This window comes from Leptospira wolffii serovar Khorat str. Khorat-H2, from assembly GCF_000306115.2.
In the GTDB taxonomy this organism is placed as follows: domain Bacteria; phylum Spirochaetota; class Leptospiria; order Leptospirales; family Leptospiraceae; genus Leptospira_B; species Leptospira_B wolffii.
In genome coordinates this window covers 482,501-597,843 of the sequence record NZ_AKWX02000004.1, presented here as the reverse complement: position 1 = coordinate 597,843, position 115,343 = coordinate 482,501, and the positions used below count along the sequence as shown (strand labels likewise).

98 protein-coding genes and 1 other RNA gene are annotated in these 115,343 nt (G+C 46.0%); 73 read left to right on the top strand and 26 right to left on the bottom strand.

The genetic code is table 11. The features are described from left to right. Window positions 1–333 precede the first annotated feature (333 nt). From acpP to LEP1GSC061_RS02730, 7 genes are all read left to right on the top strand, one after another. Window positions 334–567 (top strand): acyl carrier protein, encoded by a 234-nt coding sequence (acpP, locus tag LEP1GSC061_RS02760; RefSeq protein ID WP_008594933.1) that lies wholly within the window; start codon window positions 334–336, stop codon window positions 565–567. Window positions 568–634: 67 nt separating this feature from the next. Further along, on the top strand, window positions 635–1,372 hold the full coding sequence (rnc, locus tag LEP1GSC061_RS02755) for a ribonuclease III (RefSeq protein WP_040507669.1): 738 nt from the start codon (window positions 635–637) through the stop codon (window positions 1,370–1,372). Between the two features lie 13 nt (window positions 1,373–1,385). Further along, window positions 1,386–1,847: an NUDIX domain-containing protein gene (locus LEP1GSC061_RS02750; RefSeq protein ID WP_016543642.1), complete on the top strand. Its 462-nt coding sequence runs from the start codon at window positions 1,386–1,388 to the stop codon at window positions 1,845–1,847. After that, the gene (gene aroB, locus LEP1GSC061_RS02745; protein WP_016543861.1) at window positions 1,844–2,938 is read left to right on the top strand and encodes a 3-dehydroquinate synthase; all 1,095 of its coding nucleotides are present in this window, start codon (window positions 1,844–1,846) and stop codon (window positions 2,936–2,938) included. The genes LEP1GSC061_RS02750 and aroB overlap by 4 nt, the downstream gene beginning before the upstream one ends. Window positions 2,939–3,229: 291 nt before the next feature. After that, entirely contained in the window at window positions 3,230–3,550 is a 321-nt protein-coding gene (locus LEP1GSC061_RS02740) for an energy transducer TonB (RefSeq protein ID WP_016543772.1), read from the top strand. A gap of 57 nt (window positions 3,551–3,607) precedes the next feature. Further along, a complete protein-coding gene (locus tag LEP1GSC061_RS02735) occupies window positions 3,608–4,477 on the top strand; it encodes a mechanosensitive ion channel family protein (RefSeq protein WP_016544057.1) in 870 nt (289 codons plus the stop codon). Between the two features lie 63 nt (window positions 4,478–4,540). Then, window positions 4,541–5,620, top strand: a complete 1,080-nt coding sequence (locus LEP1GSC061_RS02730; protein WP_016543506.1) for a tetratricopeptide repeat protein — start codon at window positions 4,541–4,543, stop codon at window positions 5,618–5,620. A gap of 44 nt (window positions 5,621–5,664) precedes the next feature. Here the strand turns inward: LEP1GSC061_RS02730 and pyk are convergent, their stop codons facing one another. Further along, window positions 5,665–7,089 carry a pyruvate kinase gene (gene pyk, locus LEP1GSC061_RS02725; protein ID WP_016543431.1) on the bottom strand — a complete coding sequence of 475 codons (1,425 nt, stop codon included), beginning with the start codon at window positions 7,087–7,089 and terminating at the stop codon, window positions 5,665–5,667. A gap of 101 nt (window positions 7,090–7,190) precedes the next feature. Here pyk and LEP1GSC061_RS02720 point away from each other — a divergent pair, with 101 nt between their 5' ends. From LEP1GSC061_RS02720 to LEP1GSC061_RS02710, 3 genes are read left to right on the top strand one after another with little or no spacing between them, the layout of a single operon-like run. Next, the gene (locus tag LEP1GSC061_RS02720; RefSeq protein ID WP_198014226.1) at window positions 7,191–8,099 is read left to right on the top strand and encodes a histone deacetylase family protein; all 909 of its coding nucleotides are present in this window, start codon (window positions 7,191–7,193) and stop codon (window positions 8,097–8,099) included. 4 nt (window positions 8,100–8,103) lie between these two features. Then, on the top strand, window positions 8,104–8,919 hold the full coding sequence (locus tag LEP1GSC061_RS02715) for a hypothetical protein (protein ID WP_016543702.1): 816 nt from the start codon (window positions 8,104–8,106) through the stop codon (window positions 8,917–8,919). Next, complete coding sequence (locus tag LEP1GSC061_RS02710) at window positions 8,920–10,023, top strand: SpoIIE family protein phosphatase (protein ID WP_016544017.1); 1,104 nt, start codon at window positions 8,920–8,922, stop codon at window positions 10,021–10,023. It begins immediately after the preceding gene. Here LEP1GSC061_RS02710 and LEP1GSC061_RS02705 read toward each other — a convergent pair. From LEP1GSC061_RS02705 to LEP1GSC061_RS02695, 3 genes are all read right to left on the bottom strand, one after another. Continuing rightward, a complete protein-coding gene (locus tag LEP1GSC061_RS02705; protein WP_232218348.1) occupies window positions 10,006–11,760 on the bottom strand; it encodes a hypothetical protein in 1,755 nt (584 codons plus the stop codon). The two genes, LEP1GSC061_RS02710 and LEP1GSC061_RS02705, sit on opposite strands and share 18 nt — an antisense overlap. A gap of 113 nt (window positions 11,761–11,873) precedes the next feature. Beyond that, a complete protein-coding gene (locus LEP1GSC061_RS02700; RefSeq protein ID WP_016544126.1) occupies window positions 11,874–12,347 on the bottom strand; it encodes a putative lipoprotein in 474 nt (157 codons plus the stop codon). 93 nt (window positions 12,348–12,440) lie between these two features. Continuing rightward, window positions 12,441–14,360: a glycoside hydrolase family 36 protein gene (locus LEP1GSC061_RS02695; protein WP_016543849.1), complete on the bottom strand. Its 1,920-nt coding sequence runs from the start codon at window positions 14,358–14,360 to the stop codon at window positions 12,441–12,443. A 199-nt stretch (window positions 14,361–14,559) separates the two neighbouring features. On the opposite strand from LEP1GSC061_RS02695, the gene LEP1GSC061_RS02690 reads away from it, so the two are divergent. The 10 genes from LEP1GSC061_RS02690 to greA all read left to right on the top strand — a co-directional run bounded on the left by LEP1GSC061_RS02690 (window position 14,560) and on the right by greA (window position 26,738). Then, entirely contained in the window at window positions 14,560–15,198 is a 639-nt protein-coding gene (locus LEP1GSC061_RS02690; protein ID WP_016543905.1) for a ribonuclease D, read from the top strand. Beyond that, a complete protein-coding gene (gene radA / locus LEP1GSC061_RS02685; protein ID WP_016543673.1) occupies window positions 15,195–16,565 on the top strand; it encodes a DNA repair protein RadA in 1,371 nt (456 codons plus the stop codon). Before LEP1GSC061_RS02690 ends, radA begins: the two co-directional genes overlap by 4 nt. A 221-nt stretch (window positions 16,566–16,786) precedes the next feature. Then, on the top strand, window positions 16,787–17,794 hold the full coding sequence (locus LEP1GSC061_RS02680; RefSeq protein WP_232218347.1) for an LIC10775 family protein: 1,008 nt from the start codon (window positions 16,787–16,789) through the stop codon (window positions 17,792–17,794). 91 nt (window positions 17,795–17,885) lie between these two features. Then, window positions 17,886–18,710, top strand: coding sequence for a hypothetical protein (locus tag LEP1GSC061_RS02675; protein ID WP_016543415.1), 825 nt, complete (start codon window positions 17,886–17,888; stop codon window positions 18,708–18,710). 333 nt (window positions 18,711–19,043) lie between these two features. Beyond that, window positions 19,044–19,283, top strand: coding sequence for a PurA ssDNA and RNA-binding domain protein (locus LEP1GSC061_RS02665; RefSeq protein ID WP_016544163.1), 240 nt, complete (start codon window positions 19,044–19,046; stop codon window positions 19,281–19,283). Window positions 19,284–19,317: 34 nt separating this feature from the next. Next, entirely contained in the window at window positions 19,318–20,028 is a 711-nt protein-coding gene (gene flaA2 / locus LEP1GSC061_RS02660; protein WP_016543792.1) for a flagellar filament outer layer protein FlaA2, read from the top strand. 23 nt (window positions 20,029–20,051) lie between these two features. Then, window positions 20,052–20,993, top strand: a complete 942-nt coding sequence (gene flaA1 / locus LEP1GSC061_RS02655; RefSeq protein ID WP_040507992.1) for a flagellar filament outer layer protein FlaA1 — start codon at window positions 20,052–20,054, stop codon at window positions 20,991–20,993. Window positions 20,994–21,278: 285 nt separating this feature from the next. Then, window positions 21,279–21,902, top strand: coding sequence for a hypothetical protein (locus LEP1GSC061_RS02650; protein WP_016543856.1), 624 nt, complete (start codon window positions 21,279–21,281; stop codon window positions 21,900–21,902). 509 nt (window positions 21,903–22,411) lie between these two features. After that, on the top strand, window positions 22,412–23,404 hold the full coding sequence (locus LEP1GSC061_RS21365) for an SGNH/GDSL hydrolase family protein (protein WP_016544142.1): 993 nt from the start codon (window positions 22,412–22,414) through the stop codon (window positions 23,402–23,404). Between the two features lie 556 nt (window positions 23,405–23,960). Further along, on the top strand, window positions 23,961–26,738 hold the full coding sequence (greA, locus tag LEP1GSC061_RS02630; RefSeq protein WP_016543372.1) for a transcription elongation factor GreA: 2,778 nt from the start codon (window positions 23,961–23,963) through the stop codon (window positions 26,736–26,738). A 97-nt stretch (window positions 26,739–26,835) separates the two neighbouring features. Here greA and LEP1GSC061_RS02625 read toward each other — a convergent pair whose 3' ends face one another. Then, window positions 26,836–27,300 carry a hypothetical protein gene (locus LEP1GSC061_RS02625; RefSeq protein WP_016543682.1) on the bottom strand — a complete coding sequence of 155 codons (465 nt, stop codon included), beginning with the start codon at window positions 27,298–27,300 and terminating at the stop codon, window positions 26,836–26,838. Window positions 27,301–27,316: 16 nt separating this feature from the next. Continuing rightward, complete coding sequence (locus tag LEP1GSC061_RS02620; RefSeq protein ID WP_084680457.1) at window positions 27,317–29,137, bottom strand: M23 family metallopeptidase; 1,821 nt, start codon at window positions 29,135–29,137, stop codon at window positions 27,317–27,319. Window positions 29,138–29,228: 91 nt separating this feature from the next. On the opposite strand from LEP1GSC061_RS02620, the gene lptE reads away from it, so the two are divergent. From lptE to LEP1GSC061_RS02570, 10 genes are all read left to right on the top strand, one after another. Next, window positions 29,229–29,780: an LPS assembly lipoprotein LptE gene (lptE, locus tag LEP1GSC061_RS02615; RefSeq protein WP_016543942.1), complete on the top strand. Its 552-nt coding sequence runs from the start codon at window positions 29,229–29,231 to the stop codon at window positions 29,778–29,780. A gap of 156 nt (window positions 29,781–29,936) precedes the next feature. Continuing rightward, a complete protein-coding gene (locus LEP1GSC061_RS02610) occupies window positions 29,937–30,425 on the top strand; it encodes a Fur family transcriptional regulator (protein WP_016543845.1) in 489 nt (162 codons plus the stop codon). After that, the gene (tgt, locus tag LEP1GSC061_RS02605; RefSeq protein ID WP_016543947.1) at window positions 30,422–31,546 is read left to right on the top strand and encodes a tRNA guanosine(34) transglycosylase Tgt; all 1,125 of its coding nucleotides are present in this window, start codon (window positions 30,422–30,424) and stop codon (window positions 31,544–31,546) included. The genes LEP1GSC061_RS02610 and tgt overlap by 4 nt, the downstream gene beginning before the upstream one ends. A gap of 69 nt (window positions 31,547–31,615) precedes the next feature. Then, entirely contained in the window at window positions 31,616–31,951 is a 336-nt protein-coding gene (locus tag LEP1GSC061_RS02600; RefSeq protein ID WP_016544043.1) for an STAS domain-containing protein, read from the top strand. A gap of 53 nt (window positions 31,952–32,004) precedes the next feature. Then, window positions 32,005–33,612 carry a lipoprotein LipL71 gene (locus tag LEP1GSC061_RS02595; RefSeq protein WP_016543907.1) on the top strand — a complete coding sequence of 536 codons (1,608 nt, stop codon included), beginning with the start codon at window positions 32,005–32,007 and terminating at the stop codon, window positions 33,610–33,612. Window positions 33,613–33,717: 105 nt separating this feature from the next. Continuing rightward, window positions 33,718–34,629: a carboxylating nicotinate-nucleotide diphosphorylase gene (gene nadC, locus LEP1GSC061_RS02590; protein WP_016543839.1), complete on the top strand. Its 912-nt coding sequence runs from the start codon at window positions 33,718–33,720 to the stop codon at window positions 34,627–34,629. Next, on the top strand, window positions 34,629–36,662 hold the full coding sequence (locus LEP1GSC061_RS02585; RefSeq protein WP_016544147.1) for a RelA/SpoT family protein: 2,034 nt from the start codon (window positions 34,629–34,631) through the stop codon (window positions 36,660–36,662). The genes nadC and LEP1GSC061_RS02585 overlap by 1 nt, the downstream gene beginning before the upstream one ends. A 140-nt stretch (window positions 36,663–36,802) precedes the next feature. After that, window positions 36,803–38,593, top strand: a complete 1,791-nt coding sequence (locus tag LEP1GSC061_RS02580; protein WP_198014234.1) for an extracellular solute-binding protein — start codon at window positions 36,803–36,805, stop codon at window positions 38,591–38,593. A 14-nt stretch (window positions 38,594–38,607) separates the two neighbouring features. After that, complete coding sequence (locus tag LEP1GSC061_RS02575; protein WP_016543332.1) at window positions 38,608–39,675, top strand: hypothetical protein; 1,068 nt, start codon at window positions 38,608–38,610, stop codon at window positions 39,673–39,675. Between the two features lie 114 nt (window positions 39,676–39,789). After that, window positions 39,790–40,077 (top strand): LA_0364 family Cys-rich lipoprotein, encoded by a 288-nt coding sequence (locus tag LEP1GSC061_RS02570; protein ID WP_016543675.1) that lies wholly within the window; start codon window positions 39,790–39,792, stop codon window positions 40,075–40,077. A gap of 53 nt (window positions 40,078–40,130) precedes the next feature. Here LEP1GSC061_RS02570 and LEP1GSC061_RS21360 read toward each other — a convergent pair whose 3' ends face one another. The 4 genes from LEP1GSC061_RS21360 to LEP1GSC061_RS02555 form a co-directional block, all read right to left on the bottom strand. Then, window positions 40,131–40,268: a hypothetical protein gene (locus LEP1GSC061_RS21360; protein ID WP_156844473.1), complete on the bottom strand. Its 138-nt coding sequence runs from the start codon at window positions 40,266–40,268 to the stop codon at window positions 40,131–40,133. A 241-nt stretch (window positions 40,269–40,509) separates the two neighbouring features. After that, window positions 40,510–40,635, bottom strand: coding sequence for a hypothetical protein (locus LEP1GSC061_RS21995; protein WP_269571781.1), 126 nt, complete (start codon window positions 40,633–40,635; stop codon window positions 40,510–40,512). Between the two features lie 77 nt (window positions 40,636–40,712). Next, complete coding sequence (locus tag LEP1GSC061_RS02560) at window positions 40,713–41,114, bottom strand: hypothetical protein (RefSeq protein ID WP_016543852.1); 402 nt, start codon at window positions 41,112–41,114, stop codon at window positions 40,713–40,715. A 30-nt stretch (window positions 41,115–41,144) separates the two neighbouring features. Next, on the bottom strand, window positions 41,145–41,744 hold the full coding sequence (locus LEP1GSC061_RS02555; RefSeq protein WP_016543976.1) for a hypothetical protein: 600 nt from the start codon (window positions 41,742–41,744) through the stop codon (window positions 41,145–41,147). A gap of 439 nt (window positions 41,745–42,183) precedes the next feature. On the opposite strand from LEP1GSC061_RS02555, the gene purB reads away from it, so the two are divergent. The 4 genes from purB to LEP1GSC061_RS02530 all read left to right on the top strand — a co-directional run bounded on the left by purB (window position 42,184) and on the right by LEP1GSC061_RS02530 (window position 46,255). Beyond that, window positions 42,184–43,485, top strand: a complete 1,302-nt coding sequence (gene purB, locus LEP1GSC061_RS02545; protein WP_016543621.1) for an adenylosuccinate lyase — start codon at window positions 42,184–42,186, stop codon at window positions 43,483–43,485. Window positions 43,486–43,488: 3 nt separating this feature from the next. Further along, window positions 43,489–44,253 (top strand): Rossmann-fold NAD(P)-binding domain-containing protein, encoded by a 765-nt coding sequence (locus LEP1GSC061_RS02540; RefSeq protein WP_016543710.1) that lies wholly within the window; start codon window positions 43,489–43,491, stop codon window positions 44,251–44,253. Continuing rightward, window positions 44,250–45,350 (top strand): helix-turn-helix transcriptional regulator, encoded by a 1,101-nt coding sequence (locus LEP1GSC061_RS02535; RefSeq protein WP_016544158.1) that lies wholly within the window; start codon window positions 44,250–44,252, stop codon window positions 45,348–45,350. The genes LEP1GSC061_RS02540 and LEP1GSC061_RS02535 overlap by 4 nt, the downstream gene beginning before the upstream one ends. Window positions 45,351–45,424: 74 nt before the next feature. Then, complete coding sequence (locus LEP1GSC061_RS02530; RefSeq protein WP_016543838.1) at window positions 45,425–46,255, top strand: sterol desaturase family protein; 831 nt, start codon at window positions 45,425–45,427, stop codon at window positions 46,253–46,255. A gap of 1 nt (window position 46,256) precedes the next feature. Here LEP1GSC061_RS02530 and LEP1GSC061_RS02525 read toward each other — a convergent pair whose 3' ends face one another. The 3 genes from LEP1GSC061_RS02525 to LEP1GSC061_RS02515 are packed head-to-tail and all read right to left on the bottom strand — an operon-like array spanning window position 46,257 to window position 51,252. Further along, entirely contained in the window at window positions 46,257–48,281 is a 2,025-nt protein-coding gene (locus LEP1GSC061_RS02525) for a PAS domain S-box protein (RefSeq protein ID WP_016543442.1), read from the bottom strand. Window positions 48,282–48,334: 53 nt separating this feature from the next. After that, on the bottom strand, window positions 48,335–50,272 hold the full coding sequence (locus tag LEP1GSC061_RS02520) for a hypothetical protein (RefSeq protein ID WP_016544134.1): 1,938 nt from the start codon (window positions 50,270–50,272) through the stop codon (window positions 48,335–48,337). After that, window positions 50,269–51,252: a glycosyltransferase family 2 protein gene (locus tag LEP1GSC061_RS02515; RefSeq protein WP_016543632.1), complete on the bottom strand. Its 984-nt coding sequence runs from the start codon at window positions 51,250–51,252 to the stop codon at window positions 50,269–50,271. The genes LEP1GSC061_RS02520 and LEP1GSC061_RS02515 overlap by 4 nt, the downstream gene beginning before the upstream one ends. A gap of 196 nt (window positions 51,253–51,448) precedes the next feature. On the opposite strand from LEP1GSC061_RS02515, the gene LEP1GSC061_RS02510 reads away from it, so the two are divergent. The 5 genes from LEP1GSC061_RS02510 (at window position 51,449) to LEP1GSC061_RS02490 (ending at window position 63,657) form a co-directional block, all read left to right on the top strand. Beyond that, window positions 51,449–51,790: an STAS domain-containing protein gene (locus LEP1GSC061_RS02510; RefSeq protein WP_008594836.1), complete on the top strand. Its 342-nt coding sequence runs from the start codon at window positions 51,449–51,451 to the stop codon at window positions 51,788–51,790. Window positions 51,791–51,805: 15 nt separating this feature from the next. Continuing rightward, the gene (locus LEP1GSC061_RS02505) at window positions 51,806–54,826 is read left to right on the top strand and encodes an LIC_11026 family protein (protein WP_016543713.1); all 3,021 of its coding nucleotides are present in this window, start codon (window positions 51,806–51,808) and stop codon (window positions 54,824–54,826) included. Between the two features lie 5 nt (window positions 54,827–54,831). Continuing rightward, window positions 54,832–55,452, top strand: a complete 621-nt coding sequence (locus tag LEP1GSC061_RS02500; protein ID WP_040507641.1) for a hypothetical protein — start codon at window positions 54,832–54,834, stop codon at window positions 55,450–55,452. Between the two features lie 8 nt (window positions 55,453–55,460). Then, the gene (locus LEP1GSC061_RS02495) at window positions 55,461–63,062 is read left to right on the top strand and encodes a PD40 domain-containing protein (RefSeq protein WP_016544115.1); all 7,602 of its coding nucleotides are present in this window, start codon (window positions 55,461–55,463) and stop codon (window positions 63,060–63,062) included. Between the two features lie 73 nt (window positions 63,063–63,135). Next, window positions 63,136–63,657, top strand: coding sequence for a hypothetical protein (locus LEP1GSC061_RS02490; RefSeq protein WP_016543352.1), 522 nt, complete (start codon window positions 63,136–63,138; stop codon window positions 63,655–63,657). A gap of 18 nt (window positions 63,658–63,675) precedes the next feature. Here LEP1GSC061_RS02490 and LEP1GSC061_RS02485 read toward each other — a convergent pair whose 3' ends face one another. Continuing rightward, on the bottom strand, window positions 63,676–64,773 hold the full coding sequence (locus LEP1GSC061_RS02485) for an aminopeptidase (RefSeq protein ID WP_040507635.1): 1,098 nt from the start codon (window positions 64,771–64,773) through the stop codon (window positions 63,676–63,678). Here LEP1GSC061_RS02485 and LEP1GSC061_RS02480 point away from each other — a divergent pair. The 13 genes from LEP1GSC061_RS02480 (at window position 64,772) to LEP1GSC061_RS21620 (ending at window position 78,082) form a co-directional block, all read left to right on the top strand. Continuing rightward, window positions 64,772–65,872, top strand: coding sequence for a S1C family serine protease (locus tag LEP1GSC061_RS02480; protein WP_016544003.1), 1,101 nt, complete (start codon window positions 64,772–64,774; stop codon window positions 65,870–65,872). The genes LEP1GSC061_RS02485 and LEP1GSC061_RS02480 overlap by 2 nt on opposite strands. A 22-nt stretch (window positions 65,873–65,894) precedes the next feature. Beyond that, window positions 65,895–67,199: a pyridoxal phosphate-dependent aminotransferase gene (locus LEP1GSC061_RS02475; RefSeq protein ID WP_016543863.1), complete on the top strand. Its 1,305-nt coding sequence runs from the start codon at window positions 65,895–65,897 to the stop codon at window positions 67,197–67,199. Between the two features lie 4 nt (window positions 67,200–67,203). Beyond that, on the top strand, window positions 67,204–67,992 hold the full coding sequence (locus LEP1GSC061_RS02470; RefSeq protein WP_016543847.1) for a glutamate racemase: 789 nt from the start codon (window positions 67,204–67,206) through the stop codon (window positions 67,990–67,992). 69 nt (window positions 67,993–68,061) lie between these two features. Then, the gene (gene lsa19, locus LEP1GSC061_RS02465) at window positions 68,062–68,673 is read left to right on the top strand and encodes an adhesin Lsa19 (protein ID WP_016543469.1); all 612 of its coding nucleotides are present in this window, start codon (window positions 68,062–68,064) and stop codon (window positions 68,671–68,673) included. A gap of 57 nt (window positions 68,674–68,730) precedes the next feature. After that, window positions 68,731–69,768 carry a phosphoribosylformylglycinamidine cyclo-ligase gene (gene purM / locus LEP1GSC061_RS02460; RefSeq protein WP_016543582.1) on the top strand — a complete coding sequence of 346 codons (1,038 nt, stop codon included), beginning with the start codon at window positions 68,731–68,733 and terminating at the stop codon, window positions 69,766–69,768. A 21-nt stretch (window positions 69,769–69,789) separates the two neighbouring features. Then, window positions 69,790–71,046 (top strand): chloride channel protein, encoded by a 1,257-nt coding sequence (locus tag LEP1GSC061_RS02455; RefSeq protein WP_016543410.1) that lies wholly within the window; start codon window positions 69,790–69,792, stop codon window positions 71,044–71,046. A gap of 74 nt (window positions 71,047–71,120) precedes the next feature. Next, window positions 71,121–73,145 carry a sensor histidine kinase gene (locus LEP1GSC061_RS02450; protein ID WP_016544160.1) on the top strand — a complete coding sequence of 675 codons (2,025 nt, stop codon included), beginning with the start codon at window positions 71,121–71,123 and terminating at the stop codon, window positions 73,143–73,145. 36 nt (window positions 73,146–73,181) lie between these two features. Continuing rightward, complete coding sequence (mutL, locus tag LEP1GSC061_RS02445; RefSeq protein ID WP_016543893.1) at window positions 73,182–74,966, top strand: DNA mismatch repair endonuclease MutL; 1,785 nt, start codon at window positions 73,182–73,184, stop codon at window positions 74,964–74,966. A gap of 5 nt (window positions 74,967–74,971) precedes the next feature. After that, a complete protein-coding gene (locus LEP1GSC061_RS02440; RefSeq protein ID WP_016543759.1) occupies window positions 74,972–75,568 on the top strand; it encodes a YqaA family protein in 597 nt (198 codons plus the stop codon). Between the two features lie 46 nt (window positions 75,569–75,614). Further along, window positions 75,615–75,851 carry a hypothetical protein gene (locus LEP1GSC061_RS02435; RefSeq protein WP_040507983.1) on the top strand — a complete coding sequence of 79 codons (237 nt, stop codon included), beginning with the start codon at window positions 75,615–75,617 and terminating at the stop codon, window positions 75,849–75,851. Continuing rightward, a complete protein-coding gene (locus LEP1GSC061_RS02430) occupies window positions 75,835–77,097 on the top strand; it encodes a replication-associated recombination protein A (protein WP_016544037.1) in 1,263 nt (420 codons plus the stop codon). The genes LEP1GSC061_RS02435 and LEP1GSC061_RS02430 overlap by 17 nt, the downstream gene beginning before the upstream one ends. 128 nt (window positions 77,098–77,225) lie before the next feature. Beyond that, the gene (locus tag LEP1GSC061_RS02425; RefSeq protein WP_016544031.1) at window positions 77,226–77,666 is read left to right on the top strand and encodes an OsmC family protein; all 441 of its coding nucleotides are present in this window, start codon (window positions 77,226–77,228) and stop codon (window positions 77,664–77,666) included. A gap of 248 nt (window positions 77,667–77,914) precedes the next feature. Next, entirely contained in the window at window positions 77,915–78,082 is a 168-nt protein-coding gene (locus tag LEP1GSC061_RS21620; protein ID WP_016544112.1) for a hypothetical protein, read from the top strand. 110 nt (window positions 78,083–78,192) lie between these two features. Here the strand turns inward: LEP1GSC061_RS21620 and hisC are convergent, their stop codons facing one another. After that, window positions 78,193–79,290, bottom strand: a complete 1,098-nt coding sequence (gene hisC, locus LEP1GSC061_RS02420; RefSeq protein WP_016543337.1) for a histidinol-phosphate transaminase — start codon at window positions 79,288–79,290, stop codon at window positions 78,193–78,195. Between the two features lie 22 nt (window positions 79,291–79,312). Further along, entirely contained in the window at window positions 79,313–80,941 is a 1,629-nt protein-coding gene (locus LEP1GSC061_RS02415; RefSeq protein WP_040507980.1) for a peroxidase family protein, read from the bottom strand. 188 nt (window positions 80,942–81,129) lie between these two features. Between LEP1GSC061_RS02415 and LEP1GSC061_RS02410 the strand changes: the two genes are divergently transcribed. From LEP1GSC061_RS02410 to LEP1GSC061_RS02400, 3 genes are all read left to right on the top strand, one after another. Next, complete coding sequence (locus LEP1GSC061_RS02410; RefSeq protein WP_052006471.1) at window positions 81,130–82,854, top strand: EAL domain-containing response regulator; 1,725 nt, start codon at window positions 81,130–81,132, stop codon at window positions 82,852–82,854. A gap of 236 nt (window positions 82,855–83,090) precedes the next feature. Beyond that, a complete protein-coding gene (locus tag LEP1GSC061_RS02405; protein WP_040507976.1) occupies window positions 83,091–83,477 on the top strand; it encodes a response regulator in 387 nt (128 codons plus the stop codon). Window positions 83,478–83,498: 21 nt separating this feature from the next. After that, window positions 83,499–85,751 carry an ATP-binding protein gene (locus LEP1GSC061_RS02400; RefSeq protein WP_040507633.1) on the top strand — a complete coding sequence of 751 codons (2,253 nt, stop codon included), beginning with the start codon at window positions 83,499–83,501 and terminating at the stop codon, window positions 85,749–85,751. A gap of 102 nt (window positions 85,752–85,853) precedes the next feature. Here LEP1GSC061_RS02400 and LEP1GSC061_RS20765 read toward each other — a convergent pair whose 3' ends face one another. Continuing rightward, window positions 85,854–90,704 (bottom strand): PAS domain-containing protein, encoded by a 4,851-nt coding sequence (locus LEP1GSC061_RS20765; protein ID WP_016543695.1) that lies wholly within the window; start codon window positions 90,702–90,704, stop codon window positions 85,854–85,856. A 337-nt stretch (window positions 90,705–91,041) separates the two neighbouring features. Here LEP1GSC061_RS20765 and LEP1GSC061_RS02390 point away from each other — a divergent pair, with 337 nt between their 5' ends. Both LEP1GSC061_RS02390 and LEP1GSC061_RS02385 read left to right on the top strand, forming a co-directional pair. Continuing rightward, on the top strand, window positions 91,042–92,619 hold the full coding sequence (locus LEP1GSC061_RS02390) for an LA_0442/LA_0875 N-terminal domain-containing protein (RefSeq protein WP_375517547.1): 1,578 nt from the start codon (window positions 91,042–91,044) through the stop codon (window positions 92,617–92,619). A gap of 13 nt (window positions 92,620–92,632) precedes the next feature. Then, window positions 92,633–94,699, top strand: coding sequence for a methyl-accepting chemotaxis protein (locus LEP1GSC061_RS02385; protein WP_016543986.1), 2,067 nt, complete (start codon window positions 92,633–92,635; stop codon window positions 94,697–94,699). Between the two features lie 18 nt (window positions 94,700–94,717). Here LEP1GSC061_RS02385 and LEP1GSC061_RS02380 read toward each other — a convergent pair whose 3' ends face one another. Beyond that, window positions 94,718–95,773, bottom strand: a complete 1,056-nt coding sequence (locus LEP1GSC061_RS02380; protein WP_232218346.1) for a hypothetical protein — start codon at window positions 95,771–95,773, stop codon at window positions 94,718–94,720. A 181-nt stretch (window positions 95,774–95,954) separates the two neighbouring features. Between LEP1GSC061_RS02380 and LEP1GSC061_RS02375 the strand changes: the two genes are divergently transcribed. The 4 genes from LEP1GSC061_RS02375 to LEP1GSC061_RS02360 are packed head-to-tail and all read left to right on the top strand — an operon-like array spanning window position 95,955 to window position 98,920. After that, window positions 95,955–96,320 carry a hypothetical protein gene (locus LEP1GSC061_RS02375; RefSeq protein WP_052006469.1) on the top strand — a complete coding sequence of 122 codons (366 nt, stop codon included), beginning with the start codon at window positions 95,955–95,957 and terminating at the stop codon, window positions 96,318–96,320. Further along, window positions 96,304–97,677, top strand: coding sequence for a PP2C family protein-serine/threonine phosphatase (locus tag LEP1GSC061_RS02370; protein WP_016543321.1), 1,374 nt, complete (start codon window positions 96,304–96,306; stop codon window positions 97,675–97,677). The genes LEP1GSC061_RS02375 and LEP1GSC061_RS02370 overlap by 17 nt, the downstream gene beginning before the upstream one ends. A gap of 6 nt (window positions 97,678–97,683) precedes the next feature. Beyond that, the gene (locus LEP1GSC061_RS02365) at window positions 97,684–98,457 is read left to right on the top strand and encodes an enoyl-CoA hydratase-related protein (protein ID WP_016544091.1); all 774 of its coding nucleotides are present in this window, start codon (window positions 97,684–97,686) and stop codon (window positions 98,455–98,457) included. Between the two features lie 4 nt (window positions 98,458–98,461). Then, on the top strand, window positions 98,462–98,920 hold the full coding sequence (locus LEP1GSC061_RS02360; RefSeq protein WP_016544045.1) for a DUF192 domain-containing protein: 459 nt from the start codon (window positions 98,462–98,464) through the stop codon (window positions 98,918–98,920). A 41-nt stretch (window positions 98,921–98,961) separates the two neighbouring features. On the opposite strand, the gene LEP1GSC061_RS02355 is transcribed toward LEP1GSC061_RS02360, so the two are convergent. Beyond that, a complete protein-coding gene (locus LEP1GSC061_RS02355; RefSeq protein ID WP_016543751.1) occupies window positions 98,962–99,567 on the bottom strand; it encodes a DUF3332 family protein in 606 nt (201 codons plus the stop codon). A 266-nt stretch (window positions 99,568–99,833) separates the two neighbouring features. Between LEP1GSC061_RS02355 and LEP1GSC061_RS02345 the strand changes: the two genes are divergently transcribed. The 4 genes from LEP1GSC061_RS02345 to LEP1GSC061_RS02330 all read left to right on the top strand — a co-directional run bounded on the left by LEP1GSC061_RS02345 (window position 99,834) and on the right by LEP1GSC061_RS02330 (window position 102,982). Next, complete coding sequence (locus LEP1GSC061_RS02345) at window positions 99,834–101,294, top strand: MBOAT family O-acyltransferase (RefSeq protein WP_040507630.1); 1,461 nt, start codon at window positions 99,834–99,836, stop codon at window positions 101,292–101,294. 56 nt (window positions 101,295–101,350) lie between these two features. Further along, window positions 101,351–101,704 carry a PilZ domain-containing protein gene (locus LEP1GSC061_RS02340; RefSeq protein WP_016543659.1) on the top strand — a complete coding sequence of 118 codons (354 nt, stop codon included), beginning with the start codon at window positions 101,351–101,353 and terminating at the stop codon, window positions 101,702–101,704. A gap of 98 nt (window positions 101,705–101,802) precedes the next feature. Beyond that, entirely contained in the window at window positions 101,803–102,405 is a 603-nt protein-coding gene (locus LEP1GSC061_RS02335) for an RNA polymerase sigma factor (protein ID WP_016543726.1), read from the top strand. A gap of 7 nt (window positions 102,406–102,412) precedes the next feature. Next, window positions 102,413–102,982, top strand: coding sequence for an LIMLP_12425 family protein (locus LEP1GSC061_RS02330; protein WP_016543388.1), 570 nt, complete (start codon window positions 102,413–102,415; stop codon window positions 102,980–102,982). 123 nt (window positions 102,983–103,105) lie between these two features. On the opposite strand, the gene LEP1GSC061_RS02325 is transcribed toward LEP1GSC061_RS02330, so the two are convergent. The 3 genes from LEP1GSC061_RS02325 to LEP1GSC061_RS02315 form a co-directional block, all read right to left on the bottom strand. Continuing rightward, entirely contained in the window at window positions 103,106–104,038 is a 933-nt protein-coding gene (locus LEP1GSC061_RS02325) for a hypothetical protein (protein ID WP_040507627.1), read from the bottom strand. Next, complete coding sequence (gene hpf, locus LEP1GSC061_RS02320; protein WP_016543981.1) at window positions 104,038–104,325, bottom strand: ribosome hibernation-promoting factor, HPF/YfiA family; 288 nt, start codon at window positions 104,323–104,325, stop codon at window positions 104,038–104,040. The genes LEP1GSC061_RS02325 and hpf overlap by 1 nt, the downstream gene beginning before the upstream one ends. A 237-nt stretch (window positions 104,326–104,562) precedes the next feature. Beyond that, window positions 104,563–105,024 carry a tetratricopeptide repeat protein gene (locus LEP1GSC061_RS02315; RefSeq protein WP_040507625.1) on the bottom strand — a complete coding sequence of 154 codons (462 nt, stop codon included), beginning with the start codon at window positions 105,022–105,024 and terminating at the stop codon, window positions 104,563–104,565. A 291-nt stretch (window positions 105,025–105,315) separates the two neighbouring features. On the opposite strand from LEP1GSC061_RS02315, the gene rnpB reads away from it, so the two are divergent. Continuing rightward, an RNA gene (gene rnpB / locus LEP1GSC061_RS20780) (RNase P RNA component class A) lies at window positions 105,316–105,710 on the top strand. Between the two features lie 469 nt (window positions 105,711–106,179). On the opposite strand, the gene LEP1GSC061_RS02310 is transcribed toward rnpB, so the two are convergent. Further along, window positions 106,180–106,536, bottom strand: coding sequence for a hypothetical protein (locus LEP1GSC061_RS02310; RefSeq protein WP_016543638.1), 357 nt, complete (start codon window positions 106,534–106,536; stop codon window positions 106,180–106,182). 105 nt (window positions 106,537–106,641) lie between these two features. On the opposite strand from LEP1GSC061_RS02310, the gene LEP1GSC061_RS02305 reads away from it, so the two are divergent. The 4 genes from LEP1GSC061_RS02305 (at window position 106,642) to LEP1GSC061_RS02290 (ending at window position 110,599) form a co-directional block, all read left to right on the top strand. Beyond that, window positions 106,642–107,271: a hypothetical protein gene (locus LEP1GSC061_RS02305; RefSeq protein WP_156844472.1), complete on the top strand. Its 630-nt coding sequence runs from the start codon at window positions 106,642–106,644 to the stop codon at window positions 107,269–107,271. A gap of 94 nt (window positions 107,272–107,365) precedes the next feature. Next, window positions 107,366–107,791 (top strand): acyl-CoA thioesterase, encoded by a 426-nt coding sequence (locus tag LEP1GSC061_RS02300; RefSeq protein ID WP_016543870.1) that lies wholly within the window; start codon window positions 107,366–107,368, stop codon window positions 107,789–107,791. Then, window positions 107,751–109,076 (top strand): PP2C family protein-serine/threonine phosphatase, encoded by a 1,326-nt coding sequence (locus LEP1GSC061_RS02295; RefSeq protein WP_016544170.1) that lies wholly within the window; start codon window positions 107,751–107,753, stop codon window positions 109,074–109,076. The genes LEP1GSC061_RS02300 and LEP1GSC061_RS02295 overlap by 41 nt, the downstream gene beginning before the upstream one ends. A gap of 71 nt (window positions 109,077–109,147) precedes the next feature. Further along, window positions 109,148–110,599: an acyl-CoA--6-aminopenicillanic acid acyltransferase gene (locus LEP1GSC061_RS02290; protein ID WP_016544067.1), complete on the top strand. Its 1,452-nt coding sequence runs from the start codon at window positions 109,148–109,150 to the stop codon at window positions 110,597–110,599. On the opposite strand, the gene LEP1GSC061_RS02285 is transcribed toward LEP1GSC061_RS02290, so the two are convergent. Next, window positions 110,559–111,269 (bottom strand): TerC family protein, encoded by a 711-nt coding sequence (locus LEP1GSC061_RS02285; protein ID WP_040507620.1) that lies wholly within the window; start codon window positions 111,267–111,269, stop codon window positions 110,559–110,561. The two genes, LEP1GSC061_RS02290 and LEP1GSC061_RS02285, sit on opposite strands and share 41 nt — an antisense overlap. 153 nt (window positions 111,270–111,422) lie before the next feature. Here LEP1GSC061_RS02285 and LEP1GSC061_RS02280 point away from each other — a divergent pair, with 153 nt between their 5' ends. Beyond that, a complete protein-coding gene (locus LEP1GSC061_RS02280) occupies window positions 111,423–111,986 on the top strand; it encodes a SelL-related redox protein (RefSeq protein WP_016543354.1) in 564 nt (187 codons plus the stop codon). Window positions 111,987–112,058: 72 nt separating this feature from the next. Here the strand turns inward: LEP1GSC061_RS02280 and LEP1GSC061_RS02275 are convergent, their stop codons facing one another. Beyond that, window positions 112,059–112,451 carry a hypothetical protein gene (locus LEP1GSC061_RS02275; protein WP_016544002.1) on the bottom strand — a complete coding sequence of 131 codons (393 nt, stop codon included), beginning with the start codon at window positions 112,449–112,451 and terminating at the stop codon, window positions 112,059–112,061. 431 nt (window positions 112,452–112,882) lie between these two features. Here LEP1GSC061_RS02275 and LEP1GSC061_RS02270 point away from each other — a divergent pair, with 431 nt between their 5' ends. Beyond that, window positions 112,883–113,077: a peptidase associated/transthyretin-like domain-containing protein gene (locus LEP1GSC061_RS02270; protein WP_016543552.1), complete on the top strand. Its 195-nt coding sequence runs from the start codon at window positions 112,883–112,885 to the stop codon at window positions 113,075–113,077. Window positions 113,078–113,303: 226 nt separating this feature from the next. Then, entirely contained in the window at window positions 113,304–114,149 is an 846-nt protein-coding gene (locus LEP1GSC061_RS02265) for a sigma-70 family RNA polymerase sigma factor (RefSeq protein WP_016543322.1), read from the top strand. Here the strand turns inward: LEP1GSC061_RS02265 and LEP1GSC061_RS02260 are convergent, their stop codons facing one another. Then, a complete protein-coding gene (locus LEP1GSC061_RS02260) occupies window positions 114,150–115,151 on the bottom strand; it encodes a patatin-like phospholipase family protein (RefSeq protein ID WP_040507617.1) in 1,002 nt (333 codons plus the stop codon). Window positions 115,152–115,343: the final 192 nt, after the last annotated feature.

Sequence of the window (115,343 nt, the reverse complement as noted above, 5' to 3'; positions counted from 1 at the left end):
GGCTTATAAACCCGTTTCTTCCGCATAATTTATATGATCGAACTTACGTTCAGCGATTATGCGTATATTAGAAATGTGACTTTTTGATTATCAAACTGTTTAGGTTCATTAGAGATTTGATTCTTGTCTCAAGTATGAAATTATAGAACGGCTTCTTTAGAGAAAATTCTGAAAAGGCTGAGCTTGAAATTTCAGGTTTTTTTCCCGATTTCATCCGTTATCGCTTGCCAAAACTTTTCGGATAAAAATGTTTAAAAATCGGTGGATGAATTAATCCCCAATTCTAAACCTAACTAAAACTTACATACCACTTCGGTGGTACGGAGGAAACAAATGGCAGATTTCGAAAAGATTAAGTCTATTATCGTTGAGCAACTTGGAGTGGACGAGTCCGAAGTGACTCCTGAAGCTCACTTCATTGATGACCTCGGTGCAGACTCTCTTGACACGGTAGAACTCGTCATGGCTCTTGAAGAAGAGTTTGGCGTTGAAATTTCTGACGAGGATGCTGAAAAGATCCAAACCGTCGGAGACGTAATTAAGTTCATCGACACTCTTAAGTCCTAATTGACTAGACCTCCGGGTTCTTACGGGAACTCGGAAGTCTTCTTTCCCTTCCTTTTATCAAAATCCTTTGATAAAAAATCACGAAAAATCGAATCAATCCGGCGATGACCCAAAGAGGGTGGTCCGTCTTGTGGATAAAATTGAGAAACTAGGAATTCGGTTTCGAAATCAGGAATTATTAAAAACCGCATTCGTTCATAGCTCGTTCCGAAACGAAAATCCGGAGTATGAAGAGCATAACGAAAGATTGGAATTCTTGGGAGATTCAGTTCTAGGTCTCGTTGTCTCCAAGTATCTATTTCATAAACATCCGAAAGCAAGCGAAGGGGAATTGTCCCGGAAAAAAGCTAAGCTCGTTTCTACGGCGGTCCTGAATGCGTTAAGCGATCGGTTGGGGCTAGTGGAATTCGTACTTTTGGGAAAAGGAGAAGGCCAAGGAAGCGCTCAAAAAAAATTGGGAGCAAATCTTTTCGAATCCTTGGTCGGCGCTCTTTACTTGGATCAAGGAATGGAATCTGCCGAGAAATTCATCCTAGACCATCTTATAGAATTCATTAAGAATTCGGATACCATGCAGGCGGCGACCGATTATAAAACCCTACTCCAGGAGATCTGTCAGAAGAAATTCAAGCATCTTCCCACATATCGACTCCTGAAGGAATCGGGGCCGGATCACGAAAAAATCTTCTATGTCAGCGTTCATATTCGAGATAAGTACTCGGCAGAAGGAAAGGGCAGGAATAAAAAGTATGCGGAACAAGATGCCGCAAGACAGATGCTGCAAATTCTAAAAATCAGGGTCTAAAAGATCGTAGGATATGGATTTCTTTTTCAAGAAAAAAGGACTTAGGGTCAGGGTAGCGGCACTCATCCGGAACCGGAAGGGAGAAATCCTTCTATTGCAGCAAAAGAAGAAGGAATCCTATTATTGGTTATTACCCGGCGGCGGGATAGAATTCGGAGAAAATGCCGAAGACGCCTTGAAAAGAGAATTGAAGGAGGAGCTTTCTCTGGATGTGACTAGCTCCAGTTTTCTTTTTCTGAACGAATCCATCGATCCTAAAGGAAATCGGCATCTTATCCAACTGGTTTTTCTGACCACGGTAAAGAAGCAGGATCCGACGGTGAACTTAAAGGAAAAAGCTATTACCGGATTCGGTTATTTTCCGCTCGGCGCGGTCTTGGAGATGGATATTCGACCGGACATTAAGGAATACCTTTCCTTAGGTAAATACAAGCCGTCCCCTTTCATACGCAGCCAATGGGTATACGATAAATGAATACGATCCCCGAAATCAAGATAAGAGCATTCTCGAAAGAATATAACGTTTCCTTATATCCCGATTTTAGGGGATTTGGAAAGGCAATCGGAAGCGTCTCCGGAGTATCTTCCGTTTTCATTCTTACTGAAAGAAAGCTTTCCGGATTATTCTCCAAATTTTACGAACCGGAACTCGCGGGATTAGGTCTGCCCGTCCACGAAATTTATCTTAAAGGCGGGGAGAAGAATAAGCACATCCTTCGCACGGCCGAAGTTTATAACCGGCTCATAGAGCTCGGTGCCGATCGCAAGAGTCTTATCATCGCTTTGGGAGGAGGAGTCGTAGGAGACTTTGCCGGATTCATCGCATCCACCTTCCAAAGAGGGATACGTTTCGCCCAAGTCCCCACTTCGTTATTGGCATGTGTTGATTCTTCGGTGGGAGGGAAAGTTGCGGTTAACGCGGATCTGGGCAAGAATATGATCGGCTCCTTCTACCAACCCGAATTCGTTTTCGTTCCTCTGATTGCTCTTTCCACTCTACCTAAGAAGGAATGGAGATGCGGAATGGCGGAGATTGTGAAACACGGCCTGCTTTCCGGAGGAGAATATCTGGAAAAGATCCGTTCTCACGGAGAGGAAGTTTACGACCATACCTCTCCCGTGCTGAAGGAATTGATCGAAGGATCCGTTCGTTTTAAGGCGAAGGTGGTCAGCCAGGACGAAAGAGAATTAGGACTTAGAAAGATCCTGAACCTTGGACATACGACTGCTCACGCGATAGAATCCCTGACTCAATATAGAAAATATTCTCACGGAGAGGCCGTTGCGATCGGACTCTTTACCGCGATTCTACTCTCTACCGAAAAACAAGGTTTGGATCCTAGTTGGATAGAGGAGACCCGCAAGATTCTCGTCGCTTACGACTTGCCTTACAAAGACAAAAGCAAATCCGTCCAAGTTGCAAAACATACTCTTCACGATAAGAAGAATGTGGGAAATTCGGTGCGTTTCGTTCTATTGGAGGCGCCCGGGAAGCCGGCCTGGGATATTCCCGTGGAACTGGAAGAAATCGCCCGAGCATTTCGAAAGCAGAAAAAAGAATTTTAGCCTTTCCGGTTTCGTTATAAGAAGACCGACAATCCTATAACTTTGCGTCTCTATCCACTCGGTTTTGAAAAAAAAATCTCAATTTATGACTTTCTCCGAAGAACGCGGAATATATTCTCAGTTGCGGTTATTTGTAGAAGAATGAAGTCGATTCAAATTCTATTATTTCTATTTTCGCTCTGTCTAATCTCGCCCAAGGATAGTATTGCAATCAACTTCCAGAATAAAAGTAAGGATGGCGAATACGTTAAGGGTCGGATCGATAAAAAACGAATTTCGTGCGGCAAAATAGTGAACGGTAATATTCGCGAATCGACATATCAAGAAGGAGGTTATATTCATCTTTCGATCGATTTTAGTCTGAGTGATTTCTATCCTCAGTCCGCGAAGGATATAGGAATATCCGAATGTTCCGTGATTACATATATCGTAGTGACAAAAGATGGATATTTAAAGAATTATTGTATCCAGAGTAACTCGTGTAATTTTCCGGATTTCGATTTTGCTGCCATAGAAATATTGGAAAGAGTGAAATACACTCCTTGTGCAGCGAACGGCAAGAACGAAACCTGTTATCAGAAAGTTCCTCTTAGATTTACACTCGCTCCTTAACAAATTAACCTTGCTTTCGCCCGGAGCCGCTCTACCTTTGGGTTTCTTTTTACGGTCATGGAAGAAATACTTAAGCTCATCAATCCTTTCTATCTTTTACAAGTGAAGGAAAGATCGATTACGGAAGAATTCATTCTTATCGTATATTTTATCCTGAGTCTGGTGGTGATCTATAAGACGTTCGTTACGATCGTGGATCGGGTCCGACCTCCCGCGGACAATTCGGTGCGATACAATCGTAGGAGATTGACCCGGATTTTATTCGTTCTAGTCGGCGCGATTTCTCTTTTGCCCATTATTTTTTCCGGTCTGGCTTATCTTCCTACGGTCATGGGACTTGCTGGTGCGGGTATCGTAATTTCCTTAAAAGACATCACGCTCAACTATGTGGGTTGGTTTTTGATCCACGGGAGTAACGGATTCGAGGTGGGGGATAGGATCGAGTTGGACGGAATCAAGGGGGACGTCGTCAATATAGGGATCAACCGCTTTACCTTAATGGAACTGAGCCCTGATCCCAAATCGGAACAATCCACGAATCGTTTGGTCCATTTTCCGAATCATTCCGTGATTCTGCATAAGGTTTATGTAGTTAAGGAAAAATTAGGATTCGTTTGGGACGAGTTTCGACTCAAGCTTCCTTACGGATCCGATTGGGAAGCGGCGGAGAAGATATTGAACGGGATTCTACATAACGGTTCCGTGATAGACCAGCATAAGATAGATTATTCGGTTCGTGAGCTTTCTAAGAACTATCTGGTGAGACTCGGTAAGACGAGTCCTATTATTTATGTGAATATAGAGGAAGGCGGGATTCTTTTTTCTCTCCGTTACCTCACTCATATTAAGGAAAAGAGAAACCAAAAAGCTCGGATTTCCAGAGAGGTTTTGAAAGAGTTTGCGGATGCGGGAATCCGTTTATTATGAACGAGTCCTTGTCCGAAAAACGAATCCGACGGATATAACTAAATAAGGATAGGGAGAATTCAGTTGAACGTCTTTTATACCATCATTTCGAAACGTACCGTTCTTACATTCGGAGTTCTTGTCTTAGTTCTTTTTTCCTTCGTTTCCGAATTGTCGGCCAAGGAGGAAAAGGAATCCCCCTTGGACAAGGCCAGACACTTCGTGGAGAAAGAGGATTTCAAATCCGCTTTGAAAATTCTTCTGGAATACGAAAAAACCACGCCGGAAGACGATTTGCTCTTTTATCGGATCGGTCTTTGTTATTTTCGTATAGGCGAGGATAAGAATGCGCAAACCTATTTAAAGAAAGCGATCCAACTCAATCCGAATCATCCGATTTATCACGATCTCTTAGGGGCGACCTATTATATTTCCGGCAATCGATCGGAAGCGGAAAAATCTTTTCTGAATTGCGTCGCTCTCGAGCCCAACTCTCCGAATGCGTTGACGATGCTGGGATTGCTCTATTCGGAGAAGCAGGATTTCGAAAAAGCGAAGGAGTTTTTCTCCAAGACTCTTGCATTGAACCCGGAAGATGCGACTGCGAATTTTAATTTAGGTCGTATCTATTTTAACGAAGAGGATTGGTCGAACGCAAAAAAACATCTAGGTTCGGCGTATTCCCAGGATCCGGACGGTTATCCGGTCGTGAGCCTTCTTTTGGAGACTTCGTTTCGATTGAAAGAATTCTCCGAATCGGATAAATACAGAAAGGATCTCTTTCGAATCCGAAATCAATCTCAGGATCCTAGGATCAAAAGCATAAAGTATTTCCGCTTCGATAGCTTTTTGTATAAGGACTTCATCGTAGTTGCCAGAGAGAGTTTTCAGAAAGAAGGGGACTTGTTTTATTATTATGTATTTTCCGTGTATGATAAGGAAGGTAAATTGGTGAGAGAGATCAATTTGGAATCTTCTTCCTTTTTGAAGGAAAGAGGCTTGGAATTCATCATCGGAATGAACGTGCCACAAAGCGGAGCCGTGACCCATTCTACCTCGAATATCGCCTTCGCAAAAATGCCTCCTTACGACGAGCTTCGAACCATCGTATCGGATATCATAGACGGAAAAGTCCATTTTCCGGCTTCTTCTTCCAGTAAGTAAGAAAGGATTTCTTTATATATTGGGAAATGAAAGCGGACGTGATCTTATTTAATCTTATAAATCTGTAAAAAGTCCACGGATTTTGCCTGCCCACCGGGAGCACCGGAGAGAATCACGACTATATCTCCCGGAGTCAGCATCCCGTCTTCCGGAAGTTTGGTTTCCATATAACGGATCATGTCGAAGAAGGTTTCCATAAAAGGCATTACGTAGGGCTGCACCCCTCGGTATAATTTCATCTTACGGGCCGTCGCCAAGTAAGGTGTGAAAGATAGGATCGGAACCTTGGGGCGCATCTCGGAAGTGATCAAAGCAGAGTATCCGCTCCGCGTAAAATTGACGATGGCTTTAGCGTTTATATCGTGAGCGATTTCCCTTGCCGCGGATCCTAAAGCCGCTCTTTCCACTTCTAGTTCGGTTTTTTTCAGATTCCAATGAATCTCGTAGATTCTGTCCAGATTTTCCGTTTCTCTCAAAATCTTTGCCATCATCTCGGCGGATTCCACAGGATATTTTCCGCTGGCGGATTCTCCGGAAAGCATGACCGCGTCGGTCCCGTCCATAACGGCGTTTGCGACATCGCTCGCTTCGGCTCGAGTGGGTCTCGGATTTTCCACCATGGATTCCAGCATCTGTGTGGCTGTAATCACGGGTTTACCGGCTCTATTGGCCTTATATATTAATTCTTTTTGAAGAACCGGAACTCTTTCCGTTTCCAATTCCACGCCCAGGTCACCTCTTGCGATCATGATTCCGTCGGCCGCGTCTATGATTTCGTCGATATTACGAATGGCTTCGGGTCTCTCTATCTTGGCGATCAGACCGGTTTGGGTCCCTCTCATGATTTCTCGAGCCAGTTCCAGGTCGGAGGCTCTTCTTACGAAGCTCAATGCGACGTAATCCACTCCTAAATTGAGCGCAAACTTCAGATCCGACAGATCTTTCTCGGAAAGTGCTGGGGCGGAGATGGGAGTTCCCGGCAAATTGATTCCTTTGTTGCTTTTTAATATGCCTCCGATTATAACTTTCAGAACGGCTTCTTTTCCCGTTTTGGATTCCACTTCCAAAACGAGTTTACCGTCGTCGACCAACAGTTTGTCTCCGGAACGAAGATCATCGATCATCGCGGGATAAGTGGTTCCGATCGCATCGGAATCTCCCAGATATTCGGTATCGCCCAAGAGTCGGATCTTTTTTCCCTTTTCCAGATCTATCTGGGGAACCCGGAGTTTGCCGGTTCTGATTTTCGGACCTTGGAGATCCGCCATGATTCCCAAGGGAACTCCGGAATCGGATTCGCATTTTCGAAGTTTTTCGAAAACTCTTTTGTGGTCTTCGTGGGTTCCGTGGGAAAAGTTCATCCTCGCGATGTCCATTCCCGCCCGTAAAAGCGCCGTTATAGTAATTTCATCAGAGGAAGAGGGGCCGATCGTGCAGACGATTTTCGTTTTCTTTTCCGGGCTAAACATGAATGGGGACCTCCGAAAATTTGGACGTATTTAAGGACGCGATTTCGTTCTTTACGAGGCGAAACGGAAGACTAAGCTTGGGAAAAAAAAGGCAAGCGCCCTTGCGACAACAGTTAGAACGGCTCGCACTAGTTTATCATCCGGAATACAATATGGACTTAGGGCCGCACGTATTCCCAGCAAGAAAATACGCGATGATCTACAATCAAGTCAAGGAAGATCCGAAACTTTCTTCCTTGCCGGCCCTCCAACCGGCTCCGGTCGGGACGGAGGAGTTGAGCCTGGTCCACACCCCCGAATTTCTCTCCGACTTTATGAATTTGCGATACACCGATCGCACTATGTATTCCGAACTTCCCTTGAACCAGGCCATTGTGAGAAGTTTTTGCCTGGGGGTGGGAGGAACCGTCCTCGCGACGGAAGCTACCGAAAATTATAAATACGTATATCATATCGGCGGCGGATTTCATCACAGTATGCCGGACCGCGCGGAAGGGTTCTGCTATCTGAACGATGCCGCAGTGGCCACGAAACTTTATCTGCAAAAGCATCCGGGAAAAAAGGTCTTGTACGTGGATTTGGATCTCCATCAGGGAAATGGAAACGCGAGAATTTTCCAAGGAGACGAGTCCGTTTGGACTTTTTCCATGCACCAGGAGGATTTATATCCCAAGAAAGAGAAGTCCAGTCTGGACGTGCCTCTAGAAAACGGAACCGGTGATAAGAAATATTTAGCCGCCTTGGAACAGGGACTGGAATCGATTCGGGAAAAATTCAAGCCGGATCTAATCTACTATTTTGCCGGGGCGGATCCCTTCGAAGACGATTCGCTAGGCGACTTAAAACTTACCTTCGAAGGACTGAAATTAAGGGATAAAACCGTGAAGGCCTTCGCGGATTCTCTGGATATTCCCGTAGTGATTCTTCCTGCGGGTGGATATGCGAGGAATTTCCACGATACTGTTCGGATTCATTTCAATACTATTCGGGTGTTCGCCTCTTTAGTTTAGAAATATGAGTATATTCTCCAGCTCAGATAAATCCGCCTCAGGGCAAAATTATATCGATCCAGACGCATTGGGATTGATCGACGTAAATCGGGAATTCAAGACCCACCTGGGTATAGAGGACACTCTATTCAATCGTTTCTCCGCCTCCGAGGTGGATCAATTACTGCAAGAAGCCGGCATGTTTGAGATTCTTTCTTTCCGGGGCTTTAAGGAAACCAAATTGGAGATCCACGGAATCTCCGATGTGGACAATCGTATTTTCATCAAGACAAAAGAGAATGAGATACTCGTACATATGAGATTGAAATTCTCCGATTTTCTCTTCAAGAAGGTCCAAGAATCCTTTCCGATGGTTTATATCGATTGGCTCCTGAGCCAGAACGTACGCCTGGGAAAATTAGGGGAAAAGAAGAAGCTTTTCGAGGGCCAGGAGTATCCCGGCCTGAATATCATGAACGAGATCACTCTATTTATCCGAATGCTTGCGAAAAAAATCGGAGCCGCGGGAGCCTTTAATATTCCCGAATATTTTCACGACGCGGTCCTCTTTCACAAGAATTTCCGCTATTTAGCTCCCGAAAAAGAAGGGGAGTTTCGGGCCCTTCTCCGTTCTTTTAAAAAAGAGAATCTTCGAAGTCTCTCCGGAGCGATCCACTCCAAAAAAGTTTTAGATCAAAGAACGGGCGAGCCGTACACATGGACTTACGGGGAGATGGTCTCCTGCATTAATTCGTATCTCGAAAAATCCTTGTTCGACGAGGAGTATGATTCTATCGTTGCCAGAATTTCCGAGACTCGGGAATTCTCTAGGATCGAATAAATGACAGCAATCAACATCAAGCCTGAGATTTTGATCATAGACGACGATCGGGATGTCGGCGAAGCGTTGGAGGTCCTACTCTCTAAACTCGGTTATAATTCCACTTTTTTTGATTCCGTGGATCGGGGAAAAGAATACTTCGAAAAGGAAAGCAACCCGATCGTGTTTCTGGACATTCATATGCCTAGAACGAGCGGGTTGGACGTCCTACCTTACTTCAAAAATCTGAATCCTGCCACCCAGGTCATCATGATGACCGGAGAAAGGGATATCAATAATGTGGTCACTTCCCTGACCCATAAGGCTTCCGATTTTCTACTTAAGCCTTTTTCCTTACAGACGGTAAGGATTGCGGTTCAAAGAGCACTGGATTATTACACTCTTTTAAAGGAGAAGGAAGCAAGGGACGAGAGTATACTAAGAGATCTCAGACTTGCTTCTAAGATCCAAAAAAAAATTCTTTCCGTACCCGATCTTTCTCCTTTGCAGGTGGCGGTGGACAATACTCCCGCGTCCTTCGTGAGCGGGGATTTTTACGTTCTCTCCAAAGTAGGCGACAATGTTTTGGCATTGCTCGGCGATATCGAAGATCACGGGGTCACTTCCGGACTCATCGGACTATTGATGACTAGCGTTGCCAGGGAAGCTTACAAGGAAGATCCGAATCCGTCGCATATTCTCAAGAGAATGAATGCGGAACTTTCCCAAGAGATCGGAACTCATAGCCTTACGGCTGCGGTGGTCGTATTAAATCTTTCTAAAAAAACCATTACGTATGCGAGGGGAGGACATCCTTTTCCGGCACTTTATGAAAAATCCGGCCAAAAGCTATTGAACGAAAAATCGGGGCAGCTCCTCGGAATCATGGACACGATGGAATTCGAATCCCACGAGATTTCCTATTCTCCTGGAGACGTACTATTTTTATATAGCGACGGATTATTGAATAACCTATCCAGCCCCTTATTCGTCGATTTGGCCGAATTGAGGAAGAAGGATGCGGAAATATCGGAATACGAGGAAAAGATCAAGGCATTCGGCAAGGCCAGCCTTCCTACCCGGGAATTCCGGGACGATTCCAGTTATTTACTCATTCGTTTTTGAGGGACTTGGAATTTCCCTTTTTTTGTCCGGGGCGTTCGGAAAGGATCCTTTTCTAATATTAAAAAAGATTAATTCAGGTAGCGAGAAGAACGCGGACTGAAGTCCGTCTTGGACCCGCTTCCCTTTGTCGAACGGAAGAGTGAAAATTCCCAATCCGAAATTCCCCAGTCCCCAACCTAAATTGATTATTCCGTATACAGGTCTTAGAAGCAGGATATCGTCCGTGAAGAATAGGAAGGAAGAATCTTCCGCGTTAGATTTATAAAGGCTGGAACTGAGAGTATTGGATTCCTTAAGATAGGTTTTCCAAGAACTCCCTTTCTCATACATTTTCCGGAGTTCCTCTTTGCGATACGAGAGTTCTTCGACGGTTTCCTCGGGAGCCCAGTTTTCCAGAATCGCCTCGTAAGCTAAAAAAGGGATGAAAGCTAACGAATTGACCGGATCGATTCTTTTTCCCAGTGCGGATCGGTATTCTTCCTCGCTCAAGGATCCATCCAGAACGTCGAATAATTCCGTGGTGCAATTCCTGCGGATAAGTTTAAAATCGTAAAATATCCTAAGTTCTGAGTAATAATCTTTCTCTCTTTTTTCGGCGACGGAGATCAGATTTTTTAATTCCTTCTCCGAGGGAATCGGGAAGGGATAGATCCTTTCTCCCGAAAGATTCGGAGATAAAGGATCGAATGTGTTTCGGATGGATATGTTCCTAGACATTCCGGTTCTAAGCTCCCAATCCCGATTTTCCAGATCTTCCCAGAGGCGGTATAGATCCTCGCTCGGATTGTTTGAAGTCCCGAATTCTTGCCTAATGTTTCTCGCAGCTTCCAGTAGAATCCCGGAATCCTTCTTTATAGAATCCTTATTTTCTAATATGGTAGAAACAGATATCGTTTCGACGTTTTCCGGAAAGGAAATAAGGAAGGTGGCTCTATCGTTTTCCAAGGACTTTTCCAAAACTAGGATCCTTGCTAGATTCACCAAGAATGTGTTTCCCCATCCGGAATCGTTTTCTTCCAGTAGTCCGATCGAATTCTCGAAAAGGGATTCCTGTAATTTAACGAGTCTTTTTCTCTCTTCTTCCGAGAATCCTTCGGATGAGGATTCGAAGATCGTATCTTCTGAAAGCCCGAAGTCCCCACTAAGTAATTCTAAGGCCGCTAATTTTTCCAAGCGAGAAAGAAACCAAGAGGACGGGCCTCCTTTGTAGAACGGATACTTATCCTTTGCGACCTCCGGAAGAACCTGGAAAGACTCGAATCTTTTCTCCTCGACCGCTTTTTCCAATTCCGCCTTCAAGGAAGATCGGACCTTTCCGATCCATTCTTTCCCCTTCTTCTTATAGAGTTCTTCCCTGATTTTATCCATCCAAGGAGACCTATTTCCCGGAGCAAAATAACCTAGAGAGCGGATATTGATTTTTCTTTTCGGAGAAGCGAGTTCCGATAGGAATCGAAGGTCTTTTCGGAGAGAGTCCAGATTATTCAAATGCTTGAATTGCAATACGGAGACCTTGTCGAAACCTTCCTGGATTTTTTCGAAATCCGATTCTTTCAGTCGGATTCTTGTGATCTTACTCGTTCGATTGGAATAGATATTATAAGAATAGGAGAAGCGACTGTAAGGTTCTCGAACCGCTCGAAAGATCCCGTCCGGATAATATTGAAAATGAAAAACGGTATCCCCGAATCTAAGAGCGGAATGCCCTCCGCTGGATTGGCCTGTATTGGCGTCCACATATACGAAATCCAGAAACTTGTCCTGAGAATATAATGAAAATGGAATAAATAAGAATAGAATGAAGAGGCGGCTCTTGGATAAAAGCCGCCTGTAAAAATCGAACGACAAGTTTAGAGGGAGTTGTATCCTTTTTCGAGAGCCTTAGCTACGAAAGGACGGTTTGCCGCGAAAGGTTCGGAGAAATTCTTGAATTCTTGGATCGGCATTCCGGCCTTTTTCAATCCTCTTCCTATGGAAACATAGGTGGATTCGGAGGATCTCCAGTTTACGATTCCGTTTTTAGAGGCGAGTTCCGCGAGATCCGATTCGAACTCTGAGGAAGCGGGACCGTTTTGCAGATAGAAAGCGGTAAGAGTTTCCACTTCTCTCTTGTAGGCCTTTTTGTCGGCCGCCTCGTCTGCGGAAGAAGAGGAAACGGAAGATACAACCGAAGTGATGGACTTGGAGAGACTTTCCGCCGAATCGGATGATTTGGAAACGGATTGGGATACGGAAGCGATGAAATCCAGAATGAAGCAGTTCTGGAAGGAGAAAAGAACGACCGCCAAAACGATCAGTCCGAGACTTTTTTGAAAAGATTTCATTGTGTGAAACTCCCTATTGCGGTTTTCCCGAAACGAATCGGGAAGAAAATTTCCGACACGCAGGGGCAATTTTGGGCTCGAATTCGCAGAGAGTCAACTTTGTTTTCCGGAATGTAGGACCACCGTGGACCAGGGTTCCAGAGTGATTCGGAGAACTTTCTTTTTGGAATCGATTTCCAAACTTTCGGGAGAAGTTCCGGTCCAGTAGTCGATCCGATTCTTCTTGTCCCAAGGAAAGAAAAGATCGAGCTGGAGTTCCTTCTTCTCGTCCGATGGGTTCCAGATTCCCAGATATCCTGCGGGATTGTATATCGCGTTCGGAAAGAAATCCTGCCCTAGGCCGAGTGGTAGGGGAGTCTTGTTCCTACATTTCGCTTGTAATTGCAGCGTATTCTTGAGTAGATCTTCCCTTTCCTGGGAAAGAAGCGCGAGTTCGTCGGACACGAATAGCATTCCTCCGGAGACTCCCATGACGCTCGCCATGATTTTAGTCTGGCCTTCCGTCATCTTATTCTTCTTCTGACGTACTAAGAGGCAATCCGGGTCGTTGTACCAAAGAGTGCGGTGGGTGGAGGCTCTGGTGATATCGTTGATAAGGGCTCTTTCGGTGCACAAACCGTTTCTATCTTTTACTAGGATTCTCGTTTTTTCTCTGTACCAGAAAGGGGCCACGTCGCAGGAAATCCTCATCGCGTCGAAGAGTCCCACGGAGGGAAGAATGGGCGCCCCGCATCCTAGTAGGAAAATGTCCTTACCCGCGACCTTCCGAATCAATCGAATCGCGTCCATATAACGAGTATGAGGTGATACGCTTCTGTCGTAGGTCCAGCCGGGAAGAAGCGCCGAATAAAGGAAATCCAGCTTGAGGTATTTGTATCCGTAGTCTTTTACGAAAGTCTTAATTACGTTCGCGAGAAATTCCTTGGAGGCCGGATGGGTCACGTCCAAGGTATAGGTATAATCCGCTCCCCAATTCGGATTCCAAAGCGCGGGAACGGGATTGCCTTCCCTGTCTTTGAGGACAGCTTCCGGAAATTTCTGGAAGAATTTGGATTTTTTACGAACCAAAAAAGGAGCGAGCCAAATCCCCGGCATAAGCTTCTCGGAATGGATCGCTTCTGCGAGCAATTTCATTCCTCCCGGAAATTTGTCGTTCGTTTCCAGCCAATCCCCGATTTCCAGTTGGTATCCGTCGTCTATCTGGAATACCTTCACTCCCAGATTCTTGGTTCTTAATTCCTTTAAATTTTGTAGGATGATTTTCTCGGAAATTTTAGTGAAGTAATGATACCAGGAGCACCAGCCTGTGGGGACGGGTAATTGGGGAAGTTTTACTTTTAGATTTTTACCCAGCTCGGAGAAATAGTTTTTCAAAAAGACCGCTTCTTCTCCTTTGAAGGAGGAAACTCGGATCTGAGTAAGGGGCATCTTATTCCCTTTGAAATCCTCGAACCGATATAGATCGTAAACTACGCGAATGTTTCCGCCGAGGAATTCTTTCTTATTGTTCGAAGAATCGGAGAATACACGGAACTTGACTCCTTCTTCTCCTTTGGAAATCGCCCCTGCGAAATATTTTTGGTCGCCGGACTCCGGAAGAAGAATGACGAACATTTCGGAAATCCATTCTCCTTCCGTTCCGGAATGTTCCGAATATATATTCTCCTGGGAATATTGTAAGAAGGACAATTTGGGGGAAACATCCGCGGCCTGGATATCCTCGGAATGAGAAAGGCTCCAAGACTGGTAACCGTGCCGGAAAATTTTTCCCGAAGAGATCTCGTGAGAAGGGAGTTCCCACTCGAAGGTCAAAAGTTCGAGGCCTGCCTGGGGTCTACGTTCTCCAATCCATTCTATTATGGGAGAATAAGTGGATTTGCCTGCGGTCTTGACGCATTTAAAGAAGAAGCGATAGTTTCCGCAGTCGCTTATGCATTCCGTTTTTCCGGCAAGGAACTCGAAACGAGATTCCTGTTTTTCCTCATAAATACGAGTGCTAAGGATGGCTTTCATTCTGAATTCCCGGTTCTAAATAATACTTCTGTAGAATCTTACCGTTTCCACCGGTTTCCGTTCAGTTCCGGAAATTACAAATAGATACGGAATTTATGACGATGGTTTACCGATTCCGGAGTTAGAAAAGGAAAAAATCCCCGTTCTAGTCCGGTCTTTTCTTGCGGACCGGGAAGCCGAAGCGGATTATTTTGGCTTTATGGCATCCAACCGAACGAACGCAAAACCGGACCTATTTCCCGGAGATCTTTCCGAAGAAAGAATGAAAGAGTATCTTACAGACGATCATTTGGCAGTGGATTGCGAAATGATGGGACTGAATCCAAGAAGGGACAGACTCTGCGTTGTCCAGATCTGCGATTCCAAAAACAGAGTCAGTTTGGTCCAGATTCTTCCGGACCAAACAGAGGCTCCTCGCATCCAAAGTCTATTCGAGAATCCGGATATCACTAAGATCTTTCATTTCGCTCGTATGGATACTCTCTTCTTAAGATATAGACTAGGGATCCGGACCAAAGGAGTTTTTTGCACCAAGATCGCATCCAAACTCGCGCGCACTTATACGGATAGACATGGACTCAAGGATATCATCCGCGAATTCTTCGACGAGAATCTGGATAAAAAAAACCAGTCTTCGGATTGGGGAGCGAAAATTCTCACAAAGGATCAGATAGAATATGCGTCCGGAGACGTTTTGTATTTGATTTCCCTTCAACAAAAGTTAAGCCAAATACTCTTGCGGGAAGGTAGATACGAACTCGCGCAGGAAGCATTCTCTTGTCTGCCTGTATTCAACCAAATAGATTGGTTGGAAATGGAGACACTCTTCGAACATTGAAAAAGAAGATTACGAAAATCTTTCTCTGCCAGGCTTGCGGACAGGAATTTCCTCGCTGGGCAGGCAAATGCGATTCTTGTGGTAAATGGAATACCATTGTAGAAGAGTCGGGGGGAGATCGTTTTTCCGCAGCTTCTACTTCTTTTAAAAAAAGCGCCGTATACAAGGAGCCGGTTCCGGTGGATTCGGTTCCGGAGGACGATACCAGAAGACTCGTCACAGGACTCTCTGAGCTGGATTTGGTTTTGGGAGGAGGGCTTGTTCCTGGAAGCTTGATCCTAGTAGGCGGAGAACCGGGAGTCGGAAAGTCCACATTGATCTTGGAGATTAGCCGCAGCCTAATCTCCCAAGGATGCAAAATTCTTTATATATCCGGAGAGGAATCCTCTTCTCAAGTAGGCCTACGAGCCGCGAGAATGGGAGTGCTTTCCTCGCAACTTCTTCTCTCCTCCGAGACCTATGCGGAAAATATTTCGGCCATGGTGGAGGACATTTCTCCGGATATCGTATTCGTAGATTCCATCCAGACTCTGACTCGAGAGGCTCTGCCCAACCAAGCCGGAACGGTCACTCAGTTGAGAGAATGTACTCAAGTATTATTGGAGACCGCAAAGCGCACCGGCATTCCCATCTTGATGACCGGTCATATCACCAAGGACGGAGCCATTGCAGGACCCAAGGTGTTGGAACATTTGGTGGATACCGTCCTGTATTTCGAAGGGGATCGTCTGAATTATTTCCGCCTTCTAAGAGCCGTGAAAAATCGATTCGGGGCGGTGGGAGATCTTGCCGTCTTCGAAATGACAGAGTCTGGACTTAAGGAAGTCAAGGACAGACAGAGAGTATTCATCAGTTCCTTGACCGAAGGAAAAAGCGGATCCGTAATCAGTTCCGTCTTAGAGGGAAGTCGAGCATTGAGCGTGGAAGTTCAGGCCTTGGTAAGTAAGACCAATTATTCCATGGCGAGAAGAATGGCGGAAGGTCCGGATACAAGGAGACTCATTCAGCTTGCGGCGGTAATCGAAAAATATCTGGGTCACACATTGTCTCAATGCGATATCTTCGGAAACCTGGCGGGTGGATTGCAGATAGACGAGCCCGCATTAGACCTGGCAATTTGCGCTTCTATTCTCTCTAGTTTTACGGATAGACCGGTTCGAGCTCGCGCCGCCGTTTTGGGAGAAGTAGGACTTTCCGGAGAAGTTCGTTCTGTCGGTCAGGTATCCTTGCGCTTAAAAGAATTGAAGGGAATCGGAATGGAAGCCGTTTATCTTCCTAAAGGAAATCTTCCCGAGGTCGAAAAGATTCCTGGGCTGGAACTTGTGGGAATCAATTCTTTAAAGGAATTAGAAGGTATATTTCGTTGACCCTCGATGTAATTTTCCCTTTGGGGAGATCACTCTGGACGTTGCCCTTGGCGCAATGATGAGTAACGGACGTGTTCTATAAAAGTGGTTCTTCAGGTCTTTGGGTGAGATATATCCGGACTATCCTCGCGGGTTCCCGAGTGATTTTAGCGACGCTAAAATCGTATCGAGGAAACCTAGTATTCTTCACTTTTTCATGGATTCTACTGTTTCCGGCGGCTATGTCCTCTCAAGAAATCGATCCTTTGCTCCGTCAGCCTTGGTTTAGCGACCAGGAAAAAAAGGAGGAGATCCTACACAATCGGCTCCAGTCTGCCTTCCGTTTCAGTGCGCATTACGTCTGGAAGACGGATTCTAGAGGCAGAAATTACCGATTTTATAAGGACGGAAGAGTCGAGATCATCTTGGATAGGGATTATAGAGAGGTTTTTCCTGCGAGTGGAGAATTGGATCTGCATTATAGCGAGGCCGAGGCTCTACAAAAACACGGAAATCCCTATTCTGCGATCCGACTCTTGAAGGGTTCTTTGCTCTGTTATAAAACCAAGTATGGAAAGATCGTTCCGGAAGCTTATGAAAAGACTGCAAGGCTACTCGGTAAATATCTGGGCCATTATTCTCATAAGGAGAAGGAACTCCAGCGCCTAACGGATCCTTTCGGTTGTTGGGATCCCAGCATATTGAGGATTCGAAGTAACGATTTCGCTTATTCCTTGGATTTGGATCCCGAGTTTCGATATCTGTTCCCGGACCAGGATCAGGAATTTTCCGGAGAAGATTCCGATTATCTCTGGCAGGTGCATCGATTCTATAGGGACCTCCCCGCGGAGAAGGAACCTTCTACATGGGATAACGAATATAGGAAGAATTCGGAAGGCATTCTATTTTTTCGACCCGACCGATTTGTATTTACGATAGGCACTACCTTGCATTATCATTCTTCCGTGATCGATTCCAAGAATTACTATTGGATCTGGGATTCCTTGCGGGGGATCAATCCTAGAACAATGAGAGAATGGAACTATCTCCGAAAGAAAGAAGGAGACGCGTACAGGACCGTATTCGATTCCGTGAGTCCGGACGGTCGTAAGACCCGAATCGTCCTATGGGAAGGGTTCTATTTGAGAGGGGGGAGGGGGATCATGTTTTCCTTGGCTTTTCCGGAAAGATTCGAGGGCCAGGCGGCAAAAATCTGGAGTAGATTTACTTCCTCCGTCGTCGTAGAATAGATGGATTCGGATCCGAAAAAGATTTCGGGTTTTTAGTGAGCATCGATTCACAATAAGACCTTAGCTCCCGGACCGGATGGGAAAGAACCCTATGTTTGCATTAGTCAAAAACTGGGAAAACCAAAGGCCGAAAAGACCGGAGCCTCCTTGGAGGATTTTGGGTCTCGGACTTTTATTCGTAAACGGAATGGCCGCGCTTTTTTTGCCAATCGGCCTTTTCGGATCCGTATTTTCCACGGTCGCTTTTTTAGGATTTCTATTTCTTCCCTTATTCTTTCTAACGCTTAGGCTCACGAAGCAGTATGGAAATGCGATCTTCTTCGCTCTGTTTTTGGGTTTTCTCTCCGCTCCTCTCTCCGGATTGTATTTAAGCCATGCCTTCGGATTCTTTTTGGGACTCAGAACTCCGGAACAAACCATCATCCAAACCGAGTCCGGGATCTTCCATGTTAGGATCGTTCAGCTCAAGAATTTCTATTTTCTTTATAAATACCAATCCAGGGTGACGGCCACCACGAAGGCCAAGGCTCCGGGATCCATTACGAAACCTTTATACTTCCATGTGGCGCCGTGGGTTTCTTCCGATTGGAAGGAGGGGGATCCGGTTCTGGCCTGGGCCGCCTGTCCCCAGATTTCGGATTCCGTATGCGATTGGGAAAAGGAGAGTCCGAATGTAGGAGAATCGCTTTCTTCTTCCGGGCTTTACCCTTACTATCTGGAAGCGGTACAGGAGGCAGGAAAGAAATACGGATTCGATATTCCTCCCAAACCGAAGATATTACTCCCTCTTTCCGATCCCCAAGGAGCACTGATCAAGACGGGGGTTTACGGGATTTCGGGGCTTTTGGCCCTGAATTATATCTGGATCATAGGTATTCTCATCTGGCAGAGAAGAAGGAACTCCTCGGGGCAATGAGATTTCAACCAAGGATCCGACTTCTATCGGCCTAGTTTCACTCGTTTCTTTCCAGAAGAATGGCCTGGATTGCCTCCGAAGTTCGAACTATGTCTCATTCGAGATCGATTTTCTCCCATTTTGGTAGGAAGACCAGCATCTTTCCCGAAAGATTCCGAAAAATGGCCTGGGCGGGTAGGTTCCCCGATTGGATCGGTTCTCGGCGGAGAAAAGGAGGCCTTTTTCTAAAAATCTTCGCTTTTTTAGTCGGTACGCCAAAAAACTTTTTACTTGGCTAATTTTGGAACTTAGACTACCGATATTTATACACAGAGACGGGAAGGAGAAATCTATTTGGACCCCGAAATCCTTACGGAGAAGGTCGCGACTCAGAACAAGAAGTTCTTAGTAGATCTAAAACGCAACGAGAACGGTTACTATTTAAAAGTTTCCGAGTGGTCCAATAGCAAAAAATCCTCCATCTTCATTCCTGCCGAAGGAGTCGGCAGAATGATAGAAGTTCTTCGCAAATTCCAAGACCTGATTCAGGACGGGGAACTGAGCGAAGCGGACTTTCCTCCCTCTCAGAATTAGATAGGATTGCACTAAATCTTTAGGAGATATTCTCATGGGGAAAAAGACGTACTTTTTTGCTAGCGTTCTCTTTTTCTTGGCTTTAACCGGAACATACGGTCAGCCTGCAGGAGGGAACCAGGGCGGTCAGGCACAAGGCCAACCGGATCCCCTGGAGAAAATTGTTCTCGAGAACTTCGAAGAATCGGAGGACTGGAGAGCTAGGTCTACTACCCCTCTGGGAGAGACCAAGACTCTCAAGATGGTCCAGAGAGGACTCATCCGAGACGTATTCGACGAGAATACCGTACCGGATAACGGGGGAGACCAACTCGAGAAGAATCATATTCTCGGAATTAAGACCTATTATAACGACCGCGGTTTCGATCGCGTCGAAGTGTTTCCTCCTCACGAATACGTGATCAAAGGAAAGGCTCGTCAGGTTTCTCTTTGGGCTCTGGGAAGAAAATTCCGCCATACTCTCTTCGTAAAGTTGAGAGACTATAAGGGAAAAACCCATAATATCCGTTTGGGTCGCCTGGATTATTTCGGTTGGAGAAAACTCACCGCAACCGTTCCGGGATTCGTTCCTCAAAGTACACGTTTCGCATTATTGGATAAGAACCTCAGATTCGTATCTCTGTTCGTGACTAGCGACGTTCATGAAGTGGGAGGAAGCTTCTACTTTTACGTGGACGATTTGGAAGTTCGTGCCGATAAATCTGATACGAAGTATCCGGGTTCGGAAATCAAGGACAACTGGTGATCTTCCGGTATAAGGATTTACTCATGAAAAGCCTGAGCAAACAATTCAAAATCACTGCGTCTCTCGCACTCGGAATCTCCGCGGTTCTTCTGATCGGAGGAGTCAGCGCGCAATACATCAAAAAGAAGAAGGGCGGGATCGAATCTCCTACCGGAATCGATGTGAGCGGAATGGAATTGCGTTCCATCACCGTAGAATCCTGGGACAATCCTCCCGGTGCAGCTCCTTATGGTTGGGAAGTCACCACAGATAAGGATACTCCGGTTCCACAAGGCCAAACGGCAGCGTATCAACCTGTCGCTTCCAATGCTCAGGCATTGAGAGAAGTAAAGCTGATCAACGGAAAGCCCGGCGATATCAAGAATGTGGACGCAACCAACGGTAAGGTCTTGGGAGTGAAATTCGGTTTTACTTTCCCCGGAGAAAACTCGGTTACCATTCGTCCTCCTCGTACTCCGGAATACGAAATCACTCGTAAAATGGCTTATCTGGACGCGAACAACAAACGCAAAGAATTCAAAATCTACGGTGTGGAATTCCCCGGTATCGTTAAAGCGGTTTCCGTTTGGGTTTGCGGTCGTGGAAACGAGTACAATTTGGAAGGATGGCTGGAAGACTGGAAAGGCGATGCCCATATCTTCCAATTCGGAGATCTGGACTTCATCGGATGGAGACCTCTTACTTTCGAAGTTCCGGTAGCGGTTCCTCAGGACGTAAACTCCTTCCCTCAGGTAAAGACTCTTGTATTCAAACAATTCAAGATTCGTTCCCGTCCTGATACGAGCGGTGAGACGGTATATCTCTTCTTCGACGAGTTACGCGTTCTTTCCGACGTATTCGAAGTTCACTTCGACGGAGCTTCCATCGATTTCGATGCGGAAGATTGCCGTTCAAAACGTAAACTGGACAAAATGTTGAAGGTGAAAGCCGAGAAAGAATGCGAAGGCGGAAACGGCGGAAAATAAGACCGGTCCCAAATTCTAAACTTTCGGAAAAACGCGGGATGTTTCCCGCGTTTTTTATTTGTCCCTCGATCCCTCGATATAACGCTTCCGCGTTTACTCGGGATTTACTCTGAGTATATTTACCGATTTTTGATCATTTCTTTTCTCGTATAACAGCTGCTATAGGTTTCTCAAACGGAACTAATATTCCGCTCTTGTAATATTTCTCTATTGACAATGTAGAAATATTCTATTTCAGGATATTTGTAGATCTGCGTAGGTTGCAGATTCCTGGCGGAAATGCAAATGCGAAGAATTTTGACCCGTGTCCTGCTATGTCTTTTCGTTTGGAGCTGTAGTTTGGATTTAAGCTTAGGCATGAGAACCAAAGCTTTCGTGCGTTTTGAAAGGGCCTTGCTCTCCTGGAAAATTTATGAAACAAGCGTTCTACAACCATCTATCCTGGAAATCCAGGCCTTAGAAGCATTGGAGGAACAACTCACCGAAACCGGCTGGAACCAACCGGAGGAAATTCAAAAATCCGCAAATCTACTCTCGGAGACCTTTTCTTTTCCGGGACTTGCTCCGGGAGAGTTGGAAACAGATCTCCAATCCTGGGAGGAGGGAAATTTGGTTTGGCCTAAACGGATCTCTCCGGTTCAATTAAGGGAAATCAGAGACATTCACCTAACACAAATGAGTTCTTATTATACGGAACAACTGAGCGGAATCCAGAAATCGACTGCGGAAGAACGGCAATCTTTAAAATTGAATGTGTCCGCGGGGATTTATTTGTATAGTTATCTACAAGAGGCGGATCAAAGAGACTCATCTATGGATCTCGAATTCCAAAAGGAGAATTTGCAATGGCTGGTTCGGATCCGAGAAGCAGTGATCCGGGAGCAGATGCGCAGGGGAGAAGAACTATGATTCGAATGCGATCTTTTTTATTGATCCTATTAGCCTTGGGTGTTCTCGGCTGTCCGACAAAGGAAGAGGAGGGAGACCCGAACGGATTCTTGCAGTATTTATACGTACTATACTTGGACGGTGGGTTCAATCCGAAGGAATACTTCTGTAGGAATGTGAATGGAAGTATCGCGAATGACCAAGAGGTTACGACGAATGAAGGCTTGGGAATCAAAAAGGGCCCCGGGCCTAATGGGACAAATATAGAGCTTACACTACTTGATAGCAGTGGTTGCCATTTGCGAGCGCTCTTGTATTATTGTGATTTTTTTGATAATGCTTTCTTATATCCGCCTTCCGGCTCCGGTACTTGCAATATAGGAGGGACGGTTATCGGATCGGGGAATCAGCTGAATTGCACGATTTATCCATCCTCTTATTATAGATACGCTTTACGTGTTATTCCTGAAGATAGCTCCAACCTATACTCAAGCTGCAGCTATAGCATTAAGGTAACGGATTTTTGAAATATGAAAAGATATGTTTTACTTTGTTTTATCACGATCTTTGCATCGAATCTTACCGCCCAGGTGTATTATGAAGGCAATGGGCGCCAATTGGATTGCGATACCATGCAGGATCAAATAAGTCCCTCTAATTACATTCAATATTTGCAATATGATTCCAAAACTACGGTCACTATGTATGGAGACAGCCGTTCCGATTTTGGCGATTTTCCCCCTTATAATTATACCAATATGAATGCCTTGGTTGGCGCGGATATTGTAAATTGGAATGTACAGAATTTCGGAGTGGCTGGTTGGACGACTTCTGATTTGATTGATCATTTATTAAAATGCTTTGTAGTGTTTCCGAATGGGAGCCCAGTAAACCCGAATTACATCACCGCCAACAAGGTTGCCTTTGAAATCGGGGGAAATGATATGTACTATGCTTCCCCCTTTTTTTATGTGGCGCCCTGGCTTGTGGCAATGGCCGTAGAGAGAGCGAGAACGAATGTGGAGAGAATCATCAGCGTGTTCCAGCGTAGGAATAAGAAAATCCTACTCATCGGAAATTATCCTGCAGGCGGTATAGTCAGCCAAGGAAAGAATTTTTCGGAACCGTTGAAAACTCCTCTATTGAGTCTCGGGTTCGCGACTTCTCTCGGAATGGGGGCATTGGAGGGATATTACCCGGAGATGTCTAGTCGTAGGCAGATCGAGTACTTACGCGTTTGGGATGAGCTTGCTTTGTTTCCCGGGGCATTGGTTCCCAGGGCGGACCTTACTTTTATCGATCTGATTCATCCGAGCCCGGCCGGATTCCAGGTATGGGGAAGGGCTGTCGGGAATAAGTTTCGCAGTTTGGGTTGGCATGTTCCGGATACTCTCCCCGAGGCGCCTCCACCGGATATAGACGATACGATCCCGGACGGCACCATCAATCCGACGCCACCACCACCTCCTCCGCTTTTGGATCCGCTCCTTCTCTGCTTTTTGCTGAAGATTTGCCATCAATAAGAGTCTGATTTGAAAATTCCGAATGGAAAGGCTGGAAAGGAAATATAGAAAGAAGATTTCATTTCCATTCGTATTTCGCAGGGTAGGGTCTCTAAGGGAATATTTTGTGTAAATTCGACAAGTATTCTCCCTGCGACTTGAATGGCATTTGCGAATATTGGCTCAGGAAGCTGCATTTGTCAGATTTGAAAAAGACGGTCCAGTGCCAATGGCTCTGTAAAACTCAAGAGGAATTTTCCCACACCAGGTCCGCTTGGAGCAAACTCGAGGGAATTTTTCTCAGAAAAGGGGACTCCAGAGCGAACTTGGAAAATCCATTACCAGAGGGGTTGTTCTGAGTAGCTCCGGAGAAATTCTCCCGCCAAAGGGGGCTTGCCCCGAATGATTTTCGTGAAGCGAAAATCGTATCTAGGGGCGACAGGGCCCAAGGGCCAAATTCTGGTTTACGTATAACCCTTTGCTGCTATAATTGATTTAGAAAGGGCTTCCACAATACAAAAAACCGCCCATCCGAACCAACTTTTGAATGCCGAACCCAATCGGCGGAGTAATTCCTATGTCTAACGAAACTGCGACAACCGCGGAAACTAAGCCTGCCAGCGATTTGGACAAGCTGACCTCTCTTTTTAACGAGGAGATCTATGTCCGCTCAGACGCAAATTCCATTCCTGCATCTAAATTTAAAATCTACGACGATCTTATCGAATCTTTTCAATCCGCAGGAATCCTGGACGCTGCAAAGGGCAAATTAGAAGAGCATTTGCAGGATCACCCGGAGAGTATTTCGGCAAGATATTTGCTCGGGATTTTGGGTCTACAAAAAGGCAGCATCGATGCGGCGACTTATTTCAAAAATCTTTTGGATTCGTTCAAACAGGCGAGCAAATGGGTTATCATCGAGCATATCACCGATAATATCCTAAAATACGGTGAGGATCGTTATGCACTCCGTTTCAAGGCGGAGGCCTTGGAAAAGCTCAAGAAGAATAAGGAACTCAAACCTGTTCTCGAAAAGCTCGCCAAGCAGGACCGTAAAAATCCTGAAATCGCAAAGAAATACGCATTAGCTATCTTAGAAGAAAACAAAGAGAGGGCGGTAACCTACTTAAAGCAGGCGATCGAGACTTTCGCTAAGACCAAGGATTATATCCAATTCGAGGAAATCTGGCCGATCTTCGTTACGAATAGCTACGACGATATCCAATTCGTAGAAAAGATAGAGCGTATTCTTCTCGGACACCGTGAAAAAACCAGATTGGCCGGGTATCTTTATCCTTTAGTAGAGCCTTTTAAAATCACCGAAGATTGGGACAGAGTTATCTATCTACTCAAGAAGATCCTGGATCACGAACCGGTATCCAATAAGGCCCGTAACGAACTCATCCGAGTATACAAACTGAAATATGCCAACCATAGCTTGCTGGAAGACTTCCTCAAGATGTCCGAGTTGGGAAATAACAGAAAACCGGTCAAGGTATGTATCTCCAACTTCGAGAGAAACATCGTATTCGACACCGGCAACTACGTTCTTCACAGAAACTGGGGAGTCGGCAAGATCGTCTCCATTTCGCCTAACGGAGATTCCATCTTCGTCGACTTCAAAGACAAAAAGAATCATAAACTTTCCATCCAGATGGCGATTACGAGCCTTAAGCCTTTGAAAGGGGATCATATCTGGGTGAGATTCTACGAAGACAAGGCCTCCGTGGTAGACTTATTCGAGAATGACCTGCCCGGATTCTTCAAGGAACTTCTGACTTCTTTCGAGAACCATATGCTTGTCGCCGACATCAAAGGGGAGATCGCAGGCAAGTTCGTTCCGTTAGCAGAATGGTCTAAATGGTGGAACAAAGCCAAGAACGTTATCAAGAAAGAGGACAACCTAGGTTTCAATCCTAAGAAGAAGGACGAACTCTGGTATCGCGAAAAGCCCATCACCTTTGCCGAGGAATTGACGGAGAAATTCAACGCGAATACCGATCCTTCTAAGAGATTGGATATCGCAATCGAAGCGCTTCGCAACAAGGAAGAGGCAGAGAGCGCGGTGGATACTTTTGCGCATCATTATTTCGAAGAAGAGCAAACTCACGATCCTTTCCGTAAGATCGTGGCGTATCTGTATCTGGACGAGGTCGCTTCCGTCATGGAAGGAGAGGACGGAACTCCTTACGATTTCCAAAGATACCAGAAGCCGGACGATGTGGCGAAGATCATCAAGTCCCTGCAAAGAGACGAGCTTTTGGAGTTTTCTTCCAAGATTACCAACCTGGATCTCAAGAAATCCTTCGTGGATCTGGTAAAAAAATACCATTCCGATTGGGTCAATATTCTTGTGGGTCTTCTATTCGAAGTTCCCGTTAAGAATAACAAATACATCGTTTCCGTTCTGGAAGCGGACGGTAAATCCGCAGAACTGAATTTGTTCATCGAAACCGCGACCAGTCGTGCCAAGGAAAACCCCGAGGTATTCCTATGGGTAGCTAAGTCCATTCTCTGGCGTACTTGGGAAGAAGAATGGATGCATATTTCCAGACAGGATCTCATCCTGAGAGTTTTGCGTCTTCTCAAACCTCTGAACAAAATAGAGGAGAAGGGGACCAAGCTCAAGAATATATGCCAGGAAATTCTCTTCGGAAACGATGCTGCGGTGATTTCCGAAGCCATCCAAAACGGAGACTCCGAATATATCCGTAAAGTATATGCTCTCTATCGCGAGGTTCCTTATATAGAGGAAACCGAGAAAGATAGACTCATGTCTCTCATTCGTTCTCTAAAACCGGATCTAGTCTGGGAAGACGAGGATGAAGAAGACGAAGACGAGGATGTTCTCGCAAGAATTCCGGAGAATGCGGTTCTAGTCACTCGCCGTGCCTTGAATCTGAAAAAGGCCGAGTTCGAGCATTTGGTCAACGTGGAAATGTTGGAAAACTCCCGAGATATCGGAGAGGCTCAAGAAAGAGGGGACTTACGGGAAAACGCGGAATACAAGGCAGCTATGGAACGTCAGGTCCAACTCCAAGCTCAGATCAAGAAATTGGAAGCGGAGCTGAAAGGCGCAATCGTATTGGATCTATCCAACGTTAAAACGGACAGAATCAATATCGGAACCACGGTCAAACTCAAGAACGAATCCAGCGGAGAGTCTCTGTCTTATTCCATCTTGGGAGCATGGGACGCGGATACGGAGAGAAACATCATCTCCTACCAATCTCCATTGGGTAAATCCCTGCTCGGAAAGAAAGTTGGGGATACCGCTTCCTTGAATCTGGGCGGAGCCGAAACCAAGTTTAAGGTATTGGAAATTTCCAGATACTCTCTACAAAACCAAGATTGATCGAATCTCCGATCCATCGAAATCTTCGAAAAATCCTCGCCCTAAAAAGCGGGGATTTTTTATGTCCGAGGTTTTTTGGTATTAGATCTTTCTCTTATTAAAGGGATTTTTGTTTTAGAAGAACGGCTTTTTCGATTCTACCGCAGCGCAAATTGTCGTTTATTAATACTTGGATTCCTTTCTGTAATCTCAGAAATTCGTTTTCGTTTTCGAATTTATCGGAAGATAACTCGGCAAGTTGGCCCGATGTGGAGAACCAGAAAAAATTCTCCGCCGTCTTCAATTCCTCATCCAGCTCCGTTTGTCCTCCCTCATAGATCAAAGTAAGTTCATACGATAATACTTTCCTGTCGGAAGTGTTAAATTGAAGCGGTGCATCGAATTTAAACGTCTTGGGGTGTATAAGTTGGACACTTTCTTCCGAGAGAATGCCCATTTTGAATTTCCAGAGTTTATAGAAATCGCGAACGTTGTAATAGATGGCGGTGAAAAACAAAACGGCGAACAGTATCCAAAAAGGTATGACTACCGAGATGATTATGAATTTTAATTTTCGATTCATGAGAATTTCGAATTATTTAGATTTCCGAAAAACGGATCAGATCCGTGAACCAGTCCGAAATATTCCCCGCTCTGTCCTTGATTCGAATCTGTAGGAAGAGTTTTCTTTTCCAGTTCGCAAAAGATTTGGGAAAATGCAATATTAGCATTTTTCTATCCGCGTCGAATTCGCTCGGATAAGGTTCTCCTTCGAGTAGTACTTCCGCTCCTCCCGCGTACCCGGAACCCAGATCGGAAATAGCGTACAATCTTTCTTCCCAACCTTCTTCTTCCGCGCCTTTTACCCTTCTATGACGGGTGATAAGATACGGATGACTTACCATGGGCTTGGCTTCGTCGGTCAGTACCGCAAGCACTCCCAACTTTGTAATCATGCTAACCGGACCTTTTTGCCTAAGCGCGGACCAACGATTGGCCGCCTTGTCGAAGATATAGATACCGTCTTTTCGTCCTAGGGCTATCCCTCTCCATTGGAGTTCCGCTTCTCCCACCCAAGAGAGATCCGAGGATTCCAATTCATAGGCGATTCCTTTGGATTTCAGTCCTTCGGGAAGAGGTAATTCTTTATTCAAGTCCGGAATGGTTCTGAACGTTAGCTGTCCTTGCCCGTAAGTTGTTTTGGCGGGAGTTTTGATTCTGAGCAAACCGTCCAAGGAGGAGAATTCCGTTTTCGTCGGAGAAGGTTTTTTAGAAGAAGAAGCGGTTACTTCTATTTCCAGAGGGAGGGAGGAAATATTACCAGCATGATCGGAGGCTTTTAGTAGGATTTTTGCCGTGCTACCTACAGGATAATTCTTCAGGTCTACGCTAGGTCCCTTTGTGGGAAACAAATTGTAAACGTAAACGGGAGGATTCAGAGAAGAACGATTGGAATCGAAGATATCTTGGTGGTTTCTCGCCTCTTCGTAGCTCATCCCTCTAAAGGATCTTTCGTAAAGGGAAACTCCCTCGGAATAGACTCCCGCAAAGAAAAGATTATTCTTATTCTTGGAAGTCATGAAATCATAGGCACCGATCCTAAAGCGGATTCCTCCTCCTAATTTCAATTTTTGGTCTTCCGGAATGGAATAAACTCCTTCCGATTTTTTTTGGAGAGGAAGACGTAACTGGGTTCCGTCTTCGGCGTCCACATACAGTAAGAGTAGTTCGGGAGAATATCTATCCTTTCCCCGGAGAGGAAGATAGGGAAGAGGGTTCAAGGTTCCGTTCGGTAAATGCAATTCGAAATGAAGATGACTGACTCCTGTTCCGGATTCTCCCAGTCTAGCCAACGCCTCTCCTTTGGGAAAAGAGAACCAGTTCGGAGGAAGTTTAACTTGGAATTCTCCTCCGCTGAGTAGAAATAACGCTTCGCGTAGTAGTTCCAGATCCTTTCGGATCCCTTTCAAATCCAGCAAATGCGCGAATTTAGCCTTGAGATTGGATGCGGAAGATTTTACTACTAAGTTCAAACCGTAGCCTTTTTGGGACTGACCGATGGACTCCACCGATCCAGCAAACGGAGCCAATGCGGAAATTCCGTTTGCATGGAAGGTCTTAAAATCGCAGCCCATATGAAGGTGGTGGACCCGGTATTCAGCATAAGATCCCGAGATGGGAGTCTCCCATTCCATGGGGAAACCCAAACCTCCCAGATCGTCCAACACTTCCGGACTTAGATCATCCCAAACATTCTTCTTAGGTGGGATGGGTTGGGGGGGAATGCTGGAAATGGAAGTGATTTTAGAATCGTTTTCTCCTCCCCGTCTCTCTCCGTTCGGTACGAATAAAATTAAGAAGAATAGGCCGTAAAGTATCAGGGAGAATCGGCCCCTCGTATCTTGGAAAGATTTTCCCATTTGCGAATTCAGGATCGATTCCCCCAAAATGTAAAGCAGGAATCCCTGAAATTTTCTTGCTCCCCCGATCCTTAGGAAGAGCCTGAAAGATATGCGGTTTTTTGCCAGGGCATCCTTTCTACTTCTTCTATTTTCCTGCTCTTATTTTCATAGAGAGCCCGGAAATCCGCCCAAGATAGACGGGATTCCCATCCCGGACGAAAAGCGTACCGTCTATGTACAGAATTTTAGAAACAATTCCTACGGGATAGGAATGCATACCATGCTTTCGGATATGGTAAAGCAAGAGATCAATTACCGGGGAAGGTTCATACAGACTAGGGAAAAATCCCAGGCGGCTTATAGGATCTATGGAGAGATCAGTCATTACCAACAAGTCGGAGCCCTTTTGGACCAGGGAGGGCAGCAACTCAGCAAGGAAATGTTCGTGGTTTGTAGGGTAGAATTGCAGAAGGCAGGAGGAGAGAAAATCCCCTTGGAAAGAAGTGAGATCCCTGCGAGGATCATCTATTCGGATCAAGTGGGTTTCATAGAAAGTGAAACCCAGGCCCAGGCTAGACTCTTGAGAATTCTCTCCGTCCGTATCGCGGAGGAAATGGAAAGAGCCTGGTATTATTCCATAACGGGCAAAATCGACGACTAAAGCTTCCAATCCTTTGGAATCATTCGGGTTCCCGGCGCCGAAATTTAAACTTGAAAATTCCGGTATCTGAGCCCTTATTTGAAAAAGGCAGATCGATTCCCGTGATTTTCGGTCTCGATCCCAAGACGACGACACCGAACCGAACTCACATAAAACATGAACAAAGACAGAGAAGCCGAAATCCTTAAGACCATAAACGACTCCATACGGATGGAGATGAAGACCTTTGCCGATTATTTGCAAAAAAAAGGTCTGAAGATCACGAGCCAAAGGATGTTGGTGGCGGAAAGGATATTTTCCCTCCATAACCATTTTACCGCGGAAAGTCTCTTGGAGGAATTCAAGGATCAGAGGGATAAGATTTCCAAGGCTACGATCTATCGTATTCTCTCTATCATGGTAGAGGCCAAATTATTGCAGGAGCATAATTTCGGTCAGGATTACAAATACTACGAACATATCATCGGACATACGCATCACGACCATATCATCTGCATAGACTGCGGAAGAATCGTAGAATTCGTAGACGAGAGAATCGAGCAATTGCAGGAGCAAGCTGCGGCTAGTAACGGATTTAAGATCACCGGTCATAGTCTGAACATTTACGGTTCCTGCTTGGATCCTGCTTGCCCGAATAAGAAATGATATTTCGCTCCGGAGTCCAGGACCCCGGCTCTTATGCTAGAACTGGAACGCTTTATCTAAACGGAATAGAAATTCCGACGCCAGTATTCATGCCGGTAGGTACTAGAGGAGCTATCAAGTCTCTGGATTCCGACGATATAGACGACCTAGGTTTTGAACTCATTCTAGGAAACACATACCATCTTTATCTTCGCCCGGGAGTGGAGGTACTACGCAAGTTCGGAGGGCTCAAGAACTTCGTCTCGTACAAAAAGGCTCTTCTGACTGACAGTGGGGGCTTCCAAGTTTTCAGTTTGAATTCTCTCGTAAAATTTCGCCAGGAGGGAGTGGAGTTTCGATCCCATATAGATGGGAGTCCCCATTTTTTTACTCCGGAAAAGGTGATCGATATCCAAAGAGAGATAGGTTCGGATATCATGATGGTGTTAGACGATTGCCCTCCGGGAGACGGAGATATCGCTCGGGTCAAACAGGCCTTGGATCGGACGCATCGTTGGGCGGAAATCGCTGCGGATTATTGGCAAAAGGATACTAGAGGTCAGAATCTTTTCGGAATTTTCCAAGGTGGAACCAATTTGGAGCTCCGACTGGAGAGTTTGGAGAAGATTCGTTCGCTTCCTTTTTCCGGAATCGCGATTGGAGGACTCTCCGTAGGAGAGCCTCGGCCCGATTTCGTACGAACCATGGAAGGAATCGCTCCTCATACGGACAGATCTCGGCCTCTCTACCTCATGGGAGTGGGAACCGTGCCGGATATTTTGGACGGAGTACGGAACGGAGTGGACATGTTCGACTGTGTTCTTCCGACTCGGAACGCTAGGAACGGGCAGGTCTTCACTTCTAGAGGAAAAGTCAATCTCCGAAACGAGAAATGGAAGTTCTCGGACGAGCCCATGGACCCGGAATGCGACTGCAGAGTCTGCAAAAGATACAGCATCGGGTATATCAGACACCTGCATCATGTGAAAGAACTGAGCGCCTTCTCACTCAGCACGTATCATAATTTGAATTTTATGAAAAAGTTCATGACGGATCTCAGAGAATCCATCTCCGCCGGTACTTTTTCCGAGTTTTTCGCTAAATGGAAAAATTTGTACGAAACAGCGGAAATTTCTCGTTGACTATATAGAGAATGACCCCCCTATTGTAGGGTGGTTCAAATAGATATATAAAGGAGTTGCTGATTTTTTATGGAAATCACCAGAAGGGAAAGCGGTAACATCGTAATTCTGGACATTAACGGGGAGATCGATTTATACAACGCCCCGGAAATTAAGGATGTGATCGCAAAGCTCATTGAAGAGCAGAAATACTATACCATTATCAACCTGGAAAAGGTCTCGTATATTGACTCATCCGGGATCGGCGCTCTGATTTCCAGCCTCTCGAATTTAAAGAAATATCAGGGAGGACTTAAGATCATCAATGTCGCGGGTTCCGTGCGCAAGGTGTTCGAGCTTACTAAATTGACGTCTTTCTTCGAGATCTTTGATAACGAGCCGGACGCAGTCGCTGCCTTTAAATAAGAATTAAAGGCGAGTCCCATAAAAACGATCCCTCTATCTTTGGTGCAAATAAAATGAAAACTTTTCGAGCTATCTCGCTTCCCTCGCTTGCGTTAGCAACCCTTGGTTTCTTAGTCGCTTGCGGGTCGGAACTCCCCGTCAAGGAATTGGCGGAGGCAAAAACAGCAATCACTCGGGCAAAGGAAGCGGGAGCGGAAAGATACGCTTCCGGAGAATTCGAAGAAGCTCGTAAAAGTCTTTTAACCGCTCACGAAAAAGCTTCTAACGAGGACTTAGGAGAAACCAAGAAAAGCGCGGAGTATGCTAAGAATAAAGCCTACGACGCTCTGGAAAAATCCTATCCTCAGTTGACGGACGAGTCCAAGAAGCAAGCGGGAGCGGCGATCGACGAGGCTGACGAGGCGTATGCTTCCCAGCTTGCGGCGGAACCTTTCAATAATGCGGTAGAGCTCAAGAAAGAAGGGGATACCCTCCGTGATAGCGCGGATCGCACTCTCGAATCTTACCCGAAAGAATCCAGCGACGACGCAAAACTGAAGACTCGTCTGGCAGCTTTCGAACAATACGAGCAAAGCAATAAGAAATACTTAGATTCTAAGAAATCCGCTGCGGACGCAAAGGCGTTAGCTCTTTCTCAAAAGCAGCAATTGATTGATTCTTTGGCCGACATCGAGAAGAATCTAGACGATGCGGATCGTTATGCCGGTGGACAGGATCCTGAAGTCGCTCAGACTAGAGATCGTCTGAATGCGGCCAAATCCAAAATCGATTCCGGAAAAATCAAAGAAGGTTATTCCGAAATCGATGATATCCGCAAAAAATCGGCGGAGCTAGTCGCAAAAAATATCCAATCCTATGCCGCTAAGAAAAAGCAGGAAGCTAAGGATGGTATCGGTAAGGCTAAGAATAAACTGGCCGGAATCGATCAATCCAAACTGAAATCCAGCAAGGATCTACAGACTTCTTACCAAAGAGCGGATGAAAATCTGAAGGCAGCCGACGAGTCTTTGGCTTCCGCTGAGGAATTATACACTTCCGAGAAATATGAAGATTCCATCGCAAGATCCGAAGAGGCGATCCGTCTCTCTCGTATCGTAGTGGATCAATCGGACGATATCGCGGAAAGAATTCGCACCGGCAGTTCCGTTGCAGGCCGTAAAGGTTCCGGAGAAGAAGGGACCGAGGACGGTTCCGGAAAAACCAAAGGCGAAGGAACGACTACCAGCACTTCCGGATCCGGAGAACTTCCCGAGGGTTGGAAGAAATACGTAGTTCGTAAGAAAGTTCCAGCGGATTGTCTCTGGAGAATCGCGGCTTACAAACAGCATTACGGTACTTCCAAGCTTTGGAGAAGAATCTACGAGGCAAATAAAGGCAAAATCCGTAACCCGAATCTGATTTATCCGAAACAAGTTCTCTTGATTCCTCCTGCTAAGGGATCGACTAAATTCGATCCTAAAAAGGCGCCTAAGAAAACTAGCGGAAGCGATAAGGTAGAGGCGGTCACCGAGGACAAGAAGAAGGAAGAAGCTCCTCCTGCAAGCACTGATGCTCCGGAAGAAGAGGATACGAATCCTACTCAGCCGGAACAAGAAGACCAGCCGCAACAGGATGTACCTCCTAGCGATTCCGGAGACCAAGAAGCGGAAGAAGACCGCTGATCGAAATTTTAGCAACTCACTGAATTCGAACTAAAATGGCCCGGAGTTTTCCGGGCTTTTTTTTTGAAACGGGTTCGGGATAATTCCGCTTGATTCACATTTTCCATGAGAAAGACTTTCCGTAACGGTGAAACGAAAGTGAAACGGGCTTATACCAAGCCTATATCCCAATTGACGGAAGAGGATTATTTTCCTCTGGCAAAAATGGCCTGGGACGAGGATTGCCCGGACCAAGATATTACATCCGTTTCCCTTTTTCCTCCGGACAAAAAGGCCGTCGCCAATTTGAACGCAAGGGAAGAAGGGGTTCTTTGCGGAAGGGGGGTCTCAGAGGTTTTGGCCAAACTTTCCGGGGGAGATTTGAAATTCGATTTTCGATTCTCGGACGGAGATAGATTTCACGCCGGAGATACGATCGCAATCATACAAGGTTCCCTTCTCTCTTTGCTTAGAGTGGAAAGAATCCTTCTAAACTTCCTACAATATCTTTCCGGAATCTCGAGTACGACTAGAAAGGTGGTGGATCAATACGGATCCAAGGGTATCATGATTTTGGATACCCGTAAGACTCTACCCGGTTATAGAAAGCTCGCTAAATACGCGGTGTATTGCGGGGGGGGCTCCAACCATAGATTGGATCTTTCCGAAATGGCAATGATCAAAGATAATCATCTAGCGATGTTCGAAAGCGCAAAAATTCCGGTAGGAAAGATACGAGACGGTTTTCCCGGTAGGCTGGTCGAGCTGGAGATCGATTCCTTGGAGCAGTTGGAAGATGCGCTTAACGCGGAGCCCGATGTTTTGATGCTGGATAATTTTAGTATTCCGGATACGAGAACCGCTTATAAAAGGTCGAAGGAAAAAAATCGGAACATTCTTATCGAATGCTCCGGAGGTATCACTCCGGAAAAATTGGAGGCCCTCTCGGAATTTCCGGGAGTTGGAGTGAGTATGGGATACCTGACGCATACTACTAGATTCTTGGATTTGGGTTTGGACATACGGACTGATAACTGATGGGATTTATAAAGGCACCTGCTACAAAGGAAATGCTCTTCGAAGGCGTTCGAGACAGTATGGGACTCGACGCCCTGGAATTGGTCGAGAAGGCATATAAGGTATCGGACGAATCCCACCATGGACAATTCCGTCTTTCGGGAGAGCCTTATATCGTTCACCCTCTCCAAGTCGGCTTTATACTCTTCGAGTTGGGTCTGGATGAAAAAGTCATCGCGGCGGGGATCCTCCATGATGTGATCGAGGACACCAAATACACCCGGGAGGAAATGGTCCGGGATTTCGGAACGGAGGTCACCCAACTAGTGGAGGGAGTGACCAAAATCTCCGAGATCAAGAGTCAGTCCAGGGAGACCGAGGCTGCGGAAAATATACGTAAAATCATCATCGCAACCATCCAGGATATTCGGGTCATTCTCATCAAGCTTGCGGACAAGACGCATAATATGAGAACTCTTTCCTTCCAACCTCCCGAAAAGCAGAGAAGGATAGCGAACGAAACGCTTTCCTTATACGCGCCTATCGCAGGTCGTCTCGGTATCTATTCCGTAAAATCCGAATTGGAAGACCTTGCCTTCCAGGTGATTTTTCCGGACGATTACCAGGACATCAAGAAGCGGATCAACGTTAAGAAATCCGAACGCGAAGAATATATCGAAAAATTGCAGCTCATCCTAAAACAGAGGCTCGCGGAGATCCAAATCAACGCCGTGGTGGAGGGCAGGGCCAAGCACTTCTTCTCCATTTATAGGAAGATGAAAACGAAGGAAAAAACCTTCGACGAAATCTTCGATCTGAGAGCCATTCGAATCATTACGGACGAGATCAAGGATTGTTACGGTGTATTAGGAATCGTGCATACTCTTTGGTCTCCCGTTCCGGGAAGATTCAAGGATTATATCGCCACTCCCAAGACCAATATGTACCAGTCCCTCCATACGACCGTTATAGGTCCGGACGGAAAACCTTTGGAGGTACAGATTCGCACTTCCGAAATGAATGCGATCGCTGAATACGGAATCGCAGCTCACTGGGTATACAAAGAAGGAAAGACTCATGCGAATGAAAGACATCTCACCGTAAAATGGTTGGAGGTCTTACAATCCTGGCAGGATTCCGCCTTGGATCCCAAGGAATTCTTGGAAGAACTGAAATACGATCTGCACGAGGACGAAGTCTTCGTCTTCACTCCTAAGGGCGAGATTATACAGCTGCCCAAGGGGGCGACCGTCTTGGATTTCGCTTTCAGGATCCATACGGATGTCGGACTGCATTGCAAGGGAGCGAAGATCAACGGACGAATGATTCCTCTTCGCACGGAATTAAGGAGCGGGGACCAGGTAGAAGTGGTTGTGGACAAAAGATCCAAGCCTTCTCCTATCTGGCTCAGAATCGTTAAGACTCCTTCCGCTCGTCAAAAACTAAGGGCCTATTTCCGAAAACTCAGGGAAGAGACTCATCGGGATCTGGAGCAAGGGGCAGAACATGCGGGAGAGCTTACGCTTAACGCGGAGGTTCTGGAGGAACTCAAGAAAAAGCCTGCCGAAAAAGCCGCTAAACATGTGCAGCACCAGGGTCAGGCAGCAGAAGGAAGAATTCTAGTTGCAGGGCTCAGGGACATTCCAGTACGTCTTTCCGGTTGTTGTTCTCCTCTCCCAGGAGATCAGATCATCGGATTTGTGACCCGAGGTCGGGGCGTTTCCATCCATAAGAAGAATTGTGCCGTTGCCCTTAAGCAAAGAGAAGAAGAGCAATTGCGTCAGATCAGTGTGGATTGGGATTACGGTCAAACCGAACCAGTTCCGGTCCGATTGGAAGTGAAGGCAAGGGATCGCCAGGGGATTTATCTGGAAATGGTGAAGAGTATATCTGGCACCCAAACCAATATACTGGAAGCCGGCGCCTCCACCGTGCAAAAGGATACTCTTATGGCCCGTTTCATGGTCGAGGTGGAACATTTGGATCAATTGAAGGAGATCCTAGGAAACCTGAAAAGAATTCCGGATGTTGTATTCGCCCACAGAGTGAAGTAGCTTTTCTCCGGAAAAATTCCCGTTCGAATGTTATTAAGTTTGCCTGGATTTCGCTTTTTTCCGAAACTTTCGAACAAGATAGGAATAAGAGGTGTCCTTTGGATCTTTTTATAGATGGAATTCGTAATCGATTTTATTTCATATTTTTCTTATTAACGGCGGTCTTTCTCTTTACGGTTTCCTGCGGGGACAAGGAAGAAGCGGATACTTCCACCGCCGTGGAGGAAATCCCTTGGGAGGGAGATCCGAATACTATCCCCGAGCTATCCCGTCGTCCGAACCCGGCCGCTTCTCCTCTGGCTAAGAAGGGTGGAACGTTTCGAATTTACAGTAGTCAATATCCTAAATCTCTAAACGGGTATCTGGACAATTTCACTCATACCCAGGAAATCTTCCGCTCCATGTTCGAGCCATTGCTTTCCCGTAATCCGATCACCTTGGAATACTTGCCTCATCTCGCCAAATCCTGGAAGATCTCTCCGGACAAAAAAAAGTTCAGCTTCGTTCTGGACCAAAATTCCAAATGGAGCGACGGAAAACCGGTAACCGCAAAGGACATTCTATTCACTTATGAAACTCTTATGGATCCGAAAAATAATACGGCCATGCATAGGATTCCTTTATCCCGTTTCGAGAAGCCTAAAGTTCTGGGAGAATTCGAGATAGAATTCGAACAAAAAACGATACATTGGGACAATTTCGAAGAGATCGCGTTCGGTCTTGTGATTCTTCCCGAACATCATTTTAAGGGAAAGGATTTTAATAAGGAGAATTTCGAGTTTCCGATCGTATCCGGACCTTACGAACTCCAATCCGCCAAAAAGGGAAGATACGTAAAATTAAAACGTAGAGCGACGTATTGGAAACGAGCTTATCCGGTTTATAAGAATACTGACAATTTCGATATTCTTCTCTTTAAGGTGTTTAACGAGGAGTCTTTAGCTTTTCAAGCATTCAAGAAAGGTGATATAGATTTTTATCCCGTATACAAGGCGTATACCTGGGTCAAGGAAGCCTTGGGAGAATCCTTCGATAAAAATTACGTCGTAAAACAGAAAATCTATAACGAAAAGCCGATGGGTTTCCAAGGCTGGGCCTTTAATATGCGCCGTAAACCTTTCGACGATGTGAGGGTGAGAAAGGCCATCGCTCATTTGGTGGATCGTCAGCTCATGGTGGATAAACTCGCATTCAAGGAATACGAACTGACCGATACGTATTTTTCCGCGGTTTGGGAAGGAGGAAAACTCCCGAATCCTCCGATCGAATACGATCCGAACAAATCGAAAGCACTTCTTGCGGAGGCGGGCTGGAAGCCGAACGCAAAAGGGATCCTGGAAAAAGACGGTAAGCCTTTCTCGATCACCATTTTAGATAGAGAAAGAAGTTCGGAGAAATACTTCACTATTTTCATAGAAAGAGCGAAGGAAGTAGGGATCCAAGCCAAGATAGAAAGTACGGACCTCGCAAATTGGTCGGATCGAATGGATAAATACGATTTCGATCTCACCTGGGCTGCTTGGGGTGGTGGTCTCTTTCCGGATCCGGAGGGACAATGGTTTTCCAAATACGCGGACGAGAACGGCCAGAATAATATCACCGGATTCAAGAACGCAGAAGTGGATAAGCTGATCGAAGAACAAAGAACGGAATTCGACTCTAAAAAAAGAGCGGAAATCGTGCGTAAAGTGGATAAGATCCTTACGAAAGAAGTTCCTTATGTTCTACTTTGGAATACTAAGTCTACTAGGCTTTTATACTGGAACCGTTTCGGACAACCTAAAAATCCTTTGGGCAAGTATTGGGGAGAACAAGCCGCCAAGAATCTTTGGTGGATCGATTCCCAAAAATCGGAAGCCTTGGATGCGGCCAAACGAAATAAGTCCACTTTACCCGCATACGAACCTAAGGTAAACTATCCGGCGAACTAAACTAAGAGACGGTTATGGCTAAGAAAGGAAGACTAACCGGCTTCGGAGAAGCGATTCGGAATTTCTGGAATTCTCCCGGGATCCCTAGCTTTATCGAGATCCTGGAAAAGGGACTGGATAAGGAATTATTCTTCGATATAAATAAGGCGGATTCTCAGATTCCAATCGAGGATCTGCCGATCGATTTCCGGTTGCGTCAATCCGGTTTTCTTCGTAAATTCTACGAGAGAATCTTTCCGGTTTCCCATGTGTTTCGGATAACGCATCGATACGGCCGGGAATTCTTGGATAATTTCATGCCTCTTTCGGCCGAGAATTACATCGGCAGGGGCTCTTATAAGTTCGTTTACGCTCTTCCTTGGAACCAAGTGGTCAAAATCGGTAAGTCCAAGCTTCCCTCTGACCCCATCTTCGGTTCCCTTTATAAAGAGGTGCAGAATAATTTCGAAAGGTATTTAAAACCGGAAGAGATCGGTTTGATGGAGCTCCTACAAAAAGACGTTTGGGGGGAATCGAAGAGAGACGAAATTCGTTTCAAGTTCGCAAGACTGGGTCTGGAACGGCTGCATTACTGGAAATTAAAAAGTCTAATTCCGGACTTGGTTCTTCCTACCCGATATTTTATGGGTTTGCGATTCCGTCGCAGTCCCTTCGGGGTTCCGGTGGTGACACTCACTCCTTGCGATAACCAAAACCTTCTTCCCGGAAAGCACCTAAAGGAGTTCATTCGATTGAACGAGAAGGTGAGGCAAAATCCGATCCAGGACGCTCTTTTTCCCAAATGGAAATTGAATTTCGACACTCATAGATTCGGAATCGTGAGTAAATCCAAGCTAAAGAAAATCGCATTGGATTTTCATCGGGTGATCGAAGTTACGCGTTACCTGGCTCAGGAAGAAAAACTCATATTCGATATCCATTCGGAGAATATCATCATTACTATTCCGGATTTCGAACTGAAGATTTTCGACTATCACGTATTCGACGAGCATCTTTACGAGCCGAGTAAGGAAAACCCTTCCCCAGAAGTGGATCATATTAATCTAATCAAGGAATTCGTAAGCTCCTTCGAATTGGGATGAAAGGGACGGCGGATCCCCATATCCCAAATGGAATATGAGTGCGTCTAACGGTTTGTGGAAAATACCAAAAACCAACTTGCATTCGGGCGGAATCCGTCTGATTTTGGACCAGATATGAACGGTCGCCTTCTTTCTTGCTTTGTTTCCCTTATCTTGTCCTTCTTTTTTCTACATTGTTCCGCTTCCATTCCGGGTTCCCGAGAGGAGTGCTACGCAAAGAATTATTGCGATTCGGCGGTTTCGGATTGTATTTCGGGGGGGATGTTGGCCTGTTCTTTCACCGGATCTCAACCCTCTCCGGACAATTCCGATTTATTTTGCAATACCACTTTCAACGCTTTAACCTGTGCCGGGGCCAAATCCAGTTGCATCAGCGATTGCGATAGACAACATTATTACTAAAGATCAAAGCATCCTAGTTCCAATATTTACCGAATGGGCAAAGCACATCTTTTTCATAGAATCCTTACGGTTTCCGGTTCGATTTTTCTTTCGGGGCTTCTTTCTATTTGGATGGCGATTTTCAGTCCGCTAAATTGGCCGGAATTTTGGATCAAGTTCGGCTTCTTTGGGACTCTGTTTTTTCTTTCCATAGTTTCCTTTTTCTGGATCCGTGGCGCCGGATCGATCCGAGAAATTTATGGACGATTCTTCTTTTTCTTATTCGCTCTCTTCCTTTTTTTGGCACTTCATCTTTGGTTTGTGGTGATCCCTTTTGCCGAGGAAAAACTCTCCGAAGTCACCAAGGAGATTGCGAGATCTAAATCGGCTTCAGATCGAAACGAGTTAAGCGAGATAGAATCTTCGCATTCCGCATTTCTGCTCTTTAGTTTTCTATTGCTCTTCTTTGCCCTTGTTTCCGCTTTTATCTCCTCTGCAATGGCGGCTATCCTGCATTTCTCGAAAGAAAAGAGGAAAGAATCCTAGGCTTGAAAGAGCGGCCAGAGAAGGATCAGCCATGTCTCCTTCGGAAAACGAACTGAGTTCGAGGAACATTCTTATTGCAGGATTCTGTATGGAAGCAATTCTTTAAATCGCTACTTTTGATTGCTAAGTCTTAACTCGAAACTTGCCAGGGCGATTACGATCGCTTTTTCTCCTAGGAAATAAACAATTCCGAGTAAACGAATCGATTCTTTGTAATATACTAGAATCGAAAGAGTTCCTAAGCAATAGACCAGATTTGCGATCGCGATAATCCGTAAATATATCCTCCAATTGTCCGGTCGCTTTGCATAAAAGAATAGTGAATATGCGGAGAATAAGCAAGCGACGACGGCAAGTAGATACAGTGTTTCCGTTGGAACTCCGATCCAGGCTTCGAATTGCGCCAGAACCAGTCCCAAGAACGAAGCGGAGACGAGGGCTCCTAAACCGTCGATTAGGAATATGAAATACGAATTCCGTCGAAAACAATCCGATAAATGACTTAATTGCACGATCTTGAATGCACTCTACTCATAACGCTATTATTGCGATATACCCGAATGCTGGAAATCATAATAGTAAATGAGAAGGATCAACCAGAGAGTATAAGCCAAGGTATAAATGGAAGAAATCCTAAGACTCCTGGGTAGATTTCCATGACACCTGCCGGAGTGAATGAATACGAGCCTGAGGGCATGATAAAAGATCCAATTCAAAACGGAGAAGACGAATACGATTGCCATCCAGGTGAAAGGAATTAGATAGGTGAGGACGGCCACTAAAATCACCGCAAATAGAAGCCACGAAAGAAAGGCCAGGATCGTAACCGCAAATCCGATTTCTCCCCCGGCATCTAGGTCCGGAATATCGGGAGTTCCCGAAGGCATATCGCTCGAACTGAAGTTCTTAAACTCCACCTTTATCGAACCCTGGAACCAAGCATATCCATGATACAGTCCATACCATAAGAATAGAAATAAGAAAGCGCTCCATACGATCACCACTTCTTCGATATGCTTTACCAAAGGCTTGTCTCCGATCGCAAAAGACACATAAGCGGTAAGCCCGATCGCTATCAACGATACGAGTAATACATTTTTGGAATTCCAGTAATGGGTGACTTTCTTATAGGGGATTTTCATGAGGTGGTGGCGGTAATTGGATCAAAAATGGAAGGGAGAGTCAAGGGGAATTGGTGGAGAACTTCTCCGCAAAAAATCCCGTTGCAAGTATATATTCCAAAATTCTATTTTTCCGTTTTTGAATTTTCTTGGGGCCTTCCGATATTATTTCTTCCTGACCGATCGTTTTGGTCGCGAAATATGAGCCATTATTCGTCCATTTTCTGTAACTGACTTGGCGTTTTCGTTTCTTTTGCCGGGAATATTTTGAATCGGTATGGCTCACGAAATTCGCATTTAGCTTTCCGATTCCAATAAGACCGGCCTGCTTGAGTCGTAGGACCTCCTACAGGCCCTCGTTCGAGGGCCGGCTTGCCCGGACTACTTTGTCCAAAAACCGTTTACGGATCGGGTAGGTGAAAAAATCGTATCTAAGGGGGCCTTTCCCCGGGGAATCGCAATGATCGATCGTTATTCGAATCCGGAAATCGCCGGAATTTGGGAATTAGAGAATAAATTCAATATTTGGAAGGAGATCGAAATCCTAGCTACGGAAGCAAGGATGAAGAAGGGGGAAGTTCCGAAAGAGGACTTCGAAGAGATCCGTTCCAAGGCCAGATTCAACGTGGACGAGATTTTGGAAATAGAAGCCAAGGTGCATCACGATGTGATTGCGTTTCTCACAAACATGAATTCATATATCGGTCCCGCAGGCCGTCATGTGCATTACGGATTGACCTCCTCGGATATAGGCGATACCGCGCTTTGCGTTCAGATGGTCCAAGCCATGGATCTGATTCTAAGAAAGACGGACCAGTTGATAGAAGCCATCAAGGAAAAGGCGGTGCAATATAGAAACCTTCCTTGTATCGGCAGATCCCATGGGATTCACGCGGAGCCCATGACTCTAGGTTTGAAATTCGCATTATTCTACGAGGAAATGAAACGGAATCGTGTGCGTTTGCAACTCGCTAAGGAGGAAATTTCCGTAGGAAAACTTTCCGGAGCGGTGGGAACTTACTCCAACATAGAACCGGACATAGAGGCTTATGTTTGCGAGAAGCTAGGTCTCGAACCGGATCCGATCGCCACTCAGGTGGTATCCAGAGATCGTCATGCGTCTTATATGTCCGCGTTAGGCGTGACTGCTGCGAGTCTGGATCGTTTCGCTACGGAGGTTCGCCTCCTGCAAAAGACCGAAGGAAGAGAAGTGGAGGAGCCGTTCGCTGCGGGCCAAAAAGGATCTTCCGCTATGCCTCATAAAAGAAATCCAGTGATCTGCGAAAGAATTTCCGGTATTTCCAGAGTGATTCGCTCCAATGTGAGTACCGCTCTACAGAATGTGGCCCTTTGGCACGAGAGGGATATTTCCCATTCTTCCGCGGAAAGGATCGTAATTCCGGATTCCACCATCGCGTTGGAATACATTTTGGATAAGATGCTTTTCGTAGTGAAAAACTTGCATGTTTATCCGGATGCGATCGAAAGAACCTTGGGTGTGACAAGAGGACTTATCTTCTCTCAAAAAGTTTTGCTCCATTTGATCGAGAAAGGCGGAATCACTAGAGAAGACGCTTATGCGATCGTCCAAGGACATGCTATGGCGGTTTGGGCGGATCAATCCCAGAATCTTAAGGACAGATTGGCACAGGATCCTAAGGTCCAGAAGGTTTTGAAACCGGGGGACTTAGATTCTATCTTCCAAATTTCTCCTTATCTGGAAAAGGTGGGGCTTATCTATAAGAGACTCGGATTGGAGTAATCCGTGTACAAGATCGCGGTTCTAGGATTAGGGTACGTAGGTCGTCGGATTTTCCGGAGTCTGAAAAAAGAACACGATGTCCTGGCTTTCTCGGGTCATACACTGGAACAGGATTCCAGATTGGCGGACTTTTCCGATCCGGAAGTCGTTCGGAACTTTTCATCGGAGTTCGAAGGATCCCCCTTCGATTTTCTAATTCTGACTTTCCCCATCCATAATCTTCCGAGTAGGGAAGAATTGTTGGAGGTCTTACCTAAGGTGGCCAAACGATTCTGGCTTCTGGGTACCACTAGTATCTATGTTCGAAACGGATCCGAGATTACCGAAGCCACTCCTTTGGATCCGGAACATGAAAGATTTGCGATAGAGAAAAGGTTTCTTTCAATCGGAGGTAGGATTCTGCGTTTATCCGGAATCTACGGACCGGATAGAAATCCCGCGGATTGGATCCGAAAAGGAAAGGTCCAAAAGACAAAAAGACAATTAAATCTTATCCATGGGGACGATATAGCCGAGGCGGTGAGGGGCCTCCTCTCTTATCCGGGGGAGGATCTACCCGGAGAATTCGTTCTGGCCGATAATCAATGGCATACCTGGTTGGAGATTTTCCGTTTTCTGGAGGACCATGGAAAAATTCCCGTTTTGCCCGAGGCGGAAATCGATAGAGAGGACGGATTTGTGGATCCGAGCCTGATTCGGAAATTTCTTCCTGGTTTACAAACTAAGGACTTTTGGAGAGAGTTGGAAAAACTGGAACGACTCCCTTGATCTCGCAGATCACCGACATATTACATTTATTCTGTTTATCGAATCTGCTTTTTCTCATCGGCCTTTTCGGCTGGAGATACAACTACGATCTGAGAATCCGAATCGCCGCCGGATTCTCGCTCGGAATCATTTGCTACATCATTCTATCATTGGATCCTAATTTTACGATTCCTTATCAGGTTCGGGTCCTTCTATTCGCAGGATTGATTAGTTTACCCTTCTTTTTTTGGATGTTAAGCCTAGCGATCTTCGAGGACCATTTTACTCCTAAGGTTTGGCATTGGTTTCTTCTCTTCGGAAAACTAGGAGTCTCGGCTTGGTCCGTGTATCCGGTTCTGGACCTAATCAATATGAGAGGGCCGATCGCCTCCGAAACGGTTCTCGCTCATATCATTATTCCCACTCTTTTATCCTTAGGGTTCGTGGTCGCGGCGATCATCCGGATCTATTCGGGCAGAAAGGACGATCTTATCGAAACCAGACGTAGACTTAGAGAAGTGCATATCCTGATGACCGGAAGTGTGATTACCTTCAATATGTTCTCGCATCTCATTCTACGCGGCAAACTTCTTTCCGAAATTTTGGATCTGGCCAATGTGATTCTCGCTTGGGGGCTCATTCTCGCCTTCATGTATCTTGTCTTCGAATTGAAGGAAGGTATAGTGGATCCTCGTCCCGAGGATTCTGAACCGGAGGAAAAAACCGTCGCAGCCGATCCAGTCCTTCGAAAGAAATTGGTTTCCGCATTCGAAGAGGAAAAATTGTACCGCAAAGAAGGCCTGACTATAGGACAATTGGCGGAGGATTTGGAAGTACAGGAATACAAACTAAGACGTCTCATCAATCAGGCCATGGGTTTCAGGAATTTTCCCGATTTTTTGAATCGATATAGAATCCAGGAAGCTTGCGAGATTCTCTTAGAGCCCGAAAAAGACGAGATTCCGATCATCCGAGTCGCGATGGATTTAGGGTATCAGTCCCTAGGGCCTTTTAACCGTGCCTTCAAAGAATTAACCGGAGTGACTCCCACCGAATTCAGAAGAAACCGAGGCAAAAGGGAAGCGTTTAAAAACAGCGCCGATTTCGAAATCGGCTAGTCCTTTTCGGGATCCGAGACGACGAGAATCCCTCTTATGGTGTAAAATGGGTCCCATATAGAGAGGAGAATGTGATGAACGAATTGGTCGATAAGATCGGTTACCACGGTTACTACTTTTTTACCCTTGCCACGCTTTGGATCCGATATCTGCTTATGGCTGGGTTCGCTTACGTTTTCATTTGGATTCTTTTCAAAAATAAACTGAAGCATAAGATCATTCAGGGAAAGCTTCCTGAAAAGGATAAGATCCTACACGAACTTAAATATTCCGCTTTGACCCTTTTTATCTTCGCGGCTTCCGGCATACTCGTCTATGTGATGAAAAAGAACGGATGGACTTTCATCTACGATAAGGTGAGCGATTATGGGGTTCCTTATCTCATCTTCAGTATCGTAGCCCTAATTTTCCTACACGATACGTACTTTTATTGGACCCATCGGGCCATGCACCATCCTCTTCTTTTCAAGAGAATGCATTTGGTCCATCATAAGTCCACGAACCCTTCTCCTTGGGCGGCTTTCTCTTTTCATCCGTACGAAGCGGTCGTAGAAGCGGGAATCATTCCTCTGGCGGTTCTGTTCTTGCCCTTGCATACCGCGGCTCTCGTAACATTCTTCTTTTATAGTACTTTTTTGAACGTGTTAGGACATTTATCCTTCGAGCTCTTTCCTAAGGGTTTCATAGAGAATAAGGTTCTGAGATTGCATAACTCCACCACTCATCATAATATGCACCATAAATACTTTAACTGCAACTACGGATTGTATTTCAATATCTGGGATAGAATCATGGGGACCAATCACGAGAAATACTTCGACACTTTCAGGGAGGTGACTCACAGGGAGGCGGAATCTGCTTCCTCGACGGGGATTTCGGAAACTCCCGAGATGAGGAACGCTTAAATCATTGTACGATCGGGAATCGGATGCGAGTGACGGTTCCTCCTCGCTCGGATAGATCCAACACATTTCCTTTAAGTTGTCGGGTCAGTAGGTCGACTAATTCTAGACCCATGGAATCCTTGGGTTTCGGATTCTCGGATCTTTTTCCGATTCCGTTATCCGAAACGTCTATATGTATCCAAATATCCTCCCTATAAAGGGAGATATTCAACGTTTTTGCGTCTTCGCTCGTCTTAGATAAGAATGCGTGTTTTAATACGTTGGTTACCAATTCGTTCAGTATGAGTCCGATCGGGATCGCGGAATTTTGTCTGATGGGCAGTGGTTCGCAATTTAAGGAGATACGGATCTCCTCCTTATCGTAACCGAAGGATCTGAGCAGATTGTCTACTAGCTTACTCACGAATTCCGGAAAGAATTCGTCGCTGATCGGACGTTTTCCATACAGAGATTCGTGCACATAGGCCATGGATAGGATTCTATTCTGGGACTCGGTGAGTACTCTGCCCGGGTCCAAAGCGTCCGGGCTATCGAGTTGCATGGACAATAGGCTGGATAATACTTGCAGATAGTTCTTAACACGGTGATGGACTTCCTTCAGTAGCACATCCTTCTCGTGTAAACTATTGGTCATGATCTCCTCGGCAAGTTTCACTTGTGTGAAATCGCTGATAAAACCTTCCAATGCTACGATTTCGGAATTCTCTCCTTTGACAGCGGATCCCTGTTCGAAGGCCCAGCGCAATTCTCCGTTTCTATGTCGGAGCCTATAGGTCAGGCGATAGGGTAGATTCTGCCGAATGGCGGTGATCACCTCATTGTAAACCCTGTCTTGGTCCTCTTCGTATATGATCTCTCCGAATGCGATCGTACGATTTTCCACGAAATCGGAAGGAGAATATCCTGTAAGATCGAAACATCCTTCGCTGATGAATTCCATGGTCCAATCACGATCCATAGCGCAACGGTAGGCGATCCCGGGTAAATTTCGAATCAAAGTGGAGAGTTGTCTCTCGCTTTCCTTTAGAGCGCTCTCCGTCCTTTTGAAGGCGGTGATATCCGTGCACATGGCAAGCGCCCCTTCGTAATTTCCTTCCGAATCGAAAATGGGATTCGTGGACATGAGTAGCCAAACGGATTCTCCCCGTTTATTTTTGAAATGGAAGTCGTAGACTTCTCCCAATCCTTTTCTTCTGGCCTCCAGTCTTTTCTGGGTTGCTTCCTCTCTTCCCGGTTGTATGAACTCATGGAAAGGCTTTTCTAAGAATTCCTTTTCGCTCATCCCGAAGAATGCGGCCATTCTCTCGTTCGCAAATACGGTCTTTTGGTCCTTATCTATAAGCCAAATTCCTTCCAGGGTGGTCTCGACGATTTTTTTGGAATATTCTTCCGTTTTGGAGAGTGCCCGTTTCGTTTCCTCGAAGAATACGATCAGAATCGCGATCGCGGAGGAGAATCTGAAAAAGCCTGCGAGTAAAAATCCAAAATGCGCGTATTCTCTGAGAGACGGGATGCTTTTTACGAAAGGATAATTCAATACGTGGATTCCCCAGAGTATGAAGATCCAGCCTGCGATCTTTTTTCCTCCGTGCAGATCCTTGGATCTCAGGAAGATGATTCCCGTATAAATCTGGGTCGCTCCTAAGAAAAGGTAGATGGGCCAAATGAATTCCAGGGAGGAAAGTTTAAAAATATCTAATATAATCGACCAGATTCCGAATGCCACGAAGGCGGAGATGATGGGTCGGTTAATCGATTTTCCCAGAAAATAATAACAGCCTATGAACTGGAATACCGCTCTTAAGGTATCCACGAGATATGTGGGAAAGAATACGTAGATATCCCCCCATCCGGAGATTTGAACTATATTTCCGAGGTAGGAGAGAATATGAAAGAACCAGCAGATCGTCCAGGCAAGTAACGCCTTTTGTCCTTCCGCCTTATAGAGATAAAGATAAACGAAGAATAGGAAAAATGCGGAAGGCAAGGCAGCCCAAAGCGTCGGTAAGAGCCAAGGATGATACACGGAAAAAGCAACCTCCTGGACCGGGCTGCGGGCTTAAACCGCGGCGGCGGAGTTTATTTTCCTATAAGACGGAATTCTTCCAAGCAATAATGACCGCTGGGGTGCTTAATTTCCTGGAGAAGTTCTATTCTATACCCTTGTTCTTCTATTCGTTTGGAATATTTGGCGGGAAGTTCGCATGTAGGACCTATATACAGCGCTTTGTCGAATTCTTCCCAGTTTTTCCATTTATATTTGCTGTCGTTTCGGTACTTACCTTTATCCACGGTTACCTGACGGAATAACAGATCGAATTCGGAGGCGAGTATTCTTCCCGGGGTTTGAAAATTCTCCTCTTCATGGAAAGCGTTAAAGGCTATATAACGTCCTTCGGAGCTGATCTTGGTCGCAAAGTCTCTAGCGGGCTGGAAAGCTTTCGTATCGAATCCTTTCAGGCAGAATTCATTTCTTCTGAAATACGTATCGCTCAGAAGTCCTCCTTCTCGGAAGAATAAGGAAATCGTCCAGGATAGGATTGCGATAGAAATAGTGAAAGGCAATATCCGAGCCTTATTTTGGGATTCTCCGATCCATCGAAAGAACCATAAGCTTAGAATGGAAAGAAGAGCGGGTAAGGGGTAGAACACATGACGCAGCTGTTTGTTACCTGTACTTGCGTCGATCACTATGTATTGCAGGAAGACGATCGCGGTAATTGCAAAGAGCGGATCTCTGAATACTTTGGGCCAACAAAGATCCTGGAGTCGGGATAGCTTTTTGTCCAACCAACCGGTCGTCGGCTCGGAGACGGAGGTTCGGATTCCTTGTTTTCTTGCCGCAAATGTCCAATAAACGATATAGGAACAGATCGCGAAGAAAAAGATCCTAAAAATCCAAGGCTCAGAAAATACGTGGCTCGCGGGAATCTTATCGCTGGGAGATTCGAAGAGGCTGAGTATGAAGCTTCTTACGAATTTGTTCACGATCATCTGAGCGTTCACAAGGCTCATCACTCTATCCAGGTTGGAGAACAACCAAAGAAAGCAGGGAAGGATCGCATACAGATATAGAATCCGGAAAGAAGCGGGAGAGACCGAGGAGATTTCCTTTCTGTTGCGGAATAGGAAATAATTGAAGTCCAGAAATAGGATCACGGTCAGAAAATAAAGCACCTTCTTAAAGGATCTCTGGTCCAGGTTCCAATCGGTAACCACTCTTAGAATGGGAAGGGATAATACGAGTAAGACTACCGATATGAAGAATAAAAGTCTAATTCCCCGATAATGTTTTCGGATCGCGAAGCGAATGAAGCCTATCCATTCCGGAAAACGTGAGATAAAGTCGTAGCCGAATATGGAGATGAAGAGTAAGAGTCCGTACGGATATTTAGTGAAGAATAGACCGATCAGTGAAATACAAACGATTCGGGTGGTGGAGGAAAAATTCGGAATCGATTGTCCGGGATGCACTTCCTTTACGGAATCGTAAAGCTTATACAATCCGTAATAGACCCAGAGAAGAACGAACATGCCTTGGGTCTCCAGCATGGAAGAGAGGCTATAGGCGGGAGTCTCCGTGGTGTGTAGGGACAAACCCAATACGAATAAGGAAGTCAGTCCCGCGAATAGTAGGGAACCCGTGATTCTATATACTATATATAGGATGGAAGGAAAGCATAGCGCATAGAATACCAAACCCAGAAAAGAATCCTTCCAGGTGACCGGCCATTCTCCGGGGCTGGCAAGTAGGAACAAGGATAGTATGGGTCGTAGAGGAGGCCAGGTTGCCGCCTCCAAAAATGGGAGGATTCCTCTCCATATTTTTCCGTCTCTCAGGTCTTGGTATTGGTCGTATACCGCGTTTAGGCGGATATTCTCGTCCCAGGTGAGTAAATCCGTGATGGGGCAGATGCTTTGGAAGGCTTGCCAATTCTTCCACATCGTAAGACTGACAGCAGCCAATACTACGATAACTACGAAGCTTCCTAAGATTTTGTCCCAGAGACGATTCATTTTTTCGTACTTTTCTTAGAGGATGTGGAATAGACTTTTTCGATCACATACAGGGGACGATTCTTGGATTGGTCGTTTACTCGACTTAAATATTCTCCGATCATTCCGAGTGCGATCAATTGTACCCCGCCCATCACGAGTACTATGATGGTCAGAGAAGTCCAGCCTTGGATCGTGCTATTCGTGAATAACTTAAGATATATCACATAAATTGCATATATGGCGCCTAAGAACGCGGACGCGAATCCCACATACGAGGAAAGTTTAAGAGGCGCCGAGGAAAAAGAAGTGATCCCATCCAATGCGAATTTCAACATCTTAGCGACCGAGAATTTGGTTTCTCCGTCGAATCTTTCGTCCCGGTCGTATTCCAATCCGGTCTGCTTGAATCCGATCCAAGAGATGAGTCCCCGGATATATCGATGCTGCTCTCGCATGGAGTTCAATACGTCCGTCACTCTCCTGGACATGATCCGGAAATCTCCGGTATCGATAGGGATATCGAAACGAGTGACTTTTTTGAGAATTCTATAAAATACATGAGCGGTCAGAAGTTTGAAAAGGGATTCTCCCTCTCTCTTTCTACGTCTGGCATAAACGACGTCGTAGCCTTCCTCCATTTTACCGTATAGATCCGCGACGAATTCGGGAGGATCCTGTAAGTCCCCGTCCATTACGGCTACCGCTTCTCCTCTTGCCGAATCGATTCCGGCGGTGATCGCGAGTTGGTGCCCGTAATTTCTGGAAAGATTCAGTAGGAAGAATCCGGGTTCCGACTCGCAGTATTTTTTGAGTATATCGAAGGTTCCGTCTCTGGATCCGTCGTTTACGAAAAGGATCTCTATATCTTCTTTTCCGAAGTTTCTTTTCTCCTTCAGGATGCGAAGAAGATTATGGAGTCTTTTGATCAATTCCGGGACGGTTTTTTCCTCGTTGTAAACGGGGATGACTAGGGAAAGCAGAGGAGGTTTGGAGGGCATGCTGACCTTGGTACGTTGTCGCGGCTTGGTCAAAATGTCGACTAGTTTTCTCTTGGACGAACGGTCGAGAAATCCCAAATCATCCCCGTATTTTTCAACCCAGGAAGGAAATCGCAGGAGGCATTTTGGAAAAAAGCGCTTTACAAGGAGGCTGGAATGCAGATCTTATATAAGCACAAAAATCCAAGAAAGGGTTATGAAAATCAAAGTCACCACGAAAAACGACGTTCACATCATCAAGATCGAAGGTCCTATCAAAGCTGGGAACGAATTCGAACTTGGTCAAAAAATCGAGGAGTATATCTCGAAGGGTGACGTTCCTAAATTTATCATCGACCTAAAAAAGGTCCCTTTCATCAACTCCGCCGGCTTGGGTATGTTCCTGAACATATACAAACATATCGACGGCCTGAAAGGCAGAATGGTATTTACTAACCTGAATAACGATATCGAAAACTTGATGGAGATTACCAAGCTCGCAAGTATTTTCGAAATCTACAAAACTCTGGAAGAGGCTATCGAGTCTTTCGAATACTAGCCTGAAGTATTTCGGTTGGCTTCCGACTTTCTACAGTATTTTCAAAAGAGAAAGCTCCGCTTCGGTATCCTGGCGGGGATTTTTCTTCTCTACCATCTACTCTTTAATTCGATCACCGGACAGATCCTATTCGACAAGGTTTGCGCCTCCTCCTTGACGGGGACCGCAAAGGCGAGTGTGGATTCCTTCTCCCTATTCTATGGAATCAAACTCTCGGAGGTCTCCATTCTACCTACGGAAGAATGGGGAAAAGAGCCGGTACTCCGGGTTAGAAAGCTTGAATTTTCCTATAACCTGCCTCTTCTTCTCTTAGGTAGACTCAAACTTTCCAAGATTCTCGTCCACGGGCTGGAAGCGAAGCTAGTCCAGAAGGGAAAGGATTGGAATTTCTCCTCGATTTTTCCTCCAGGTAAGAAAGAGCCCGAGCCGGAGACGACGGAACCTCTGACCAAGATCCGGACCTATTTGCCTATAAGCGGATTTTTAGAGTTGGATCTGAAAGATATCTCTTTGGATGTGCTCTCGGAGAACGGATTCCAATCTTATTCCGCCGGTTTGGAGGGATTGGAGCTGGGATTTCTTTTGGACACCAAGAGATTTACCGAGATTCCTTTGGACCTTTCCGCCTTGGATCTCATAGACGAGTTCGGTCTGAGGTTGAACCCGGAGAAGAAGGTTCGAATCCGATTCCAAGATTCTTCTAGGGGTCTCGACCATCCTTTCCGTCTGACTTGGATTTGGGAAAGGCAGGTACAGGACGGGGATTCCTTCCATTCTCATATGGATATAGGTTCGGAGAATATACCGTTGCGTATCGCAAATAGACTAGGCGCTCCTTTCGGATTTTCTTTCCGATACGATTTGGATTTTTCTCCCAAGAAGAAGGAACTACTACTCAAGAATTTGGAATTCAAGGTGGGAGAAGATACCTGGCTCGAAGGAGGAGGAAAGTTAAGCGGCATCGATTCCAAGTCCGCCGACGTGAATATCAGCATTCAAAGATCCAAGATCCGTCTCTCTCCCGTATCCGATTTTTTGCACAGCCTGGGAATAGGCAATATCACTCTTTCCGGAGAGGCCAGTCTCGCTCCTGTACTCGCGGAAGGATCCTTTTCGAATCTGAGAGTTCTGGGAGAAATTCGCGGGAACGGTTTGGATTTCCGGATCGGAAAATCCAGACATAGGATTCCAGTCCTGAAACTGGACTGGGATATGAGAATCCGTTCGGAAAAGGAGGAAGCTTCCGCGAAATTTCCTCTTCCTTGGTTGCAAGAGGCCAAATTAAAGAATTTAAAAATAGAATATAACGAAATCCGAATCGGCGGGGACTTGAATTACTCCCGTTCCGTAGGTCCTGCCTGCAATCTTCATTTGGAGAATTTCAGATTGGGGGAATATCTCTCCGGATATTCCGGAGTAATCGGTGCCGATTTGAATTTACGCGGACCGGATTTTTCGGAATTATTCTCCGATCTGAAATTAAAGGCCAAGGGTTTCCGTTTTCCCATGGGCAGGGGAAATTCCTCGAATATCCATTTGGACGGGGATTTGCAGGCAATATTACGTTTTCCTAAAAAGCCATGGGGATTATCCGAGATTTCCGTGGGAAATCTGGATCTTCGCGCTGGTTCCCCGGAGGGTGCGAGGGCCGCTCATTTAAAGACCTCGGGTGTAATCGGACTCGGAGAACCCTTCGTCTTGGATCTGAAAAAGGCGAATCTTAACGTAGACCTGGGAAATCTAATCCCTCTACTTCCATTGAGCTTGAGAGAATCCTTGATTCCCGTCCGGACCCAGATAGGAAATAAGTTGGGACTCGTCGGAGACTTTTATTATTCGATCGGAGATTCGAGTCAGGATTTGCAGGGAAGTTTGGGATTGGATATACCGGGGATGGAGATCCGGGACGGAAAATTGGGAGTGAAGCTCAAGATGATCGGAAGTCCCAGTTCCAAAATCCAGTTGGATCGCCTGGATCTAAGCGCCTTTCAGGGAAAACTTTCCTTCCGTTCCCAGGGAAATCTGGTTCGAACCAAGCCGGGAGATCCTCCTCCGGCCCTGGGAGATTTTCGACCCGATTTACAAGGAACTTTCAGTCTCCGTTCCTCCGAGAATTCGAATTTGGTCAAAGGGCTTTCCTTTAAGGGGGATCTGAGTCTCGGGTTTTCCTGGAACGGAAATATCATCCAAGGAAAGTTCGGCTCGAGAGAATCGGACGTACTCGTCTCGAATAACCAATGCCCCGGCTACGAATGCAAATTGTATCGCATAGACGGTTTGAATGCCGATGTTCCTTTCGTTCACGACGTTTCCGTGAAGGAAACAAAGAATCTGATCGAAGGCAATAAGAGAAAATTCGTCCTGAATTACGGCAGAATTCCCAAGCCGAATTTCACGATTCGTAATATTGTAGGAACTCATCCCTCCCTGAAAGGTACTCCTTTCGAATACGTTAAGTCCAAATCGGATTCTCCCGGGCTTTCCGCCAATTTGGATTACTCGGAAAATTATTTACGGATGGACTATCTTAAGGTATTCACATTGGACGGAGAGGTCTGGGGAAAAGACGTGCTCGTAAATGTCGGCTCCGGAAGTCCGGAAAAGATGGAATTTGCCGCTTCTATGAGAGTCAAGGATATAGATCTGAAGCAATTGCTCCCCGCTAAGAGCCAGTCCAAGATAGACGACGGTAAGGTGAAGGCGGATCTGAATCTTTGGGGCAGAAATCTGGCGGATCCGATTCCGAATCTGAATCTATTCTTCAGCGTTTACCAGATCGGAAACGATTTCGGAAAGAGTGCCATCAATATATTCGCTCCTTCCAATCTTTTCACCGATTTCATTTACGGGAGTTACGCCGTGGACAAGATAGAACTGGAGCTTTCCAAGGGGCTCGTATATGCGGTGATTCTTTTCAAACGTTCCGTATTGGGGACTTTGATCCAATTGGAAAATAACCAGGTCTCTCAGCAAAGGATGCCTTTGGCGAATTTCCTAAAACGGGCTCAGAGCGAGATCGAAACTTTCAACAAATAGGTCGAATCGTGAATATTACGAAAAACAAAATCATCTTTTTTGCAATCTTATTCTTCTTCGTTTCGTGCACGATCAAGGCGCCTCTTATCACGTTCACCCAGACCCAAACCGCCGCCGAAAAGCAGATGCTCGGAGAGGATCGAAATCTGGAAAAGGACGGCTGGCTTATCGCCTCCATTAAGACTTCCTCTTCCGGTTCGGAAATATGGGAGAGGGATCTGGTTAAAGAGGAATTTTCCGGACCCGAAGACCAGGTAAGATACATAGCACTTCGAACGCTCGCCTATCTTGCCAAAGAATTAAGGGATTATCGCTCCTTGGGGGTCCTTGCGGAGGGGTTGGACGGAAAAGTAAGACTCAATCCGAAACTGAAGGAAGCGGGAATGGAGAAGGCGTTGCTGGATGTAAATACCAGGTCCCGCCTGGAGGAATTGGTAAAGATCGTGAACGATAACCGAGAGATAGTCGTCAGGGAGAATTTAAAAAAGGCGATCTCTAAGAATGCCTCCTTAACGGAGAAGGAGAAATCCGAACTGAAGGAATCCGTACTTCGTACCTGGTATCGTTCCGTCGAAATAGGGGAATATTTCGAATCCGCTTCCGGAAACTGGAAGAAAAAGGATTAGGAAAGAATATGCGGAGAATTCTCTGTTTAACCCTAACGTTCTTTCTGGTTTCGAATTGCATGGTGTTTCGTCCCGTGCAAAGAATCAAACCGATAGAATTCGATTACGGTCCAATCTCCAAGAATTACTTCAGTCCTGAAAACGATAAGCCTTTCCCTTTGACGGTTCAAAGGGGGAATAACCTCTATAATTCCACCACCAAGGACGGTCGTTATCTATTCTATACCACCGGCCAAAAAGGAAATTACGATATATGGTTTCGGGATCTGAAAAGTTCCATCGTGGTTCCGATTACGGAACATCCCTCTTCCGAATACAAACCTGCGATCAGTCCTAACGGTAGAAAACTCGCATTCGTGTCCGAACAATACGATTCCGCCGGAGACATCGTAGTATTGGAATTGGAGCCGGAAGTCTGGGCTTCCCGCATACTGGAAGGAAAAAGATTTCTAAGCGACGATTTCCAGTTTATTACGAATCATGAATATAAGGACCCTGCTCGTTCCGACAAATTCTCCGATACGGATCCTATCTGGGCCCCGGATAGTCGTAGGATATTATTTTCCTCCGATCGTATGAGTCCCGGAATTCCGAATTTAGTTCTATGGGATACGGAAGGAGAGGAGAAGCCCAGGCTTCTTACACGGGACGGAGCCGCCAGCCCCTTCTGGTCACAGGACGCAAACACGATCGTTTATCTTTCCTATTCCGATTCTTCCAAGGGAGAAATCTATTCTTTAGATATTCGGAGCGGAAAAACCAAGCGTTTGACCTCCGACGATTATTTGGATTTTTCACCTAGTCTTTCTCCGGACGGCAACTTTTTATATTATACTTCCATTCGCAAGGATTCCGACGGAAATCGAATTTTGGACGAGAGGGACAATAGCGTAATCATACGCTTGGATTTGAGGGACGGAAAAGAGAGAAGATTCAGTTCAGGAAACTTTTCCTTATTCGATACGAAATATTCCGATTTCAACGGAGGTAGCATTCTTTTCACCGCTTCCTTCTATGGAACATTAAATATTTATTTTTTACCTGTGAGCGGTTCGGTCCCTAAGGCAACGGATATCTCGGCTCAATTGGAGCTAGCCAAGGAATACGGAGAGAAGCAATCCTTAGAGGACTACCTGCTAGCCTTGGATTCCGTGGATCTATATTATAGAGACGATCCGTTATACTTCGTTTATCGGGCAAAGGTGTTGGCGGAGAAGGTCCATATCGGCAAGAAACTGGGAAAACCGGACGCAGAATCCAAAAAGGAGATGAGCCAATCCCGTTTGGATCCTAAAGCCGGGCTTGCATACGCGTACTATCTCCAGTCGGAAGGAAGTGCCAAGTCGTTGCGGGAATACTATCTCGCTTTGGAAAAAGTTCCTACAGTAGACCCGCAAGTTCTCGCCTCCTTGGCCGAAGAGATCGGAGGTGTGGAAGAGGCCTCCGGAAATAAGGAGGCAGCTTTAAGAACCTGGGAAGATCTACATAAGAGATTTCCGAACTACTATCGGAATAAGGAAATCCTTAGAAAAATCGGAAGCCTGCAACTCAGAGAGGGAAGGAAAAAATCCTGGAGAATTTCGGATCTGATCCGGAATACCGCGAACGATCCGAACGCAAAGACGGAAGATCTAAGAAATCTATACGAGCTCTTAGAGGCGGAGGTGCTTTCGGGCAAAACCGATGCGGAGAAGATGGAGATTGCGGATCTAGCTGAGTCTACGAATTCGCTTTCTTCGAATTCTCCCGTTCTGCATAGATTTTTTCGGTTTCTGAAGGCGAACGGACTCACCGGAACGGGCAAGTTTTCGGAAAGCAATCGGATTCTTGACGCCTTCTATCAATCCCTTAAATCCACGGACCCCATGTATTTTAAGGCTCATCTGCTGCGGTCGGAAAATTTCCGAGGTCTGGGCGATACTAAGAATTCTTTGGAGGAGTTCCGTATCTTCTTGGAGAATTACGATCATGCCTCGGGCGTAAGTATAGAAGATAAGGAAATGGAAAGGTTTTTTATCTATTTCGAGAATCTGGCTAGAAACTACGAAAATCGTTCCGATTACGAGCAAGCCGCACTCCATTATTTCTATAATACACTGAATATGTTCATAGCAAAGAGTAAGAACCTATTCACAGGATCCGTTTATAAGGATTACGCAGTATATTATGAAAAATTGATGATAGAATCCTCTTTTAAATTCGCCAAATCCGTGAGCGAAAATGGGACCTTGGCTCTCTTGGGAAATTTAAACCCGCTGGATTACGATCCTTTGGATCGTTCCAAGGGGTTGCAATATCTGAACGAATACTTTGAAAGGCAGCCTACCGTAAAATTGGCGAGAGGGAATCTGGATCTTGCCACATTATACGGCTACGCTTACTATCTCATCAATCGCTCCGTGATTCGCGAAACCTATTATTATTCGGCGGGAACGATCAGTACCGCTAAAAAAGAAGAGGCCCTCCGGGATTATAAGCAGGCGGAATACGAATTGCGTTGGATCATATTCGCCGATCCCACCTATCACGAGGCCTATCAACTCTTGGGTTGGCTCTACCAATACGTGGACATCATGAAATCCAGGCGCCCCGGCGATCAGGAAGCTTCCGACGAGGAAGTGTATAAGAACGAATACCAGAAATATTTTCCCGAAAAGAACTTCGAAGAGAATATAGAACTCTATAGTCAGATCCTCGAGCTTTTGGGAGAGAAATTTCCGAATAAGAAAGTTCTATCGGATCTGAAATTGAATTTGGGAAACAATTATTTCTTACTGAAGAATTATCCCAAGGCGGACGAGCAATATTCCTCCATGGAATCCTATTCGAATTATATCGTCTCCAAGGCGCAATTCGAGAATTATAGGCAGAAGGCGGTCTTCCTTTTCAATTCCGCAAGAGCGTCCATGTATATGTCCAAATACCAGGATGCGGTTCGAAAATTAAAGGCCGCCGCGGAATTATACTCCAAAAATGAGTTCCCACTTTTGCATACGGGATCCGATTCCAAGAAGAATCTGGAAAGTTACCGCGAGAAATTAGGACTCATATACACGTTAACCGGCTTATCCTATATGGAAGCCGGAGAATTCTCCAATGCTATTCCTTATTACCTGGATTCCCTGGAATTGAACGAGCCCTCTCGCCTAGTCGATCCGGTGAATTTGCGAAACGCATTGGCGATTTGCTACCAAAAGATCGGAGAGATTTCTGAATCCGAGAAGCAGCTGAAAATCGCCGAAGATCTGATGCAGAGTAAGGGAATCCGTTGGTTTCCTCGCAGGGTAAATCCCAAGTTTTGGGATTATTTATGGGAATTGGTCTTCGACGCGGTTCTTCCGGACTCTACGCGAATTTCCGGATCGGGGCGATTTCCGGAGGCGATTCCTCCCAAGTTCCAACCTTTATTGTCCGCAGGAATCCGAATCAATAACCTAGCTTTAGAAAATAATTATTCTTCGGGCGTGGAAGAAATAGAAAAGAGACTCTCTTATGTTTCTAGGCAGGGATTGAAGAATACCCTCGCGGGCCAACTCATCGCCTCCCAGTCTTACGGAGATCTTGGATTTTTCAAGTATAGAAGAAACGAATTCCGAGACGCCAAAGAATCCTACGAATCCGGAAGGAATTACGAAAAGAACACGCCTGATTTGGCGGGAAGGGCCGGTTCCAGTTTTAAAAGATACTTATACTCCCTCTTTGCGGAAATCGAATCTAAGACGGACGGCTCGGAGTTCGACGCGGAGAAGGAATTAAACTCGGCTCTGGCCGATTTGGAATCCGTAAAGAGTTCCTATCTACTGAATTGTATGGTAGGAAGAGAGGAGGATTATCTACAAGGTCGCCCTCGTTGTTCCGAAAGTTTCTATAAGGAATATTACGATTACGATATATTATTGGCCAATCTTCTCTATTATTCGGGGGAGGAACGTCTTAAAAAAGGAGAATGGGTCCAAGGTTTCGAGGACTTGGGCAGGGCGTCGACTCTCCTGGAATATCCGTCCGGTCTTTCCAAGGAAGTGGTTGGGCTAGCCCAGGATCCGTTTTCCAGAAAGGAAAGGGTGATGCATGCGCTCAGCAGGGCCAGTGTGTATTTCCGGTTGGGCGATTTGGAAAAAACGAAGGCTTCCTTGGCAGTCGCCGAGGAGATGGCTAACGAATTCTATTTGGTGGGAGAATTGATCCAGACTTGGGCGCTACAGGCTAGGCTGGAGCTTGTTTACGGGCAAAAAGAGAAAGCCCGCCAGAAATTGAAATACGCTCAGGAGATGTTGCGTAAGCAGTTTCATATAGTATCCGAAAGCAAATCCTTTCTATTGAGGGATTTATATGAGACCAAGATCCGTTTGGAATTTGAAACAGGAAATTTTATAGGTGCATTCCAAGAATGGGACCGTTTGCAAAAACTCATGCTATTTCGGAATTTTCAAAAAGGAAATTGGGAATTTTCCGAAGCCCAAAAGGAATATTCGAAATTCGAATCGGACTGGAAGGATTTCCGACAATCCTATCTTAGATTCCAAACGGCTCTCGAAACCAAGGGAGATATCAAAAAAGAAGAATCGGAATTGAATCGGACTTCTGCTAGAGTTCTGGAATCTTTAAAGATATTGAGGAGCGAATTCTCGGACAAAGCTTCTTTCTTGGACCCTTTCGGAGACTGGAAGGAATCTAGCCTTCCAGTCGACGCTTCCGAATTCCGTCTTTTGGAAATAAGAGGAAAAATACTCCTAAGAATTCGAAGTAGAAACGGATCCAAATTCCTTACGTTTTCCGGCGAGTCCAAGGCATTGGAGGAGATTCAAAACCTGACGGAATGGAAATCTTCCTCTAAAAACCTAGTCGATCCCGGAAATACGAGCTTAGGTCCCGTTATTGCGGAACGTTTTCCTAAAACCGTATTTCGTTTTTCCGTATCTCCGGAAAATTCCGCGGAAGCATTTTTGCCTAAAACGGTAGCAAGCTTCGGAAAAATCGCCCAGGAGCCGGGTATTAGGAAAATTTACGGTTTCTATATGGGCAGTAATTTAGAAGATTCTGATATTATAATTTCTCCTTTTCCCGAAATAAAAGGGGATTCCTATTTCGGAGAGAAAAAATCGGGCCATCTGGATCTTAGCGAATTATTCAACAAAAAACATCGTGCTCGCGTGGTCATCCTTACTTACGAATCCCTCCCGAGTTGGGGAAAAATCCAAAAAGGTGTGCAGGCGATCCTGGGCTCCGGAGCGAGTACCGTATTTCTATGTTCGAATTCCGGTCTCTGTGAAAAGGAGATTTTGGAAGAGATCCGAGGCGGAAAGGAATCCGTCTCCGCGATTCGATTCGGAACCCTCCCTGTTCGCGGGGGGAATCAGAATGCTAAGGCAGAGAAATTATTCTACGAGTCCAGGGAAAAAGAGAGAAGAGGAGAATACAAGGAGGCGTTTGCCGATTTGCATTCCGCTCGTTCCTTGGCCGTTTCCGGATCGGATTCCGCGTTCAAAATAGAAGCCAATCTTTTGAGAATCTACCCGCGAATTCATGCGGACTTGGATATGGATCGCACACTCTCTCTTCGATACGAAAATAGGACTCCCGAAAAATATTCAGAGTTGGTATTTTCCCTATGCCTTTCCCTTCTTTTGGACACAAAGGAGAAGGATTGCAAAGGGATTTCTCTGGCTCCTTCCCATTCTAAATCGATCGAAGCGATTATGAGCCTGAAATCCGGAAAGGATCCGGGATCGGTTCTCGGCGAAAAGAACGATTCGAATTTTTACGATCCTTTTCTGTATAGGATACGCTTATTCCGTTTGGCTTTAGAGGCTTATCTTCCTTCTATCGCCGAAAACCAATTGAGAATGGCAAAAACATTCGTTTCTTCTAATGAAGAATCGGATTTATGGAAGAAGGGGAACGAAGATTTAAGAAGACAAGTCGCGTTTCTGGAGGAGAAGGAGGAGATTTCCGATTTCGACTCTTCTTCCGAGCCGGAGGGAAGTTACGCCTCTCGACTGCACATTCTACAAAAAAGAAAGATTCTAGGCGGAAGAATTTCCCCTCTCGGTTTGTATTCCGAACTATATAATTCCTCCTATCGACTTCTGGAAACTTTGGATTCGGGTAAGAGATCCTACGTGTTGGACCTCCTACGTTATTCTTTGTCCGAAGAGGAGAATAATGAAATGTCCGATTTTATAGAGGACTTTTCGGAATTCGAGGGAGATAACGGAAATCTTCCCAGAAGGATTCGTGTGATGATCGAAATCTCCCGGGCTTATTTTTCCAGAGGGGATTTCGAAAAGTCCAGGAAATGGATCGATAAGGCTTCCTCCTTTGGGCCCGGAACCTGGACGCCCGAGATCGAATTCGTAAAATTGAAATTGGATGCGATGTCTTCCCGTCCTTTCTCTACGGGTTCCGATCTAGGATTTGCGGAATATTCGAATGCCTATACGGAAGCTCTCCGATCCAAATCCAAAACATTCTTGGATCTGGCGAATCGTTGGGTAAAGAGTAGGAAGAGACGGATCTTTTCGCCGAGAGATAGAAGGGAATTAAACGACTTTATCCATTACCTGCAATTTCTTTCCTTCAAGCAGAATGACTCAGAGACTTTCTTCGATCTTTGCATCGCCAAGGATAGGATTTCCTCCGTTCGTAGCATTCTTCTGGGTAGACTTCCTACATATTCCGATATCCCAATATTCAATCCGATTTCCGACGAGTTAGAGAAGAAGATTCCGGAAGGCCAGGAATTTCTGGCGGTGACGGACTTGGGCCTAAGCACGTTTTATATCAAATTCACTCGAGGAAAATCGAACGGAGAGCTTGCCTTTAAAGATAATCGAAAAATCCGTAACCTGATCGCAAAATACAATGAAGAAGCGGATAAGGGAGGAGCGGAGGTCTTATTAAGAGAAGCGGTGGAGACGGAGATCAGAAAGAATATCCGCATCGCAAAGAATAAAACCACCTATCTATATCTATCGTCCTATTATTTTCTTTCCCCTTTGATTCCGAAGTCGGAGGACGACGTATATAACGTGACGGATCCGGAGAGCTTACTTAAGAATCCCATACATAAGGAAAGCTCGGAGTTTCCTAAGGATTTCGGAATTCTTACAAAGGATACGAACGCTGTTTCCGAATGGTACAAACAGCTAATCAAGTTAGAGAATATGGAGTTATCCGAAAAGGGACGGACCGGTTCGGATCCTTTTCAGATCGTCAGAATTCCTCTTTATACGGATTCGGATCGAAACTTAAAATTCGGCGGAGTCGGTATAGCCGATGCGAATCCACCTATGATTTCGGGGACCTGGATGCTATCTTCTTCCTTTTTGGAGGAATTGGCTAACGGCTCCGGAAACTTAAAAGATTCTTTATATTATCTTTTCCAAAATTGGAAAGGGGTGGGGATCGTAAATCTTGGATTCCAGGCGGACACACATAATGCGCGCTTCCTAAAGGAAATGGTTTCCAGAAAAGAAAGCTCCCAAAAATCCCTTCGTGCCCGCTTTCTGAAAACCATGGATGCAATGAAGGAATATTATCCGTTGGATAAATACTGGAACGGATATAGGCTCTTCACGACCTCTTTCATCTCCAAAGTCCAGGAGAACTGAATATTTTCGATTTTTGTCCGAAATTCCCGGGGTGACGGATAGAGTCGATAGATACAAAACATAAAGGATGAAAATGAAATCGAATCAATGGCCGAAAGTGATAGGAATTTTGGGAATTCTTCTCGGAACGATAGGAACTTGCAGTAGCGAATATTTGCTCCTTCTCCCGAAGACTACGGAAACGCAAAGGGCGATGTTCCAGAATATGGCTCCGGTTTCCGGCGCTACGTCGGATAAGGAGAATTTTTCCGGTCTGGTCGATCAATTCGACGAAATGACTAAGATGGAGCCTTGGTTCGAAAAATGGTGCTATATAGCAGGGACCATAGGTATCTTAATTTCCCTATTTTATATTTTCGCTTCTATTTGGCTGATTCTATTGAAGCAAACCGCGGTTTGGTATTTCTATTTGGCCTCGGCTGTTGATATTCTTTTCTCGCTTATTAAAGGGATCGTAGGTTTTTTCGGTCCTTCGATCACCGGTATAAGCTCCATTCTACAAAGTCTGGCCGGAATGGGATTCGTGGCGCTGCTTCTTATTATAACGGCCGTCTCGGACAAAGCCATTTTCCGGGAAGAGGCTAAGCCAAGTTAAGTGTTTTTTAATATTGGATCAGGATCCTGGCGACTTATTGTCCAATAGGGATTTCCTTTCCTCCGGAGAAAGAGAGACGAGTTTTCTCATTTCTTCGTGGAATTTCCCGAAATCTTTTCCAACCGCCTCGAACTTTTTCCGGAAGAATTCGCTTCCGGAATGGTATCTAAGCATCCCGACGAAGTCCTCGTTATTCCAATCCCTTTCGGCCAATTTCTTTCCGTTGATTTTGCTCCAAGATTCTTTGCGTAATCTTTCTTTGAATCCTGAGAGGATTTCCTTCTTGCGTTTTAGAATTTCCTCTTCGGTTCCTCCCTTGGAATAGACCGCTTTTAGAAGATTCGCCGTTTCTATGATGGATTTCTTATATAATTCCCGTTCCGCTTCTGATTTTTTCCTTTCTTCCAGAAATTTCGGTCCCTTCTCCTTTAGAACGTACAAATCAGAACCCTCGTCCTCAACGAAGCTCGCATAGCTCTCGTTGAATTGGCTGTCTCCCGGAAAATATACGGTGGCATGGGCCATTTCATGGATAACGATGGAAGATAGATCGCCCGGATCCTCGTACAATTGGGAGGAAAAAAGAGGATCCTCGAACCATCCTAAGGTGGAATATCCCGCGGTGATTCTCACCCTCGTGTCCCATCCTTCTTTTTTCAAATAAGCCTCTTCTTCCTTCGCTTTCTCTAAGGAAAAGAAGCCCTTGTAAGGCACGGTTCCGGCGATCGGAAACCACCATGTATAAGATTCGAAACGTAGGGGATGACAGGCGGTGACATGCCAGCCTATCGCCTCCCGATCCAATTGTACGAAACTTTTGAACCCCCCTTTGGGAGAAAGGGCCAAAGTATCTATTCCGAATTCCCGGATTCTTTCCACTTCCTTCAATTTATTTTTCACCGATTCGGAAACCGTTTCATCGGAGAGGACTTCCTCTATCGGTCTTCTTTGTAGGAGGATTTTGGTCTGCTCCTTTCCTAAATGGAATAGATACGGGAGACAACCTTCGGTTCCGAATAGGAAAAATAGGAAAATCGGGAAATGCAAAAGGGGAGAATAGAATCGGAGTCGACGATTCCCCCGAATCGGGAGAGGATGGGTAGAGTTCGTTCGCATGAGATTCAAGGTCCCTCCGATCGTCCTAGTTAACGCAGGACTTTTACTTTTATTACTGCTTGTCCTGATTCTTCCGGGGGAGGGAGGATTGTCCTCCTTTTTCCGAGGGAGCAAACCCCTAAGCTATTCGGACCAAAAAGCCGGGATAGAACTGCAAAATGCGTTTCGAAACGTTTATAATTCCGTAAAAGACTCCGTAGTGTCCATCCGTACCAAAAAGACGGAAGCGATCACGAGTCCCTACCAGTATTTCGATTATCGCACGGAAAAATTGTCCTCCTTCGGCAGCGGTTTTCTCATCCACGAAAAAGGTTATATCGTCACGAATTTTCACGTGATCCAGGACGCGGAAAGCATAGAGGTGATCGCCTCGGACGGGAGCGTATATCCCGCTAAATTCGTAGGAAGTCACGAGAGAGCCGATATCGCCCTTCTTAAAATCAAAGAGGGTAGCGGACTAAAGCCGGTCTCTTTCGGGGACTCGGACAAGATAGAAGTGGGAGACTGGGCCATAGCGATCGGTTCTCCCTTCGGACTAGAGAGATCCTTCTCCGTAGGAGTCGTTTCCGCAAAATACAGGGAGGATCTGGACGAGACAGGCCAAACCCATATCCAGACGGACAGCATGATCAACCCCGGTTCTAGTGGAGGGCCTCTTCTGAATATTTACGGAGAGGTGATCGGCATCAATAGACTGATTCGAAGCGATACCGGCAGAAACACAGGGATAGGCTTCGCGATTCCTATGAACTTCGGTAAGAAGATCATCCAACTCATCCAGGAGAACAAGGGCAGAATCATCCGTCCCGCCACTCTCGGAGTCATGGCGACCGTCCCTTTACCGGACCACCGAAAGGCATTGGGGATCGCGAACGATTGGACCGGGGTCCTTGTCTACGATATGGATCCGGGTTCCTCGGCGGAAAGCTCCGGATTGAAGAGATACGATTTCATTATGGAAGCGAACGGAGTCAAAGTCAAAAATATTAATGATCTAAGGGAGCAGGTCGGAATAGTGGGACTAGGCGGCAGGCTCAAACTCCGGATTTTCAGAGAAAGAAGTCTGCAAGACCTCACCGTCCGACTCGTACAAAAATAAAAGCTTCGGACATAGGCTGGATATGAGAAGAAATATCGTTCATAGCGGTGCGGATGCTCTCATTTACGAGATCCGCCAAATCGTCGCGGTCGCCAAGAAACTGGAAGGTTTGGGCGTGGCCATCACTTACGAGAATATCGGGGACCCCATCCAAAAGGGAGAAAAAGTCGCCCCCTGGATGAAGAAGATCGTTTCGGATTTGATTCTGGAAGATCGCTCATGGGCGTACACCGCCACCCAAGGATTCGAGAAGACCCGTAAGTTTCTCGCGGAGAAGGTGAACGAAAGAGGAGGTGCCCAGATCACCTCCGAGGATATATTATTCTTCAACGGTTTAGGAGACGCAGTAGCTAAGATTTTCGGATTCCTAAGAAGAGAAGCTAGGGTCTTAGGCCCTAGTCCTGCATATTCCACTCTCTCTTCCGCAGAGGCGGCTCACTCCGGATACGAGCACATGACTTACAATCTGCTACCGGAGCACGGTTGGATGCCGGACCTGGAAGACATAGAAAATAAGGTCCGCTATAACGATTCGATCGCGGGGATTCTTCTCATCAACCCGGACAATCCGACAGGCGCAGTATATGATAAGAATGTAATGAGTAAGATCATCGCTATCGCCGAAAAATACGACGTTATGGTGATCTGCGATGAAACCTACGCTCACGTAAATTATTCCGAGACAGGGACCATTCATCTTTCCGAAGTGATCGGAGATAAGGTCCCAGGTATGGCGCTTCGTTCCATATCCAAGGAATTTCCTTGGCCGGGAGGAAGATGCGGCTGGTTGGAGATATTCAATAAGGACAAGGATCCGATTTTTGCAAGATATGTGAAATCCCTATTGGACGCTAAGATGCTGGAGGTATGCTCCACTACTCTTCCTCAGATGTCCATTCCGGAAGTGTATTCGCATCCCGAATTCATTCCTCATCTCAAATCCAGGAACGAGAAATTCAAACGAAGAGCTAAGATAGCCACGGAATATTTCGCTGGATTAAAAGGAGTCACCGTAGTGGAACCTAAGGGAGCGTTCTACTTAACCGTGGCGTTCGATCGAGGGATACTCAACGACAAAATGACTCTGCCGATTTCCAACGCGAAGGCGGAGGAATTCATTAAACCTCTATTGCAGGATTCGGCCGCCGACAGAAGATTCGTATATTATCTTTTGGCGTCTGCGGGAATTTGCACGGTTCCTTTGACTTCGTTCTGCACGGATCGAGACGGATTTAGAGTCACACTGTTGGAAGAGGACGAGGACAAATTCCGTTGGATCTATTCGACTCTCAGAAAAAGCATAGAGGACTATATCCGCTCCGCCTAATCGTATGCATTCAGGAGAGAAGGTTCCGAAAATCGGAGTCATGGACTCGGGAATGGGCGGTCTTTCCGTCTTAAAAGAACTGCTCGCCCTCCCTTATAGGGCGGAGTTTTTTTATTACGGAGATTTGGAGAATGCTCCTTACGGAGAAAGATCCAGCTCCGACGTTTTGGAACTGACCCGAAACGTCTGTCGATTCTTTCTCTCGCGGAATGTGGACGCCATTCTTCTCGCATGCAATACCGCTACCTCGGCGGCGGCCAGGACTTTGAGAAACGAGTTGGAAGTTCCTGTCTTCGGTATGGAGCCTGCAATCAAACCCGCACTTTCGGATCGTCCCGGAGAGAAGATAGCGTTACTCGCCACTTCCGTTACCCATAGAGAGGAAAAATTGCAAGGTCTCAAGGCGGATTTGGGAGCGGAGGATCGCATACTTCATTTGAATTGCGACGGGCTTGCCTCTTCCGTAGACCGAGGAGACTTGGACGCTGCCAGAAAAATTCTGGAAAGAATCCTTAGAATTCCGATGGAATCTGGGATTCGAGGCCTCGTTTTGGGTTGTACGCATTATATTTTTCTAAAACATGAAATAATGAGCCTGTATCCGGAGGCGATCCTTTACGACGGGAACGGAGGGACGGTTCGGCACTTGGTCAAATCCTTGGGGCTCGACGAAAATCCCGGCGTTCCGAGTCATAGTCTATTCTTTTCGGGAAACGAGAAGAAGGAGAGGGCACTGGCTTTAGGGACAAAACTTCTGGAGCTAGGCCTGCCTTCCTCCCCGGAAAACAGGTAAGAATTTTTTTCCAAGCCTTTGTTTTTTTGTTCCCGATCGAAGCGGTTCCCCTTACCATTAGGCATCCGTATGAATTTTAAATCCCTTTCCCTACCCATTTTGGCCTGTCTTATTTTTTCTCTAACGGCCGCATGTAAGCCGAAAGTAGACGAGACCACGGACGCGGTGGTGACCTTTATTAAGGGAACCGCTACGACCGAAAAATCCGGATCCGTTTTAAAGCCCACCGATCGGGTTCCGGAGTCCGAGACTGTGGTCACCGAAAAGGACGCGGTTTTGGACCTGACCACTACATTGGGAACTATCCGACTTTTGGGGGGAACGGAGGCGTCCGTCGCCGCCCTAAGAGCGGATCAGAATTACATAAAGGTAAACGAAGGCAATATCTTAGTCAAAGTCGTAAAGTTGAATAAGAACGAATCCATCTCCATCGACACTCCGACCGTAGTTGCGGCAGTTAGAGGCACGCAGTTCTGGGGTAGAGTGAATCGTGCGGATGAGACCGGAACCTTTGCAGTCAGAGAGGGAAGCGTTCTCATCACCCGCAAAGTGGACGAGGCTCGTGTTCTAATCAAAGCGGGAGAGGCGGTGGATCTTTCTCCCGATGCCAAGACCTTGAAAACCAGGTCCGCGGCTCCCGGCGAATTGGCTGCCATGGAACAGATCGACCAAATGAAATAGTCGCGTTTTTTTGTGTCCATTAGACCCGAGCCGAGAATTCTGTTCTTAGCGGGTCCGATGGAAGAGAATATCAGCTATAAATCCGCCGGCGTAGATACCGAGGCCGGCCAAGAATTCGTAAAAAGAATCAAACAAAACGTAGAATCCACGCACGGAGCCAGGGTCCTGGGTGGACTCGGGGGATTCTCCGGAGCTTTCGACGTTTCCTTTCTCAAGAATTATAAAAATCCGGTACTACTCACCGGAACGGACGGTGTAGGAACTAAGATCGAACTCGCTCGTCTATTCGACGATCATAGCACCATCGGAATCGATTTGGTTGCGATGTGCGCAAACGATATCCTTGTCTCAGGCGGAGAGCCTCTATTCTTCTTGGATTATATCGCCTGCGGTAAATTGAAGCCTGCCAGAATGGAAAGTATCGTAGCCGGGATCGTAAAAGGTTGCAGGCTTTCCGGAGCAGCTTTACTCGGAGGGGAAACCGCGGAACACCCCGGAACCATGAAAGAGGACGAATACGATTTGGCCGGATTCGTGGTCGGAGCCGTGGAAAAAGAGGATATGATAGACGGATCTACGATTCGTCCCGGAGATATCGTCCTAGGTTTGGATTCTTCCGGACCGCATAGTAACGGCTTTTCTCTGATTCGTAAACTGTATCTGAAAGAGGGAAGAAAACTTCCCGAGGACGCGAACGTCGTTTCTTTTCTAAAGGAATTCGGTCTTCGTCCCACTCGTATTTATGTACAAAGCATTCTAGATCTCGTCAAGAAAGTGGAAGTCAAAGGGATGGTTCATATCACCGGCGGGGGTTTCTACGAGAATATTCCTAGGGTCCTTCCCGATTCCGTCGCCGTGGAACTCAATCGGGAGAATCTTCCCAATAATCCGTTCTTCGAAAGATTAAAAAAGGACTTTCCGAATCTTTCCGAGAAGGAACTCTATTCTACCTTTAATATGGGCGTGGGTTATATCGCGATCGTCTCGAAGGAATCCGAGGCCGATGCGATCCGGATTCTGGAACAAAAAGGCGAAGTGGTACGCAAAATCGGCGTAGTGACTGAGCGAAAAAATGAGTCGGTTGTATTCGTATAAAATCGCCTAACAATACCGTATATGGACAGGGTTTTAGCCTTTTTTAAGAATCCAGCTTTCGTACTTTCCCGAAAGAATCCCTTTATGCTTTCCCGCTGGAGTATTCTTTACGTACTCTTGGGAATTTTTGCGGGTCTTTTCTCGGCGCTTTTTTGGAAATGCCTGGAATTCCTGACCAGATTACTTTCCGGCTTCGAAGGACATTATGTTATTCTAATCATGACTTTTGCGGGCCTATTGATCGGTCTCTTGATTCACGTATTGGGAGAGCCGGGAGAAATTTCCCTCGTGATCGATAATATCCGCTTCCGAGGCGGAAAACTGGATCCTAAGAACAATCCGTCCATGGCATTGTCCTCTCTTTTGAGTATTTCCGCAGGAGGAAGTGCGGGGCCCGAGGCTCCTTTGGTTCAGGTCACAGGATCGATAGGAAGTTGGTTCGCAGAAAAACTGGGCCTAGAAGGGGAAGAACTACGCTCCATGACCATCGCGGGCATGGCGGCCGGATTTACTTCCCTATTCGGTTCTCCTTTGGGAGGGGCCTTATTCGCGTTGGAGATCCTACAACACAGGCATGTCGTGGAATACTACGAGGCGCTTTTACCCGCGTTCTTATCCAGTTGCTCGGCCTATTTCGTTTTTCTATTCATGACCGATATAGGCATAGGACCCACCTGGCAGTTCCCTCAATATGTTCCGGGAGGGATAGAGGACTTTCAATACGCGATTGTGTTCGGAATTGCGGGAGCATTAGTGGGATGGGTCTTTTACGGAGTATTCCAGATCACTAAATTTTCTTTTTCTAAAATTGCCGCTCCTATCTTCGTAAAAACCACGATCGGAGGGTTGCTTTTAGGTCTGATCGCATTCTACGAGCCTCTTACGCGCTATTTCAGCCACGATCAATTGAATGAGATCGTCGTCACAAAAGGTACTTGGGTCTTTTTCGGGACTCTGGCTTTACTTAAGATTCTTTCCATCAATATCACCGTTTCCAGCGGTTGGAGGGGAGGGATCATCATTCCGCTCTTCTTCTTGGGAGCCGTTTCCGGAAGATTTCTCATGGATTTTTTTCCCACGGAAAACGAGTCCTTCCTATTGATTTGTCTCATGGCATCGGTTAACGCGTCCGTGACAAAGACTCCGATTAGCACCACCATTCTTCTCGCTGGATTGACGGGAGTCTCCAATTTCACTCCCGTATTATTCGCTTCTTTAAGCGGATACTTTCTTTCGCCTAAGGCTCCGTTTATCCGTTCCCAGGCCGACTCGGTTTGAAGTGGATCCTATCTAAGAATCGTTTTCTCCTGGACGATTATCCGATCGACGATAGAACTTAGTCCCGAACGAAGATGAGAATTCTCACGGTCCGCATTTGTATCCTGGCCCTCGCCTTATTTTTCGGTTCTTTCTGTACTCCTTCTCCGCGTAAAGCTCCTATGCAGAACGGGGTCATGGACTGGGACCAGGCTAAAAACGGGAGAGGATGTTATCGGCTGGCGGGGGATTGGAAATTCGCCTGGCTGGGGGAGACTCCCGATCGAGGACTTCCCGGTAATCCGGAGAAATTCATCCTACAAACCGCTCCGGGAAGTTGGATCGGTGTGGATTGGTTCGGTACTTCCTTACCCAAATACGGAAAGGCTTTGTATCGAGTGGAATTGCATTCCAAGGATCCGGTGGAAAGTCTGCATCTTGTTTCTTACGATCAGGGAACCAATTACAGAATACTCTTCAATGGGGTTCCGATCACCGAGGTAGGAAAAGTGGGAGATCCTTCTCCGGATTCCTTGGCCTTACTGACGAGCTATACCATTCTTCCTGCCTGGCAAGGAAATGCGGTCTTGGATTTCGAAATCTCCAATTATTATTATAGAAAAGGAGGTCTCTGGAAGCCCCCCATCCTAGGACTACCCGATTGCGTGAACCGCTATTATATGGATCGAAGGGATTTGGAAGCGATCCTTTTCGGAGGACTTTTCTTTTTAGGCCTTTTTCATATCTTTATTTCGGTATTTTATAAAAAGGATCCTTCCGCTCTTATACTCGGATTATTATCCATGACGGTGGGGTTGAGATTGTATTCCACGGGAGTAAGACTCTTTCCCGATCATTTCCTTTTAGGGCCCGAAGTTTATCTGAGAGTGGAATTCATCACTTGGTTTATGGGAATGCCCATGGCCTTGCATTTTCTTCTTTCCGTTTTTCCGGTCCCCTTCGGAAAGATTTTCTTAAAAATCGGATATATAATCGCGATCCTCTTCACTCTAATCACCTTATTTACCGGTTCCGAAATCTATTCCTACCTGATTGTTCCTTCCTATTTCGCTTTTTTGCTCATGGGGATCGTTTCTCTTTCCGTTCTTGCCCACGCGGTATGGACGGGAATGGTGGGGGCACGGATCTATTTAACCGGATTTCTATTCCTTCTATTCTTCTTAGGAAGCGAGATACTATTTCACGCGGAACTCTTGGACTCCTGGGAGTTGAGCGGGATAGGAGTGGGAATATTCGTTTTAGCTAATGCGATTTCCCTTTCCAGTAAACTACTAAGCGGTTTCCGGGAGAGAGAAAAGATCCAAGAGATGTTGAACGTGAACTTGGAGGAATTAGTCAGAAAGCGCACTAGAGAATTGGAATTCGCCAGGGACGAAGCTGAAGAGGCCAATAAGGCAAAAACCGAATTCCTAATCAATGTGGACCACGAGGTTCGTACTCCCATGAATGGAATCATGGGAATCACCCAAATGCTTCTGGAGTCGGACTTAAAGCCGGAACATAAGGAAATGTTGGAACTCCTAAAAAGAAGCGGAGACGCGATGATGGTGATTCTCGGATCCATGATAGACGCCTCTAGCATAGAGAAAGGTACTCTTTTCCTACTGAACCGAAAATTCAATTTGAGGGCGGCTATTTACGAGGCCGCGATGCGTGTGGAAGATAGGATTCGTCGAAAGGGGATTCACTTCCAAGTGGTCGTAGACGAGAATTTACCGGAGGCAGTGGAAGGAGACGAGGAAAGATTCAAGACCATGCTTCTAGTTCTTTTAGAAAACGCGGAGAAATTCACGAAGGAAGGAAGTATTCGACTGCTGGCTGAAAAGTTGGGAGAGAGCAACTTCCAGTATAGGCTTCGCTTCCAGGTGGAGGATACCGGGATCGGAATCCCGGAGGATAAACTAGGATCTATCTTCAATCCTTTCCAACAAGTGGATTCGGGTGTAACTAAGCCCTTCCAGGGAGCCGGATTAGGACTCGCTCTTTGCAAGGCCTTGGCTCAGAAGATGGACGGGGATATCCTGGTGAAGAGCATTCCTCATAGCGGTTCCGTATTTATTCTGGAAATCGGTCTCTCTAAACCGGAAATCCAATCTTGACATAATCCTTCCCTATCCGGATCCTAGGTCTATCCCATGGGAAGGATCCAAGAACTCAGTCCGGAACTCATCAACCAAATTGCCGCCGGAGAAGTCATAGAGTCGGCGCATTCCGTCTTGAAAGAAATGATGGAAAACTCCGTAGACGCCGGCGCGGATACGATCGAAGTCGAATCTAGGGACGGAGGTCTTACCTCTCTTTTACTTTCCGATAACGGTTCCGGAATCCAAGAAGAGGATATTCCCCTCGCTCTCCAAAGACATGCCACGAGTAAGATCCGAACTCTCCGAGATTTGGAACTCGTTTCTTCCTACGGATTTAGAGGGGAGGCTTTGGCATCCATTGCGTCCGTTTCCAAACTCACTCTGGAGACAGGGAGGGGATCCGACACAGCTTGGAAGGTACATGCGGAGAAGGGAAAAATCCTTTCCAAAGAAGCGATCCCAGGTTTTAGGGGCACTCGTATTTTAATCGAAGACCTATTTTATAATACCCCCGTACGCAGGAAATTCCTGAAGTCCGTTCGATCCGAAGACAAGAAAATCCGGGATAGAGTTTCCGTGCAGGCTCTCGCTCGGGAGGATATCCGTTTTCGATTCGTACAGGATCATAAGGAGATCTATCGACTCGCTCCCAAGAATAAACGGGAAAGAATCATAGACCTTTTCGGGGAAAATTTTCGGGACCATTTGTTGGAAGTCCAACACGAAAGAAAGGGCTGGAAGGCTTTCGGATACATCAGCGATCCGGATTTCTATAAGTCAAATCGGACCGGTCAGTTCATCTTCATCAACGGAAGACCGGTGGAGATCAAATATTCATCCCATCTATTAAAGAAATGTTATGACGAGTTACTTCCCCCGAACGCTCATCCGTATTGCTTTTTATTCTTCGAAGTGGATCCCGAGTCCATCGATGTGAACGTGCATCCCGCCAAGAAAGAGATTCGCTTTTTGGACGAGGAAGGATTTAATACGTTCTTTTTGCAATTGATCCAGAAGGAATTACGATCCAGCACTCCGGTCAGTTTCTTGGAACTTAAGAACCGACTACTCAGACCGGAACCCAAGAATATGCAGAGTACATTGCATTCCTTTTCTAGTTCCTCTTCGAAAACGGAAGAGCAGCAATTATTGGGAGGAGAATTATACGAAGAAGTCAGGCATTCCCCTTCTTTTCCTGTGGAGAATATAGGGCCGGGATCCCGACTGCACGAATTAACTGACATACCCATCAAACATTCGGAGTTTATCCCCAAAAAGCATTTCGGACTCCTATTCGAGACTTTCATCCTTGCGGAGGGAGAGGACGGATTCTATATCATAGACCAACATACCGCCCACGAAAGAATCCGTTACGAAGAAGTATTAAGAAAACTGAAAAAGAAGAATTACGGAATCCAACCTCTTTTGACTCCGTTGAGAATTCCGGTGTCCAAACAGGAGGCCGAGGAAATCAAGGAGCGACTTTCCGAATACCAGGAAGTGGGACTCAAATTGGATTCTTTAGGTGAGGATACGATGGTGCTTCGGGAGGTGCCCGGGTATTTCCTGCCCGGTCACGAAAAGGAAATCGTATTAGATTTCTTGAATAGAATCGGAGGTAAGGAAGTTCAGGAACCCGAATTGTACGATCTCATGGCCAAATGCGTTGCCTGCCGATCCGCGGTAAAAAAAGGGGACCAACTCTCCGATCATCTTATCGCAGAGCTTTTAAACCGTCTTAGTTATTGCGAGAATCCCGCGCGTTGCCCTCACGGGCGTCCAACCCTGGTAAAATTGACCCGGGAAGATCTAGAAAGAATGTTCCATCGTAGGTAAACGATTTGAAATCCGAATCCACCGAAATCAGTAATTCCACAGAGAAAATACTCGCCCAACTATTAAAACAAACCTTAGTGGCGAGCGTAGTATTATTCCTAGTCGTTCTGGTCTTAGCGCGCTTCTTTAGCGACCAAGTAGTCTGGGCCGCCGAAGCCTTTTTGAACTTCACAGGAGTCGCGGGAGTCGGACTTTCCATTCTAGTTGCGGATTCGGTGCATGTGTTTCTTCCTCCGGACACTTTTTTGATTCTGGCGGTCGCTGCAAAAATGCCCGATTTCTGGGTGATCTTCTTTGCTTCCGCAGGTTCCTTGTTGGGAGGAATTTGTTCCTACTCTCAAGGAAAGTTCCTACTTCCTAAATTGGATGCGTTTACTAAATTCGTGCGAAATCACGAAGAAAAACTGGAAGTGTATGTGAAGCGTTTCGGATTCTGGGCCGTCGTACTCGGGGCTCTGACTCCTTTGCCGTATTCTTGGACTTCGGTGGCGGCCGGAGCCATGGGTATGAAATTTCGACTTTTTTTCTTAGCGGCTCTATTTCGTATTCCTCGTTTCTATATCTATTACTATCTAATCAAAGGCGGGTGGATCGCAGGCTAGACTTTGCGATTGACGAGCATCCGTTTTGAAAGCAAAAGAAAAGAAGATGGACGATTCTCCAAGACTGATCCCGAAAACTAGAAAAGAACTGATTCTGGAAAACCTGGATTGGTTCGATCTTCCTCCTAGGATCTGCGAGTTGGTGGAGAATGTTCTAGACGGAAAGATCCGGGAGCAATCCTTGGTCTGCTGTCATAGCGCCTGCGATGTTTGCAACTCTACGATTCGTTCTTGCGTTCGAAAGGTGCAACGGGAATGGGAAGAACTTGGGCAGTCTGTTTGAAAAAGCTCCTCTTCCCCATAGGATCAGACCCGATAAATTTTCGGATGTGATCGGACAGGATAAGGCTAAGCAACAACTCCAAAAATTCAAAGAACCGGTGAGCATTCTACTCTACGGTCCCCCGGGAACGGGAAAGTCCACTCTGGCTCGCATCCTAGGTTCGAATTGGAAGTTGCCTTTCGTGGAATACAATGCGGTCACCACGGGAGTCGCGGACATTAAGAAGCTACTGGAGAGATCGGAAAAAGAAGGAAGTATCCTGCTCTTTCTGGACGAGATCCATAGATTCAGCTCCTCTCAACAGGATAGCTTGCTGAAAGGAGTGGAGACAGGAAGTCTCGTGCTGATAGGAGCGACCACCGAGAGTCCTTCTTTCCGTATTACAAAACCATTATTATCTAGACTTCAGGTTCTGAGACTGGAACCTCTATCCGAATCCGATTTGCTCGGAATTCTGGAGAGAGGTTTGAATTCTCTGGATCCCAGACCGAATCTGAAGGAAGACGCGAAAATCCTCCTAGTACGCTATTCCGGAGGGGACGCTCGGAAGCTACTTTCCAACTTGGAGGGACTCGTTCTTTCGAGGGAGAATGGTGCGGAAATCCAAGCCTCCGATGTGGAGGACTTTTTAGAGAGCAGGGTCATAGAATACGACCAAAGTGGAGAGAGTCATTACGACGTGATCTCCGCATTCATTAAATCGGTGAGAGGGAGCGATCCGGATGCCGCGTTATTCTATCTTGCCTTGATGTTGGAGGGAGGGGAGGATCCGCTCTTCATAGCGAGAAGGCTTATTATACTCGCTTCCGAAGATATAGGAAACGCGTCCGTTCACGGGCTTCCTTTGGCCATTGCGGGACTGCAAGCCTTGGAAGCCATAGGTATGCCGGAAGGAAGAATCGTATTAGGACAAGTGACAAGCTTTCTTGCCTCCTGTCCTAAGTCCAATGCTGCTTATAACGGAATCAATTCCGCTCTAGCTTTCGTGAAGGAAAGGGGGCCCAGTCTGAAGATTCCGAACCGCCTCCGAAACGCTCCTACATACTTTCATAAAAAGGAAGGAGCGGGAGAAGGATACAAATACCCTCATGATTTCGGGGGCTTCGTGCCTTTTTCCTATTTTCCGGACGATCTCTCGGAGCGGCCGCCCCAATTCTATAAGCCCACCCGAAACGGAATGGAAGGAAAGATCCGAGAACACCTTGCATCGATTTGGAAAAAATTCCGAGGCAAGGACTACGACTGAATTACCAATCTATTGTAATTGCGCCTAATGGATTGTTCGTTAAAGCGAATAATTCCTCCGTAATTGCGATTAATGATTTTCTAAGAGGAAGGAACTCCCGCAGCTTTGCCTTACAACGGAGGACCGATATGGCGAATACGGTATTTGAAAGTAAGGCAACTTGGGCAGGCGGATTGAAGCTGAATCTGCAATCCAGACACCATAAATGGGTGGTGGATGAGCCGGAAATTTTGGGAGGAACGGACGAGGGGGCGAATCCCGTCGAATATCTGTTAGGCGGACTGGCGAGTTGTTTGGGCGTTCTAGTATCTCTGTATGCGCCGGCTCACGATGTGATACTCAAGGATTTTCAGATCTATGTGGACGGAGATCTGGATCTGGACGGATTCCAGGAATTGGCTCCTGTGCGCCCCGGGTTTTCGGAAATACGTTATAGAATCGATATCCAAACGGATTCTCCTTCTTCGAATGTGGACGCTCTCTTGAAGCATGTCGATCGGATCTGCCCTGTGAAGGATTCTTTACAAGGAGTCTCCGTTCTCGCTCAGAATTCTCTGGCTGCAAAATAAATTCTAGAAAGAAAACCGAACCATTTCCGTAGATTTCCTTTAAAACGGAGAATCTACGGAAATCGCGGGCGGGAAAAAGCAACAATCACTTGTAATATTCCGGTCATTCGATTGTTTTAGTGTTCGGATAACTTAATCATGTCGAAAAATTTTTGACATAATACGGTTATGAAATCGCAGTCCCGGGACGAAACTAGTAAAGAGGTCTCCGGGTCTAACGATACCGAAACGAAAAAAGGAGGTTTCGAATGTTTCAATCCGAACGCGACAAGCAGGAAAAAATCCAGCTCACTTCTGGCTCAGGACAGGTTCGCAGAGAATTTTTCCGTACCGAAATCAGAAACAAAACGATTCACAATTCCCAAGCAAAAGAAGAGAAGGTTGTAAAACTCAAACCCGATCTTTACGACAAATAATCCAACCTCAACGACGCATTCTCGTGTATTCGGGGGTGCCGCTCCAATTCTACGCATCCAATTGGTTCTCGAGTAAAACGCGCTTCGCGCGTTTTGTATCGAGAGGCGATCTACAAAAGCTTATCCAGTCTATCGAGTAGAACGTCGTTTTGATCGGGTCTTCCTATCGTGATTCGTATCGCATTCAGTCCGTAGCTTTTAAGGTTCCGAAGAATAAGACCTTCTTTGAGGAGAGTTTCGAAAAGTTCGGTGGAGGAGAGCTTTGCATTCTCCAGTTTTACGGTGATGAAATTCGTGTAGGAAGAGAAATAGGAAAGGCCCTTATCTTTGCAGAATTTCTCGTAACGAAGCAATTCTTCCAAATTCGAGCGAAGATAAGAAGACACAAATTCAGTTTCCCCTAACGCAACGGTGGCAGCGAGTTGGGAAAGCTGGGAAACGTTGAACGGAGGTCTCAGTTTATAAAAGGCTCGGATCATTTCTTCGTTCGCGATTCCGTATCCGATTCTCATTCCGCCCAGACCGTAAGCCTTGGAGAACGTATTCGTATATAAAACGTTCGGAAATTTGGAGATCAAATCCGATGCGGGAATATCCTTATTTGCGTCTCTCGTTTTTCCGAAATCGATATAAGCGGCATCGACTACCACCATCGTTTCGGGAGAAATCTTCTCCAGAAACGAATACAGGTCGGATCTGTCCAGAGCGTCTCCGATTGGATTACAAGGAGTGCAAAGAAATACGATCTTAGGGGAGAATTTCTTGTACGAATCCAAAAACCGGTTCAGATCGTGCTCTATGGAATCGGTCGAAATAGTCTCCGCTCCGCATTGGCCCGCATAGATGGAATACATGGAGAATGTTTTACCGTTTTGTAGGATCTTATCTCCCGGGGTTAAAACGGAACGTGTCGCAAAATCGAAAATCTGATCGCTACCATTTCCTTGTATCACATTTTTTGCATCCACCTTATGCACGGATGCAAGAGCGTCCTTAAGAGCCTTATAGGAATCGTCCGGATACAGGGGCATTTTGCCTACCGCTTCCGTAACCGCCTGAGCGACTTTAGGAGCCACTCCGAACGGATTTTCGTTGGAGGCGAGTTTGATCACCTTTTCGGGAGGTATTCCGAATTCGCGAACTACTAGCTCGATCGGTTTGCCCGCTTCGTAAACGGGGATCTTATCTAAAACGGGTTGGAAGCGCATCTACTTCCAGGAAAAAATCGACTCAGGATTCTTCCAATCGTTTTTGCTCTACTAGTCTCCGATATAGATCCGTAAAGTCGGAATAAAAACGAGGTTCGTCTAGAGCGTATTCCATCACCATGCGTTTCGTTTCTTCCAAACCCAAGAGAGCTCTGTCGGTCGCGAGCATTCGTATTCCTCCGTCCAAAAGTAGATCCCGGAAATAATGATTATTGAAAAGATTCGGAGTATCGGTAAACGAACCCTTGGAATGCCAGCCCAGAGTATGTACTCCCAAAAGTAGAACAGTATCCCTTACGGAGAGACCCATTTTGGAAAAATATCGGAGAGAATCCTTTGCATCCGGACTGTCCGTCGGCATGAGCATCCTGCCCGCCGGATATTCGGAATCCTTGCGTCCCGGTAGGATAGGGATGGAAGGCCCTCCCGCTTTTTGTAAGGCAAGACTTCCGGAGACGGCAATCATATCGGAAAGGGAGGGGACTTCCCATCTTCCTTCTTTTTCCATTTCCTCGCGGATCCGTACCAAGGTTTCCACCTGCTTTTTCACTCCCTTATTATCTTCCTGGTTTAGGATGGTAGGGAATCGGATGGAACCTTCTATTCCGAGCCATTCTTCCTCTGCTGAGAAGATTGCGGAGGCATGAAATACCATTCGTATCCAGGCTCCCGCCTCCGTAGGATCGATGGAGTCCCAGATCCTGTATTTGGTTTCCTCCCAAGAATTCTCTTTGGGAGAAGGTTTAACGGATAGAATTTCATATACCTTATAGGTTCCCGTTTTACCTTTTAGCTTGGTTTCGAAGGTCCTGCCTTTTATGATCCAATCCTTAACGATTTCATAAACCTTTTCGGAAACTAGTAGCCTAGTCGCGGCCTTCTTGGTGGTGGATTCGATTCTGCTAGCGGAATTGACCGTGTCTCCTATCGCAGTAAAAGACATGCTTAACGGATGCCCTAATTTTCCCAATATTGCGGTTCCATAATTGATTCCTATCCCGATCTGGAATTCGGATCCTAAATGGTTTTTTAAATAGATATTCAACTGCTCCAGTTCCGAACCCATTTCTAACGCACAACGAACCGCGGAAAGATTCATGTCCAGAGGTGTCGAATCCGTCAGTCCGAAGACCGCCATGAGGCCGTCCCCGATATATTTGTCTATGGTTCCCCCGTATTTTAGGACCTTGTCTCCCATTCGATAAAAATAGCGATTAAGAATATGGATCACGTCATACGGTAGATGAGTTTCCGAGAAACCGGTGAAGCCGCGAATATCGCTAAAGAGAACGGTCACCGGTTTTTCCGTCCCGGATACCAGATCCGAAAATGTCGAGGCTAGGATCTGATCCGCGTCGTCTATGACCAAGCGACGTACCTTGACGTCGCCGTTAATCTTCGTTTGGCAGGCGAGCCTAACGTTTTCCGGGAATCCTTTTCTGTGGGCGAGTAAGGTTTCCTTTTCGTTTCTAGGAAGTAAATGCTCCGCTCCCTCCTGGACCAAAACCCTGCAAGTCGAGCAACGTGCGTTACCTCCGCACGCGTGAGTATGAGGGATTCCCGAATCCAGAGAAATTTGCAGTAAGGATTTGTCGGTTGCGGATTCTTCTATCCGGACTTCTTTATCGTTTTCAAAGAGGATCTTTATCATTCTGGGCTTGGATAGGTTGATTTTTTGGATCGGTTTGGGAATATAGTTCCCAAGGTTCGATCGAATATCCTTTAGACCGTTCGGTTTGATCATCGAACATCGTTTGGGAGATTGTTCGGAATAAAAATAATTTCCCCCCCGGTTCGGAAATCTTTTTTTGCGTCTAATACCGAAGTCCAAGGAGCTCTGTGAAACCTTCCGAGAACGGATCAATCGAGTCTGGTACCCCGAAGCGGTCGGTGATCTTATGCGTAGACGACGAGTTGATCATTCTTCGCGGTCTGAAGGAACAATTGAAGTCCGCATTCGGAAAGGATTACCAGATCGAGGCAGCGGATAGCGCGGAACTGGCTCTCCAAATCGTTGAAGAATGTAACCAATTGGGCACACATATCCCCGTGATCTTAAGCGATCAGGTAATGCCTGGCATTCGAGGGGACGAGTTTCTCATTAAGGTCCACGAGACCAATCCCTCCACACGAAAAATCATGCTCACAGGGCAGGCCACCGCCGAATCGGTGGGAAACGCCTTAAACCACGCCAATCTTTACAGATATCTTTCCAAACCCTGGGATTCCAACGATCTATTGCTTACCGTTAGAGAAGCGATCCGCTCCTATGAATCCGATCTTTCTCTTTCGGACTTGAATCGCAAGCTGGAAGAGGCGCTGCTTTTCAATCGGGAATCCGGACTTCCAAATCTGGAATCTTTGCGCAGAAAATTGGAATCCTTGGAATCCGAACCCAAGGATTCGTTACTCGCTTTGATACGGATCGAATCCACTTCTTTGACCACCCGCGATTTCGGGGTCTCCTTATACAGGGATCTCATGAAGAAATTTCTGGATTCTATGCAATCCATTTTGGGAAATTACGGAGACATCTTTCACGTTTACGAGGACGAGGTCGCCGTTCTATCCAAGGTCCCGGAGGAGGAGTTCCTACCTCATCTCATAGCTTTCCGGATCCTTTTGCGTTCCGACTATTGGATGGCGTCCGGAATTTCCTTCCGGATCAACGCAACGATCGCCACCGCAACGGGGAAAAACGATTTATATTATAAGGCGAGACTTGCTCTCGTAAAGGCGAGCCAAGAGCCCGAATTCGATACCCGATCCGGAATCCATTCTTATTCGGAAAAGATGGACGATCAGGATTTGTACAAGATAAATATGGATCTCGGCAAGCGTCTGAATAACGCCATACATTCCGGCAATATCGTTCCTTACTTCCAAGGGATTATGGACAATAAGACCGGTAAGGTGGAAAAGTTCGAGTGCCTGGCTCGGATCATAGAAGACGGAAAAGTGTTCGCCCCTTCCACTTTTCTTTATCTTGCCAAATCCACGGGACTTTTAAGAAGAATCAGTCCTATTCTTTTCGAGAAGGCGCTTCGGAAATTTGCGGATTCTCATTATTCTTTCTCCATCAATCTTTCCGAAACTGAATTGGAAAGCCCCAGTTTTCCCAAATGGGCCGCGGCCAGAATGGAGCATTTCGGAATCCATCCGGATAGGGTGACTTTCGAAATCCTGGAGACTGCCAGTTTTCAGGGGAATCCGGAAAGATTGGATATTATTCATGAATTGAAAGACCTGGGGGCCCATATCGCGATCGACGATTTCGGAGTGGAGCATTCCAACTTTTCCCGTTTGTTGGAGATCCAACCCGATTTCATTAAAATCGACGGAAAATTCATCCAATCCTTGGAAAGAAACCGTACCGCTTTCATACTTACTTCTGCGATCACCGAACTCGCACATAGGATCGGCGCTAAAGTCATCGCCGAATTCGTATCCACCCCGGAAGAATTGCAGGTCGTAAGGTCCCTAGGCATAGAATATTCTCAGGGATACCTGATCATGCAGCCTTCTCCCGATATAGTGGCCACTCAGATAAAAATTATTGACTGAATTCTGATTTTCTCGACTTCCGGTCTATTCTTCTCAATTTGCGGAAAAGCGGGAGAATAGATACTTTGGATTAGTTTCTGGAGAAGCGGATATAAAATCGTCTATTCTAGAGACTAAGACGAAAATGAGTTGCAAGCTTGTTCGATTGCGGCACTATCCTTGTTTTTGCTCCGGGTTTTTCCCGGGGGGAAGTCTCTTTTTTATTCGTCTAAATTATTGTGTGGCCCGGGGGAGCGGTGGAAAAAGCGATCTTATTTGTCGATGATGAAGCTCTTATCTTAATGAGTATGAAGTCCCAGGTGAAACGCCATTTGGGAGATACTTACAGATATGAGACTGCTTTGGACGCTTCCGAAGCGATGCAGATCATCGAAGAACTCGTAACGGAAGGCGTTAAGATCCTAATCGTCATATCCGATTGGCTCATGCCTAATATTAAGGGGGATGAATTTCTTAGAATCATTCACCAAAGATATCCGGAAATCCAAAAAATCATCATCACAGGTCATGCGGATATCGCGTCTGTAGAAGCTTTAAAGAAGGAAATCAATCTTTATAGTTATCTGAAAAAACCCTGGGACGAAAAAGAACTAGTCACCACCATAACTTCCGCTCTTAAGTAATCGATAGGTAGGCTTTTTTTCGTGAGCCTGAGGACGCGCTTCTCTATCTACTGTGCAGCTGTTCTAATTACGTTCTCCGTAACTCTTACCTTAATAGTAGTCGTATTTTCCTATTACGACGCCCGCGTCTCCTCTCAGGAAACAGCTATGGCTAAGGCGGAGGCCGCATCCTTCGAAGTTCGCAGGGTTTTCTCCGACGGGATGAATCGTCTTGCCAATCTGAAAACGCGCTGGGAACTCACTCGTCCTTCTAGGGAATCCGCCGAGAAGGAACTTCTGGAAATGTTCGAAAAGGACAAACGCTTTCTCGGATCCTGGACCATATTCGAGGCGAATAGCTTCGACGGTCCGGATTTCCGATACATAGGTAGGAAAGGCTCGGGACCGACGGGTCGATTCATTCCGTATTTCCATCGTGATTTAGAAAATTCTGAAATAATAAAGGTCGATCCTATCCTGGGATTCGAAAAGACGGACGGCACCGCCGATTATTACCAAGTTCCCAAGAAGACGATGAACGACTATATGGGCGAGCCTTACTCCTATCCGGTGGACGGAAGGAATACGTTCTTGATTTCTTTAGCGAGGCCTGTGATTCGAGGGGGTAGATTTGCGGGTGTGGTCGGATTGGATCTGCGTTTGGCGGATTTGGAGAAAGAATTCTTCTTGAGAAAACCCTTCGGAGACAAAGGTTATCTGGCCCTTATATCTCCAGGCGGTAAATACGCGACCCACGGAGGAAAAGCTATTTTACAGGGAAAAGCCGCGGGATCTTCGGAAGTTCGATCTAATATCCGGAATCTGTTACAGAAAGAACAACCTTTCGGTTACGCGGGAGAAAACGGGCAGATCTATATCTTTCCTTTCCGAGCGGGGAATTATAGCGAGTACTGGGGTATCGAAGTATTCGTTCCGGACTCCGTTTTATGGAGCGATCTATGGTCCATTGTCTTCAGATCCTTGCTGATCACTTTTACGCTATTGCCCGTATGTTTGTATTTTATAGATCGCTTTTTCTGTAGATACGTTTCGGAAGGGATCTCTTCCGCTTCCGGCTTTGCGGACTCCTTGGGCGGCGGAGACTTCTTGGCCCAGATTCCGAACCGGGAATTTAAGGACGAAATATATCATCTTTTCGTAACATTGGAGAATATGAAGGAGAAACTCCTGCTTGCCATCGACCAACAGTTGCGTTCCGAAAAGATCCTAAGGGAATCCAAGGAGATCAATTCCAGAAACGAGATCATACGTCTGCAAAAGGAAGAATTGGAAACGGCATTGGGAGAATTGAAAGCTACCCAGGAAATTCTTCTTAGAAACGAAAGATTAGCCGCAATAGGAAGAATTTCGGGAGCGGTCAGTCACCAGATCAATAATCCGTTGGGCGCAATGAATGCTGCCAGAGAGAACGTTTCCTTTTATACGCTTCGCATCGTGGAACTCTTGCCTTTTCTGATGATCTATTTACCCCAGGCTGCGGAGTCGGAGAGATCCGCATTCTCTTTAGCCTTGAGCGAAATTCTGGAAAATGGAAAGGAAACCATAGGAAAGAAATTCCGTCAGACTAGACACGCGATCGAAGCTTTTCTGAAGGAGCAGGAGATTTCGCTCGCAGGGGATAAGGCCGCTATCATCGCCGAACTCGGTTTTTTGAGTTGCCCGAAATCGCTTTTGATCCTCTGCGAATCCGAGGAGTGGGATAGGATCTCCGAGTTTTTTATGGCGATGAGAGGCATTTACGTTTCGGAAGAAGTCATACACAGATCCACCGACAAAATGTACAAGATCGTATCCGCGTTGGAAACATATTCCGGGATCGCAAAAGAAGGCTCTGAAAGACTCGTTAAACTTTCAGATACTATGGAAGCCGTTCTGGGAGTTTACGAAGGCGCCGGGGGAAATAGGGTTCTCGTGGAGAGATTCTATATCTCCGATGCGGTCATGAAATGTGTGCCAGAGGATTTGGTCCGTCTCTGGACTCAGGTGGTGGATAACGCTTACCAGGCTATGTCGGGAGAAGGAAATCTGAAGATCAGAATATTCGATGCCGATGCGAAAGTGATCTGCGAGGTGGAAGATAATGGTCCGGGTATACCTTCCAGTTTGAAAGAAAGAATAGGAGAAGCTTTATTTTCCGGAAAATCGGAAGGAGAAGGAGCAGGAATTGGGCTCGCGGTGGCCGCTTCCATATCTAAGAAATACGGTGGAAGTTGGACTTGGGAAAGCATTCCCGGTAGGACAGTTTTCCGTTTTTCGTTTCCTCGCTTCGTCTAAAATTCACGTTTTGCATTTCGGAAAATCCGGGAGCCTTCTCACAAATTCCCCTGCGTAATCGTAGGAACTATTTCGTTTCGCGGATAAATGTAAGTTATGAAATTAAGAGGGGAGGCCTAAAAATTCTTCCGTACTGACTAAGGGGAGAAGAATGCGGAATGTTGTCTTGCCCGGAACCGATTCCACTTCTATTTTACCTTCGTGTTTTTCCACGATCTTCTTTACTATATCCAATCCTAGACCGCTTCCTTCCCCGGGCAATTTTGTGGTAAAGAAAGGCTGGAAGATCTTGTCTAAGATCTCCGTCGGAATTCCGGAACCGGTGTCCGTGATTTCCACCACGGCATGTTCTCCTTTTACGTATGTCTGAATGGTGATCTCTCCTCTGAAATCCATGGCCTGCAAAGAATTGTAGATGAGATTCGTCCAGACATGGATGAGATCGTCCGGATAGCATAATATTTTCGGAATATTTCCGTAATTCTTCGTGACCTGTATCCCTTTTTTGAGTTGGTTTTGGTAGATCGTAAGAACCGTTTCTATATTCTCCGTTATGGAAGTAGGTATCTTTTCCGATTCAGTATCGAAATGGGAGAAATTCTTTAGAGCGTATAGAATCTTAGAAACCCTATCCACGGCGATTCGGATCGTATTCGTATTCACGAAGAAATACGCTTCCAAGCTGGAATATTCCAAAAGAATATTGGCCTTCTCGTTTTTGAGGAATCGAACCGCTATATTCGGAACGTCCCGGAATCCCATATCGGTAAGGGAATCGGCGAATACGTAGTGAGAGACGATTCCGAGTTCGCGGAGTTTGGAGACGATCGCCTTTTTGGTGTTTCTCTCCTCCATTCCGGTCAACTGCTCTTTGGATTGTCTTACCAATTCCAGGAATCCCCGAAAGGACTCCACTTCCTCCTCTTCCATGGAGGCTAAAATATTTTGGACTTCCGGAAGCACGGTTTGGAAACGGATAAGACATTCCTGTAGGTTCTGATTGGAAGCCTGGATGGCGCCGATCGGATTGTTAATCTCGTGAGCTACTCCCGCGATCAATTGTCCTAAGGCCGCCATTTTTTCGGATTGTATGAGTTGAGCCTGGGCTTTCTTCAGATTTTCCAACGTATCCTGCAACTCGTTCTTTTGCATTTCTATGAGTTTGTTTCTGACCGAGATTTCGTCGTTGATAACCTTCAATTCCTCCACTTCTTGGAGTGCCGAGGTATCTAGAAGGCTGATCGCCGCCACGAAGGAATCCCGCTCCGTATAGAAATGAATACTTCCCAATGAGGAGAATACTGCGCCGTTTTTTCGCAATGCTTGTAATTCCAGATTCTCCGCGCTTTCGAAAGAACGAATTCTCGCATGTAATGCCGCCCAGGAATCCGCAGTGAATAGGGAAGTGGATTTGACGGTAGTCGCTTCTTTTTGAGTATAATTGAATATTCTTAAAAAGGCGGGATTCGTATCCAGAATCTCCTCCGTTCTAGGGTTAATGAACAGAATGGCTTCGTTTGCGAACCTATAGAATGTCTGGAACCGAAGCTCGCTCGCCTTCAATTTCTCCTCGGATTTCTTTCTGTCGGTGATGTCCGCGAGAATTCCCGCCATTCTATTCGGAAGATTTTTTGCGTTCCTGTAGACCTGTCCTTTTACTTCCAACCAATGGATGCTTCCGTCCGGATGAAAGACCCGGAATTCCAGATTTACGTCGATTCTTCCGCCTCTTAGGCTTTCTCTTACCGATTCTCGGATGAGTTGCTTGTCTTCCGGATGCACTAACTCCATGAACAGATTGGCGTTCTTCTCGAACTCGGTTATCGGAAATCCGAAGATTGTGGCAGTATCGGAAGACCAATGAGCGGAACGATTCGTTAAGTTCCAGCTCCAGGTTCCCATCTTGGAAGAATTGAGAGCTAAACGTAGCCTTTCCTCCGAATCGATGAGATCATTTTGAGCCTTTCTTCTTTCCGTAATGTCCGCCATAGCCCCCAAAAGACGATCGCTCTGGGATTGGGAACTCATTACGAATACTCCTTTATCCTCCACGATGATATACTTGCCGTCTTTTCTTAAGAATCTATACTCTGAAGTGAAATAACCTCCGTTCTCTTTAGCCTCCCGGATTCTATCGGCGACTCTTTGTCTATCTTCCGGATGAATGAATTCGGTGATTAGGCCTCCGTTGACTTCCTGGAATTCCTTCAAATTATAGCCGGTGATTTTTTCCACGGCACCGGCCCAAGTGATTCTGCCGCTCGGAATATCGTAATCGTAAACCATTTGTCCCGTTTGTTCCGCGACCCTTCTGTATCTTTCTTCGCTTTGTTGTAAGGCCCGTTCCGCAAGCAGCGATTCGGTGATATCTAATATTAGAAAAACGAGAAGTTTGATTTCTCCCGTAGGTTCCTTGACGGGAGCACCGTTTATGGACAGATATTTCTTATTTCCTTGGGTATCTTCTATCGCATGCCTTACGTCGGAAACCGGTTGCCCGGTGGATAGAACTCTTGCGAAGGGCTGGTCTTCGGGAGTCCATTCTCCTCCGTCGATCGCAGTAGCTTTCCATTCCGGAGAATTGTATTTTCTTTGTTTCAGGGATTCCAGTCTTAGTCCTAGTACTCTTTCTGCGGAAGCGTTCGCGTAGAGGATCTCTCCCTGAGGGTTCAGAACGGTGACCGCGGCAACTGACGTCTCCATAATGCTAGAAAGGAGGTCTCTTTCCGCGATTAGCTCCGAATTCTTCCTTTTTCTTTCCAACGCGTTCGTAAGAATATCGCCGATCCCTCTTAGGCTCGATACCTCCGATTGTCCCAGATGGATTCCGGAATCGGCGAACGTTTTCTCGCTACTAAGAACCAATACTCCGATCACTCTTCCTTCCAATCGGAGAGGTACTGCGATCAAAAAACAGATTTCGAATCTTCGTATGAGATTTCGTAATCCCTCCTCCATACGCTCTATGTCTTGCTCCTCTATGAGAACGATTTCGGAGGAGAATATTTTCTGAGTTTGAGGATTATCCACGTTAACCGGAAGGAATCCTTCCCAACTTTTTTCATGGTATTTGGAATTAGGGCTGACATATTCGAACGATATTCGGCGAGTCTGATTTTCCAGATCGTAGGTTATGACAGTTCCTCGACTCATCTGGAAATAATTCGTGAGTCTTTCGATGGAGTTCCGGACTGCTTCCTCTATTTCCAAGGAAGGTTGATTGATCAGATCTGCGGAAATGGAGGCGGTCAAATGTTCTAGGGCTCTTTTCTTTCTTTCCTCTTTTTCCCTATTTCTTTCCAGCGTTACGTCTTGGATCGTACCTAATAACTTTTGCACCTTGCCTTCCGAGTTCTTAATGAAGTCGGTGCGGTTCAGAATGATTTTTTCCTCTCCGGAAGGAGTTACGATCTTGTATTCTATCTCTCCTCCTACGGCGTCTTCTATGCATCGAGCGAAATGTTCGAGGGTCATTTCCTGGTCGTCCGGATGGATTCTTTCCAATCCTCTCGAACCTCCGACTTGATCCGTCCCGAAGATCTGGATCATTCCCTCCGAAGCGGTGACCTTTCCGGAATTCGTATCGTATTCCCAGCTTCCTATTTTAGCGGTTCTTTGGGCCCGATCCAAGAAGAGTTTGGTTTCCCTGAGTTCCTCTTCGATCATCTTTTGTTCGGTCAGATCTATATGAATCCCGATGATTCGTGTCGCGCTTCCTTTCGCGTCCTGCTCCGCGATTTTTCCGCGAGTCATGATCCATTTATAGGATCCATCTTTGCATTTTAACCGAAAGGTCGCGGAATAAGCTTCCGATTCTCCCGCGGCGTATTTTCTCCAACACTCGTTCGTTTTTTCCCTATCATCCGGATGGAGCGCATTCTCCCAAAATTCGTAACTCGGTTCGATCTCTCCCGGATTGTAACCGATCATTCTGATCCAGTTATCGTCCACGGTATGAGCACCGCTGGCTATATTATAGTCCCAGATTCCGAGATTGGAGCCTTGGACGGCGACGTCTAATGTTCTTTCTTTCTCCGCCAATTGCCTGGCGATTTCCTTGGATTCGTGGATATCTAAATGGATACCGAGCGCTCGGATAGGTTCTCCTTTCTCGTTTCTCTCCCAGACTTTTCCTCTGGAACGAATCCAGCGATAGGATCCGTCCTTACATAACATTCTAAAATCGGTATCGAAAAGTTCCGTTTTTCCTTCTAGATGCTCCTGTAGCAGAGTGATCGTCCTGGGAAAATCTTCCGGATGAACTCTGGATTGCCAGAAAGGATAATCGGGAGTGATCTCATTGGGGGCGAATCCGAGTAAGGTTAGCCATCTTTCATTAGGAGAAAGACTGCCTTTCGGAATATTCCAATCCCAGAATCCCAGGTCGGCCGATTTGATGACTAGATCCAATTTTTGTTGTCTGCTTTGAGAGAGAGCGTCTCTTTCCATATCTGGGCGCAGATCTAGGATGTTTCCTTGTACCAAAGCCTTGGAGCCCGGGACTTTAACCAAATATATCCTGCAAGGAATGGACGTACCATCCTTATGGCTATGCTCCCATAAGAAAGTAGGGGTATCTCCTTGGAGCGCGAGTTTGATTTTTTCGAGAGCCGCCGATTTGGAATCCATCCCTCCCGGTTGGAATTCGGGAGAGATATCGGCCGGACCCATCTTCATAAATTCCTTTCTGGAATATCCGAAGAGTTTTTCCGCGGTGGAATTCACTTCTACGAATTGTCCGGATTTACAATCCAAGATGGTTATGACGGAAGGGGAGTTATCCAGAAGATTCCTTAATAGGCGAGAATACGATTTGGCACCGGAAGAAAGATTTTTGATCTTTCCTTCCAATTCTCGGATTTTCTCGCGAGCCTCTTTGAGCTCTTTGTCCGGATCTTTCGGGGATTTCTTTTTCTTTCTGGTTTCCACGCAGTTCACATAGTAAAGGGCCAAAATATCCGTTTGAAAATAAAAAAATGGGCGGAGGGTTCGAACCTGTTCTTATCCCAAGTGTGCTTAGAGTATGGAATCCCTATGGGAATATTAAGGCAAAAGAAAACCTTTTGCGAACCCTTCCCGGATTCGTTTAGCAAAATCGTAATTCTCCCGAAACCTCCCGAAACATAGGGACTTAATGCTTTCTCTTTTTTTCGAATGGGACTGAAAAGAAATTTCCATAATTCGCATCATTGATTAAAATCCGTTTCCTCTGTTCGGATTTCTTACGTTCGAATCCGGAAGCGATTTTGGAGAAGGGTCGCCCGCCCTTTTTATTAGGAGAAAACTATTTATGTTCCCTGGAATTCGGCCGAATTATCCACGGTTTTTCGCATACCTATGCGTTATGTTTCTAACCTCTATCGAGATCTTAGGAGCGGATTTCGTTCGTTTAAAGAACGGTCAGATTGTTCGAGGAAAGATTGTATTGGAGGACGACGAAAAAGTACTGATCGCGGAGAACGAGGATTTCGTTAGATTTTTGGATAAGGAATTCGTGGCCCAGGTCAGCTATGAAAAAGGGAAACCGACTACTAACGTTCCCGCTACCGCGACCCCCGACAAGAAGACCCAACCTCCGACTAGGGTTTCGGATATTCCCCAATCCCATGTGGAAACTTCTCCCCCGAATATGTACGGTCCGAGCGGCGGGTCTTCCAACGGTAACGGAGGGGATACTTCCATAGAAGTAATCCATGAAGTGGTGACGGACTTTATTTGGCGGGGACTTAGTTTCTCCGGAGAAATCAATAATAGAAGAAACAACGAGAGTTATCGAGCTATGACTTTCGTACCTTCTTATCAACCCACTCTGACTTTTAACACTCCTTTGAAAGGGCTCCAGGTACAGTTTTGGGGAAATTTTCAATTAACGGAAAGAAACGACAGGGATAATGACGGAAGATTCCAAATGTATCCGGGCGGTCCCGGGCCCGCTTATCCCGGACAAGGAGCAGCCGGCTCTTTGAGTCCTTTTTCGGCGCCTTCTCCAGATGCGCTGAACTCCGCTTGTCCCTACGATACCCAGAATAATTTTTTGGCGGGAAATGCTCAGACCGGATCCACATGCGGAGGCGACGTCCCGGGATTTAAGAAGGAACAGAACGGTATGAAAAGATCGGACGGTCTATTCTACGCTTTTTATTATAATTTCGAGAAGACTAGTTGGGGGACCTTTACCGCAGGGATTTGGTTTTACAACACATTCCAAAAGAGTAATGCTTATCTATCTCCAGCTTTGGGAGGATTTAATTCCCCGGCGGCTCAGGGAGTTTCGGGAGCCAATAACCCGTCCACTCAGATCACCCGATTGGCTTGGCAGGAATATTTCTTTTTCTGGAAACTTCCTTTTTTGCAATGGGCGAATCCTACGATTTCATTTTATACCCAGTTTTCACAGGAGAATGCGGGGCTCATGGCGGGTAAGAATTATCTTTCCTTAACAATGGGGCACGAGTTCTTTCAGGATAAATTTTTTAGAATCCTTCCGCAAGTGAATATAGGCTACGCGATGAGCAATAATATCGTGGATAACCGATACGGAATCCAGGACATCACTTCGACTCTTACTTTCTTTTTCGGAAAATTCTTCGTAAAGGCTGCCGACGTTTGGAGACCGAATCTGTATATGTACGATACGGATAATTATTACGGAGCCACGGGAGGATACGTAAACACAAGTACTAAGGACGGAAAGATCGTGGATCCCGCCAAAGTGAACGGTCCTACCAATCAGCTCGTATTGGATTATATCAGCTCCTCTACTTCCATACCGGATCAACTTCGTCAATCAGTAAGGGAGTCCTACCTATTGCAAAAGATACCGGCCCATTTGGTCTGGTTCAGTATAGGCTTTAGTCAAAATTTCTAAGTAAGGTAGAGAGATGAGCATCAGATTTAGAATTTCATTATATCTTTCCGTAGTTTTGATTTCCGGGTCGATTATTCTGACCGCGATCAATTCCTTCGGATCCTATTTCAATCTGAAGTCTCAGGTGGATTCCGGATCCAAGATGGCGGGAGAAAGATTCGCCTACGAAGTAAAGGACTTTCTGAATCTGGCCTTCGGCTCTCTTCGGGGAATCCAGTTTATGCTGGAGACCTCTCGTCCAAGCAGAACGGAAACGGTAGATGCTCTCAAAAAATTGGCCGGAGCGAATCCGTTTTATTTCGGTACTTGGGTGGTATTCGAACCGAATGCCTTCGACGACCAGGACGGAAAATACAAGAATGCGCCGTATCACGATGCTAGCGGCAGATTCATTCCCTACGCCAATAAATCCAAAGACGATCTCCAAGTGGAACCGGTGATCTATTACGATAAAGAGGACGAATCGGGAGGTTTCTATAATATTCCCAAGAAAACGCGAAAGGATTTCGTGGCCGACCCTTTCGCTTATCCCGTAGGGGGAAGGGAAGTCCTCATGGTATCCCTGGTTAAGCCGGTGATTCGAAATAACTCCTTTGCGGGGGTGGTAGGCATGGACCTCTCCATGGACAATCTACAATCTTTACTGGGACCGATTCGTCCTTTTAGAGAAGAAGGGCACCTAACGTTGATTTCTCCCAATGGCACCTATGCCGCCAACGGAAAGGATCCGGCTTTAGTCGGCAAAATGATACCCGATCAGGAGCGCTTGCGGGAGATCACCGAGGCTATGGCGGCGGGAAAACCGTTTTCCTTGCATTGGGATGGAGAAGGGCATCATTTCTTTCCGTTCGTACTCGGAAATTACGAGAAATCCTGGGCGGTGGAAGTCGCGATCCCCGATTCCATTTTTTGGTCGGACCTGAGAGGAGTGGTGTTACAGACGATTCTGTCTTCTTTTGTAATCATGGTAATCATTCTACTGATCCTGAATTTGATCTTCAATCGTCTGATCACGAGCGGCCTCTTGGAAGCGATAGGCTTCTCGGAAAAGATCGCGGATGGAGATCTGACAGCGTCTTCCGAAACATCCAGGGAGGACGAGATAGGCAAACTTCTAAAATCGATGGATTCTATGAAGATGAACCTCTCCAAGATCATCCAGGATATCAAGACCTCGTCCAAGAAACTGAATAGCACATCGGATCAGATGGCAGAGTCGTCTCGTAATTTTTCCGATATAGCCCAGGCCCAAGCTTCGGCGGCGGAAGAATCGAGCGCCGCAGTGGAGGAACTCGCCGCATCCGCGGAGAATGTTCGCAAGTCCATGGAAAGAGCCATAGAGAATATGAAGGAGATAGACACGAACGTAGTGTTACTCCGAGAACAGATAGGCACGATCAACGCGGAGATGCAGACTTTATCGCAAGTGGCGTCGGAATCTCAAGAGAGGGCGATCACGGGAGAAAGTGCGATGGTGGAGACGAACCGGGCCATGGATGAGATCGCGGAGAGCGCGAGTCGTATCAACGAGATCTTGTCCTTAATCACTGAAATATCCGAGAAGACGAATCTATTGGCTCTCAATGCGGCGATAGAGGCGGCAAGGGCGGGAGATGCCGGTAAAGGATTCGCGGTGGTCGCGGAAGAGATAGGCAAGCTTGCTTCCCAGACATCCACGTCCGTGCAAGAGATAGGCGGGCTTGTCGACTCGACAAACGATGCGGTTCATAACGGAAACCGTAAGGTGAAGGAAGCGAGCGAGATACTGCGCAAGTTAAGGACTAGCGTGGATTCGTTCGGATTATCCGCGAAGAAAGTTTTGGATTCGGTGAGAACCCAAGAGAAGAATACGGAGGATATCCATCAGTCGGCTAATTCTCTTATGAGTTTCAGCTTGCAGATAGAAGAAGCGGTCCAGGAGCAGAAGAGAGCGACGGACGAGATCACGAAAACCATAGTATCTATCTCTGACGGAACCCAGGAAGTGGCTTCGGGTGCGGACGATCTTACTTCTTATTCGGGAGAGATGCACGGTCAGTCCGAAGGATTACTTCGCTCCGTGGACAAATTCAAATTATAATCCCTCGATACAATTTTTTTAAGGAAGATCGGATCTAAGGAAGATTCTTCCGATTCTTTCCCTTTGCTTGTCTAACGCCGGTTTTTCGATCCCATTTCCCATTTCGAATAATATTTTATTTTTTCGAATTACCTGTAGCTTCCAGGGTTTTTTCTCCAAAATCACATGCACGTAAGATACGAAAGATTCCGCAAAGAAGTCGTCCGCGTTATTCGCCGCGTATAATGTGGGATAAATGCTATTTTCCAGGATCGGATAAATATTCCTCCATTCTTCCTCTAAAGAAACGGAATTTCGATAGAATTGGATTTTAGGTCGAATCGGAAATTCGGTTCGATCCGACTCTGCATACTTCTCCGTTATCCAAATATTATGAAAGAAAGGATATCCGGAAAAGGATCTGTAATCCTGCAACGAGTTAGGGCCTATATTCTCCGTTTCCGAAAGTATATGTCCGAATTCATGGAGTAAAATATAACGAATCGCATTTTGGCGAGTATTGTCTTTCGAAGATTCGATTTCCATACGGATTCTCGTTTCTTCTTTTTTATATATAGAGTTTTCTTTAAATGTAATCCATTCGTTGGCTTTCTTATCCAGAGTCTTCGCATCCAGAATGACGAATCCCCCGATGACTTTGTCCTTTTCTCGGACCATTCCCGTAACCGCGCTGCCTCCCAGCTCCTCGCAAACATAGATCCGAACCAATTTCTTTTTCATGAGATTTAGAACAGGAGAAGGCATGGCTTTCACCGCGGCGATTAGGTCCTTGCGGAATTTAGGATAGAGAGAAGAAGGAGAAGGGGATTCCTCGAAACCGTCGATCCGATTCAGAGCAGTCACATAATTTTTGGCGTTCTCATCCAGAGATAGAATCCTAGATTCCCAATCCGTATTCTCCAAGCCGACATAGTTCTTCGATTGGGAAATCGGAAGAGCGGTATAGAGTTCCGCATAGGGATTCCTTTCTCCTTTTCTAAATAAGACGCAGTCGCCTATAGTAAAAATTAGAATGGATAAGACAAAGAATCGCCACATTTCGGGTAGGAACTTCTTCACGCGTTCGAAAAACATACGGCAAGGAAACTGCCAAACTTTAGCGGAGAGGGAAAGTATTTTTCTTTGCATCGCAAAAAACTAAAGCGATCGATGCAGGGTTATTGGTTTGCATTCTTCGGCGCACTTGTAAGATTTGTGCCTGTTTCTCATGAATACAGGAAACTTATCCGAAGGCAGCTTGGCCGACTCGAACCGTATGCGATGGTCCCATTTGTTTTTTTCCGCAGGCCTTCTGGTTTCAAACGGAACTTCGTTAGTATCGGATGTCACGAATCCTTGGAGCCTTTCCGTTCAGGAGAGAATCGTCAACCGTAAGAACGTAAGCAATATCGTTTTGGAAACCCGACCCGGAGGATTTCGCTTAACTTTACTGATTAATGAAAGATTTCCTTATAATTATAAATCCAAATCCTCTCCGTTTTTCATCCGGGTCCGGGACGCTAAGGAAGGTTTGGAACTCGCCGAGAAATTGGATAAGTATCTGGAATCCGGATACAATGTTCTTCTCAGAATGAACGGATCAGAAATCGTCGAATACGTATTAGATGAATCCATCCGATAAAAAAGCCGTAGGTATACTCAATCCTTGGACTTTCCTGGAGAAGGAATTCAATTACAAGGAAGTAAGCGCCTGGAAAGATTTCGTCAGGATCGACCAATCCTTTATTCGTTTGGCGTTCTTCCTGCATTTTTCGGTATATCTTCTGCTTTTGATTCCGGAAGTCAGGGATTCCGGACGTGCCGCGGTTTATTTCGGTCTCATATTGAGCCTGAACGTTCTCAGCATAGTGCTTTCTTTCCAAAGAAAATATCTTCCCGCGGTCATACACGGGACAAACTGCACCATCACGTTTCTAGTGATGTTGATTCTAAACGACTCGTTCTACGTTTTCGACGATTTTCATAGTTTACAGCTTTATAATAATTATTTTCTGCTCGTAGGCTTTCTCGTACTATTTCAAATGTTTCGTTTGAAAATAAAAGGCTGTCTTTTGACGGCGCTCTATTCCGTTCTATTGCATCTAGGTTTCGTTTTCTTTAAACTAAAAGACGGCCCAATTCACGGTTTTCCTCTGGTGCTTTTCGTGCCTGACATGGTATATCTGATCCTAAGTTTGATCGGAACCGCGATCGTTGTCATCGTTAGGAGATTGGTGAGAATTTCCTCGGAGTTGGATTCGGAGTATAGGTTCCTACAACACGAGCTGCAGATTGCGAGAAAAGTGCAGGAGACCTTATTTCCTGAAGAGATCAGCATCAAGGGATTCCGTTATGAAGTCTTCCGGTCCACTCCCAACGAAATCGGAGGAGATTTCTACGATTTCATACAATTAAGGGAAGGAAACACGGGAGTGTTTCTTACGGATATCGCGGGTCATGGGATCGCGTCAGCCCTCGTCGCCTCTTTCATCAAGATCATGGTGGCTACCATGCCTTACCGATTGAAATTGCACCCGGTCCGTCTTTTGGAATATTTGGACGAGACTCTGCTTCGGCAGTTCAAGTCCCACCATGCCTCTGCGGTATATATCTTCTTCGATTTTATCTCCAAGGAGATCCATTTTGCGAACGGAGGACACCCGTATCTGATACATTCCCAGAACGGGGAGGAGTTCCGGGAGATTGAAACGACAGGAAGTATCTTGGGGTTCGGGATCAAGAGACCGATCGCGGAATTGGTTTCCGTTCCCATTATTTCCGGAGAAAGATTGTTCTTATACACGGACGGCCTCATAGAGAATAGAAATCCGCAAGGAAAACAGCTTGGAAGCGAAGGCCTGATAGAAATCCTGAACAGAAACAAGTCCGTGAGGGACCTAAAACAATTCAAGGAATTCGTACAGACCGAACTTTTGGCCTTTTTCGGAGACGCCGAGTTCGAAGACGACACCCTTTTCCTTATCATCGAGATGGAGTAAAAAAGAATGAGCGAATCACTCATTAATGTGAACAAGCAAGGCTCTCTTGCAGTATTGGAAATCAACCGTCCTTCCGCATTGAATGCGTTGAACGAGGATGTTTTAAAAGAATTGAAAGCTACATTCCAGTCCTTGGAGAAAGAAGGCGGAATTCGAGTAGTAATTCTTACCGGACAAGGTAAAGCGTTCGTGGCCGGAGCGGACATCGCGAAGATGAGAGACATGGACGAACTGGGCGCGGATCTATTCGGAGGTCTCGGTCAGGAAGTATTCGACATTATCCAAAACAGTCCTTTGGTTTCCATCGCCGCAGTGAACGGATTCGCACTGGGCGGAGGCTTGGAATTGGCGCTGGCTTGCGATATACGTATCGGATCCGAGAAAGCTAAGTTAGGTCTTCCGGAAGTTTCTTTGGGACTCATCCCCGGATTCGGAGGAACCCAGAGATTGGCTCGACTCATCGGATACGGAAGAGCCGCCGAAATCGTCTTCACGGGTGATATGATCGGTGCGGAAGAGGCTTATAGAATCGGTATATTAAATAAACTTGTTAAAGAAGGCGACGACCTGATCGGAACCGCAAAGGCTATGGCGGAATCCATTCTGAAGAAGGGACCGGTCGCCGTGCAAATCGCTAAGAGAGTGATACAGAAAGGATTGGATCTGGAGCTTTCCAAAGGGGAAGAATTGGAAAGAAAGGAATTCTCAAAACTCTTCTCCGGAAAAGAATCCAAGGAAGGAATGGGAGCGTTCTTGGAGAAGCGGGCTCCTAAATTCTGAAACGATGATCCGTTTTTCGAAACATCTAGTATGGCTTCTCTTTCTCGTCCCAATTGCTGGCAAGGGAGAATATCATTCTCCCTTATATCTGGAAAAGACGACCATCTATATCGGGGAGCATCCTCTTTTAGTGGAAGTGGCCAATACGGAAGAAAGCCGTCAAAGGGGATTGATGTTTCGGAAGAAAATGGGGGAGAATGAAGGAATGATCTTCATCTTTCCTAGTGAGGACCATCTTACATTCTGGATGAAGAATACTTACATTCCCTTAAGCATCGCCTATTTCAACAGGGACAAGAGGCTTACGGATATGCACGAGATGCAACCCAATCAGACTAAGATTCTTTACCACTCCAGCGAGAAGGTGCTTTATGCGGTGGAGGCAAATAAGGGCTGGTTTTCCAAAAGAGGGCTCGGGAAGTTCTCCGTATTAAAATTGGAGAGCCGATTCGTAGGTAAATAAGAGGCCTTCGCCCCGGATCGGGGCGAAGTTTTTCGCGGAGATTAGAGAGTTCCCGCAGCTCTGAGTTCCAATTCTTCCAGGGTTTTGGACTCAACCACTTTAGAAGATTTTAATTTTCCTTGCTCGGTCAGTTTTAGGATCACTTTGGATCCGACGGTTTGGGAGCTGACTTCCACTTCGGAAAGCTTGCCGTCTCTTTCAACGAAGAATTTTCCGGGCTGATCGCGGAAAGTGGAAAGAGTCTCGCCTTTTCCTTCTTTGGAAACGGTGGTTAGATCCAATCTGGATCCGAAGTTGGAATAAACAAGAGTGAGTTTCTCGCCGTCTTGTTCGAAAGTCTTAACGTATTTTCCTTCCTTGTCGTACTCGTTCAATCCTACAGGGTTGCTTCCGGACCAGAATTCGATCAGGTTAAAAAGGAAAAGATCGAAGAATGCTCCGATTCCCATTAGGAAGGAGAAAGGGATCCAGAATAGGATCGTCTTAATGATTTTTGCGAGAAGGCCGCCTCCGATATTGATACCGTCGTTGGCGTTATAAAAAGCGCGGACTACGGCGAATTTACCGAAACAGTTCGCCAGGGAGCCGAAGCTAAGGCCCACCAGTACGAAGGACAGAATGGTTTTTTGTAAGGTTTTTTTTATCATCTGGGATCGAACTCCTTTGATACACGCTAGGATGCGAAGCTATTAGCTAAGAAAAGGAAAAATCTTGCAAGATAATTCCACGAAGAAGAGAGACTCGGCGATCAAAAATGAAAAGTCCTTAGGAGAGTCTTCTCTCGGAAGAAAAAACGGGATGCGAGAATACCTTGACCTTGTTTCCCTTCCGGGATTTCTGGATCGAGAGCTCTGTTTTAAGAAAGAGCGCGTGCATTCGAGATTCGGATCCGCGCCGAACTAGGGACGCACAATTGATTTTTCCAACTCTGGAATTCTTCCTTTTCTTCTCCTTCGTTTTCCTGGTACATTGGTTCGTATTGCCCGTCCTTTTCCGGAATCCGGAGATCCGTAAATCCGTAATCCACGTTTTTCTACTTATAGTAAGTTACGTTTTCTATATGAGTTGGAACTGGAAGTTCGGAGGACTCATATTACTTTCCACCGTAATCGACTTCGTTCTTGCGGATCTGATACACGAATCTAAGAATCCTCGCTTTCGCAAATGGATGATCGTGATCAGCTTGGTCCTGAATCTGGTTTTCATATTAGGATTTTTCAAATATTACGAATTCCTAAGCTCCAACTTAAACGCTCTTCTAGTCTCTTTGGGCTGGGAGGCGATATTTCCGGTTCTCAAAATCGTTCTTCCCGTCGGAGTTTCCTTTTATACCTTCCAGAGTTTGAGTTATACGATAGACGTATATCGCGGAGTCATTCCTTCCGAAAAGAATTTCATACGATTCGCATTATTCGTATCTTTCTTCCCACAATTGGTAGCGGGACCCATCGTGACGGCCAAGTCTTTTCTTCCCCAGTTGCATACTGAAAAGAGATTGGAGGATATACCCTTTAGAAAGGCGATCCGTTATTTTCTGATGGGATATTTCAAGAAGGTCGTCCTTTCCGATAATATCTCTCCGATCTCGGATTTGATTTTTAAGAATCCGGACTCTTATTCCACCGAAGCCTTATGGCTCGCCGCGTTTCTTTTCTGGGTGCAGGTATACTGTGATTTTAGCGGATACACGGATATGGCTTATTCTGCCGCATTGCTTTTGGGGTACGAATTACCCGAGAACTTCAGGATGCCTTATTTATCCCAAAGCGTGACCGAGCACTGGAGAAGGTGGCATATCACTCTTTCTTCTTGGCTCAGGGATTACGTGTATTTTTCCTTAGGGGGAAATCGGGTCGGAGCCCTTAGGCATAGATTCAACGTTTGGTTCACCATGTTTGTAGGAGGAATTTGGCACGGAGCCAATTGGACCTTCTTCATTTGGGGCTCTATCCAGGGAGGTTTCCTCCTTTTGGAATCTTTGCTAAAGGATGCGAAGAATAAATTCTTCCCAAATCTGACTCTTTCCTCTTCCTGGTCCAAGGCCCTCACTCCGGTGAGAATTATGTACGCTACGATCGTAGCGGTCACCTTCGGAGTTATATTTCGATCCGCTAATATACATTCCGCCTGGACAATGATTCACGGGATGTACGTATACCAAGCGGGGGAGCTACGACCTTATATGTTAAAGCAGGGGATCCCCGCTATTCTCTGCGTGGTTTTCGGGCATTATCTGGGATGGTTATTCTTCGAAAAAGGCAAGAGAATCGAAGTCCCGGCTTGGTTGGAGTTCGGAACGTATCCTATTTTGGTATTCATAATGGCTCTACTTAGCCCTGACGGAGAAATTCCTTTCATATACTTCGACTTCTGATCGGGGAAAAGACTGGACACTAACGGATTTCGTTTCTACGTTGATGCCTTACATTTATGAGTTCTTCCGGTCAAAAGCCAAGGAGTCCCCGATTCTATCCGAAGGATTTTGACGAATACATCGTGCAGGTGGATTCGGGTTTGATCACCCTCGAAGGTAAATTAGGCAATATTTCCGAATCGGGAATCTGCGTATTAATGAGCGGAGAAGATCTACCTCATTCCTTGGCGGTGGATGGTTCCGTCATAGAGAGAAAGACCGGTAAGAGATTGGAATTTTTGGGAGACGTGGTTTGGAAAGTTCCCAAGAGAGTGGGGGAGAAGGAGAAATTTCTCTACGGCATACGCTTTCGCTCTCCTCTGGAACTCACAGAGTCCCTTATTCTCATCAATCTGTCTTTGGAAGGTTGAAGGTTCCCCACCGGTCAAGGTTTTGAGCCATTCTACTCTTAGAGTATTTTTATTGCAAAGAGGCCAGGAACGAGGCCTCATGTCGGGAAAGGGTTTGAATGATAGATACAGATAATCCCCAACGCAAGCAAACCGTCCGCGAAAAAGAAATCGAACTTCTGAAAAAGATCAAGGAAGGGGACGACAAGGCTTATATGGAGCTGACCGGTCCCTACCGGGAGCGCCTCTACCGTAAGGCAGTTTCCATGGTAAAAGACGGGGACGACGCCGAGGATATTGTTCAGGACGCTCTGGTTTCCGGATATCGCTCCATTCGCAATTTTAGGGCCGAATCCGGGGTGTATACCTGGTTGTATAGGATCGTGGTCAATAAATCCAAGGACCTGCTCGCAAAGAGAAAGAGGGCCAGGGAGAATTCCATAGATGATTCCGAATTCCAGGTCACGGACAACCGGGTGGGCTTCGAAAAAAAAGTAGAACTTTCCGACGAGAGCAACTATCTAATCAACAAAATAAACGAACTCGAGGACATATACAAAGAAGTCATCGAGCTCCGGTATTTCGAGGAAATGTCCTATTCACAAATAGCCGAGGTCCTCGGAACGAATATCGGAACGGTTAAAAGCCGGCTCTTCAAGGCGAAAGAGTTTCTCAAACATCTCATCCTACAAGATGGGAAGGGTGAAGGCTATTTTAGGTAGTAAGGTAATGGAAAAACAAATCAGCAATCGACAAGGCATAGGTGCCAAATTGGGCATTTCCGGAATCTTCCAGAAGGAAGATCAGGATTTAGTGAAATTAGAAAGCTCCCTCATTCGGGCCGTTTCGGAACTCAGAACCAAAGAACTCCGGGCCACCAAGCTCTCCTCCGACTTCGATCTTAGACTCCAAAATCTACTCCAAGATGTCCGCTTTGAAGAAGAATCCACCTGGTCCAAAATCTCAGGTAGTTTCGTATGGAATCGTTCCTTCCAGTATTCTCTAAGTGCAGGACTCGCTATTTTATTATTAGCCGTTGCGGTAGGGCGTTTTTCTTCTTCCAATGAAACGAGTCCTTCCGAAAGATCTGGGACCCTGGTTTCCGGAAACGATCGCGAATTTGTGGATTTGCCTTCTTCTGCGAAAGTGAATCCGGACGCAGATTCTCCTTATCTACAAGAGATTTCCAAAAGCAAGGATGGAAAAAAAGTCCTGGGAGCTTTGGAGCTCTACTTCACGGAAAGAGGCGACTTCAGAACCGCCCAAGAAATCCGCCAAGTTTTAGAATCTACTCGCTGATCGTTCTCTCGATACAAAACTCGCCTTCGCGAGTTTCACACAGGGATCCGTTCTCTTGGTTGTAGTTGACCAGAGGGGCGGTTCCTGAGTGATTTTTCCGAAGGAGAATTGGACCAGAGGGAGTCAGACCTTCAATCTTTTATGATATAGATTCGGATCCAAGGAATCCAGGATACGTTTGGCGTCCTGGGCGATTTCCCCGTATAATAGAGAAGTGCGGGAGTCCAAGAGAGCGCAGCAGATTTGGATCATTCTGCATTTGACCTTGAATTCGCTTCCTCCCTTTCGTAATCCCAGGGAGTCTCTGAGACGAAAGAGTTCATTCTTCCATTGCTCCAGTTCCTTTTCGCTCATTTTACGGATTTCTCGGAAGATTCCTTGTTCTAAAAGAAGGACAGGTAGCGCTTCCTTTAGGTCCCCTTCTTCTTGGAATTCGGATTTGAGAGTTTGGATCGCTTTTAGGATGGGTTCGGAACGTACCACATCCAAGCGCAGAACTCCCGGTTCTTTTAAGAATGCTTCGCGGTAGAGCAGAATCCCCTGGTGTTGCTGGCCCATCAGATAAGTGCACTCTGCGCGAAAGAAGAGTAGCTCCGGGGAGAATTTTTCGAGACCGGAAGAATCTCTCAGAACCTCCCAAGCGAGTTCCGTTTCTTCGGCCAATAATAATCTATAGGATAATTCCGCGATGGAAGAAGGAGACAAGGATTGGATCCCTTCCTTGCGAAGAGCGATCCTTAATTGATCTGTGGTTTCTCTCAGAATGGAATCCACCGCGGAGTGGTAGGAAAGTTCCCGGGGATAGGTCTTGGATTTATAAACGGATTCGAAATCCTTCAGGAATTCCAGAAGAAGTCCCGTTCTTTCCCGCCCTTCTTTGGTAAGGTGGATTCTGTCGATTCTATGGTCCCAGTAGGAAGATATATAAAACCCCGAGCCATACTCGGGGTTTTCGGGATCCAATTCCAGTAAGGAGTCGAATGCGGTTCTCGCGTGTTCGAATTCTCCTTCCGATAAATGTCTGATCGCTTCTTCGTATTTCCTGTCAGGATCCATCAATGAGCGGCTTTTTTATCGTGATGCTTGCTGACTTGCTTCACGATTTTGTCCTCCAACCCGTCGATGCAGGAGTAGATGTCTTTGTCTTCGTGTTGTGCGTTGAATTTACTGCCGTCTGCGGCTAAATTTAAATTGGCGTTGATGAGTCCGTGAACCTGCTCGAAGGAGATCTCCATAGAAACCAGCTTTTGGATGTATTTGGAAACCCTTTCCATTTTTTTACCGGCATAGTCTTCCGCAGCCCCGGAATGATCTAAATTCTTCCAATTGTAAACGATTTTCATTATAACCTCCGTGATCTTTATAGTCTCCGATGATTCTTCCGGAAAAAGAATCAGGAATTGCACCGAACGGAAACGAATCTTTTTGATGGGAAAACGATAGGGAATTTCATCCCAACCGCAGAAACTCTAAACAGGTTAGGACGGAAAAAGAGAGAGTCAAATCAAAAAAAGCGCCCGCCCCGAAGGGGGCGGACCAGGGAAGTTAGAACTAGAGATGGGATGATTTCGTCGTCGTTCTCAGTCCTTATTAAATGTCAGGCTTTGCTGGTTTCCCATAACAAGGCCACATGCTTCCTGGTACTTTTTCAGACCTTCTTCTTCTGCGTGGAGAGCGGAATCAAGGTCACCAATCTTTTGGTATACTTGTATAACTTCTTTTATGTTTTCCAAGGCTTGGCAGGATTTACCCAGGCGGAATTCCGAGATGGACTTCAAATAGAGCACCAGTGCATATCCTTGGCTTTCTTTATCTCCCATTTTGGTTCTGAGGGCTAAAGATTGATCGTAAAAAGAAATGGCACCTTCATAATCTCTGGTTTTTTGCTTTAAGCTTCCGAGAGCAGTTAGTTTATTTGCTAACTGGACATCTGTTTCTGGTGTGTAGTTTTTGAGCGAACTCTCTACCAGTGTAGTATCAGATTCTGCATATATTGCAGTGGAGATGCTTAAAATTAGGGCAATTTTAATAATTTTGTTCATCTTTTTATCTCCTGTCCGGGGCTTTGTATAATATAGTGCAAGTGCCGTGCCAAGTTTCGATTTCGGGTTTTATTTTTTGGGCGAAGAATCCGAAAAAATCGGATTTGAATGAGATTCATTTCCATATGGAAAAGAATAGCACCGGAGCCAGGAGCGGTCTATGGGGAGCCTCGTAAGTAATTCGAAGGAAAGCGTAGGAATTCCGTTAAGAATGGGCTTTACCTAGGATTTTTACTCGTAACTGAAAAACCGATTTGAGTTTCTCTTTAGGAATTGGAATGCTTACTTTGGAAGGTCTGCCGGATGGTCGCGCTTTCTTTTCTGTCCGGTTGGGTTCTCCACCGCTCGGGAAGAATGTGAGGAAAGTCCGGACACCATGGAATCACGGGACCGGGTAATTCCCGGAGTCCGGAATCGAAAGAGACCGGATATGGAAAGTGCAACAGAAAGGATACCGCCTCTTTTGAGGTAAGGGTGAAATGGCGGGGTAAGAGCCCACCGCCGCTTTTGCAAGAAAGCGGGCAAGGTAAACCCTCCCGGGTGCAATCTCGAATAGGCGACCGTTTTTAGTCGATTCCCCTAGGTCGCGGGTAGAGAGCAAGGAGTCCGCTCGGCAACATGCGGGCCAAGATAAATGATCATCACTCGCAAGAGTACAAAATCCGGCTTATAGTCAGGCCTTCCACCGCACTATTAGCGATACGAGGATGTATCGCCTGGCTTCAGGAGCGCCAGCGACTATACTCGGACGGGGAGACGGATGCCAGAGTTCCAAGTGCATCTTTGTTTGTCCTCGTGCGGCCAAGTTGGGAAGGCCGTAGTCAGTGGCCTCCTGGTTTCTGAAGATCCGCTTACTTCTTCTTTGGTCGATTTCACGTAAATGGAGTAAGAATTCCGCTGAAAATGGGGATCCGCGTTGCGAATATCAGACTTTTCAGATATAGCAAATCCCCGGGCTCTCCCGCAAGCCCGCCTCCTCCACCCGAAATTGGGCGGGGGCGAACTTTGCTTAGGACGGAGGAACGGAATTTCCGTTCAGAATCGATGTGGGGAAATGTAGAAGTTCTCGAAGAGTTGCCGATTCCCGTTTGCTTGCTTAGAATTTCTCTTCTCCTTCTTCCCTGTTCTGCGGTTCCTAGGGATTAGAGCAGATCTTCAGTTTTCGGTCGGTTCTCTTCTCTTAAAGGCCCATCGGAAGGATCTGAGTAACAAGGAGATAGGATAGAGTAAGAAAATCGCCGAGAGAAATCCGAAATGGATTCTTTCCAAAATTTCGTTCGAAATGATTGCGCTCGTTTCTCTTTGTACGGATTCCGAATTTCCTTCCTTATTTTCGCAAATGAATTTTAAAGAATTCTGATGCCAGATCTTAGTTTCTCCCGGTTCACAATTATAGGAGTTTAATCCGGAAAAATGAATCGTAAGACTCGTAACGATCCAAAGCAATAGAGGCGCGAGGATAAGTGCAAATATCCATCTGATTTCATTTAAGAGCGTTTTTTTGATATTCACAAACGTACTTCCGTTCTTTTCTTTTATTTTTAATATAGGCGAACGCTTAGAAATGTCGGTCAAATGTTTATTTTTTTTCTTATCCTTTCGGGAAAATTCGATTTTATGAAAATACGATCTCTGTTTCTGTTTCCGTTTTTTTTATTCTCGTTCCATAATTGCCTGACTTTATCTTCTTCTTGGATCGGTTCCGAGTGGGACGAGCATAAGGTTCGAGGCAGGAGGATCGGCTCCGATATCGGTTTGGTCCTGGATCTCGCCGCCTCAGTTTCGATAGGGGGTGGCCCTGGTATAGCCTACGGAATTTTGGCTTTAGGAAGTCGCGGTATTCTCGGATCGGCTTCTTCTCATCTCTCGACCATGCGGATAGAAGTTCCCGTGAAAGGTAAAAAATACGAACTGGAGATCCAGTATTGCTTGGATGATTACGAGAGGCCGATCGGTCGACTCCTTTGGAAGAGCTATTATCTACTCGATTCGGAAAAGTCGGATTTAGGAGAAGCGGATCGGAAAGTCCGAGAGGCGGTTCGATCAAGCGGAGGGATAGACGCTTGTCCCGTTCTTGATCTAGGTTATCTAAGATTGATCCGGGGAAATTTCGCAGAAGGAATCGATCTGATTCGTAGCGCGTTGATGCTTCATTCCGTTAAACCTAGTTTAAATTCTTTGCATGTACGCTCGGCGAAATCCGTCCTGGATTGGGCCGACGAATCGGCTATCGAATCCATATTTTAACCCGAACGAACGGAGTTCGTTTTCGTGAGGTGCATCGGCTTTTTCCGGATTCTTTTTCCTTTTCAGAATCGGGAGTCCGAAATTTTCTAGTCTTATGTCCAAGCCGGAAAAATATCCGTATAGCGTGCAGCAAAAAGTGGCCTGGGGCGATATGGATGCGTTCGGCCACGTGAATAACGTAGTTTATGCCAGATATTTCGAGACTGCCAGGGCCTCTTACTTCGACGATATGGGACTTTGGGAATCTCCCCAAAAGCCTATGGGTGGCGGTCCGGTTCTAACTCATCTGGAAATGGATTATAGAAAGCAGGTTCGTTTTCCGGAAACCGTTGAAATTTCTTTAAAATTGGAATCGGTAAAAAATCGTTCCTTTAGTATGATTTGCACAATGTGGAACCGAGCGGGGGAATGCGTCTTGACTGGAAGAGCGGAGCTGTTATGGTTCAACTTCTCTACCGGCAAGCCGGCGGCGATTCCCGATGTCTACAAGGAACACTTTCTCCAACAAGCCGACACTTGAAGAAACCGTAGGGAACTTAAAGGAATTCTTATTAAACGAATCCCTTTCTCGATTCAGGTTCGCGATGACCCTTTTCATCTTCTTTTCCGGTTTCGGGCTCCTCTTGGGAGACCCCGGAGAATTGGGACTTTACGATCCGCGCTGGATCCGAATCGCTCATGTTTCTCTAATCTGTCTGTCCATCTATTCCAGCTTTCGATTCCCGAATTTCAGGAAATATTGCGAAGCCGTTCTGCTTATCCATTTCGGTATCATAAGCGTACATTCTTTTTATCTTTTGTATGCCAACGGACTCTATCTGGGGTATCTATTCGGATTGATCCTGGTAGTTTTTAGCACAGGTGTATCGATTAGCAATCGCAGGGTTCTTATTCCGGTCCTTCTTCTTTTCATTGCCGGCGCCTTCTTTGTAGGAATGCATGTCCAAAATCCCAGAATCGAAGTGGGAATGTATTATTTCGGACTGATTTCCTCATCCTTACTTTCCATTCTTGTAATCGGATTTCGGATGAGAACTTTCGAAACTCTCTTGGAAGCGGACGTTCAATTGGAGAAGTTCAGATCCAATATAGAGGAAGAATTGACCCTGGCTCAGTCCACTCAAAAGAGTCTCGTGGATTTGGAATTTCCTAGGTTCGGAGATTTTAGAATCTATGCCATGTTCAAGCCTTTGGAAAGCGTGGGCGGGGACGTCATCAAGAGTCATATAGGAAACAACGGAAACCTGGATGTTTTCTTTGCGGATGCCGCAGGCCACGGAATTTCTGCCGCGATGGTTTCCGCTATGGCGGTCTTAGGATTTAAGACGGCAGCCTCGGTTGCGGAAACGCCGGCGCAAGGTCTTATTCTAATACACGAATCTCTTATCAGTATGATTCGAGGTTTTTTTATTACCGCGGTGTATTTGAGGCTGGATAAGGAAAGGAAAAGTCTTACTTATTCTTATGCAGGTCATCATCCCGCCTTGTTAATCAAAAAGGACGGTTCCGTTCACCAGCTAGAAGGTAGAGGCACCGTACTTCTCGCCTTGCCGAAAATTCTAAGTAGGAATTACGACGTTTCTCTGGAACCGGGAGATAGGATTTTTTTATTTTCCGACGGACTATTCGAATTCTTCGACAAGGATAAGCGATTCTTCGGTTACGAATCCTTTCTCGGGCTTACGGAAGAATATACTTCCTTCTACGGTCAGGAATTCTTGGAGACCATAGGTGAGGCCGTCTTGGGATTAAATCATTTTCCTTTAAAGGACGATATGACCATGCTTCTTGTAGAATTGAACTAAGCCTCCGATTCTTCGGATCGCGGCTTAAAAACGTCTTGCCCTTCTTCCGAATCCGGTTAGCATTCGCCTCCATGTGCGATACCTTTGTAGCCACTCCGGATATTACCGGATCCGGAAAGATGATCTTCGGAAAAAATTCGGATCGAGAACCTAACGAGGCGCAATGCTTGGTTCGATATCCTGAAAAAAATCATAAAGAGGATTCTGTCCGAGCGACTTTTAGGGATATCCCACAGTCCAAAAAAACTTTCGAGGTTCTTCTTTCACGTCCCTTTCATATGTGGGGAGCCGAAATGGGAGCCAATTCGAAGGGAGTTGTGATCGGAAACGAAGCGGTCTTTACTAGATTGCCCATCCAAAAGAAAAACGACGGACTTACCGGAATGGATTTACTTCGCCTGGCCTTGGAACGTTCCGAATCCGCATCCGATGCTCGCGATTTGATTCTGGAGTATCTGGAGAGATTCGGCCAAGACGCATGCGGTGGTTATCTTGATCGCGGTTTCTTTTATCACAATAGTTTTATCATCGCGGATCCTCACGAAGCGTTCGTTTTGGAAACCGCGGACCGATTTTGGGCATGGAAGAAGATACAAGGTTTCTATTCCATCTCCAACGGCTTGACCTTGGGATCCGATTACGACGGGCTACATTCCGGGGCCATAGATTATGCGAGATCCAAGGGTTGGCTGAAAAAAGGGGAGACCTTCTCTTTTAGTGACGCATTCTCCGACTTTCTGTTTACTACATTCAGTAAATGTAAAATAAGGAGGGAGATCACAAAAAGCGGAGGAGAATTCTTTCAGGGAAAATTCAAGATAGAGGATGCGATGCAAATCCTAAGACTGGAGGGTAAAAGAAATCCGGACCAATCCTTGCATTCCGACGCCGCAGGCTTTCCCATTTCGAATCCAAGATTTTCTCCCACGACTCCGGGGATGGGATCCGTATGCTTACACGCAAGCGGCCCTTTGGCTCCCAATCAGACTACCGGGTCCTTCGTCGCTGAATTGGACGATAATCCCCATCGTTCCCAATTCTGGGCTACAGGCACTTCTATCCCTTCCATTTCTTTATTCCTTCCGTTCTCGATTCCCGGAAAATCCTTTATAGAGGGAGATATCGTTCAACCAGGTGCGACGCCCGATGCCTCCCTTTGGTGGACTCACGAAATTCTTTACCGTTTATCCCTAAGAAATTATTCCAAGGCGGTTTCCGTTTTCAGTGCCGAATTAAAGGAGGTGCAGGAAAAATTCTTACGGAAAGCGGCCCTTCTATATTCGGAAAAAAGAAAGGAATCCGGTTTGGATTCTCTTACCGTTCCCGCCTCGGAAGAAGCTTCCAAATTATATAAGAAATGGAAGCGTCAAGTAATCGAGCTTGTGATTAAGCGAAACGTGTTTCCGTCTTACGGATTTTCCCCTTTGTATTCCTCAAGCTGGGCGATTTGGAATAGGAAAGCTAGGATTAAACCGTCCGTCCTTATTTCGTCCGATCTGCCTTACGAACCCGCATATTTATGAATTCCACGAGCAGGGAAAAGGCCATCGCAAAATAAATATATCCTTTCGGGATATGGAAATGCAATCCGTCGGCGAACAGCATGACTCCGATCATAATGAGAAAGGAGAGGGCTAAAATTTTCATAGTGGGATGTTCGTTAATGAAATCGCTGACCTTTCCAGAAAATGCGAGCATGATCACTAGAGAGATGATTACCGCGAGTACCATGATGGTCAGATTTCCGGAAAGTCCCACTGCAGTTATAATCGAATCTACGGAGAAGATGATATCTAGTATGATCACCTGAATTATGATATTCAGAAAGGAAGATCCGCCTCCGGTTTCCACGGGAGAGTCTCCGTCTTCTATCTTATGGTGAATTTCACTGGTACTTTTGGCGATCAGGAAGAGGCCTCCGCCTAACATGATTAGGTCCCTTCCCGTCACTATGAAACTTCCCACATGGAAGAGTCCGTTCGTCAGGCTTGCCAACCAACTTACGGTGAACAATAGAGCGATTCTAAAAAATAAGGCGCCGAGTAGACCGATACTCCTCGCACCGGCTTGACTGGCTTTGGGAAGTTTTCCTACGACGATCGAAAGAAAAACTATATTGTCGATTCCTAGAACGATCTCCATCGCGGTTAAGGTTAAAAGGGAGACTGCCGCGTCGATGAGAGGTAAATCCATGACGGAAGGAAAACGGAGCGCTAGTAGAAAAGCAATCTATTTCCGGATGGAAAATGTCTTGAAGGAATCCTGAATTTATCCGAAAAAAGAAAGGTCCGAAAAAGACGGCACGAATCGTTTCTAAGAAAGGTCTAAGAACGATTCCGAATAAAAATGAAATTTCTAACCAAAGAAATCCTGGAACTTCCGATCGAAGGAAGAAATCTAATCGGCAATAAAATCGGTGAGAACCTTCCCCAAAGACCCGTACTACTCGTTTTCTTGAGACATCTGGGCTGTATTTTTTGCAGGGAGACCGTAGAAGACTTAAGGCGCATCCAATCCGAAATGGGGGCCTTTCCTCCTGTATTATTCGTGCATCCGGATTCTCCTAGAGAAGGGGAAGAATTCTTTGCCCGGTTTTGGCCGGAGGCAAAAGCGGTGGCGGATCCGGATGCGAAACTTTACGATTTGGCGGAAATTTCGGAAGGTAGTCTGGTGGAACTCGCGGGACCGGAAGTGTGGGTAAGCGCTCTTCGAGCCCTGACTAAGGGAAATTTTTATGGAATCCAGGGTAAGAATATTCTAAGAATGCCGGGAGTCTTTCTGACCCTAAAAGATAGAATACTTTGGACTCATTTCTATCGGCATATAGGAGACGAGCCGGATTGGACCAAAATTCCCGGATGTACACCGTTACCGACCGACGATTACGATCCGGGAATTTTACCTGCGTAAGACGTTACTTGTCATTAAAGTAACTCTTCTTCAGAATGAAAATTATTCAAAAAACTATTCTCAGATAAGTCTCTATCTGCGATCGGGAGGATTCGGAGGTAAGGCGGCCTTGCATGCTACGGAAAGTTTCGATTCGTTATTCTTGAGACAACTCATCTTTTCCCTGGGGTTATCCGCGCCTTGACAGTATTTTTCCTCGTCGGATCCGCATGCCGCCTTGAATTTTTCGAACCTGGCTAACATTTCCAATACATGAGTCTTACAGGACTCGGATAGTTTTCCTATAGAATCCTTTAGGCATTTATCCGATTCCGGACCGGGGCGAGAGTCCTTGCAATAAGTTTGTCTTTCCGTTTTGCAAGGATCCTCCCTATGAGGAGGCTGGCCTCCCGAAGGCTGGGCAAAGAGGGAGAAGGAAGCGATTAAGATCGCAGAAGTTGCGAAAACTTTAATATACTGAGTCATTGTTTTTCCTAAGGAATCCGAATTTCCGGATTCGATATTCAGACCCGAATGAGTTCCGTCGGGTTCCTTGTGAGTTCGTTCTCTCTTTTACAAGATTCTTCTCATTCTATCCACTTAGCGTGGAATGTTTTTCGGCTTTCCGGAAAATTTCGGGAACGTTTTTCAGAGATCGGGTTTATGGGAAAGAGGGGGTTTATCCTAACGAAATTAGGGATCTGCATTTAATGGAAGGACAATTCAGACATTGGATGGGGAGACATTTTTAAAGAAAGCGATCTTATCCGGCAGAGTTTTATCCGCTTGGTTTTTACGTTGCGACCAAGGAGGAGAATCTTTCTCAGGAAATTTGGGAGATTCTCTTCTTTCTGTAGTTCGAATTCCTCTTCTTCTCCCGCTTGCATATTGATTCCGACGGATTTGCGAGTTTCTCCATGATTTATCTCGGCTGGTATTCGGGAAGAGCCACTCATATCCGTTTCCAAATCTATCTGAATAACGTACTCATAGCTACATCTCAGGAGGCTTTTCCGGAATATATTAAGAAAACAGTATATTCTTCGGATTTATATAAGGCTCACGGCCAGAATAGTTCCGTTGCAAGCAATTGCGAGGACGGAATCTTCTGACAGACAGGGGACGATTTGAATAAGGAGCTTTGTTCCATCATAGAGAATTCCTCTACGGGTGGGTATTATCGCGAGTCTCACGGTCGAGATCGCTCTCTGAGGAAGGAGTTCCTTCTTCTGAAAAAAAAGTAAAAATTTACGGGTTATCCCTTGAATCGTAGGATAACGCGGCGAACGTTCTTCGGTTCCTTCTCGCCCGGCAGGGAGGAAGGGAAAAAACCGCCCCATGCTGAGAAATTGGGAAAAAGATTCGCGTTTATCGCTATCCGTAGAGGCGTATTTTCGAAGCGGAGATACGGGAGAATTTCTGACAGAAGCCTCGGAATGGATCTGGAGTTTCGGAAGATTTCGTTTCGGCTTGGACGAGGACGATTGTGCCGAAATCGTTTTGCATTTCGTGAAGGATGCGGAGCATATTCTTAAGAACTTTCGAGACCAGGGTTATAAGAATTTCCCCGCCTTCTTTACCTCTTGTATCCGCAATCGGTCCTTGAACGAAAGGAGAAAGAAATCCAGAAGGAGTCGCTCCGAATTTATTACGGATGCGTTATACGAAGAAAGATTTAAAAACCCGAGAGAGATTCCGTTCTGGAAGGAGATTTTGGAGGAAAGGGATAGAAGCCTGGAACTCGTAAGATCCGCATTGGAGGAATTAGAGCCTAAAGTTTCCTTAATCGTGAAAATGAAACATAGAATTTCCTTGGATTTAAGAGAGGTCCGGGTTTTGAACCGAAAGCTTCGAAAGATTCCGATCAGCCTGAGGGAATATTATAGAGAGGAGGAGGACGAAATTACCAGGAGGAGATTGCAAAGAAAGAGAGCGGTGGATCGACTCGGAGAACTGTATCAGATTTTAAACAATGCGGATTTCAGGAATCTGGACAAATGGAAGGATTGCAGGGCGGGTTGGATGAGCCGTAGGAGTTCCGTGCCGGAGGAAAGAAGTTTTCGTAAAATTGCATACTATCTGGGGGCAAGCGAACATACGATTCGGCGTTATTATTACGGAGCGATCGTATCTTTTCGAAAAAGAATGGAACTCAAGAATATAGATTTGAGAGAGGCGGCTTGATTATTTCCTTTCCGGACGAATGATGGGCATCCATAGCTTTCCGAAAATCTTGGATTTGTTGCGAAGGGAGGAGAATTCGGCTAATAAGTTTGCAACCATTCTCTGGCCTGCCTCCATACCTTTCGTAACGGAGCGATTCAAAAGTTTGGAGCTTGTGGTTACCATGCTGAGTTCCGATTCTTCCGGAGAAATCACCCGGATTTTCACTCCCTTGGGCGGAGAATGTATGATCTTCACCGCACGATTGTACATGGTATGGTGGACTTTCGTGATCATATGAGAGAGTTTTTTATTGGAAGGATAGGAGAGCCAACCGTGGAGTTTCGGAATAGGATCCGAAAATTCGTCTTCCGGACTATTTAAGACGATCGTAATATCCTTATACCCTGCCTGGATCACCGATTCAATAGGAATTGGATCCGAGATACCTCCGTCTCCGTAGTATTGGTCGCCTACCTTCCATTTTCCTCTGGTCGCAATGGGAAGGGAAGTGGCGGCCTTAAGCAGATTCAGGACGTTGGAGGCGGTGGCCTTGATGTATTCCGCCCTGGTCTTGGCAAGATTGGTGACTACGACATAGAAAGGAGTGGTCTCCTTCTTCTCCAGATATTCGGAAGGGAGTCTGTATTTTGCCCCGAAAAGATAATCGATCAGATATTCCTGGTCCAAAAAGGTTTTTCCGAAGAAAGGGTTTAAAAGGGAAATGAGCTGGTTTCCGGTGAGTTCCTTTTTCCAGATATCCAGAATTTTCAGACTCTCCGAATGATGCGTCTCATAGCCAGTAGTATAATAAGCTGCGGCGCAGGATCCGGAAGAAACCCCCAGAATTAAATCGAAGAAAGTAGAAGGAACCGTCTCCCCCAAGGCGTAGAGTGCGCCCCCCGCGAAGGAGCCTTTCATGCCCCCACCTGCAACGAGTAAGGCCCTTGAATTCTTTTTCGCTTTTGGGATCCCGGCAATCGGTTCTTGTTCCGATTCTCCGGGTGAAAAATAAGAACTCATCAAGAGATAGCATTTCCGATCCGCCTGCGAATGCAAGAAGGATGAAATTACGAAGGTGCGAAAAGCATTCCGGTTTTTTTTCATCTACGAAACTTTTTTGCAACCAAGTTGTTGGTATTATTTGGGGCGGCTCCTCACTTCGTGAGGACCAGGCTACTACGGGCTTCGCGTTCGCTCCGGTCCTTCGGACTC

What these genes read in the sequence shown, in the direction of transcription:
- LEP1GSC061_RS02365 (WP_016544091.1), top strand. Translation starts at nt 97,684, where the DNA reads ATGAGCGAATCACTCATTAATGTGAACAAGCAAGGCTCTCTTGCAGTA.
- LEP1GSC061_RS02710 (WP_016544017.1), top strand. Translation starts at nt 8,920, where the DNA reads ATGACAGCAATCAACATCAAGCCTGAGATTTTGATCATAGACGACGAT.
- LEP1GSC061_RS02490 (WP_016543352.1), top strand. Translation starts at nt 63,136, where the DNA reads ATGAAATCGAATCAATGGCCGAAAGTGATAGGAATTTTGGGAATTCTT.
- LEP1GSC061_RS02575 (WP_016543332.1), top strand. Translation starts at nt 38,608, where the DNA reads ATGGCTAAGAAAGGAAGACTAACCGGCTTCGGAGAAGCGATTCGGAAT.
- pyk (WP_016543431.1), bottom strand. Translation starts at nt 7,089, where the DNA reads ATGTTTAGCCCGGAAAAGAAAACGAAAATCGTCTGCACGATCGGCCCC.
- tgt (WP_016543947.1), top strand. Translation starts at nt 30,422, where the DNA reads ATGATATTTCGCTCCGGAGTCCAGGACCCCGGCTCTTATGCTAGAACT.
- LEP1GSC061_RS02650 (WP_016543856.1), top strand. Translation starts at nt 21,279, where the DNA reads ATGCGAAGAATTTTGACCCGTGTCCTGCTATGTCTTTTCGTTTGGAGC.
- LEP1GSC061_RS02610 (WP_016543845.1), top strand. Translation starts at nt 29,937, where the DNA reads ATGAACAAAGACAGAGAAGCCGAAATCCTTAAGACCATAAACGACTCC.
- greA (WP_016543372.1), top strand. Translation starts at nt 23,961, where the DNA reads ATGTCTAACGAAACTGCGACAACCGCGGAAACTAAGCCTGCCAGCGAT.
- LEP1GSC061_RS02455 (WP_016543410.1), top strand. Translation starts at nt 69,790, where the DNA reads ATGGACAGGGTTTTAGCCTTTTTTAAGAATCCAGCTTTCGTACTTTCC.
- mutL (WP_016543893.1), top strand. Translation starts at nt 73,182, where the DNA reads ATGGGAAGGATCCAAGAACTCAGTCCGGAACTCATCAACCAAATTGCC.
- LEP1GSC061_RS02335 (WP_016543726.1), top strand. Translation starts at nt 101,803, where the DNA reads ATGATAGATACAGATAATCCCCAACGCAAGCAAACCGTCCGCGAAAAA.
- LEP1GSC061_RS02555 (WP_016543976.1), bottom strand. Translation starts at nt 41,744, where the DNA reads ATGAAAATCCCCTATAAGAAAGTCACCCATTACTGGAATTCCAAAAAT.
- LEP1GSC061_RS02300 (WP_016543870.1), top strand. Translation starts at nt 107,366, where the DNA reads ATGTCCAAGCCGGAAAAATATCCGTATAGCGTGCAGCAAAAAGTGGCC.
- flaA1 (WP_040507992.1), top strand. Translation starts at nt 20,052, where the DNA reads ATGAAAAGCCTGAGCAAACAATTCAAAATCACTGCGTCTCTCGCACTC.
- LEP1GSC061_RS02675 (WP_016543415.1), top strand. Translation starts at nt 17,886, where the DNA reads ATGTTTGCATTAGTCAAAAACTGGGAAAACCAAAGGCCGAAAAGACCG.
- nadC (WP_016543839.1), top strand. Translation starts at nt 33,718, where the DNA reads ATGAGAAAGACTTTCCGTAACGGTGAAACGAAAGTGAAACGGGCTTAT.
- LEP1GSC061_RS02375 (WP_052006469.1), top strand. Translation starts at nt 95,955, where the DNA reads ATGCGATGGTCCCATTTGTTTTTTTCCGCAGGCCTTCTGGTTTCAAAC.
- LEP1GSC061_RS02625 (WP_016543682.1), bottom strand. Translation starts at nt 27,300, where the DNA reads ATGAATCGAAAATTAAAATTCATAATCATCTCGGTAGTCATACCTTTT.
- LEP1GSC061_RS02485 (WP_040507635.1), bottom strand. Translation starts at nt 64,773, where the DNA reads ATGCGAACGAACTCTACCCATCCTCTCCCGATTCGGGGGAATCGTCGA.
- LEP1GSC061_RS02570 (WP_016543675.1), top strand. Translation starts at nt 39,790, where the DNA reads ATGAACGGTCGCCTTCTTTCTTGCTTTGTTTCCCTTATCTTGTCCTTC.
- LEP1GSC061_RS02450 (WP_016544160.1), top strand. Translation starts at nt 71,121, where the DNA reads ATGAGAATTCTCACGGTCCGCATTTGTATCCTGGCCCTCGCCTTATTT.
- LEP1GSC061_RS02425 (WP_016544031.1), top strand. Translation starts at nt 77,226, where the DNA reads ATGGCGAATACGGTATTTGAAAGTAAGGCAACTTGGGCAGGCGGATTG.
- LEP1GSC061_RS02520 (WP_016544134.1), bottom strand. Translation starts at nt 50,272, where the DNA reads ATGAATCGTCTCTGGGACAAAATCTTAGGAAGCTTCGTAGTTATCGTA.
- LEP1GSC061_RS02285 (WP_040507620.1), bottom strand. Translation starts at nt 111,269, where the DNA reads ATGGATTTACCTCTCATCGACGCGGCAGTCTCCCTTTTAACCTTAACC.
- LEP1GSC061_RS02680 (WP_232218347.1), top strand. Translation starts at nt 16,787, where the DNA reads ATGTCCTCTCAAGAAATCGATCCTTTGCTCCGTCAGCCTTGGTTTAGC.
- LEP1GSC061_RS02620 (WP_084680457.1), bottom strand. Translation starts at nt 29,137, where the DNA reads ATGGGAAAATCTTTCCAAGATACGAGGGGCCGATTCTCCCTGATACTT.
- LEP1GSC061_RS02305 (WP_156844472.1), top strand. Translation starts at nt 106,642, where the DNA reads ATGAAAATACGATCTCTGTTTCTGTTTCCGTTTTTTTTATTCTCGTTC.
- LEP1GSC061_RS02475 (WP_016543863.1), top strand. Translation starts at nt 65,895, where the DNA reads ATGAGAAGAAATATCGTTCATAGCGGTGCGGATGCTCTCATTTACGAG.
- LEP1GSC061_RS02360 (WP_016544045.1), top strand. Translation starts at nt 98,462, where the DNA reads ATGATCCGTTTTTCGAAACATCTAGTATGGCTTCTCTTTCTCGTCCCA.
- LEP1GSC061_RS02435 (WP_040507983.1), top strand. Translation starts at nt 75,615, where the DNA reads ATGGACGATTCTCCAAGACTGATCCCGAAAACTAGAAAAGAACTGATT.
- LEP1GSC061_RS02340 (WP_016543659.1), top strand. Translation starts at nt 101,351, where the DNA reads ATGAGTTCTTCCGGTCAAAAGCCAAGGAGTCCCCGATTCTATCCGAAG.
- LEP1GSC061_RS02370 (WP_016543321.1), top strand. Translation starts at nt 96,304, where the DNA reads ATGAATCCATCCGATAAAAAAGCCGTAGGTATACTCAATCCTTGGACT.
- lsa19 (WP_016543469.1), top strand. Translation starts at nt 68,062, where the DNA reads ATGAATTTTAAATCCCTTTCCCTACCCATTTTGGCCTGTCTTATTTTT.
- LEP1GSC061_RS02510 (WP_008594836.1), top strand. Translation starts at nt 51,449, where the DNA reads ATGAAAATCAAAGTCACCACGAAAAACGACGTTCACATCATCAAGATC.
- LEP1GSC061_RS21360 (WP_156844473.1), bottom strand. Translation starts at nt 40,268, where the DNA reads ATGGAAAGAAAAAACAGAGTCCCAAAGAAGCCGAACTTGATCCAAAAT.
- LEP1GSC061_RS02495 (WP_016544115.1), top strand. Translation starts at nt 55,461, where the DNA reads ATGCGGAGAATTCTCTGTTTAACCCTAACGTTCTTTCTGGTTTCGAAT.
- LEP1GSC061_RS02595 (WP_016543907.1), top strand. Translation starts at nt 32,005, where the DNA reads ATGAAAACTTTTCGAGCTATCTCGCTTCCCTCGCTTGCGTTAGCAACC.
- LEP1GSC061_RS02325 (WP_040507627.1), bottom strand. Translation starts at nt 104,038, where the DNA reads ATGGATCCTGACAGGAAATACGAAGAAGCGATCAGACATTTATCGGAA.
- LEP1GSC061_RS02380 (WP_232218346.1), bottom strand. Translation starts at nt 95,773, where the DNA reads ATGTTTTTCGAACGCGTGAAGAAGTTCCTACCCGAAATGTGGCGATTC.
- purM (WP_016543582.1), top strand. Translation starts at nt 68,731, where the DNA reads ATGGAAGAGAATATCAGCTATAAATCCGCCGGCGTAGATACCGAGGCC.
- LEP1GSC061_RS02530 (WP_016543838.1), top strand. Translation starts at nt 45,425, where the DNA reads ATGAACGAATTGGTCGATAAGATCGGTTACCACGGTTACTACTTTTTT.
- LEP1GSC061_RS02270 (WP_016543552.1), top strand. Translation starts at nt 112,883, where the DNA reads ATGATTTATCTCGGCTGGTATTCGGGAAGAGCCACTCATATCCGTTTC.
- LEP1GSC061_RS02750 (WP_016543642.1), top strand. Translation starts at nt 1,386, where the DNA reads ATGGATTTCTTTTTCAAGAAAAAAGGACTTAGGGTCAGGGTAGCGGCA.
- LEP1GSC061_RS21620 (WP_016544112.1), top strand. Translation starts at nt 77,915, where the DNA reads ATGTTTCAATCCGAACGCGACAAGCAGGAAAAAATCCAGCTCACTTCT.
- LEP1GSC061_RS02260 (WP_040507617.1), bottom strand. Translation starts at nt 115,151, where the DNA reads ATGAGTTCTTATTTTTCACCCGGAGAATCGGAACAAGAACCGATTGCC.
- LEP1GSC061_RS02715 (WP_016543702.1), top strand. Translation starts at nt 8,104, where the DNA reads ATGAGTATATTCTCCAGCTCAGATAAATCCGCCTCAGGGCAAAATTAT.
- LEP1GSC061_RS02290 (WP_016544067.1), top strand. Translation starts at nt 109,148, where the DNA reads ATGTGCGATACCTTTGTAGCCACTCCGGATATTACCGGATCCGGAAAG.
- lptE (WP_016543942.1), top strand. Translation starts at nt 29,229, where the DNA reads ATGCGGTTTTTTGCCAGGGCATCCTTTCTACTTCTTCTATTTTCCTGC.
- hisC (WP_016543337.1), bottom strand. Translation starts at nt 79,290, where the DNA reads ATGCGCTTCCAACCCGTTTTAGATAAGATCCCCGTTTACGAAGCGGGC.
- LEP1GSC061_RS02390 (WP_375517547.1), top strand. Translation starts at nt 91,042, where the DNA reads ATGTTCCCTGGAATTCGGCCGAATTATCCACGGTTTTTCGCATACCTA.
- LEP1GSC061_RS02415 (WP_040507980.1), bottom strand. Translation starts at nt 80,941, where the DNA reads ATGATAAAGATCCTCTTTGAAAACGATAAAGAAGTCCGGATAGAAGAA.
- hpf (WP_016543981.1), bottom strand. Translation starts at nt 104,325, where the DNA reads ATGAAAATCGTTTACAATTGGAAGAATTTAGATCATTCCGGGGCTGCG.
- LEP1GSC061_RS02515 (WP_016543632.1), bottom strand. Translation starts at nt 51,252, where the DNA reads ATGCCCTCCAAACCTCCTCTGCTTTCCCTAGTCATCCCCGTTTACAAC.
- LEP1GSC061_RS02700 (WP_016544126.1), bottom strand. Translation starts at nt 12,347, where the DNA reads ATGAAATCTTTTCAAAAAAGTCTCGGACTGATCGTTTTGGCGGTCGTT.
- LEP1GSC061_RS02600 (WP_016544043.1), top strand. Translation starts at nt 31,616, where the DNA reads ATGGAAATCACCAGAAGGGAAAGCGGTAACATCGTAATTCTGGACATT.
- LEP1GSC061_RS02695 (WP_016543849.1), bottom strand. Translation starts at nt 14,360, where the DNA reads ATGAAAGCCATCCTTAGCACTCGTATTTATGAGGAAAAACAGGAATCT.
- purB (WP_016543621.1), top strand. Translation starts at nt 42,184, where the DNA reads ATGATCGATCGTTATTCGAATCCGGAAATCGCCGGAATTTGGGAATTA.
- LEP1GSC061_RS02330 (WP_016543388.1), top strand. Translation starts at nt 102,413, where the DNA reads ATGGAAAAACAAATCAGCAATCGACAAGGCATAGGTGCCAAATTGGGC.
- flaA2 (WP_016543792.1), top strand. Translation starts at nt 19,318, where the DNA reads ATGGGGAAAAAGACGTACTTTTTTGCTAGCGTTCTCTTTTTCTTGGCT.
- LEP1GSC061_RS02265 (WP_016543322.1), top strand. Translation starts at nt 113,304, where the DNA reads ATGCTGAGAAATTGGGAAAAAGATTCGCGTTTATCGCTATCCGTAGAG.
- LEP1GSC061_RS21995 (WP_269571781.1), bottom strand. Translation starts at nt 40,635, where the DNA reads ATGGCTGATCCTTCTCTGGCCGCTCTTTCAAGCCTAGGATTCTTTCCT.
- LEP1GSC061_RS02585 (WP_016544147.1), top strand. Translation starts at nt 34,629, where the DNA reads ATGGGATTTATAAAGGCACCTGCTACAAAGGAAATGCTCTTCGAAGGC.
- LEP1GSC061_RS02280 (WP_016543354.1), top strand. Translation starts at nt 111,423, where the DNA reads ATGAAATTTCTAACCAAAGAAATCCTGGAACTTCCGATCGAAGGAAGA.
- LEP1GSC061_RS02355 (WP_016543751.1), bottom strand. Translation starts at nt 99,567, where the DNA reads ATGATAAAAAAAACCTTACAAAAAACCATTCTGTCCTTCGTACTGGTG.
- LEP1GSC061_RS02735 (WP_016544057.1), top strand. Translation starts at nt 3,608, where the DNA reads ATGGAAGAAATACTTAAGCTCATCAATCCTTTCTATCTTTTACAAGTG.
- acpP (WP_008594933.1), top strand. Translation starts at nt 334, where the DNA reads ATGGCAGATTTCGAAAAGATTAAGTCTATTATCGTTGAGCAACTTGGA.
- LEP1GSC061_RS02315 (WP_040507625.1), bottom strand. Translation starts at nt 105,024, where the DNA reads ATGAACAAAATTATTAAAATTGCCCTAATTTTAAGCATCTCCACTGCA.
- aroB (WP_016543861.1), top strand. Translation starts at nt 1,844, where the DNA reads ATGAATACGATCCCCGAAATCAAGATAAGAGCATTCTCGAAAGAATAT.
- LEP1GSC061_RS02470 (WP_016543847.1), top strand. Translation starts at nt 67,204, where the DNA reads ATGCATTCAGGAGAGAAGGTTCCGAAAATCGGAGTCATGGACTCGGGA.
- LEP1GSC061_RS02295 (WP_016544170.1), top strand. Translation starts at nt 107,751, where the DNA reads ATGTCTACAAGGAACACTTTCTCCAACAAGCCGACACTTGAAGAAACC.
- LEP1GSC061_RS02690 (WP_016543905.1), top strand. Translation starts at nt 14,560, where the DNA reads ATGGCATCCAACCGAACGAACGCAAAACCGGACCTATTTCCCGGAGAT.
- LEP1GSC061_RS21365 (WP_016544142.1), top strand. Translation starts at nt 22,412, where the DNA reads ATGAAAAGATATGTTTTACTTTGTTTTATCACGATCTTTGCATCGAAT.
- LEP1GSC061_RS02385 (WP_016543986.1), top strand. Translation starts at nt 92,633, where the DNA reads ATGAGCATCAGATTTAGAATTTCATTATATCTTTCCGTAGTTTTGATT.
- LEP1GSC061_RS02480 (WP_016544003.1), top strand. Translation starts at nt 64,772, where the DNA reads ATGAGATTCAAGGTCCCTCCGATCGTCCTAGTTAACGCAGGACTTTTA.
- LEP1GSC061_RS02275 (WP_016544002.1), bottom strand. Translation starts at nt 112,451, where the DNA reads ATGACTCAGTATATTAAAGTTTTCGCAACTTCTGCGATCTTAATCGCT.